Raw genomic sequence first — 115,343 nt, forward strand, 5'->3', positions numbered from 1 at the left:
GGTGCGACGAGGCCAGTTGAACGAGCCGGTCATCGGTGTGGCGCTCGACGACTGGGATATTGACCGTCTGGCAGCCCGCGCCCGCGACGGTATCAGCAAGCAGTTCGGCACGGTTGACGAGGCCGTTTTTGCCAGGCTGAAGGGATTGCTGCGCTATGTCAGTGGCGACTACAAAAGTCCGGCCACCTTTGATCGGCTGCGCGAGGCGCTTGGCCCCGCAACGCACCCGCTTTACTATCTGGCCATCCCGCCTTCGCTTTTCGAGACAGTCATCAAGGCATCGAAGGCGGCTGGCCTTGCTGAGAACGCCCGGCTGATGGTGGAAAAGCCCTTCGGGCGGGATCTTGCCTCTGCTCAGGCACTGGATGGTGTCCTGCATTCCGTGTTCGAGGAGGACGCGGTGTTCCGCATCGACCATTTTCTGGGCAAGGAAGCGGTGCAGAACTTGATCTATTTCCGCTTTGCCAACGCTTTTCTGGAACCGGTGTGGAACCGCACCCACGTCGAAAGCGTGCAGATCACCATGGCTGAGGATTTTGGAATTGCTGGCCGTGGCAAGTTCTATGACGAGGTTGGATGCATTCGTGACGTCATCCAGAACCACCTGATCAATATTCTCCTGCTGTTGACGATTGAACCGCCTGTCAACAACGGTTCTGATGAACTTAGTGACGAAAAGGTCCAGGTTCTCCGGGCCATTCGCCCGCTCTCGACGCATGACCTCGTCAGGGGACAGTTCCAGGGCTATCACGACGAACCGGGTGTTGCGCCCGGCTCACCTGTCGAGACATTTGCCGCTGTGCGCCTGTTCGTGGATACGTGGCGATGGAAGGATGTGCCCTTTTTTATCAGAGCCGGCAAGCACCTGCCGGTCCGTGCGACAGAAGTTGTCGTGCGGTTTCGCCGCCCGCCCGTTGCTCTTTTCGACGAAGTTACCGCAGCCGAAGCCAATTATTTGCGGTTCCGTGTTGGACCGCAGGTGGCAATCGGCATCGGTACGCGCCGTAAAGCGCCGGGCGAGGGGATGGTCGGTGAAAGCGTTGAACTCGGTGCGCTCGACGATACGACCGACGACATGATGCCCTACGAGCGGTTGATCGGCGATGCCCTGAACGGCAGGCGCCAGCTCTTCACCCGGCAGGACGCGGCTGAGCTGGCCTGGCGCGTGGTGGATCCTGTGCTTGATCTTAAGGAACAGCCAGCCGCCTATCTGCCCGGTACCTGGGGGCCTGCCGATGTCATGAAGGATTTCGCTCCTCCGGGTGGCTGGGTCGATCCGCAACCATAAAGGAGACATCTATGGATGAGAATCCCCAGATTGTGCTTGCCGTCGATGTCGGCGGGTCGCATGTGAAAATCATGAACAGCGCTGACGGCGTGGAAAGCAAGGCTGTTTCGGGTCCTGAAATGGATGCGGCTGCCATGGCCGACGCGGTCGATACACTTGCGTCAGGCATGGATTATGACGTTATCGCCATTGGTTATCCGGGTCCGGTTGTTCACAATCGTATTTTGACGGAGCCGCATAACTTAGCGGCCGGATGGACAGGTTTCGATTTCGCAAAGCGGTTCGGCAAGCCCGTGCGCATTGTCAACGATGCTCTGATGCAGGCTATGGGAAGCTATGATGGCGGACGTATGCTGTTTCTCGGCCTTGGCACCGGCCTGGGAGCGGCCATGATCGTCAACTACGTCACCCAACCCATGGAACTGGCGCATCTTCCCTATCGAAAAGGCCGCAGCTATGAGGACTACCTCGGCCAGGCGAGCCTGAAAGAGCGCGGGCACAGGAAATGGGAGAAACATGTGTTGAGGGCTGTAGAGCAACTCAGCACGGCACTGGAGCCGGACTATGTTGTCATCGGCGGCGGCAATGTCACCAGGTTGAAAACACTGCCAACCAATGCCCGTCACGGCGATAACGCCAATGCATTCAAGGGCGGATTTGCTCTATGGCTGGATTCCCGGTACCAGACTTAACTGCCCTTTGACTTCTGAAGACAGCGTGGCCTTCACTTTAGGAGCTGCCGCTGCCTTGGCGATCTATTGAATGATGATTGTTGGTCTCAAGAAGCGGATAAATCGTCGGCTTGGGCCATTTTGCATGTTCAATTTGCTTTTTTTATAATCGCGGTCAACGCTCGGTGCCTATGGCGGTGTTAAACGCCACAGCGGACACTCAGATAGACATGACAACCACTTCGGCGCGTCTAAATTCTGTTATCATTGCAGGTCTTATTATGTACTTAAGCCATCGAACACTTCGAGGAGTGCATCAACAATCGCTTGACCCATTGCATTCCCCGCAACGCCGATCTGTGCCTCGTCCATATCACGAGCAGCGAGTGCGAGATGTCCCCCTTGTTCAGCGACAATGGCACGCGCCCGTTCTATCGCCCAATTTGCAAAGTCTGCACGTGTTTCAATGGTAACGGTATCCAATGGAGCCTCCGATTCGGTTTATACAATTTTAACATTGTGAGTTCACGCCGAAGTGCGACCTGCGTGGCTTTCAAGCTACCTGGCATGTCGCATCTGCGCGAGCAGTTTCTTGCGGAAGACCTCAGCCGGCGTTCGGTAGCCGAGGCATTTACGCGGTGTCTGATTGAGTTGATTGCAGATCTCAATCAGATCGGTGTCGGCTACGGACAAGGGATCGACGTCTCTCGAAAGCCATTTTCGCGCTCGCCGGTTGGTATTTTCGACCGTTCCTTTTTGCCAGGGCGATTGTGGGTCACAAAACCATGTTTGCGTGCCTATGCCTGCCTGAAGGTACGGCCAGTCAGTGAATTCGGTGCCTCGGTCAAATGTCATCGATCGGCGGGCGAGGTGAGGGAGGCTCTTCAGCGCCTGGATGATGCCATCCATGACCGGGCGGGACTGGCGATCATTGTTACGTAGCAAGATCGTAAAGCGGCTCACCCGCTCAACAAGCGATGTCACGTTGGCCTTGCCGAACTTCTTCCGGAACTGAATCAGATCGCATTCCCAATGTCCGAACTGCTTGCGTTCAGCAACGACATTCGGACGATGCAGAATGTTGAGTTCCGGGCCAAACCTTTGACCATGCTTACGTCTTGCATGTCGTGGTCGTCGCTTAGCTCGATGCTCCGGCAGGTGACGCCACAGCTTGATGGCATGACCGTCGGCCGAGTATGCGAACTTGTAAATTGTCTCGTGACTGACAAAGATCGGATGCTGTTCCAGCCGCATGCGACCGGCGATCTGCTGGGGCGACCAACCATGCATGATCCGGTCGATCACAGACTGCCTCACATTCGCAAAGCGCGCCAGCTTCCGCAGCTTGGCCCGCCGTTCGCAAGCCATGTCATGCGCCGTGACGCAGTAATAGCCATTGAGGTCCGGGGCCACCTCATCGATAAACGTATTCCGCTTGATTTCACGAAAGATCGTCGAGCGATGGCGACCGAGTGTCTCGGCGATCATCTCAATACTCTGGCCCGCCATACGCCAGCGAGCGATCTTACGGCGTTCGTCCAAGTCGATATGGGAGTAGGTGCGTTTCATTGCAGCTTCCTTGCAAACGATAAACCTTTGTTATCTATTGCAAGTCGCACTTCATCCTTGAACCCACCCCTCTACATACAAGAGTTAGATAAGATAGATTATGGAACATAATTCAAAAGGGAATTTTGATCCAATTTCAGATAATCCCGATGTAACGTGACGCGAACTGTTCTCTGTTAAAGTCTGCACGGCACCTCTCCATTTCATCTCAATTAAACAGAGCCTTACGGAACCGATCGCAGGGGTCACCCTCCGACGCCGCGTCACAAGAAGAGCAAGGCAGGCTCATCGCCTGCCTTGCTCTTCAGTATCAGGTCGCTGGCAGGACTGCGATGTCCCGCACCTCATTTTCCAGACCAGAGATCGCGCCGACTTCGGTCGCTGCGCCCGTTTCGAGATTGACGGTGTAAAGCATCTTACTTGCCACCAGATAGGCCGCGTTCTTGCCGCCCTCCATTCCTTGAATGTCGAAGGCATAGGTCGCGGGCTTGTCTTTCAGGCCAAGCTTGCCGATGGCTTTCAGTGTGCCGTCATTCGGCTTTGTCTGCTGGATCAACGCTCCGATAGTGGCGTCGATATTGTACATCGCAGTCTTTTCCGGCTTGCCGATGGAATTGGTATAGGCGGCGGCTACAATGTTCGGGGTCTCGCCCTTATGCATATCGCCCTCTTCGAAAGCGAGCACGCCGTCAACCGTCACGGCACCCGTATCGGGGTGAACGCGGTGGTTGGTGGTGCCGGTCATGAAGCGCAGGCGGTCTGCCATCGGGTTGAAATCGACCACGACAGGCGCGTCAGTCATGGTCAGCATCTTGTCCATCTTCGCCACTTCGCTTGCAGCGCCCGTCTCCAGGTTGATGCTGACAATACGGTGGTCCGGCGTAACGCCAATGATCGTCTTATTGCCGGGGCGATAATCGATGCCGACGAGCTTATCAACGCCGGTAACATCCATCGTCTTTGTCACGGAAGGCTTTTCCGTATCGAAAATCACGAGCGTCTTGTCGCCGCTCAATGCCAGAACGGGTGCCGCAAAGGCCGATGTTGCCGTGGCAATGACGGATATGGAGGCTGCTAAAGTAAAACGAATGGTCTGCATGTTTTTCTCCCGTGCGTTCAAAATCGAAGAAGGTTCCGCCGTCTGGCTCACGACCTTCCATCTTGAAGACACAACAGACGATGCGTTTAGATGCAGCGCTCGAAAATATTTTTGATGACTGCATCTATTCCGCTCTCGCGGCGGGTATAGTTTGTAAGAGGCAGGCGGTTTGCGCACTGATCTAAGGAGATGGTTTTGACAGTGATGGGCTCCAGGCCGGTTAATCTCGATGAGGCGCTTGATGGCTGCGCAAAGGGCGACCGCCTGGCATTGCGACACATCTTTGATCAGGAGGCGGGTAAGCTCATCGCGGTTGCCCAGCGCATCGTCAGACGTCGCGAGCTTGCTGAAGAGGTCGTGCAGGACTCCTTCATCCGTATATGGACGCATGCCTACCAGTACCGTTCTGATAGCGGTTCGGCGCGTGGCTGGATCTATGCCATCGTTCGAAACCGGGCGCTCAACCTGTTGCGTGATGGCAAGCGGGAACATTCCGTCGAGGAGTTTGAAACGCTTAAGGACGATCAGCAGACGGATGAAATCATGGCAGCATGGCATCGCCTGGATCGCAATTCCCGTCTCTATGGCTGTCTCGGTGCGCTAGAAGATACAAAGCGGCAGGGAATTCTCATGGCCTATGTTGGCGGTTATTCCCATGGCGAAATTGCAGGCAGGCTGCGCATTCCGCTCGGCACCACCAAGTCGTGGATCAGGCGCGGGCTTCTGGCGCTGCGGGAGTGCATGGCATGAGCTACGACCGCAAAGACGTAGCGCATCTCGCCGACGAATATGTGCTGGGATTGCTCGAGCCAACGCAGGCGGAAGAAATCGAGAATGCCATGGAACGTGATCCTGAACTCAAGGCTGCTATTGCTGCCAGTCGAGATCGCTTCCTGCCGCTCGATACGAGTATGGCTCCGCGACCCGTCAGCGAGGATCTTTGGAAGCGTATCGAGGCTTCCCTGCCAGTTCAGGACAACCGTCCCGCCAAACCAAACACACATATCGCAAACGATAATGGCTCTCGCCGCTGGAAGTTGGCTGCACTTACGTCGCTTGCCGCCTCGCTACTGCTCGTCGTCGGCCTCGTCTACAGCCTGACCAGAACGGTGGAGCCACTCGTCGTCGCCGTCTTGGTTAACGAGGCGGGAGAGGTTCAGGCGGTTGTCGAGGATTTCGGCAATAACCAGGCCTCCGTGCGGCTCCTGGCGGATTTCGTCGTTCCGCGTGACAAGACGATCCAGGTCTGGACCCTGCCCTCTCGCGATGTCGGGCCGGTCCCTCTCGGCCTGCTGGAAGGCGTGCGTTCCGCCCGCCTCCATGGGCCGACGCTGCCGAAGCCGCGCAACGATCAGCTTTATGAGTTGACGCTTGAGCAGGCAGGCGGTTCGCCGACAGGCCGTCCCACAGGACCGATACTTGCCAAGGGATTTGCCCGCATGCCGCGATGACGCTTCAGTGGCATAGGCAACTGAGCAAATGACCGGTTCGCCGAAGACTAATTAAACCCTCTATTAAATGGCGTGACGTTTCTAACCTCGGGCAAGACGTCGCTGACTGGAGCAAGCTGGTCGCCGAAATATTGCCGGGTCATCTCCTCTGAGTGTTCTGCATAAGCCAGGTGTTTGACCGGCAATTCCTCCAGCCATTTTCGGCGCAGCGCGATTGCCATGGCTTTCGCTTGCTCCTCACCATATTCGCGTACCGAGAACTTCTCGCGCTTGTGTTCTGTGCGGGTAAGGAGAGATGCTTCCCAAGCCTCGTCCTCTGCCAGTTCGACGTGGCGCACGCCTGAGATGCCACTCTTGTTATTCTTGCGGAGCAGAACGGCCTGCTTGTCAATCGGCGCGGAAAGTTGACCCCATATCGGCGTCCAATGTTGACCCCCGTGTTGACGATCAGCACCTGGATCGCCCGGCACTGGCCGGGGTTGCAGAGGGCGAAACAGGTGTGGGTGATGGGGCTCTTCGGCTTTAGCTTTGAGAGCGGTTTTTGAAGCGCCAGGACTCGTTGCCGGTTTCGACGATCTCGCAGTGATGGGTGAGCCTGTCGAGGAGCGCGGTGGTCATCTTGGCGTCGCCGAAGACGGTTGGCCATTCGCCGAATGCCAGGTTGGTGGTGACTATGATGGATGTGCGCTCGTAGAGCCTGCTGATCAGGTGGAACAGAAGCTGGCCGCCGGCCTGGGCGAATGGCAGGTATCCGAGTTCGTCGAGGATGATGAAGTCGAGGCGGTTGAGATAGTCCGCCGTCCGGCCCTGCTTGCCGCTGCGCGTCTCCGTCTCCAGCCGATTGACCAAGTCGACGACATTGTAGAAGCGCCCGCGTGTGCCGTTGCGGATGAGCGCGCGGGCGATCGCGATGGCCAGGTGGCTCTTGCCGGTGCCCGTGCCTCCGACGAGAACAACATTGCGCTGATCGGCAACAAAGGCTCCGGTGGCCAGGTCGCGGACAAGGCCTTCATTGACGGGCGTGTTGGTGAAGTCGAAGTCGTCGATATCCTTGGCGAGCGGCAGCTTGGCGATGCTGAGCTGGTAGCGGATGGAGCGGGCCTGCTTCTCGGCGATCTCGGACTGCAGAAGATCGCCAACGATACGCGGCGGCTCATGCTGGCGCTTGATGCCGTTGCCCATGACCTCGTCATAGGCGCTGCGCATGCCGTAGAGCTTCAAGGTGCTCATCAATTCCAGAACCTGTGTGCGTTCCATCAGCTTGCCCTCCTGAGGCTGTCATAGCGAGCGCAATCGGCGACCGGCTCATGGGTCAGCCGCAGTGCATCGGGGATTTGCAGGGGCGCAGCCGGAGCAGGATCACGACGCCGCGCCAGTATGTTGAGGATGACGGCAGCCGAGCAGACGCCCTGATCAAGCGCCTCCTGGCAGGCGGCCTCAACGGTCGTGATACCGTCGCCCGGTACGCATCCGAGAATGGTGACCATTTGCCGATCGCCGTCATCGACTGTCTTCAATCGCTTGCGGACCTTCTCCATCGCCGCCGGCATTACCCAGTCGCGGAACGGCGCGCCATTGCGAAGAGCGCCGGGTTTACGGGCCAGGACAGGCACATAATGCCAGGGATCATAGACCGTCTCGCCGCGGCCGAAGCTGCGCCGATGTTCGGCGATGACCGTGCCATCCTGCTTGACCACAATCCGGTCGGCATAGGCGTGGACTTCGACCGGGCGGCCGACAGCCGTTGAGAGGACCGAGTATTTGTTATTGTCGAAACGGACCGTGCAGGTCTTCGAGACCGAGGCCGGAACGCAGTGAAAGCCGTCGAACGGACCGACATAGGGGACGAGGCTGCTGCGTTCGGCTTCGAACATCTGCCAGATCGTCTGGTCGGCCTGTTCCGGATGGTTATGCGCTTTGGCATAGGCGACGCATTTGTCGAGCAGCCAAACGTTCAATTCCTCAAGGCTCTTAACCCTCAGGCGCGGCGTGAAGAAGCGTTCGCGCACCAGGCCAACCTGGTTCTCGACCTGGCCCTTCTCCCAACCAGACGCCGGGGTGCAGGCGACAGGCTGAACAAGGTAGTGGCTGCACATCTGCAGAAAGCGGCGATTGTATAGCCGCTCCTTGCCCACGAACACCGCCTCCACCGCCGTCTTCATGTTATCGTAGATGCCACGCGTGCAGGTACCACGGAAGAAGGCAAACGCCTTGTCGTGGGCGTCAAACACCATCTCCTGGCTCTCGCGCATATAGGCACGTGCAAACATCATGCGGCTGTGGCAGAGCCGGACATGAGCAACCTTCACGGTCGTCGTCGTGCCGTTGATCAGCACGATCTCGTGGCTCCAGTCGAACTGGTAGGCTTCGCCGGGTGCATAGTAGAGCGGCACATAGGCCTGCGCCGTCGCTGATCCCCGGTTCTTCGCCCAACCCTTGGCGTAACGGCGGATCGCATCATAGCTGCCGTCATATCCGAGCGCTCGAAGCTCCTCGTAAATCCGGATCAGCGTTAGCCGTTCGCGCGATGGCCTGCCTTCGTTCGTCGCAAGAAACCGCTCGATCTCCGCCTGCCAGGCCCCCGTCTTTGGCAAAGGCTGCCGCTCGCGCTCGTAGGAGAAGTCGGTCTCGTCGCTGCGCAATATCTTGCGGACCGTGTTGCGGGAAACATGCAGTTCACGGGCGATCTTCTTCATCGACCAACCTTGAACATGAAAGGCCCGCCGGACGCGCGCAATCGTATCCACTCGCTTCAACTCCCTCTCCATCCGCCGTCAAAAGACGGATGGTCAGATAAATCCGAAGGGGGTCAAAATTGGACGCCGATTACCCCGCTAATGGGGTCAATTTTGCACGCCGGAACACAGCGATTGGGAGGACAAGGAGCAGACCCTCGGCAAAATTTCACTGGAACAGCCCTATACACGCAACAAGACCAGCGAGCGCAAGTTCGGCGAGCTTGATGCGGTGACCGCCAGCGAATTGCTGCGCGGCCTGGCGCAGTTGGCCGAGACGGCTGTAAAATGAGCCAAACCGCAGCACTTGACCCGCTCACCCGCTGGCGCCTTATCCTGGGCGAGGCGTCGGACGGTGCCTGCAGCGCTGCTGGCTGCACGATGTCGGGCGATGCCATGGCCATGGATGCAGCTCTCGACTGGCTCTACGGCCGCGATGATGAGGACGGCGCCCGCAATATCAGCCGTCAGGGCGGGCGCGGTCCCTCCGCCCTCACCACGCCGCAATGGATCAACGACATCCATCGGCTGTTTCCCAAGGAAACCATCGAGCGGCTGGAGCGGGATGCGATCGAGCATTATGCCATCGACGACATCGTGACCAATCCCGACGTCCTGTCGCGGGCCGAACCCAACGAGACACTGTTGAAGGCGGTTCTGCGGACCAAGCACCTGATGTCGCCTGACATCCTTGTGATGGCACGCAAGCTGGTGCAGGAGGTCGTGCGCCAGCTGATGGAAAAGCTGGCGCGGGAGATGGCGGTCGCCTTTTCCGGCGTCGTTGATCGGCGGCGCCACAGCCGTTTCAAGATCGCCAGCGATCTCGATTTCCGTCGTGTTCTGAAGGATAATCTCAAACACTACAATGCCGAAAGTCGACAGCTGACCGTAGAGAGGCTGCATTTCTTTGCCCGCAACCGCCGACATATGAAGCAATGGCAGGTGATCCTCTTGGTCGACCAGAGCGGCTCTATGCTCGACTCCGTCATCCATTCCGCCGTGACGGCGGCCTGCCTCTGGGGCTTGCCCGGGGTGAAAACTCACCTCGTCGCCTTCGACACCAGCGTGGTCGACCTGACGAGCGATGTCGATGATCCCTGCGAACTGCTGATGAAGGTACAGCTCGGCGGCGGAACGGATATCCAAAGAGCGGTCGGCTATGCCGCAGATCTGATCACCCAGCCGGAGAATGCGATCGTGATTCTGATCTCGGATTTCTACGAGGGCGCAAGCGAGGCGATGCTGCTGCAAAGAGTGGCCGAACTGACGGCACAGCGCACGCTGGTGCTCGGTTTGGCAGCGCTCGATTCAGACGCCGAGCCGGCCTATGACCGGGAGATGGCGCGTCGTCTGGTCAGCGCCGGCGCCGAAGTCGGCGCCATGACCCCCGGCGAGCTGGCCGGCTGGCTGGCCGCCAAGATCGGACGCTAGGAATGGCACGCGCCGACCTCAACGCATTGACCGATGACGGCCTGACCCAGCTTTCCAATGCCGGGCTGGTCAAGCGTGCGCAGCGAGAGCTTGCAAACGGCACCGGACCTGAGCTTGCCGAACTCGATGACGGTACGATCGAGGCTCGGTTTGCCGACGATACGCTGACACGGCTGGCACCCGGACGTGAGCTTGCCGACGCCAGTTGCACCTGCCCGTCTTCCGGCGTCTGCCGCCACCGGGTGATGCTGGCCATGGCTTGCCGAGAGACGGGGACGCAAGACAGGGACGGACAGCCGGACGTTGCCGTCGCTTGGAACCCTGCCACGCTCGATCTCGAGAGTTTTGAAGCCGCCCTCGCCCCCTCAGCAAAGGCCGAGCTCAATCGTCTGCTCGGGACCCGCCATTCGGTTCGGCTCGTCTACGGCCAAGTGCCTGCTGCAAGGCTGCCGATGGCAAGCGTCCGGTTTCTTGTACCCGGTGACCTCGGCTATGCTCGCTGCGACTGTATCCAGCAGCGGAACTGCGTTCACGTGGCGCTCGCGATCCGCGCTTTTCGTGCTGCCGACGACACGTCGGAAGCCGTGGTCGGGGGCGCATCGGCCATTGCGGCAGGCACAGCCGACACAGGGGCGCTGGCGACCGCCTGCACCGAGCTTCTTGCCCAGCTTCTGGACGTCGGGGTGACTGCGGGCCTGACGGCCCATGCACTGCTGATCGAACGCTGCCGCCGACAGGCCGAAAAGCTTGGCGCGTCGCAGATGCTGCTGGTCCTCGAAGGGCTGGTGGAGCAGATCGAAAGCTATAGCGCCCGGAGTGCACGCTATGACGAGCGGGCCGCACTTCGCCTCGGCGTTGAACTCGTGGCTCGCACTAAGGCCAGCGATGCCGCGACCGCGCTCGGGCTCGGCGAACCGTTCGAAACCGCCATGTCGAAATCGCGCCTGGTGTCGCTCGGTGGCAGGCTGCGGCAGGAGGGCCTGGATGTCAGGGCCTCGGTGCTTCTCGCCGACAGCGACACCGGCGCCACGATGCTGCTGGAACGACTGTTCTCCGCCCTGCCCAACGAGACCGGCCCGCTACAGGCATCGGTTTTACGGCGTCAATTCTCACCCGGCCTGCCGGTGCTGGGAGTGGGACGCGGCCAGATTCTGACCAGCGTCGCCCGGCGGCGGGCCGATGGGCTGCTGGCGCTGGGCAGCGGCACCGGCGGCAAAACCCAGGTGATGCCGCGCAACGGCAATTTTACCTTCGCTTCGCCGCTGGCCGCCCGCCATGTTGATGCCGTGACATCCGACTTCTCAAAGCGGGCGATTTCACTGATCCGGCCGCGCAAACGGGTGGACGACATCCACGTATTCGAGGTCGAGGAAGCCCTGGGGCAGAGTTGGTCCGCCGGCGCGCAGATCTGGGAAGGTGCCGTCCGCCTTGCCAATGAGGGCGGCACGCTTCACCTGGAGCGGGAATTCGATGCCGGCGCGCCAGCCGCAACCGGCGTTTTGGCAGCGGCAATGGAAGGGCGCTGGGGCCGCATTCGCTATATCGCCGGCCCTGTGCGCCTCGATGGCGATGCGCTTGTCTGCGAACCATGGTCGCTGTCCGCCGACCGCTTCATCGTCCCGGATCTCGATACGCCGGAGGAAATGATGGCGACGGTCACACCACGTCAGGTCAGTCAGCAGTCGGATATTCTCGACGAGGTGGAACGGTTGTTGAGCGGTTCGATCCATGCAGGTAGCAAGGCACGCGCCCATCGCGAGGCTGTGGGCAAGCCGCTGAAGGCAAGGCTCATCGCTGCCGGCTTCGTCTCGCTGGCGAGCCGCTTGGGTGACTGGATGGTTGCCGAGCCGGGACGAGCGACCAGCACCTTCTGCGACGTCGCCGTCTGGCTACTGACGCTGAAAGAGAGCCACATGTAAATCGGCGGGGGGCCCGGTGCCGATACGCATGACAAACGGGCTTGTCGCAAACATATTCGGAGCGCGCGATGGTTCGCCGCGCCGTGTTGAAGGATTGGAAGCCAATGATCTTTGGCATGTTCTTCTTTATCCGGATCAGCTACTCGGCAATAGCATTCAGAATCATGGGCTCGCTCCGCAACTTTCGGAGCGGCAAACTCCATACCTCTGGTCAACACACGATTAAACCCGAAAATTTGCGACAAGCCCGGTTTGCGGTCGGGTCGTGGATGGACACGAAACGCTGAAGGTGTCGCGCTGACTTGAAGCGCTTCATGATCCTTTCCCTTCGTCGGACGGGCTGATGGGAGTTTTCCGCCCGATTGTTCAATCCTTTGTGAGAACGATGCTCAACGCCGGGCATGATCTCCCGCTTTGCTGCACCATAGGATCGCAATTTGCCGCCTTGGCACTGCGACGGCTTTGCACCAATACATCGAGAACAAAGCCGTCCTGATCAACGGCGCGCCAAAGCCAGTGTTTCTTTCCACCAATGGTGATGACAACCTCATCGAGATGCCATTTGTCTCCGAGCCTGCCAGCAGATCCTCAACCATACGCAGGCTAAGCGGAAACCGGAAATAGAGCCAAACCGGATTAGCAATCACCTCGGCTGGAAATCGATGCCGACGATAAAGTGGATCACGGCTAGATCTGGTCATGCAGCCAGATCCCTCATTTTGATCGACGTCCGGTAAACGTTACGAGGCCAACTGAACCGTAAGCGAGGCTAAATGCCTCGCCCATGGTTCAGATCGTCTCAGCGAAGAGGGCCAATGGCGGTTTCGACCACATTCAGAACCTTGCCTTCGGTGACCATGGCAAAAGCGGGTTTGATCTGCTTTTGCATATAGCCATCTCCATCCTGCAGCGGGATGACGGCGGCCAGCGCGTCATAAAGTGGTTGTGTGCCACGTCCGAGTTTGAAGCTGCCCAGTGCATGGCGGGTTAGGAAAATTGCCTTGGTGGCCAGCAAGCACTCAACGCCGATGATTTTTGGCAGATTATCCAGCACCTGCTGCGCCTTGCGGCACGACCAAGCCGCCATGGAAACATGGTCTTCCTGACTGCTCTTGGTGGGGATGGTATCGGCGACAGATGGGAAGGCCAGCGTCTTGTTTTCAGAAGCCACGGCGGCGGCGGCGGTGGAAATAATGCCGTAGCCGTAGTTAAGGCCAATGGGCTTGCCAGCAAGGTTTGGCGGCAGACCGTAATTCAGCGTGGTATCGCACAGGGCAAACAACCGCCGCTCGGAGATATTGCCGATTTCAATTAGGGCGATGGCCAGCAGATCCATCGCAAAGGCAATCGGTTCGCAATGGAAATTGCCGCCAGAGAGGAATTCCAGCGCGCCATTTTCATTCCAGAACACCAGTGGATTGTCGGTGGCGGCGTTGAGCTCGCGCGTCAGCACGGTCTTGGCATGCTCAAGCTGATCGCGGCAGCTGCCGTGCACTTGCGGCAGGCAGCGGAAGGAATATTGGTCTTGAACGCGTGGGTGATAGGTTGGGTGCAGGATATCATCTTCGAGATGAACGGCGCGGGCTGACTCTGAGGCGCGGCGTGAGCCTTCGACCATGCGGCGGATGTTTTCAGCTGTCAGGATTTGTCCCGGTTGCTTACGAACTTCGTGGATACGGGCGTCAAATGCGGCCTGCTCACCACGGATCGCTTCGAGGCTCAACGCACCAATCGCGTCTGCGGTTTTCATCAGCTCTTCGGCATCATTCAGCGTCAAAGCGCCCATGCCTGCACACAGACTGTTGCCATTGATGAGCGCCAGGCAATCCTTGGCCTTCAGCTCAAAAGATACCGGGCTGATGCCTGCCAGTTCAAGCGCCTTTGGAGCGGACATGCGCTCCCCCTTGTAGATGGCCTCTGCATCCTCATAACCAATTAGCACAGACACCATATGGGCGAGTGGAGCCAAGTCGCCGGAGGCACCAACAGAGCCTTGGATTGGCACCACCGGATGAACGCCGCTGTTGAGCATCTGTACGAGACGATCAACCACCTCAATGCGCAGACCCGAAACACCAACACAAAAGGCATTGATGCGCACGGCCATCATGGCACGAACGATTTCCTCAGATGCCGGTTCGCCAATGCCGGAGCAGTGTGACAGCACGATATTGAGCTGAAACTGCTCATTATCGGCCTGATTGATCTTGTAATCCTTGAGCTTGCCGACGCCGGTGTTGAAGCCATAGGTCGGCGGTGCATTTTCCGTCAGCCAGTTTTCTTCGATATAGGCGCGCTTTTTGATGATTTCGGCCCGTGCAGCGGCTCCAATCTCAACCTGTGCGTTTTCGCGGGCGATCTGCACCGTTTGCTTGATGGTGAGGCTGTCGCCGTCCAGTATGATCGTTGTCATAGGTCAGTCCTTTATTTGAAAATAGGCATTGATCTGGCACCGCGGCGTCAGACATTTGATTGAGTTTGTCTTTTCAGGAAAACCGGTGACCACTTTTCCCTGACAAACTCTAAGGCGTGTTGCTATCCAGATGGACAAGGGCGCGAACGAGCACATCGGCGGCAAGCGCGATGGCTTCGTTATCCGTCCACTCATCCGGGGTGTGGCTTTTGCCATCGCGCGAGGGCACAAAAAGCATTGCGGATTTGGTGATCTGGGCCATGAATGCCGCATCATGGCCCGCACCAGAGGCAAGAGACAGGGTGGGTAGATTGAGATCGCTGGCAGCGCTTTCCAAAACCAATCTGAGGGAGGCATCGCAGGCAACGGCCCGCGTCTTGCTCAAGCGCTCAAACAGCGCAACATGGCAATTTTCATCAGTAGCCGCTTTGCTGGCCAGGCCCTCCAACGCCTCAATGAAACTATCCATCATGCCATCGTCTTCGGCGCGGATATCAACGATGGCCTCGGATGCGCCCGGCACCACATTGGCCCCGCCCGGTTCAATGGTGAGCACGCCGATGGTGGCGGTAAAATGCCCTTTGTCCTGCGCGGCACAAGCTGCATCCCGAACGGAGAGCGCAAACCGCGCCATGGCCAAAGCCGCATCAGCCCGCATATCCATGGGTGAGGTTCCGGCATGGCCAGCAATGCCCTCAAAACGTACTTTCACACGTCCGATTCCGGCAATGGCGGTCACAACGCCAATCGGGATGTGCTTTGCTTCCAGCACCGGCCCTTGTTCAATATGGATTTCCAGATAGCTGGCAATGTCATCGCGGCGGGCGCTGGAAAGCTGTGAGACGTTGCCGCCAATCCGGTCTATCGCCTCGCACAATGGTTCGTCATTGGGCCCAAGCAAAGCAAGATGATGGTCGGTCAAGGCCCCCGCCATACCCCGGCTGCCGATGCAGGACAGGCCCCAATCACTTGGTTCTTCGGCAAGAAAATCAACGAGTTCGATGGGGTGTTGCGGCCTATAACCGGCAAGCCGCAGCGCCCGAATGGCAGCAAGACCAGACAAAACCCCGGCGACGCCATCAAACCGCCCGCCGCTGGGCACGGTGTCGCTGTGCGAGCCGGTCATCAACACGGGCGCGTCAGTGAGAATGCCCTCCCACCGTCCAATCAGATTGCCAGCGGCATCCAGACGAACGCCCAGACCTTCCTCCTCAAAGCGGTTTTTGAGGTAAGCGCGACCGTCAAGAAACAGGGGCGTGAAAGAACGGCGTGTCCAAGGGCGGCCCGGCTCTGTGAGGGCTGCCAGCGCATCGAAATCGGCTTGCAGCTTTGTGCGGTCAACACTGGGAACGGATTGCATATTGGCCATCGGATCAAGCCACTTTTGATAGGGCGCGGGTGGGCTTGATAAAGCGGCCCGTTCCGGGTGCTGCCAGAACATCCTTGCCGTCAAAAATCATCTGGCCGCGCAGGAAGGTTGCAATAGCCGCGTGGCGGATACGCTTGCCCTCATAGGGGCTCCAACCCACCACGTTATGGCCGCTGGTCGCCGCATCGTAAATTCTTGGCCGCTCCGCAAAGACGGCAATATCGGCATCCAGCCCTATAGCCAGCGCGCCTTTTTGGGCGGTCAGGCGAAACAGCCGGGCCGGATTGCCGCACAGCAGTTTTGCGGCATGGGTGAGTGGCAGGCCACGATCTGTCAAACCGTCCAGCAGTAGGCTGGAGAGCACCTCAAGACCCGGCATGCCGGAAGAATTTTCCAACATCACAGTCGCGGATTTTGCCGCAAGGCTCCACGATACATGATCGGTGGAAACGATGGTGATATGGCCTGCGGCCAAATGCTGCCAGAGCTTCTCGCGCTCTTTGGCGGATCGAATGGGCGGATTGCATTTTGCGCGACCCAGCAGACGCGACACGTCTTCCTCCTCGCTACACACGAGGTAATGGATGCAGGCCTCAATCGTCGCGTCCACACCTTGGGCGCGGTAGGCTTGAGCAAGCTCATAGCCGCGCCCAACCGAGCAGTGGACAATATGGGCCGGGCATCCGGTGGCGGCTGCAATCTCATAGACCTCAGCGATGGCCAGTGTTTCGGCAATCGGTGGGCGACTTTCTCCATGGGTCAGATAGTCGGTGCGACCTGTAGCCTTCACCGCCTCGCTCCAGACCTTGACGCATTCGTCATTTTCGTTGTGAACACCGGCAATCAATCCGGTCTTGGCCACTTCAGCAAAGGCGGCATAGAGCAGCGGCGTTGGAATGCGCGGAAAACGGTTTGGATCGGTCTCAAAGGTTGAGAATTTAAAGCCTGCTGCCCCGGAATCTGCCATCTCAGTAATGTGCTTTGGACCATCGGAAGGACGAATGGTGCCGTAGAGCGCAAAATCCACACGGGCCTGCTCGGCCGCACTTTCGGCCTTTTCGGTCAAAAGCTCTGCCGTGCAGATCAATTTTCCGCCAGCATCATAGGGCATATCGACGATTGTGGTAACACCGCCTGCCGCAGCGGATCGGGTGGACCAGATAAAATCTTCCTGATCCTTTTGCGAACGGGAATGGACCTGTCCATCAATGATACCGGGCAGGATCAGCGCCGAGCCGAAATCATCGACCTCTCTGGCCGCTGGAGCAGAACCGCTTCCAAGGGCTGCGATGATACCATCGCGGATTGCCACAAAGCCGTTTTCAGTGATCCCGTCCTCGGTTACGAGGGTTCCGCGCACCACTCTGTCGAAATCACTCATAGCAGCTTTCTTTCTTCGTCATGTTCTTGAATCTGTGAGTCATTGGCAGCGGTTTGAAAAACCAGAAGCGCCTCTACGCACTCGTCCTCCGGTACGCAGCAGCCAAGGAGATAAGCGCCACACATCTGGCTTGGCTCCGTTGGTTTTGCATACGGCAAAAAACTGCGGGCGAGGCGTGAGACGTGGACTTGTTCCGCCCGCAATTCCAGTGCCTTGACCGTCTCACGGAGCTGAACCTCATCATGCTCCGTGTAGCGACCCTTCATGCCCTGACGTATGGTCCGCAGCGGCTTCACAACATCCTCACGCCATGAAGTCGCATCCGTCAGGAATGTATTCAAATCTTGGATATCCGTGCCGATTCCTTGCTGATCGGCATAAAACAGCAGCAACAACAGCGGCACATCAATGCCGTAAGCATCCTGCAAGCGAACACAAAACTGCGCGACTTTCGGTGCGCGATAGAGATTGCACATGGCTGTCCAGGCATTGTTTGCAAAATCATCAGCATTATTCATCACCGCCACCTCATGCTGATACCGGTTCATCATGGGGGTGGTGACAGGCAACCATCTGCCCCCGGAGCGCCAACCGCAGCACCGGCTCTTTATTGGTGCAAAGCTCCGTGGCACGCGGGCATCGGGTCCTGAAAGCGCAGCCACTGAGCGGCTGGTTTCTGGATGGAACTTCCATACGCTTGCGCTCTGGCGTCACTTTCCGGCTGGCATCCACAACCGGCACAGCCTCCAGCAAGGTGCGCGTATAGGGATGAGCCGGGAGCGCATAAATCGCCTCGCCCAAACCGATCTCGACGATCCTGCTGCGATAGAGCACTGCCACGCGGTCGCTGACATTTTTCACCACGGCCAGATCATGGGAGATGAAGATCAGCGCAAGCTTGCGGGTTTCGCGGATGTCCTGCAGCAGGTTGATCACCTGCGCCTGAACCGACACATCCAGCGATGCCACCGGTTCGTCGCAGACAATCAGTTCCGGTTCCACGGCCAGCGCCCGGGCAATAGCGATGCGCTGGCACTGGCCGCCAGAAAACTGATGCGGGGTGCGGCCCGCAACAGCATCCAGATCAAAACCCACATCCTTGAGCGCTGCGCGCACGCGCCTGTCGCGCTCAGGCTTTGCAACGCCCTGAATTACCAACCCCTCGGCCACAATATCCTCAACCCGGCGACGTGGATTGAAGGAGGAGAGCGGGTCTTGAAAGATCATTTGCAGCTTGCCGCGCATACGCCGCATGTCGCCGTTGGAGAGCTTGGCAAGGTCAGCGCCTTGATATTCAATCGCCCCAGTCCATTGGGTGTCGGCCTGCGGCAACAGCCTGAGCAGCGCCCGCCCGATGGTGGTTTTGCCGCTACCGCTTTCGCCGACAAGACCAAGCGTTTCGCCCGGAGCCAAAGAGAAAGACACGTTATCAACGGCCTTCATCATCTTAGCCCCACGCGAAAAATCGACGGATAGGCCGGAGACGTTCAACAGCGGCTCAACCATGGGAAACCTCCCGCAATGCGGAGGCTTCAATCAGCGGAAAATGACAGGCAAAGTGATGATCGCCATCTGTGGTCATTGGCGGCATGGTGTCATGGCAAGGCCCCTGCGCTGACGGACAACGCGGTGCAAACGGACAGCCTTTTGGCTGGTTAGCAAGGCTGGGCGGCTGGCCGGGAATGGTGTGCAGCCGCGCATGGGCTGGCTGATCCATCCTTGGCATGGCCGAAAGCAGTGCCCCGGTATAGGGATGGCGCGGATTGCGAAACACCTCTGCTGTCGGCCCCGTTTCCACGATATGGCCGCCGTAGAGCACCAAAATGTTATCGGTGCGTCCAGCCACAACGCCCAGATTGTGCGACACCAATATCATCGACATCTGCCGCTCTTCCTGAAGGATTTGCAGAAGGTCGAGAACTTCCTTTTGCACGGTCACATCAAGGGCGGTGGTGGCTTCATCAGCAATCAGCAGATCGGGATGACACATCAGGGCCGTTGCAATCATGATGCGTTGCTTCATGCCACCGGAGAATTGGTGCGGGAAATATCCATAGCAATCCTTGGCATCGGCAATGCCAACCACCGTCAAAAGCTCAATGGCCCGTTCCTGCGCCTGCGCCCGATTGAGACCAAGATGAAACCGCCCTGCTTCTTCAATCTGCCGCCCAATGGATGCAAAGGGATTGAGCGAGGTCATCGGGTTTTGAAAGACGATGCCAACTTTGCGGCCAATCATCTGGCTGCGTGCTTTGGGCTTCAGGGTTGAGAGATCAATTCCATCGAGAACAATGCGCCCGTCAACCCGCACCGGTGTTGGTGCAATGCCCATGATGGACTTGATCAGCATGGATTTTCCAGCACCGGACTCACCAACAATGCCCAGTGTTGTGCGCCGAGGAACAGAAAAATTGATATCGTGCAGCACCTGCAAAGGGGCAGGTTTTGCCGCAATTGTGCAGGACATGCGCTCGCAAGACAGGATAGGAAGCTGGCTGGTTTCACTGCCCATATCAGCTCTCCCTCTCGCGGCTGTTGAGACGCTGGGCGAAATAATCCCCCACGGTGTTCAGCGCATAGACCGTCAGAATAATGGCCATCACGGGGCCAAGGATCAGTAACGGAAAGCGGCTTAACAGATCGGTGGAGCTGGCAATCATGCCGCCCCAACTGGGGGCCGGGGCCGGAATGCCGTAGCCGAGAAAGCTCAACGAACCTTCGGTGATGATCAGGCCCGCCATCAAGGTGGGCATGACGGCGGTGAGCGCCGGGACCAGATTGGGCAGAATTTCCTTCAGCAGAATCCGGCTATCTCTTGCCCCCATGGCGCGGGCGGCGAGAACATAGTCCCGGTTGCTCTGGGAAATCACACCCGCCTTGGCAACACGGGCGTAAGTGCCGATATCGAGAATGCCAAGGGTGAGCATAATCGTCAGCACCGAGGGTCCTGTGGCCGTCACGAAGGCCAATACCACTAGAATGGACGGCAGAGCCGACATTGTATTGGCGTAAAGATCAACCATGCGCTCAAAAATGCCGCGATAGAAGCCTGCGAGCATGCCCAACAACAGGCCAGCGAACACTGAAATACAGGTGGCGACGCCAACAATCATCAACGATGCCCGCGCCCCATAGAGCACGCGCGACAGGATGCTGCGGCCAATATCATCGGTTCCCAGAAGCCCGTTTAATGACCATTCTGGCGGCTGGGAAAAATCGCCGTAGGGGAATCTGGGGCTGACAAGGCCCGGAATGAAATTGACAAAAATCGCGGTCAGCACCAGCAGGATCAGAAAGCCGAGCGCAACCAGCTCAAAGGGGCTTGCACCCGGCAGCCGCAATCTGGCCGACCATGGCATATTGGCTCGCACAATCGCGCTCAGGTCGCTGTTCTTATCTACCATTGATGGTGAAGGAGTGCCGGGCGTGCTCATGTGACATTCACCCGTGGATCGATGATGGCATAGCCGATATCCACCAGCATGAAGATGGTGACGAACACCACGACAGTGAGCGACAAAATCGCCTGCACCAGCGGAATATCGTGGCTTTTGACCGCCGTGAGCACAGTCCAGCCAATGCCCGGCACGGCGAAATAGCTCTCAACCACGAAAGAACCCGCCAGCATATACGTCAGCGATAGGCCCATCACCGTGAGGATCTGCGGCATGGACGGACGCAACACATGGCGAAACAGGATATAGCCAAGCGGCAGACCCTTGGCCCGCGCCACCTGAATGAAATCCTCCTGCAGGGTGGTGATGAATTCATTGCGGGCGACACGGTAGAGATAAGCCGTCTGGTGCAGGCTAAGGCACAGCACCGGAAGCGCCACATACCAGAGATTGGCCAGCGGATTTTCAGAGAAATTGACCCAGCCCGTTGCAGGCAACCAGCGCAGCACGATGGCAAACAGATAGCTCAACAGCACCACGATCACAAAGGTTGGCACGGCCAACACCACGGAGGCCACCGAGCGCAAGACCCGGTCGGCGAGCTTGCCGGGATGGCTTGCGGTGAACATGGCAAGTGGGATGCCAAGCATGGACACCAGCATGGCAAGGGCTGCGATTTCAAAGGTGACAGCGGCGCGATCCATTACCACGTGCAGCACAGGCTGCTGGGAAAACAGCGTTTGCCCAAGATCACCGTGAAACAGATCACCAAGCCATTTCAGATAGCGTTCCCAAACCGGCAGGTCATAGCCGTAGGTCTGGTTGAGGGCTGTCACCTGTTCAGCCGTGGCATTATCGCCCAAGATCAGCTGCGCCGGTGATCCCGGTGCAATGCTGGACAGCGCCGTTGCACCAAAGGTGACGAGGAGGAAGACGGGAATTCCCGCCAAAAGCCGTGTCGAGATGGCCTTTACATAGGGCATGGCTTGTATGGTCACGTCGTCACCTCCTTTCAGCGGCTCTGTTTCAATAAACGGTCAAAGTCTGTTCCAGAATTGGTGCTGGCGTGGCGAAAATGGTGATTTCGAGAACCGGAGCGGAGCGTACTCAAGTACGTGAGCACAAGCATTTCCAGAAAAAGTGCGAAGCGGTTTTTCGTCCGGAAATGCGAATGCATCAAGCTCAGCGCAGAAATTGCCATTTGCAGCCCGCCAGCACCAATTATGGGACGGACTTTCAGATTTTCTTCCACTCTTCTTCGGCATCCATCCAGCCGATGTCGCGCTCCAGCATCTGGCGCTGCTCTTCTCTGGAATAGCCGCCCATAGTGTGCTCGTCGGAATAGCGGGTGCTGCGATCAGCAAAAACGCGACGGCCAAAATCCATCATGCCGTACATCGAGCCTTTCTCGAGATAATGCATGGTGACCATATTGAAGCCGAGGGCGGCGATATCTTCCAACTCAACGAAGGCCTTGCCGCCGACAGTTGCCACATCGCCGAACATCTTCCAGCCGGGCAGAGCTTTGGCCACTTTCTGGCATTCTTCCAGCGTGCGCAGACCATGGACATAGGTCATTTCAGCGCCCAGTTCTTCGGCCCGCACGCAGCGCTCAATCGCATCATCCAGACCCTTTTCCAGCTTGGATTCGGTGCGGGCAATCACCACACAATCCGTGCCTGCGCAGGCGTCGAGGGCTGCCTTGATCTTGGCCAGCCACAATTCTTGCGAGACCACGGGATGATCAACATTGCCATCCACCTTGCCTGCCAGCGTCGCGGCCTCCATGGCGCGGCCAAAGCGGGCATAGCCGCGCTCATTGGGTGTATCTTCCAGCAGAATGGCGGCAGCTCCGGCCTTTGCTAGCCTGCGACATGTCCGGTAGGCTTGGGCAACATCGCCAAAGCAATCATCGGCATCAATGATCAGCGGCAGAGGTGAATAGTCGGCAATGCGGTCAGTGGCCCAGATCAGTTCTTCCTGATTGTGCAATCCCATATCGGGAACACCAGACATGCTGAAGCCCAGCGATGCACCACTAAGCAGAATGGCCTTGAACCCTGCCATTTCTGCCGCCTTGGCCGAATAGCAATCCCAAACGCAGGGGGTGAAAACTTGCTCTTTGGAGAAGAGCTCGCGAAATGTGGTTCTGGGCCGTTTATCAAACATGGATCAACACCTTGAGGAGAAAATTGGCGAACCGAACGTGCGGTTCGCCAATATGGGAGTGTGTTACTTCGAGGCTTTGGACGCGCAGGCGTCCTTGCAGACGTAGAGATATTGCTTTTGCAAAATGCCGCCATTGGAGGGCACGATGCCGCCCGTGGTGTCGCGCAGCAGCAGGAAGCGGGTCTCGGCACCGAAAATGTAAAGCGGAAGGTCTGTGGCAACCCGCTTTTGCACCTTGGCATAGGCCGCCTTTACCGCAGCCGGGTCCATGGTGGCATTGGCTTCTGCCAGCTCTTTATCCATGTCGGTGCTGTTGTATTTGCCCCAATTATCATTGCCGTTCGTGCTGAGAAGATTGGAAATGATCGGCTCTGCACCATTGGCCACCAGCACGCCGCCATCGACACAAAAATCGAAATTCATCTGCCCCTTGCAGGTTGGACTGAGCATGGCTTGATCAACCAGCTGAAGATTGACCGTGACGTTATCATAGGCACTCAAAGCCTGTTGCAGATAGGAGGCCAGACGTTTCAGGTCAGAGTTGGAATAGGTCACCAGCTTGATGTTGAACGGCTTGCCATCCTTGGCAAGCTGGTCGAACAATTCCTGCGCATGTTTGGGGTTGTAGGTTGGAAGTTTATAGGTCGGATCATAGAATGGCGACGACTTGGTGAAATAATTGGTCGGAATGTCGTAACCACTGACCTGCGTATAGGCCTGCATCAGCTTCGATGGATTGATGGCTTCATAGAAAGCCTCCCGCGCCCGATGATCGGTGAAGGAGCCGCTCTTCTGGTTAAAGTAAGCGCGATAGAGACCGGGGATCGGAATTTCATGGGTGGCAACGCCTGCGGCTTTGGCGTTTGATCCGAACTGATAGGGATAGCCCGCCATCATTGTGGCACCACCCTGAACCACGGTGGCAATACGGCTGTTGGTTTCGGGAATAATGGCGAATTTCAGCGTGTCCAGATAGGGGCGCGGCTGATCCCAGTATTGCGGATTGCGTTTCATGGACATCGAAACGCCCTGATTCCAGCTGTCCAGCACAAAGGCACCAGCACCAACCGGCTTGATATCAGTTTTGGTCTTGGCGGCTTTCAGCGCTTGCGGCGAGGCAATGAAGGGAGCCAATTGCGCCAACGAAGAACCAAAATTGCGATCCGGCTTTGGCAGTGTGATCTCAAGTGTCAAAGGATCAACAATCTTCACACCACCAATCCACGAGGCGACAAAGCCTTGTGAAGGTGAAAGAGTGTCGGGCGTGGCCTGACGCTCCCAGTTGAATTTTACCGCCTCGGCATCGTAAGAGCCACCATCGGTAAACTTCACACCGTCGCGCAATGTCAGTGTCCAGACTTTGGCATCCACGCTGGTCAGGCTCTTGGCCATGCCGCCCTGTACCTTGCCATCCACGTCCACATAGACAAGAAAGCCATAGATGGCATCCAACATATCCATGGGGCCACCCGGATAGGTGCCGCCGATAATGGCCGGGTCCCAACTCTTGATGTCTGAGCCATTGATAATGGTCATTTCGCCACCCTTGACGGGCTGCTCTTCAGCGATGGCCAATGGGGCGTTGATGCCATAAATTGCCGCACTTGCCCCAAGCAAAGTCAGCGTCACAGTCACAGCGCGCGCAGATCTGGATGCGAATTTTTCGCAATATTTCAATATTTTAGCCATGGTTTTCTCCGTTATACGGCAGTTCATACGAACCACCGCAGTTCCCCTTGTTTTTTGAACGGCGAATAACATCTGCCCCGCGATTGCTGGGCCAACGTATCAATGGGTCAAGCATCACCCTCCTGCTTCCAGCGGCGCACGGATGGGTGATCAATGTCAAACAGATCAAGCGCCCGGCCAACGGTCTGGCTCACCAGATCGGCCAATGTTTTGGGCTGTGTGTAGAATCCCGGCACCGGCGGCATGATAATCGCACCGTTGCGTGTCGCTTGATCCATCAGCGCGATATGCCCGGCATGCAAGGGCGTTTCGCGCACCATCAACACAACGCGCCGCCGCTCCTTGAGGCAGACATCTGCGGCACGGGTAATGAGATCATCATTATAGCAATTGGCAATGCTGCTCAGGGTCTTAATTGAGCACGGTGCCACCAACATGCCATGCGCCCGAAACGAGCCTGAAGCAATAGAGGCCCCGATGTCCTTGTGGCTGTGAACGACATCAGCCAGTTGACGAATCTGGTCAGCGCTCTCCACTGCTTCTTCTTCAATCGCCGTGCGCAGTCCTGCGGGAGAAATAATCAGATGGCTTTCAATACCATCGATGTCGCGGAGCATCTCCAGGGCACGAACCCCGTAGCAGGCACCAGATGCCCCGGTTATCGCGACGATCAGGCGTTTCAAACCGCGCCCTCCGGCTTGATCGCCGCAATCACACGGCTCATGCGCTCATAAGACGCTTGCGGCGGCAATGCCTTGTCATAGCCTTCCTTGCGGTCTCCGGCTTTGCAGGTGGCATCATAGCCAATCTTGGCCACCATGCCTGCCTCTTCCTGCGGTTCGGAGCGATCAGCGGGCATGCCCGGAATGATCAGAATATCCCGGTCTACCCGCATACGGGTGGATTTTGCCAGTTCAACGGCGTTGATGTCCCACGGATCAACATCGCTATCCACAACCGTCACGGATTTCACAATGGAAACCGCACCCCAGCAGATGGCCATGGCGCGTCGGGCTTGCCCAGGACGCGGCTTGTCGATCTGCACCACAACATTGGTACGGCCGCACCCAGAGGCCGTCACCGCCACTTCACCGACATTGAGGATCACGCGGGCAAGTTGGGCCTTGAGGCTGACGGCGATGGGAACGGCGGCAATATAAATGTGCTCAGCGTGATAACCGGGCAAAATCACCTGAAACATCGCATCCTTGCGGGCTGACATGCTCTCAAACGTTGCCAGCACGCCGCTGCCATAATCCTCGTACATGCCGTGATATTCAGAGACCAGTCCCTCGACAATCGGCGTATTGGCATGGATATGGCCCTCAATGACAATCTCGGCCTCGGCGGGCACCAGAATATCACTGTTGCAGCAGCGGGCCATGCGCACAGGCTCGCCCAAGAGTGCTCCGGCGCAATGCATCTCGTCATCACCAAGGCCCAGATAGAGGCAGGCGGCCAGCTGAATGGCCGGATGAGCACCCAAAACTACGGCAAACGGCAGGGCTTCACCCTTGTCCGCAGCCTTGCGGGCCATGATGGCCAGATGATGGTTGGGGGCAATGCCAATCAGCGCCTCTGTCGGGCTCAGGATTTTCAGGCGTGCGTAAGAGGCATTGCCAAGGCCGGTCTCCGGATCACGGGCAATCATCATGCCCGCGCTGATATAGGGGCCGGTTTCCTTATCGAAAAACGTCGGAACAGGCAGGCGCGCCAACACACCCTCTTCAAAACGCTGCTGCTGAACAGGAGCATTTTCCACAACGACCGGCGCAACCGGCTTTTGCACCGACGCCAGTAAGGTGGACTGGATCGATGCGCGTGGAACATCCAGCGCCAGCGCAATACGATCAAGGCTTGAGAGAAGGTTGCCAAACACCGGAAACGCCGATCCCTTGACCTTGTTGATGCGAACCGCATGTGTTTCGTGTGTCAAAGACAGCAGGGCCGAAAGATCATAAACGGGATCGATTTCTTCATCGACAATGAGCAACTCGCCCTGCTTTTGCAACACAGCCATCATGGTCCGGCATGATTGGTCGCTCACACCTTCATACGGTTTGTTTTCTGGCTGGCAGATGTTTGGACGAGCATTGTGTGCCACGGGAACCACTTTCGAAGAACAGTGAAATGCCCGTGAACTATGGGGTTGAGTTTATGCGTTGTATACCTGCACTCACTCCAACTGGCCCATCGGAAAAATAGAATTGCACGTTTGGCGACAAGAGCAACAAGGCATCCCAAGCAGAATAGGCATGTATTCCCGCAAGGATTGAAACCATGTGAAATTTGCCCAACGTTCTCTCGGAAATCGTTGTTACGTCACTTGAGAGCCACGCAGCGTAACCCTATGCTCGGCGAATGGACCATTACGGCATTGAGCTCAAGCCTCTCGCGAAATTCGTTCTGGCGTGCCAGAATCCCAGCATTTCCAATTCGTCCCGCGCGCTTGGAATAGCTCCATCCGTTTTGAGCGCTGCTTTACACGGCTTGGAAGATCGCCTGCATATGAAGCTTTTCGAGCGCAAAGGGCGCTACCTCGGCCTTTTGCCATCAGCCTTCTGGCTTTATCGAAATGCGGCAGTGCTTCTGCATCTGGAGGAATTTTCAAGACGCAGTCTGGCGATCCCTGCAAACCGGATGGAAAAGCTGTCCGTTCGGATCGACCTGAATTTTTCCATCGGCAGAATGACGAAGGCCGTGAGCTGTGCCATTCAGCAAATGGGCCTACAGCACCCCGAAACCTTTATAGCCTGCCAGTTTCTCGACACAGCCAGTGCAGCAAGCGGTGGTTTCATCAGAGAATCGATGGATCACATTCCAGCCGAACATTGCGCCACGATTGAGATCGGCTGCCATAATGAGCACTCGTTCCGGGAAGAGCCTGGGACTGAATTGTTGTATCGCGACCCGTGGATAGCCGTCAGCGCCACGGATCCGGTGACAGATATTAAAGCCGATGCGGATATTCTAGCCGTTGTCAGGATGAGCGCTCACCAGATGCAGGTCGTTGCCCATTATGCGGATCAGCATGGGTTATCCGCGCGGCTGAAATTCGTGGATGCCGGACCGGCAGAACTTGGGCGTCTTCTCTCGGATTTCCCCCATATGCGGTTTTTGTTGCCCTCCAGCATGGTGGCCAATCGGCTGGGAATCAGCCGTATTTATCGCGAATCTCTGGTGCCGCCTCTGGTGTCTATGGTGCGTGTCGGCACAAGCGGTGCATTGGAGACAAAAGCACGACGTTTTATAGCGCTGCTGCGGGAAAATATGGAACGCGAAGAGCAAAATGTTGTGTTTGATCCACAACTGACGGCGCGCCAGATGCATTATTTCAATCTTGTCCACCGCTGCGGCGGCATTTCAGCGGCGGCGCGGGTGGCTAATCTCGCCCAGTCTTCGGTGTCAGCACAGCTTCATTCTATGGAAGCAGTTCTGGGAACGCCTCTCTTTGAGCGCAGCAAGGAGGGTGCCACGCCAACCGATGCGGGCATTAATCTTTGGCCCCTGATGGCAGAGGTGGAGAAGCGGCAGGATCGGCTGTCGCGGCAATCCGGCGATATTGCAGCCCATACCCAGCACCGCGTCTCGATTGGCATGTTGCCCAGCTCCGGCCACGATAGCGCCTTGACCGAAAAAATTGCTGAGGCGCTGACTATGATCAGCATTCAGCATCCCTCGCTGAAAATGGAAATAACGGAAGCGTCAAACACGATCCTGCATGACAAAGTTCGTTCTGGTGAACTGAATCTTGCTATTGTCGGGGTGGTCCAGCCTCAGTTTCCACGCGTGCTGCTTGGCCCCAGCGAGCCACTGTCGGTGGTTGCCAATCCGCGGTTCAATTTTGGTGGACGTAGCGAGATCAATCTGGCCGAAGTCTGCGAACTCCCCCTTGTGTTAGGCGCGCGGCATCTCAGCATTCACCAGAGTTTTGCCGCCGCCACCCATGCGCGCAATCTGGAGCCGCATTCCAAGATCGAAGTTGGCTCTCTTGCACTGGCCATCGCCATGGTTCGCCGCGCCAGCCTCTGCACGATTCTGCCGGCCTCTTCGGTTCAAAAAGACCTCGAAACCGGGCGTCTGGTGGCGGTGAAGATCAATCAGGAGGAAATCTCCGGCACGCTCTCCATCATTTTTTCCGCTGATCGGGAGCTGTCCGGCGCTGAGCGCGCCGTGATGAAAACGTTGGTGGATGTGTTTGGCAAGAAACTACATTGAGGGCCTATGCGCCATGCATTTCAGCGTGTGATGCACACAACCGCCTCGACAAAACTGTCGATCTGCTCGTGGCGCAACCCTGCAATGTTGATGCGACTGTCCTCAACCATGTAAATTGCAAACTCGTTACGCAATCGCTCGACCTGTTGCGGTGTCACGCCCAGCTGAGAAAACATGCCCTTGTTGGCGATAAGGAAATCATAGTGGTTGCTCTGGGTTCTAAGTTGGAACGCCTTGGCAAGCGCTTGACGCAGGCCGATGATGTTATTGCGCATGTCCTCCAGTTCTGCTCGCCAGTCTGCCGATAGATCCGCATCCTGAAGGATGGTGCTGACAATGCGGGAGCCATGATCCGGGGGCATGGAATAGGCAATACGGGCCCTGACCACCATCTGTGCGGCAGCAATTTCGGCCTGTTTCTGTGTCTGGCCTAGTACAAAGGCCACGCCTGTGCGATCACGGTAGATGCCGAAATTCTTGGAGCATGAAGAGGCAACCAGCATTTCAGGAACCAAGGTGGCGAGGTACCGCACGCCAAATGCATCTTCATCAAGGCCATCACCGAAACCCTGATAGGCAATGTCGATAAACGGCACGACGCCCTTTTCAGCCAACAGTGCGCCAAGTTCACGCCATTGCGCCTGATTGATATCCGTGCCGGAGGGGTTATGACAGCAGCCATGCAGCAAAATCACGTCACCCGCCTTAGCCGAGCGCACGACCTGTTTCAATGCTTCGAAATCGACACCGCCCGTGGTGGGATCAAGATAGGGCCAGCGTTTCACCGCCAAACCATGATCCTCGATGATTGACAGGTGATTGACCCATGTCGGATCGGGCACCAGCAGGGTTGCGTCTGGCGCAGACTTGGCAATCAGGCCACAGATGACCGTCAGCGCGCCAGCCCCGCCCGGGGTCTGTATGGCACGGATGCGCTCAAATGGTGCGTGATCTCCAAAGACGAGTTTTGTCATGAGATCGCAATAGACGGCATCACCAGCGGGTCCGATATAAGCCTTGGTGGTCTGGTCTCGCAAAATCCGTGCTTCAGCCTCTCGGACAGCCCGCAGCACAGGGGTTATACCCGATGCATCACGATAGACGCCAACACCGAGATCAAGCTTGTGACTGCGGCTATCCTGCCGAAAGATCGGCATCAAGGCGAGAATCTTGTCTGGTGGCGGCATTGTGAGCGTATCAAGCACGATATCTGTCCTCTGCTGTGCACATGATGGCACCGTGTGCCATGTCTAAGACCGTTTATGTTGATTATGCAGTTCTGCTAGACATGATGGCAAGCTGCTGTGTGGTTTTGGCCAACGCTGCGTAACTCGGGGACGATTTCCTTGCATTCGGCTGTCGCCTGCGCGCACCGAGGATGAAACGGACAGCCGGAAGGCTTATTCATAGGGCTTGGCACTTCACCGCGAAGCACGATCCGTTCACGCTTTTGCTCGGCATAATAATCGGTAATCGGAATGGCCGATAACAGCGCCTTGGTATAGGGATGGCGAGCATCCGAATAGAGCTGTTCGGCATCCGTCACTTCCACCAGACGTCCCAGATACATCACCCCGATATGGTGGCTGATATGCCTGACCACCGCCAGATCATGGGCGACAAACAGGTAGGTTATGCCAAGCTCTTTCTGGATGGATTTGAAAAGATTGATAATCTGCGCTTGAATGGACACATCAAGCGCCGAAACCGGCTCGTCGCACACAATCAATTCGGGCTTGCAGGCCAGCGCGCGGGCTATGCCAAGACGTTGCCTTTGCCCGCCGCTCATTTCATGTGGATAGCGCCGTCCCATGGCGTTCCCGAGTTCAACGATGTCCAGAAGGTCATGGACCCTTGCGCGCAATCCTCCTGCCGCAAGGCCCGCGCCACCGGATTGAATGGCTTCTTCAAGAATGGATGCGGCGGATTGCCGAGGGTCGAGTGAGCCGTACGGGTCTTGGAAAATAAGCTGCAATTCACGGCGATAGGGGCGGAATTCGCGCTCGCTCAACCGCGCGAGATCCTTTCCTTTATAAAGTATTTTTCCCTCGACCGGATTGTTGATGCCGAGCACGCTTTTGCCCGTCGTGGTCTTGCCGCAGCCACTTTCTCCCACAAGACCAAAGGTTTGCCCTTTGTGGATGCTGAACGACACATCATCAACCGCCTTGATGTCGCCGATTTTTTCACGGGTAAAGCCTTGGCGGATTGGAAAATATTTTCGAAGGTTTTCCACCACAAGCAGCGGATCATCCGGCATCACCTGCTCTTTCATGTCCGCACTCCGGCAATCAGTCTGTCTGCATCCATGTCAGCAAGGTGGCAAGCCGCAGTATGGCCTTGCGTCCCGACTGTTCGCAGGGGCGGAAAAGAACTATCAGCGCATCGGCTTTGCGCGGCCGGGCATCTGGGCAAAAACGCGCATTGATCCGGCAGGCCGCTCAACCGTGGTGGAGCGCCCTGAATGGGAACAAGATCATCATTCTTGTTGCCTTCCAGTTTCGGCATCGAGTTCAGAAGCCCTTGCGTATAGGGATGTTTCGGTGCGGTGAGCAGTTGTTCGGTTGTGCCGGATTCAACAACTTTTCCGGCATACATCACATAAACGCGCTTGGCATAGCGCGACACCAACCCGAGATTATGGGTAATAATGATCAGCGATTTTCCGTGGCTGTTGACCAAATCCAGCAACAGTTCCATGACTTGCGCTTGCGTGGTGACGTCCAGCGCCGTTGTCGGCTCATCCGCAATCAAGACCTTGGAGTTGCAGGCAACAGCAGTTGCGATCATCACGCGTTGCCGCATGCCGCCGCTCATCTCAAAAGGATAGTTTTTCATGCGCGCGGCAGGATCGGGAATGCCCACGGCTTCAAGCGCCTTGATTCCTCGTTGCCAGGCTTGTTTCTTGCTCACACGGGCATGGACCTTGATGACTTCTGAAAGCTGCTGGCCAACGGTGAGCACGGGGTTCAGGGATGTCATCGGCTCCTGGAAAATCATGGCAATTCCCGCCCCGCGCACGGAGCGCATTTCCTTGGACTTCGGCTTGTATTGCAACAAGGACTGCTCATCGAAAATGACCTCTCCACTCAGTATTTTGCCGGGGGGAGACTGAACAAGCTGGATCACAGAAAGCTGGGTGATGGACTTTCCACAGCCGCTTTCTCCAACAATTGCAATCACTTCCCCTTGGTCAAGGTGATAGGAAACATCATTGACGGCTTTCACTTCGCCGTCCTCGGTGAAGAAGGAGGTTCTGAGGTTTTTCACCTCCAGCAAGTGAGGGGTATGGGTCATTACAATTTCCCCTTTAAGCGAGGATCAAGCGCATCGCGCAGGCTGTCACCCACCACATTGAATGCAATGATCACCAGGATGATGCAAAGTGCAGGGCTGACCACCAGCCATGGGGCACCCATGAGATAGGGATAGACATCCGACACCATGCTGCCCCACGATGCCGTTGGTGGACCGATGCCAACACCAAGGTAGCTGAGGGTCGATTCCGTCAGCACGCCATTACCCAGATTGATGGTAAACAGCACAATCAAGGTTGGAAAACTATTGGGCAACAGATGCCTAAGAAGAATGGAATGCGGCTTTTGGCCAATCAGACGCGCGGCCAGAATATAATCATGCTCGCGCAACGATAAGACCAACCCATTGACCATGCGGATGTAGGTGGGGATGAATCCGATGCCAATGGCAAGCACAACGCTCAAAACCCCACTGCCCAGAATGGCCACAAGAATGAGGGAAAAAACCAGATTGGGCACACTGAGCAGCACATCGGTACAGCCCATGATAAAACGACTGGTTTTGCCACCCACATAGCCCGCGTATAGGCCAAAACCAATGCCCGCAATGGCGGCCAGAATGCCTGCCATGACGCTGACGGCCATGGAAATACGCCCGCCATAGATGATGCGGCTCAACACATCACGGCCGAGGCTGTCTTGCCCAAGCCAATGGGCCGAAGACGGCGTGTGCAGCGCTGCCACCAGATCCTGCGCATTGGGGTCATAGGGTGCGACAAGGTCGGCAAACAGGGCCAAAAGCCCAAACAGGACAAGAATTGCAAAGCAGGCCTGAACGATTAAACCACGTGCGAAAAGACGGCCCGCCAGCATTCTGCCAGCATTGCGTTGGATAGGCTCATTTACGGTTGCGCTTGTTTTCGTCATATCGGCATCACCATGACATTCTTTTTATGCGCGGATCGATCAGGGCATAGGTCAGGTCCACCATCAGGTTGGATGCAATTGTCGCCATGGAAATCACCAGCACCGCCGCCTGCACAACCAGATAATCCCGGTTTAAAACGCCATTGAGCACCAGTTGCCCTACACCCGGGATGTTGAAGATGGACTCGATAATCACTGCGCCTGCGATAATTTGCGGCATCTGCAACCCGATGATGGTCACAACCGGGATCAGACCGTTTTTCAGGGCGTGGCGGAAAATAACCCGCGTCTCGGACAGGCCGTTGGCGCGCGCCGTTCGGATATAATCCTGCGTCATCACTTCAAGCAGGTTGGAGCGTGTGTAGCGGGCCAGAACCGCAAAAATATAGATGCTGTTGATAAAGACAGGCCATATCGCTTTGTGCGCATAGGCCGCCAAATCCACCCACGGCGGTGTGTAGCCCTGAAGAGGAATGAGCCTCAGCTTGAAGGCGAGAATGAAGACGCCAAAAATCGCCACCAGAAACCGCGGCGTTCCCAGAAAAGCGTTCACAATCAGAGTGAAGCTCTGATCGATCCACGTACCTCTGGTGATTGCGCTCAAAATGCCAATCGGCAGGCCCAGAATGATCCCCAAAATGATCGAGGGAATGCCAATCGTCAGTGTATTGGGCAGCCTTTGGCTGATCATGAGCGAGACATTCTGCTCGTTCAGCACCGACTTGCCAAAATCCCACCGCAGCAAGATGCCCGTGATCCAATGAACATACTGCACAATCAAGGGATCATTGAGCCCCATGCGGTTGCGATAGGCCTCAATGGCATCAGCGGATGCGGAATCGCCAAGCGCAATCAGCGCAGGATCGCCCGGTAATCCGCGCATCAGCAAAAACACCAGCGCGGATACCAGCAGCATCAGGAAGCCAGCAACAGCCAGCCGTTTCAGGAGATAGGTGATCACGTGTCGAGATACGCGGTGGAGAGGGAGGCGACGGAGAAGAATGTCGCGCCGATACCTGATGCCTTGACGCGCTTGCTGAGAACGTAAATCGTCGAATATTGTGCAATCGGCACGTAGAGTGCGTAGGTGTCGATCATCATCTTGTTGGCTTCACCAACCGCTTTGACCGATTCCGCATCCGAGGTGGATGATACGGCCCGTACAAGCGCATCACTGACATCATCGGGGCGCAACATGGTGGTCAGGCCAAGAACACCGCCGGTGAGTCCTTTTGGAAACATGCTCGACATTTGCATGGCCACATCCACATAGACGCTGGATGTGTGGTACCACATGCCGCTTCCCCAGCCGGTTTCAGCCTTGTTGGAAGCAGCCCCTGTCAGCAATTCGATTTTGGCTTGTATGCCGACTTTGGCCAGATCGGCCTGCATGATTTGCAACACGATCTTGTTGGTATCGCTGGCGGCCGCCTGAATTTTTGTCGAGAAGCCTTGGGGGAAACCCGCTTTCGCAAGCAGCTCTTTCGCCTTGGCAACATTGTAATCGTAACCGACAATGTCCTTATTGACGAAATGGCTGCCAATACCAAACTGGCTGGCAATATCGGCATAGCCCAGAAATGCCGCCTCGATGATGGATTTTCTGTTGATGGCATGGCTGATGGCTTGGCGCACCAGCAGATTGCCCATCGGATCATCATTGCTGGTGTTGAGGGAGTTGAACACCAACAGCGACGCATGGTCTTGCAATGGCTCAATCGGGGCATCAAAGCCGCTGGCGGCGAGCGTTTTGACACCATTCAGGCCCAGTCCAATCATCACGTCGATTTCATCCGACATCAAGGCTGCCTGACCCACCAGCGAGTCATTGTAGATCGTATACTGAACGGCCTCGAGAAGAACCTTGCCGCCCCAATAGTGTTCATTGCGCACGAATGATTTGCTGACATCCCGCACCCATTCCTTCAATACGAAGGGACCGGTTCCAACCGGGTGCTGCTGGCAATATTCATCGCCGTATTTTTCATAATGCTGTTGTGAAAACATATAGCCGCACTCACGCGACAGAGCGGCGGGAATGAACGAACTCCATTTTGAGAGCACCAACCGTACGGTATAGTCGTCCACCACATCGACCGACGTGATGGAGCCGAGCAAGGCGACACGCTTGGCTCCAACTTTCAGGTAGTGATCGAGATTCCATTTCACCACAGTGGCGTTCAGCACCGATCCATCGGAAAATGTCACGCCACGCCGGATATGGATGGTATAGGTGAGCGCTTTGGCATCACTTTCCACCGATTCCGCAAGCCAGGGATCAATCGTTCCATTGGCATTGGGTTTGAAAAGCGATTCATAAATGGGCCAGGAATAGACATAGTCGTAGGGGCCGCCGGTCATGGCAAAGCACAGCATGTTGTAATTCAGCTCATTGCTGGTGCCAATTTTTAACGTGCCTCCCTCGACACTTTTCGCCATTGCATGGTTTGCGAAATCGCCCAACAGGCCGAATGCGGCCAGCGATGCGCCTGCTTTGATAAAGTTTCTGCGTTTGATAGCCGTTTTCATGACGAGCTCGTTCCCCATTTTTTTGATTGCGATTGCGGCATTTTGGCTTTTTATCGAACGGTAAAAATGCTCCTTCCTGCCACCTTCAATGGATGGCTTCTCACCTGTTTGCGGGCATTCAGGCATGCGCAAGCGGCCTTCAATCCTGCTCCATTGAAGGGAACACCCCTGTAGCGGTGCTGAAGGAGTTCTTTACTCAGCCGAAGGCACTGTCATGTTGTCAGAACTTGTCAGTCGGACCTGTGAAGTGTTTTTCAAGGCGCACGGCCAAAGCCTCGTCAGGGTTTGACAAGTATTGGCGTTCCCTATCGACCCACTCGCCACCCCTAAAAAACGCACTCATCGGCGAATAATGAAACTTGTAACCCGTGTGATCATGCGCCGTTGCGATATACTCGTTGGTACCGCTCTCAAATACGTGCCGACCAGCGTCCAGAATAGCCAGCATAGCTGCGCGAAAGGCATAATGGACGCCTGCAAATTTATAGCCGTACTCCCGCAGGCTAGCGATGTCTTCGGCCTTTTCCTTTTCCATATTGGGATACCAGAAGGGTGCTTTGACGTGTTCGGCCACCTTCTTGGCCGCAGCAATCTTACTGCCGTATTTTTGCGAGCGATTAAGCTCAAGCGGGCAGATGATATCCGCGCCCACTTCGAGGTAACGATTGCAGCGCTCTACAAATTCGTCAAAGTCGTTGTCAACGCTGTGGTCGCAGCGGGCGAGAAGCAAGCAATCCGTCCCCGCAAGTCCATCCTTAGCGGCGCGGAACCGGTAGACGGCCTCTTCAATCGGCAACAATCCCGGCCTGCCATTGGCGGCAAGATCCGTGATCAAGATCGCCTGCGCACCCGCCTTGGCCAGCCTCCGACATCCTTGAAATGTCTGCAACGGACGCCCAAACCCCTCGTCAGCATCAATGAACAGGGGCATGTCCGTCATATTGGTAATGCGTTCCGCCATACCAGCATATTCGTCAACCGTCAGAAGCTTGAGGTCGGGAATGCCGGTGTAAGCACAGGAAAAGTCACTGCTGGATATCATCACCATTTTAAAGCCGTTTATTTCGGCGGCTTTGGTTGACATGCAGTCAAATATTTCAGGGACATAGTACAAATTTTCATCAGACAAATATTCTGACAATTTTTTGGAGGACATGGACAATCTCCCGGTAAGATTTTACCCGCATGTACTGCTAAGCGGTGGGGTAAAATTCATCATTCATTCGGCAGGATGATTGTGGAGGCTGATATTGTATAGTCGGAAAAATCATAAATGGGGCATAGGTTTTTTAGAAGAGTGGATGCCTCGAATGACCGAATTTTTGAGTAACACCGAAACGATTTGAAGCCGACCACTAATAGGACCTTTAATCGTAGAGATTTTGGCGTGTCCACCCGCTTGCGGGGCAGCCTGCACCTGCTACGGCACGGCGGCCTTCTTAGAAGACGTATCGGAGGCATTGCCAAGTTGTTTGTCATTGGTTGCAAGGCGGCGCAGCCGCTGCTTTTCAAGCAGTCATTTCTGTAGTGTAGTTGGACTACAGGCAGAAGGCATCTGCCCTGACGTGTCGCCAGGAGCGAGCTGAGAGTTTGTATCGGCGGGGACGAAAGATAGTTTTTATCTGATTGTGGGCTGACAGGAAGCGCTGTGCTTGGCGGGGCGATTTTAACCGCTCCATGATCTTCTCTCGCTTCCTGGTCTGACGGTGAGCGTTTTCAATTCTGTTTTCAGGCCCTTGTGTGCCCGATGATCAGCATCTGGCACCAGGTTTTGTATCGGCTTGATGTCGCTTCGCAGCTTGTCCGTCACGACGACACGTGGTTTACTGAATTGCTTGACCAGTCTGGAGAAAAAACGCTTTGCAGCTTTGGTATTGCGGCAAGTTTGAACCAGAATTTCGAGTACGTCACCATCGGCGTCAATGGCCCGCCAGAGCCAATATTTCTTCCCACTGATCGTGATGATGGCCTCATCCATATGCCACTTATCGTTCGGCTTGGGCCGGTCTCCCCAAATGCAGTCGGCAAAATGTCGGCCAAGGCGGTTGATCCAGAGACGAACCGTTTCCCTGCTCACGATAACACCGCGTTCAGCAAGAAGATCTTCTACATCGACCGTGCTCAGAGCAAACCGATGATAGGCCCAGACCGCGTAGGCGACAACTTCACGCGGAAAACGAAACCGCTTCAGACCCGGGAAAGTGCCCGGCAATTTCATGTCGTCTCGATCGATGAAACGCCGGGGTCAAACAACTTGGCAATACCTCCGCAAGCAACAATTTTCGACCGGTGGCCAATCAGCATTCAAGAAATTCGCCGCACTCGCGGCATAATTGCGTCCAGCGATAGCCGTTTCTGTAACTCTTTTAAAAATTTGCGATAGAGCCATTCAAAGTCTTCGGAGAATGAAATGGGGGAGCAGTTTTTGTGATCGACTGAGGGAATAGATAAGGGTCAAATTATGAAGAGCCAATTTCTTTATTAAATTAGAGTATAAATTTTATTTTCTCGTTATGACTGTAAAATCTGTCATCCCTAAGTCTATTGTGCCGTCAGGAAAAGTCGTCAAAGTCGATAGGCACCGAGAAGCCGACCTTAACCCGATCCATAACGACCATCGTTTTGAAGCCCTTGATATCAGGGTTTTCATAAAAGAATTTCCGCGTAAAGCCTTCGTAATCTTCCATGCTTTGTGCCGTAACAATGAGCACGAAGTCAGAGTCGCCGGTGACGTAGTAGCCGTTCATCACTTCGGGTGTCTGGCGAATGGATTGCTTGAACCGGTCAACAATATCGGCCCTTTCGCGCTCTAGAGACACCAGCACCAGCATGGCGATTGGCCGACCGACATCTTTGGGCCGGATAATCGAGACATCGGCCTCGATCACCCCATTTTCGCGCAGGCGTTTGAGCCGTCGCTGCACTGCGGTTGCAGACAGGCCAACCAACGCCCCCAGTTCTTCGGTGCTGTGGCGATTGTGCGTTTGCAAAATATTCAGGAGGCGGGCGTCGAGGCGATCAAGCTGCATTGAGATTCCCGCATGATTTCTTCGTCATTCTTGAAAAGAATGCAGGATTTCTTCGCAATAGCAACAAATCATATCGAAAATCTGCGCTGCGATGCACATAGACTTTGTTGCAAGGCTATCAAACAGAACAGACAATCCTGGATACGGCGAAGATGCGCCTCTTTCCCGGGAGTTGATCAAACTGAAATACCTGCGTTACGGCGGTCTGGCCGCCTGAGGAAATAATGATGACGAACATTGCTGAAATCACCGACATGGACCGCCGTACGGTTCTCCATCCCTTCACCTATCTCAAGGATTACGCCTCCGGTGCCACTGAGCCGACCATCATGGAGACGGGCAAAGGGGTTCGCATCAAGGATGCAACGGGCAGGGAATATATCGACGGATTTGCCGGTCTCTACTGCGTCAACATCGGCTACGGACGCACTGAAGTGGCCGAAGCCATCGCGCGACAGGCTTACAAGCTTGCCTATTACCATTCCTACGCGGCCCATACGACAGAAGAGCTTGCGCGCCTGTCTGATCGACTGGTCAGAATGGCACCGGGCAATATGTCCAAGGTGTTTTATGGTCTTTCAGGCTCTGACGCCAATGAAACGCAGGCAAAGATCGTCTGGTATTACAATAATTTGCGGGGGCTTCCTCGCAAGAAAAAGATCATTGCCCGCGAGCGTGGCTACCATGGCTGCTCGGTTGTCTCTGGTTCGATGACCGGGCTGAGTTTTTACCATGACCATATGGACCTACCGATAGCCGGTATCCTGCGCACTGGCGTTCCACATTTCTATCGCAGTGCTTTTCCAGGCGAAACAGAATTGGCCTTTTCTGAACGCCGTGCAAACGAACTTGAAGCGCTCATCATCGCTGAAGGGCCGGACACGGTTGGGGCGTTTATTGCCGAGCCGGTTTTAGGCACAGGTGGCATCACACCGCCTCCGGCAGGTTATTGGCCCAAAATTCAGGCCGTGCTGAAAAAATATGATGTGCTGTTGATCGCTGACGAGGTGATCTGCGGCTTCGGTCGCACAGGCGCGATGTTCGGCTCTGATTTATACGGGATGGAGCCGGATCTTGTCACTGTCGCCAAGGGATTGACCTCCGCTTACGTGCCGTTATCGGCCTCAATCATCTCGCAAAAAATATACGACGTTATGGAAGAGGCGACGCCTCGTGTTGGCTCATTCTCCCATGGTTACACTTATTCCGGCCATCCGATTGGCGCTGCGGCGGCCAATGCCGTGCTGGATATTGTCGAGCGGGAAGATCTGGCCGGTCAGGCCGCCCAGAAAGGGGCTTACCTGCACAATAGGCTGAAGGCTGAGTTCGAACAAAACCCTATTGTCGGCGAAGTGCGTGGCGTCGGCATGATGGCGGCAATAGAGTTTGTGGCGGATCGCGGATCGAAACTGTCGTTTGATCCGGCTTTGAAGGTCGGAGGGCGGATTTCTCAAGCGGCGCGGGACCGTAATCTCATTGCGCGCGCCATGCCGCATGGAGACATTTTGGGCTTTGCGCCACCTTTGGTCATGACAGAGGCGGAGATTGACGAGATGGTGGCTATTGCCAAAGCAGCTGTCGATGAAGTGCTCAAGCAGCTCGATTCTGAAGGTGCTGTGATTGGTTAACCTAAGGAACTCATACAGATGACCGACGTCTTGAAAGTTCACGACCTCGTTAAAGCGTTTGGCTCTGTCAACATCCTCAACGGAATTAATTTCCGCATGCGGGAAGGAGAGGTCATTTCGCTCATCGGCTCTTCCGGCTCCGGCAAGAGCACGGCGCTTCGCTGCGTGAACTTTCTTGAAACGCCAACATCGGGCCAGATCGAGGTGATGGGAGAGGCTATTTCGGTCATCACCAATGAGCGTGGCGAACGGGAGATCGTCAACGCCTGTAACATCAGGGAGTTTCGCCGCCGTATCGGCATGGTGTTTCAAAGCTTCAATCTTTGGCCACATCGCACGGTTTTGGGCAATGTTACGGAAGCCTTGATCTATGTGCTGAAGAAACAAAAGCACGAGGCGCAAGAGATGGCGCTTTCTGCGCTTTCCAAAGTCGGAATGGTGGATTTCCGGGATCGCTATCCCCACCAGCTCTCCGGTGGCCAGCAGCAGCGTGTGGCGATTGCGCGGGTGCTAGCAATGGCTCCCAAGCTGATGTTGTTTGATGAGCCAACATCAGCATTAGACCCCGAATTGGTCGGGGAAGTGCTGAAAGTCATCAGAACTCTGGCGGATGAAGGTGCAACCATCCTTCTCGTCACCCATGAAATGCGGTTCGCGCGTGATGTTTCGAACCGAATGATCTTCCTGCACAAAGGCATCGTTGAGCAGGATGACACGCCGGAAGAGCTGTTTCGCAACCCCGCATCCGGGGCGGTGGAGCGGTTTCTATCCAGCGTCATGCCGGCCGCCGCTTAAGCGGGGTCGTTCCCACAACAATAAAAGGGGTAACAGATATGTCCATCACCAAGATCATCCAATCCACTCTGGCATCCACCTTGCTTCTGATTGCCGCCACCAGTGCAGCCTATGCCGAAGAAGGCGTGTTGCGCATTGGCACAGAAGGTGACGCACCGCTATTCAGCATGGCCGATGCAAACGGCAACGTCACCGGCTTTGATGCCGACATTGCCAATGGCATTTGTGCCGAACTGAAGGTCAAGTGCAAATTCGTTGTTCAGGCGTTCAGTTCTCTCATTCCATCAATGGACAGTGACCGTTTTGACGTGATCATTTCTGGCCTCGGCATTACGCCAGAGCGGGCAAAGAAAATCGACTACTCCATTCCCTATGCAACCACACCGCTTTATTTTGTCGTTCCCAAAAGCTCACCTCTTGCCGGATTGAAGAGCCTTGCCGAGATAGAAAAGTCATTGGCTGGCAAGAGTGTTGGCGTTGTGACCGGCACAACTTACGCAAAATTCATTGAAAAGCGGATTCCGGGCGCTGATCTAAAGACCTATGATGCGACCACCCAGCAAACTGCCGATCTGGCCAGTGGCCGCCTTGATGCCGCCTTCGGCGATTCCCCAACCTGGATGGATTTTCTAGCCAGCGCCGACGGTGCCAATTTTACCAAGATCGATGTCAAGATCATGTCCATGGATGATCCTGATGTTCTCGGTCACGGCATGGGCGTTGGCATGCGCAAGGGCAATAGCGAACTGAAAACCAAGGTTGACGCTGCCCTGTGCAAGATGGTGACAGACGGCAAGGTCAAGGACGCCTCGATGAATTGGTTCAAGGACGATTATACCATCCCCTGCAAGAAGTGATCTCTCTTTTGACACGGCACATTCTGAGCAAAATCAGGATGTGCCGTCGGGGTGGTATGCATGTTGAATGATATTTGGGAGTTGCTGATTGGCAAAGGGTGGGCGCTCGCCCTTTTGCGGGGTGGTGCTGTGACCATTGCCATCGGCTTGCTCGGTATGCTGCTGGGGCTTGTTATTGCCACACCATTGGCGCTGTTGCGCTGGCGGCGGGTGGTTGTGATCTCGCAGCTGATTGATGCCTACAGCGTCATTGTCCGTGGTGTGCCCGGGCTTCTGGTGATCTATCTGCTGTTTTTCGGCTCTGTTGACTGGGTGCGGGCGTTCACATCCATGTTTGGCTATCAAAACACTGCCGAAAACGCTTATCCGATGATCATCGGCGTGATTGCGATTGCGGCAATCTCGTGCGCCTATTCCATTGAGGTCATCAGGGGCGCACTTCAATCGGTTCCTGTCGGTCTTATCGAGGCTGCGCACTCGCTGGCCTTGCCGGGCAAGGTGACGTTCTTTCGGGTGATTTTTCCGCTCGCGCTCAGGCTTGCGCTGGGTGGTCTCAACAATGTCTGGCAAATGACAATCAAGGATACCTCGCTGATCTCCGTGATCGGATTGCAGGAATTGATGCGCGCAGCCGCCATCGCCGCAGGTATCACACGCTCACCGTTGCTGTTTTACGGTGTCGCCGCCCTGTTGTTTTTCACCCTGACGGGTGTGAGCCAGGCGATGTTTGCTCGCGCCGAGCGCTATCTCAATCGCGGGTTCAACGGGTGCTGACATGGACATCAATATCATCACCTATGCTGTACCCTTTCTTCTCACCGGTGCCAAAACGACCCTGCTGATTGCCGTGTTCGGCATTGGGTTTGGTCTGCCGTTTGGGGTCTTGCTTGCTTTGGGTCGCGGCTCGCACAATCATGTCCTTCGCCGCACCTGTGACTTCTACTGCGCCATCTTTCGTGGCACGCCCATGCTGGTGCAGATTTTTGTGATTTACTACGGACTGGCGCAGATCAGTTTCGTGCGCCAGAACCCCATCCTCTGGTGGATGATTGGCAATGGGTTACATGCGGCCATTCTCGCCGTCATCCTCAACACCTGCGCCTACACCGCCGAAATCTTCCGCTCAGCTCTCCTGTCACTGCCCCGTGGCCTGATTGAAGCTGCCGAAGCCTGTGGCATGTCTGGCTGGCATATCTTCATCCGCGTCAAATTTCCGCTCGCCTTGCGTCAGGCTCTGCCTGCTTACAGCAGCGAAGTGGCGATTATTGTGAAGGAATCCAGCCTTGCCTCCACCATCACCGTGCTGGAAATCACTGGTTACGCCAAGCGATTGATGAGTGAGACCTTTGCCATCATGGACATCTTCATCATCACCGCTGCTTTCTATCTCACCATCAATGTCATTGCCTTGATGGCGCTGAAATTCATCGAGCGGCGACTGTCGTTCAGCCGATAACCATCCTATTGAAAGACCATCCTATGTCCAAGCTGACCTTTATTGACCAGAACAACCTGCCAGAACCACGCAAGGGCCAACCGTTGCCAGACAGACTGGTGGAAGGCGATCCACAGTTTCTGACCTGGGATATTGCCCAGACGACAGACGGTCTGGTGTCCTGCGGCGTATGGGAGGTCACGCCTGGTGCCTATCGCTCGATCAAAGGTGAAACCTTTGAATTCTGTGTCATTCTGTCCGGTGTTTCCGAGCTGATTGAAGATGGATGTGAACCGCGTCGAATTGCTGCGGGTGACTCATTCGTCATGCATCCGGGTTTTACCGGGGTTTGGAAGGTCATCGAAACCACGCGGAAACTCTGGGTCTCTCGCGATTGAGATTGTCTCACGCATTCCTTCCGATCATATGAAACGGAACGACCTTATGACAAACGTGGTTCAGCCATCGATAAAATCTACTCCCTACTGGTGGGATGGTTGCGCATTTCCAACCTTGTCGACCAAGCCGGTGAGCGCCACCTGTGACGTCGCTATTGTTGGCGGTGGCTACACCGGTCTCTCAGCCGCCATCGAGCTTGCGCGGGCCGGCCTGCATGTTCAGCTGTTTGATCGGACATCGCTTGGGCAAGCCGCATCCAGCCGCAACGGCTGGGTGGTGAATCCGAAGAGAATCTATCGTCTTTACAAGGAGATGGACCTGCAACTGCGCAACAAGGTGCCAAAACGGCGCGTCAAAGCAAAGCTGCAATCGCACCGCAGCCACTCGTTCGAACGACGTCTGGGCCATGGATTTCATGCATGACCAACTGGCCACAGGTCGCAAGATCAGGGTTCTCACGGTTGTCGATACCTTCTCGCGCTTCTCTCCGGCGGTAGATGCCCGCTTCAGCTATAAAGGGGAAGACGTCGTGCAGACCCTCGAACGCGTATGCCGGCAGGTCGGTTACCCGGCCACCATTCGGGTGGACAACGGCAGCGAATTCATCTCTCGTAACCTCGATCTCTGGGCCTATCATAGAGGCGTCGTGCTTGACTTCTAGCGGTCGGGCAAGCCGACGGACAACAGCTACATCGAGAGTTTTAATGGCAAGTTCCGGGCAGAGTGCCTGAACGCCCACTGGTTTATGAGCCTTGACGACGCAAGGGCAAAGATGGAGGATTGGCGTAGAGACTATAACGAGTTCCGGCCACACAGCGCGATCGACAACAAGATGCCGATTTCGCTATTGAACGGCTCATCGGCACCCACGCCAACCTGAGCCTTAACCCTGGAAAATTCCAGCTCCCGCTGGCCCAAAACCGGGGTGCACTTCAGAGGCGAGTGCCAACAGGTGTCATACCTGGGCTGCATCCTTCGTCTGCCGCGCCAGCCGCCGGAGACGTTCACCATCAAAATCTTCACGTAACGAAATCCCCGATGGCATCGTAAACCTCCCGTTTGCGACAGAGGTTCAGATTCACCGCGTTTTGGGAAGGCCAAAGAGTGGAAATCAGTGAGGCTGCATCTAAGCCGACGTCAGCCAGAAATTCCACTTATCCTAGCCGTGCAGATTTTCAGAGCCAGCTCTCATCAGTTACGTCGGTTGTTACCAAAAGCGATCTTCTGCGCCGTTCCGTTTGGCCATCTTGTCCACCGCGTTGCACGAAACCGACTCACATGGATGGACCAACGGATGCAAAATATTGTTCAGGTTGCCGGCATTATTGATAGCGAAGAGGCGAAGCTCTGCTTTGAAAACGGCGCGGACTGGATCGGATTTCCTCTGCGCCTGCCGTCGGGAAAAAACGATATTTCTGAAGCTGACTCTACGACCATCGTCAAAGGCCTCAAGGCACCGCAGCGCGCGGTTCTAATCAGCTACATGACGACCGCCGACGAGATATCGCAATTTTGCGACCAGCTCGGTCTGGATGCGGTGCAGATTCATGGCGATATTCCGATGGCGGAGCTTGCCAAGCTGCGTTCCGATCGGCCGGATCTTTACCTACTCAAAAGTTTGGTTGTGTCCTCCGACAACCTGCCGGAGCTGCGCAAATTGATCGATGACAGCGCCGAGTATGTCGATATGTATATCACCGACACGTTCGATCCGAAAACCGGTGCGAAGGGCGCAACCGGCTTGACTCATGACTGGAATGTGAGCGCGGAATTGGCCCGCTACTCCCCCAAGCCCTTGATGATGGCGGGCGGTCTATCGCCGGACAATGTGTATGACGCGATCCTTGCGGTGCGCCCAGCAGCAGTGGATGCGCATTCCTTGTTGGAAGGAGTGGACAAGCGAAAATGTGCGGAAAAGGTGCGGGTCTTCTGTGCCGAAGCCAAAAGGGCATTTTCCGAACTTTCGCTCCAGGTTACCCAGTAGAGCGCCGCCATGCCTTTGATCGAACTTCCCCAAACGCAGAGGTTGCGGGCGCTCCATGCAGAGATGCGCCGCGCGACCGCCCCCCGCGAGACTTTCGTCGCCAACGCCAATTGCGTGATCCGCAATGTGCTGGAGCTTTGTCTTGACCAGTTGCCCTACTGTGATCGATCGGTGCAAACCCCTGTCGGGGCGACCTATCTGGGTGCCGAGCTGGATGAGCCCCTTTGCGCCGTTTCGATTGTGCGCGCGGGAGAAAGCATGGAATTCGAATTGTCCAAGATGCTGCCCGCCATCCCTATCGGCAAGATCCTGATCCAGCGCGACAAGATCACCAAACAACCAAGACTATTTTACAGCGCGCTGCCCGAAGATATCGCACAGCGCCATGTGATTATGATGGAGCCCATGCTGGCGACGGGTGGCTCAGCGCTGATGGCTATCTCGGAATTGCTGAAGAAGGGCGTGCAGGAAAAGCATGTCGTCTTTGCCAATATTCTCGCCTCCCCTGAAGGGATCAAGCGTGTCAGCGCGCGCTATCCCCATGTGACCATCGTGAGTTCATCGATCGAGCAGCAACTAAACCAGGAGGCGTTCATGATCCCGGGGATTGGAGATTTCGGGGATCGTTATTTCGGCACAATCAGTTCTGGAGGGCAAAATGGACAACAAGTCGAGGCAGCGGTTTGATCTGTTAATCACGGCGTTGGTTCCGCTCGTTTGGGGCAGCACCTATCTCGTGACAACCCAATTCCTGCCGCCCGGTATTCCGCTGACCGCGGCCGTTTTACGCGCTTTGCCCGCAGGGCTTATTCTGGTGTTGCTGCAAAGGAAAATGTTGCAGGGCCACTGGTGGTGGCGCGCGGCCCTTCTGGGGGTGCTGAATATTGGTGCTTTCTTTTACTTCTTGTTTCTGGCGGCTTATCATCTGCCCGGCGGGATTGCGGCGCTGCTGATGTCGATTCAGCCGGTTATCGTTCTCATTTACAGCGCGATTCTATTTCGCAACCCGGTGCGCGCAACGCAGATTCTGGCGTGCCTTTGCGCGGCGGTTGGGGTGGCGCTTGTCGCGCTGCGCTCCGATGTCATGCTCAATACCCAAGGGGTGACTGCGGGTCTGGCCGGGGCATTCTCGATGGCGACGGGGATGGTACTGGCCAAGAAATTCGGTCGTCCCGACAATATGTCGCTGCTGGCGCTGACCGGCTGGCAGCTGACCTTTGGCGGCTTGGCTCTGGTGCCCTTCGCGTTGATGACCGAGTCCTTTCCCGAAACGCTCACGCTGCGGAATATCGGCGGACTGAGCTATCTCAGCCTGCTGGGGGCGCTCGTGACCTATGCGCTTTGGTTTAGGGGAATCGCACGTCTGCCTGCCTTGACCGTGTCGTTTCTTTCGCTTCTCAGCCCGCTGACAGCGGCCATTTTGGGGGCGATATTCCTGGGCCAGACACTGACTTGGATTCAGTTTGGCGGCGGTATGCTGGTCCTGGTTTCGGTCTATCTGTCGCAGCCACAGGTGAGTTTCTTCGGCTTGGGCTCGGCGTTTCGGAAGCAATTATCAAGCAAACCGGCCCAAGGAGGATAATGCAGGTTACTACACCCATGTTGTGTACGTCTTTCACTCGTGAATCTCCAATCAAGAAAAGCAATTTTGATCATGACATGTAATAATGACTCCCCTTATTTATGTGCCGTGCGACCCGAATCGGACGGCAGCTTTGTGATTGAAACGGTACATGACGATGGAACGCATTCCAGTCTTGCTGCGATGCTGCATAAGGTCTCTTTGGCGCGGCCGCAGGATTTAGCGGTGCTCGGAGAGGCTGGGACTGGCTTCGACCTGACCTTCGCCGAGCTGGCGCGCGGCGCCGCGAGTGTGGCGGCGGCCTTGCAGGGGCTGCGGGCTGCGGATGTGGCAGGTATGTTCGTCGAACCGTCGGTATTGATGAGCCTCGCCCTTTGGGGGATCGTCTGGTCCGGGCGCGGCTATGTCCCGCTGGCGCCGGAATACCCGGATGAACGCCTCAGCTACATCATCGAGAGTAGCTGCCTGAAACAGGTGATCGTACAATCGTGCCTGGTCGATCGCCTGCGCGCGATCGCTCCGGCGGATGTTGAAATTCTGCGGATTGAAGAGCTTCTGGCGGGGTTTCGCAGCGACACACGGGCCGCGACAGAGATCGCACCGCTGCCCTCGGGCGGCGACCTGGCCTACGTGATCTATACGTCCGGCTCGACCGGGCGGCCCAAAGGTGTCGAGGTGCCGCGGTCCGCCCTTGTCCACCAGATCTGCTGGCTTGCCGAACAGCTTTATTTAACGCCCGACACGCGTATTCTGCAAAAGACTCCGATCAGCTTTGACGCCGCACAATGGGAAATTCTGGCCCCAGCGGTCGGCGCCTGCACGGTGTGCGGGTCGGTGGGCATCTATCGCGATACTGACGCGCTGATCGCGCGGATGGCGCAGACGCAGGTCACGCATTTGCAGGCCGTGCCGACGCTTCTCAGCGCTTTGTTGCAACACGAAGGCTTTCGGGCGCTCAATGACTTGCGCGCGATTTTCTCGGGCGGGGAAGCCTTGACCCGCAAACTGGCGGGGTCGATTCTTGCCAATATGCCTTGGTTGAAGCTGGTCAATCTTTATGGCCCGACTGAAACCACGATCAATGCCACCGCCTACGAGGTGCGCCCTTATGATCTGATCAATCTCAATCCGGTGGTGTCCATCGGCCATCCTGTAACAGGAATGCGTTGTCACGTCCTGGATGCCGATCTCAAGGCGACGGCAGTCGGCCAAGAGGGCGAGCTGTACATTTCGGGGCCGCAGGTGGCGCGCGGCTATCGAAATGCACCGGAGCAGACAGCCGAGCGGTTCCTGCCATGTCCGTGGGGACAAGACGAACGTATGTACCGAACCGGAGACAAATGTGTTTGGCAGCCTGATGGCACGCTGCATTTTCTGGGGCGCATTGATAACCAGATCAAGCTGCGTGGATACCGTGTCGAGCTTGAGGAAATCGCATCTTCTATCGCTACTAGTCCTTGGGTGAATGCCGCAGCGGTTGTGGTGACCAAGGATGCACGCAGCCAAGAAGACCGGTTAATCGCTTGTATCGAGCTGAATCCGCGTCAGGCAGCTGTGATGGATCAGGACGTGGCCGAAGGCCACCATCTCTCGAAACGGAACAAGCTTCAGGTCAAGGCGCAGCTTTCGAATGTCGGGTTGCGCGCCGAAAGGTCGGACGAACCCGTCGTGCCCTTGGTCGGACGACGCGAGACCGCACAGATGCGCGCCGAGGTGTTCGCCCGCAAAACCTACCGTTTCTTTGATGGCTCGCCGTTGGATTTGCAAGCGCTCACGGCCTTCTTGCAAGATTGGCGGGCGCGGCTTTCGGGCGGCAAGATCGGGGCGTTCAAGCCGCTGACGCTTGAGCGCCTAGGGACCCTTCTGCGCTGGATGGGACAATTTCACAGCGAAGAGCGCTTGTTGCCCAAATACGCCTATGCCTCACCAGGCGCACTTTATGCCACGCAGCTCTACCTGGAAACATGCGGCGTGACAGGGCTGCAAGACGGGCTGCATTATTACGACCCCGCGCAGCATTGCCTGCGTTTTGTCGCCGCCAGCCATCCGCAAAGCGATCTGGACCGGGGCGCGGTGCGGTGCCATTTCGCCGGGCGCCATGCGCCGTTCGAAAGGGTCTATAAAACCAATATCGCAGAGGTCATGAAGATAGAGGCGGGGCATATGCTCGGGGTTCTGGCGCACCAGCTTGCAGCCTTGGGGCAAGGCGTCGCGCCTGCACCTCGCTGCGAGGACCTGATCGCGCGTCTGGACCTGCCCGAAGAGGATCACAATATCGCCGCCTTCGATATCGTGCCGGCGGCACAGCGCTGGATGCCCGAACTGGATGTCTTTTTGCAAGCCCATTCCGCGACGCTGAGCGGGTTGCGGACGGGCACGTATCGCGTTCTCGAGGGGGATCTGACGTGGATCTCCGAGGAGATGATCCGCGAGAACGATGTTATCGCGATCAACCAGTCGATCTTTGCGCGATCCTCCTTTGGCCTTACCTTCGTGGGCCGCGATACGGATGAGACGCGCAACTATATTGGCCTTGGCTTCGCCCAGCATTGCGCGCAGGCCAACGCTGCATTCTTCGGTTTCATGGCGTCGGGCTATAGTTCGCATTCCGATCACCCTCTGCCGGCTGCCAAACGATTCGACCGGATTCTGGCGGGTTGCGGCATCGAAATGGGCCCCAGTTATTTCTCCCTCGGTGGGCGGGTCAGCTCGGCGCAGATCGAAAGCCAGGGCATGAATGAGGATGCGGTCCATATGGACGGGCCCGCAGAGATGATCCGGAGGCAGCTGAAATGCAGCCTGCCCGATTATATGATCCCCAACGATGTGGTGATCTTCGATAAATTGCCGCTTTCGGCCAATGGCAAGATCGACTGCAACGCGATCAAATCTGCGCCGCAATTGCTCGAAGCACTCGCGCCGCGTCCCTATATCGCGCCGGAAGGTCCGACGCAGATCGCTCTAGCATCGCTTTGGGCATCGCTGCTGTCGGTCGGTGAAATTTCGCAAGAGGATGATTTTTTCGCGCTTGGCGGAAACAGCCTTAGGGCGATCGCGCTTTTGCACCGGATCAAACTGACTTTCGGATGCGCGTTGCCGACCCAGGCGATTTTCGAACATACCGTCTTGCGCGTGCTGGCGCAGGAAATCGACAGGGCCCGGATAACCGACGGGACAGATGCGCCGAAGCGCTTAGTAAGACTGAACCAGCAGAACCAGGGACGGCCTATCTTCATCTGGCCCGGACTGGGCGGCTATCCGATGAATTTGCGGGCGCTGGCGCAAGAGCAAGCGCGTCCCGTCTTCGGCATACAGGCCCAAGGGCTGAATGAAGGCGAGACCCCCGCTGCAACGATTGCCGAAATGGCGCGCGACGATATTGCCGAACTTCTGGCCCGCCACCCCGAGGGGCCGGTGACGCTGTGGGGATATTCCTTTGGCGCGCGAGTGGCGTTCGAGGCGGCATGGCAGCTTGAACAGCAGGGGGTCGAAGTCGACCAACTGGTTCTAGTCTGCCCTGGCAATCCCTCGCTTCCGCCCGAGCTTGCCGCGCTCGATCCGACCAACAAGGCTCTCTCGCGCCCACGACAGGCGGTTTTGGGCGACCCATCCTATATGGCGATCCTGCTCTCGGTATTTGCCGGTCAGATTGATATTGCACGAACCCGCCGGATGCTGGCTATTGGCAATAGCGAGCCGGCCTTCCTTGACCATCTTTGCGCGGAACAGCCCGAAATGCCGCGGGAAATGGCAGCGCGGATCATCGGGATCGTCCGCACGACCTACCAGTTCGACTATACATTTGCCGAACTGCTCGGACGCCGGATCAACGCCCCGATGACGGTCATCAAAGCGAAGGGGGATGACTATTCCTTCCTTGAGCAGGCCACTGGCTTTGCTGCCCGCCCCGTGACCACTCTGACCATGCCACAGAACCATTATCAGGTGCTCCAGCGGCCATACGCGGCCGATCTGGCACGCCTCATCCAACACTCGGCCAGCCAGCAGGCTGGTGCGATTACCCCAGCTTTTCAGGATTAGACCTTGCCACATATCGATCTCGCTTATTTCGACCGCCCCCTCAGCGATGCCCAGCGCGCGCGTCTCGATGCTGCTCTGACCCAAGCGCTATGCGAAAGCCTCGACGTGCCGATTTCGGCCATCTCCATCGCGCTGGAGCCCGTCGCGCCAGAGGACTGGAACGCAAAGGTTGCCTTGCCGCGCATCGTGGCAAGCGCTGACAGGTTACTGCGGCGTCCCTGCTACACCTTACCGGAGGTATGAATGAAACAGGTTTCCCTGGATCACGGGCTGACACTGAAGTTCCAGTCCGAAGTAGCGGACGCTTTGGCAGAAGGCCGTCCGGTCGTGGCACTGGAATCCAATGTGATCACCCACGGCTTGCGCTATCCGCAAAATATCGACTGCGTGCAGCGTATGGAAACCGCCGTGCGCGACACGGGGGCGGTCCCGGCCACAATCTTCGTTGACGAGGGAGCCGTCATCTATGGATCGGATGAGCGGCTGCTTGCGCGCTTTGCTACGTCGGAAGGCATTCCCAAAGTTTCCAGTCGCGATCTGCCTTTCGTGCTCGCCAAAGGCGGGACAGGAGCCACGACGGTCGCCTCTTCGCTGGTCTGTGCACAATGGGCAGGCATATCCGTCTTCTCCTCGGCGGGTATTGGCGGGGTCCATCGGGGCGCCACACACAGCATGGATGTGTCGGCAGATCTTATCCAGTTCACCCGAAGCCGTGTCACTACGGTTTGTGCGGGGGCAAAGATGATTTTGGATTTGCCGCTAACGCTGGAGTTTCTGGAGACCCATTCCGTGCCGCTAGTCGGGTATAAATCTGACTATTTCCCCGCTTTCTTCTGCGAATCGAGCGGCTTGAAATGCCCGCAGAGGTTGGATGATCCGGCAGATATCGCGCGTGCGATCATCCTGCATGCGGCCTCGGGCGCTCCAGGCGGGGTGGTGGTTACTGTGCCGCCGCGGCCCGAAGACGCGGTGCCGCTGGAACTCGCCGAAGCCGCCCTCACCACGGCCCTGCAACAGGCGCAATCTGAGAATGTGACGGGCCCGGGCCTGACCAAATTCATCATGCGCGCGCTGGACACGGCCACTCACGGTAAGACCTCGCGCGCCAATGCCGCGGTGCTGGTGAGCACGGCACAAACCGCCGGAGATATCGCCGTAGCACTTGCGGAAATCGCGCCGCAGCGCAACGCGATCTTTCAACCAGTCAACTCATGAAAAGATATATCAGATGATAACGGATCTTACTTTCCAATCTACAGCTTATGGCGCCATTCGCGTCGCCAACCGCCTTGTCATGGCCCCGATGTCGCGCAATCGCGCTACGGTGCAAGGTCATGCGACCGCGCTGATGGCAAAATACTATGGCCAACGGGCAAGCGCTGGTCTGATTGTCAGCGAAGGGATGCATCCCTGTCAGGTCGGGCAAGGGTTCGCAAATGCGCCCGGTCTTTTCACCAATGAACAAGCGGCAAGCTGGAAGCCTGTAACCAAAGCCGTGCATGATAAAGGTGGCAAGATCGTCGCCCAACTCATGCATGCGGGGCGAATCGGGCATCCCGACCTCTATCCGTCCGCGCATCGTTCGATTGCGCCTTCGGCGGTTGCAGCGGCCGGAGAAGCCTATACGCCGGGCGGGATGAAGCCATACCCTCTGCCGCGAGAGATGACGGTGGCCGATATCGAACAGGCCATTGCCGATTACGTCAACGCGGCCAGACTGGCGATTGAAGCGGGGTTCGACGGAATCGAGGTACACGCCGGCAACGGTTTTCTAATCCATCAGTTCCTGTCGCAAAATACTAACCATCGCATTGATCAGTTTGGCGGGCCTGTCGAAAATCGTATTCGTTTCGCCCAGCAGACAATTGCGGCCTGTGCCGAGGCCATCGGGGCAGGCCGCGTGGGGGTAAGGATATCGCCCGCAAACCCCTATAACGACATTGCCGAAGGCGATACGGATGCGATCTATCGCGCATTGGTCCCTAGTTTGTCGTGTGATCTAGCTTATCTTCACATCATGGAAGCCAATAACCGTGACATGACGCAGCAAATCCGCGCCTTGTGGCAGGGGCCGTTCATCCTGAATCCGCATAAAGATACGCGGTCCTGGCCGACCTCTACCGAGGTGATCTCTCCAATCTTGAACGAGAACCTCGCTGATGGCGTGGCGCTCGGAGCATTGTTCCTTGCTAATCCTGATTTGGTTGCCCGTCTGAAGGTAGATGCTGTGCTCAATCTTCCCGACGAGGCGACCTTCTATGGCGGCGATAGCCGTGGCTACACCGACTACCCGACGCTCGATCAGGTTGTCTAGCATTTATGATCTTTGGGCTGCGCCTCCCAGGTCGCTGACTACGGGAGGCCGGAGGAGCAGGGGCGGTCTCGGTCGCCCCACGCAGTCTGGCCCACACGGCTCAGAGCGTGTTTTCATGTCCAAGACGTTGCCGAAGAGTATGAGATTATGAACCTGCTCATTCTAGGCGCGACCGGTATGGTCGGACTCCATTAGGTGAACGCGTCACCGTGATCATATGGAGACGGCTTGCGCGCGTACCCCTTCGCCGTCGCTGACGGCATCGTCCGACCTGCGCTTCGAGGCTCTTGATATTCTGTCGCACCCCGGACGGCTGGAGGCACTTTTCGCCCGTGATGATGTCACGCTGTCCGCGCTTAATCCCAGCATCGGGCAGGAGGGCTTGTTGGTGACCATGACGCACGTGCTTCTACAGCGCCGTGCACCATATATGGCGCACGGCGCTGTAGCGCTTTATATCTGCTGCATAATTTTCACCTTAAATCGATTCCGATTTAAGGAATTATGCATAAAGGCGGTGGGAAAAGCCAAAAAACGCCTCTATCTAACCGGCGGCGCAACGCCGCTTTATTTGGCAGATGGTCGCGGTCATACGGTTTTATCAGTGCCCGGATTTCTGCCCGAGGCTAGGTTTTTCGCCCGATAGCCGAAGCCTGCGACCGGCATGACCATCTTTTGAGCGAGAGCGACGGTATGGACTGGATTTGCTTGCGTCCGGCGGCGCTTCTGACCGAGGAGCGGCGCACCGGACGCTATGCGCTTGGCCGCGATACGCTGATGACCCGGGAGGACGGGGTTTCACTCATCTCTTGTGCCGATTTCGCTGTCGCAATGCTGGACCTTAGAGCTTCGTGCGAAAGCGGGGCAGCGCCTTACGGTCGGATGGTAGGACCAATGCAGAAGCTGCAGCGTCTTCAAGCTTCGATTCCGATGATATGTCCCCCCTTCAGCGCGTTCACCGCGAACGGTGATCATAGCGGCCCCGCATGATGTCGTCGCAGACTGTCGCTTTCCACGCGACGGGCTTTCCTCAGAAGAGCTTCATCGTCTGGGCCATTTCCGCTCCGCGCTTGATCAGAGGCGGTTCGAAGCCGCGCATCTGCTGAAACGTTCCGTTCTTGCGCGACAGCGATGTGCATTTCAGTCTCAGCCACTGCAGCGCTTGGGTCAGGCTAGCCCTGGACCGGATGGCTCCTGTGGGGCTCGATATCGAACAGATGCCCGCCCGGGCTGGGTGGGGCGACGTTCTTCCGAATCTTGCGCCGCTTCCCGCCGGACTGTCGGCGCTGCAATACTGGACCGCCATCGAAGCCACGCTAAAGGCCCAAAGAACGGCCTTTGCCTTGGATCCACGGCTATTGCAGATGTGCGCCAGTGAGGACGGCTTCCAGGCCAGGTCGCCAGAATTCGCTGTGTCGGGAAGCTGGTGTCCTGCCGACGACCATCACCTTATCGCAGTGGCCGGCGGTGGGATCCAGCGCCTTTGGCATATTTCCCGCACCTCCAAAGATCTTGGAATACGGCTCGGGGCTCTGTAGCGCGGTGTTTTGGCCTCTCACCAACATCTGTGAAATCGGTTAGTTTACAAGCGTCTGTCAGCAAATCACTGTTTACATCTGCCGGAGCAGACTTTCATCGAATCAGAAATATGATATTACACAACAAATTTTCGGTTGTATTTAAAAATAAAGATTTTCAAGGAATGCGTTAATGGATCGATTCACCGCGTTGAAAGTATTTTGCGCAGTTATCGAAGCTCGAAGCTTTACTAAAGCTGGAAATAATATTGGACTCTCGCGTCCCGCGATCAGCAAGAATATTCGCGAGCTTGAGGCCCATGTTGGGGTGACCTTGGTCAATCGCACCACGCGCGGTGTCATGCCCAGCGAGACAGGATCGCGATATTACCAGATTGTGAGCGAACTTTTATGGCGTCACGAACAAGCCGATGAAGTTGCCAGCCAGAGCGGGGCAGAGCTTCGTGGGACCTTACGCGTGACCATGCCTGTGACATTGGGACTGCATCTGATCCTTCCGGTCCTTCCGCAGTTCAATGAGGAAAACCCCGAATGTTCGCTGGATCTTTGCCTCAGCGAAGAGAAGCAGCAACTTGTTGAGGGAAATTTCGACGTGGCTGTGCGGGCCAGTCAACGCCTGGAGGATTCGACGCTGATGTCGCGCTGCATCGGCTCGGTGACCTATGCCATATGCGCAGCGCCCAGTTATGTGCAGAAGTCGCAAAGCCTCAAAAGCCCGAAGGATCTAGAGGATCATCAGCTCGTGGTACACGGTGCCAATATCGGCGACCAGAAATGGCGCTTTTCCGCTCAGGGGGAAAGTTGCTATGTTAGCGTCCGTGCTCAGCATAAATCGAATTGTAGCGAGGCGATCAAATCGCTGACCGTGGCAGGTATGGGCATTGCTCGTATCCCGCGCCCCTATGTGTCCCGAGAGCTTGCGGAAGGACGCTTGGTGGAACTGCTCTCCGACTGGACCATGGAACCGCTGACGATATATGCCATGTACCCGCAGAGCAATTTCCTGCCACGGCGCACACGTCTCTTCATCGACTTCATGTCACGTGCCTTGAAAGTGTACTAGGTGTAAGTTTTCAGGATATAGCCGTTGATTATCGGCAGCGTCTGACCCAGTTTGTAACTTCGCCACGATCCACGCTCTACTAGGCAGTGTCGCCATAAACGGGGTTCATCTTGTTTACGGTATGTGATTCAATCTCCTTGAAAGGAGATTGCCATGCGCCGTCATGAATTGAGCGACGAAAAATGGGTGGTCATTGGGCCGGGCTTGTCGCAAATTTTTTCGGTTAACGGTATGTTGACCATCGGAAGAGAAATTCCGCTCCAATTGTTGCGGAGCGTACCGATGGTCTGAATGCCATTACCGAGAAGCTGAAACGCCAATCGAAAGACGATTTCAAGGGACGACATTTTGAGGCGTGGCTGATCGTGCAGGCGGTTGCCTGGTATTTGCGTTATCCGCTCAGCTATCGCGATTTGGAGGAAATGTTCCGGGAACGCGGTTTCGAGATTGACCATAGCATGATCAACCGCTGGGTTCTGGCCTACGCACCGATGATCGAGAAGCGATTACGTCAGTTTCGTCGGCCACATTGCGGCTCGGTTCGCGTCGATGAGACCTACGTCAAGATCCGCGGCAAGTGGCGATACGTGTATCACGCAATCGACAAGCACGGAAATCCCGTCGACTTCCTGCTGACGGCAAAGCGCGATCTTGATGCCGCCAATACGTTTCCGTCGGCGATCAAAACATCGGTCGATAGCGGGCTGTTGCATCCAGATCCTGTGCACTATGCCACCAAGCATCTCCAACAAGGCATCGAAAGCGATCACTCCCGGCTGAAGAAGAACATGCCGAAGATCGGCGGGGTCCAGTCATTCAACACTGCGCGGCGAACCATCGCGGGTTTCGAGGCGATGCTGTGGTTGAGGAAAGGCTTCGGCTTTTTCGGCGGCTGGATCGTCAACGACCAGAACGATCTGCTTGCGCGCCTCTTCGGACTGCAAAAGGTTAACAAAGTATAAATGCACACCGTTTAGGGGATAATCGAGGCCCACGAAAATCTTTGCGACAAGCCCCGGGCCGTTCCACATATGATTCAGACCCAGTCTTCGGTGCTGTTTCATAAGCCTGTAGAAGCTGGCACTTTCAGCGTCATCAAAAGATGACCTTCTTGTGTAAGGCTGGCAACTGCACTGCCATGATGCAGTTCGAGGGCTTTGCGCGTAATGGCAAGGCCAAGCTCGTGACCCTTCGCGGTTTCACCTATTTCGGATCGGGAAAACGGGAGAAAGATCCTCTCCAGATCGCAAGCGGGAACGCCGGGGCCATTGTCTGTGACGCTGATCGACAGGACATCCCGAAACGCCTGCGCCGTCACGGCAACGGTCGAATCGTCCGTTGTAAATTTGACTGCGTTTCGAACCACATTCTCTATGGCCCGGTAGATGAGTTCTCCGTTCAATGTTGCGATAAAACTGTCGCAGCCGCTATAGGTCACATCGACCCCCCGATCCTGCCCTTCAAAGCAGGCGTCATCGACAATCCGGGTTATCAGATCAATGAGATCAATGGTCTGGCGTTCTGGCGGTGCATGTTCCGGCGAGCTTATGCGTGCCAGCGTCAGGATCTCGTCGACAAGGGCGTCGAGCCGCATGACTTCCCGCCCCATACGCGAGGCGATCATATCGATGCGGCCCGGATTCTTGTCCAGCATGCCCAAAACGGCCTGTAATCTCGAGAGTGGCGAGCGGAGTTCATGGGAGACATCATGAAAGAGCCGTTGTTGCGCTTCCTGCAACTCCTGCAAGCGTGCCGCTGTCACATCGAAATCCATTGCCAGCGCCGTGATTTCATCCTGGCCTTTGCCGAAATTGCCGCCGATTCTGGTGTGAAAATCGCCTTTCGCCAAAGCACTGAGCCCATTCCTGAGCTTGGCGACCGGACCGACCAGATAGCGTGTGATCCAAAGGGCCGATAACGTACTGGCAATAACTGTGGCGATCCAGGGCAAAGCATCTGGAAGCGCGTCCTCAATGAAATTATAATGTCTGAGTTGACTGGAAAGACGGAAACAAGCGCCGTCGTGATGGCGGTAAATGGTCAGGGTCTCGTCGTTACCCGTTGCGCATTGAAGATTCGGCACGGGCGAAATACTAACAATCACCGGATTTGCGAAAGTGACCCACGCCTGTGCAAACTTACCGGCCTCGACCAAGCCTTTTTGCTCAAGCACTTCCCCTATGGTCTGCAAGACAAACGAGATGCGTTCTTGCTGCCTCTCGCTTTTCAGCGGAAACAGATGGAAGACCCTATCCAGTGAAATGATGCCGACGATGGACACGGTCATCGCCAGCCAGACGAAAATGAAGAATTTTCGGAAAAGCCTTGTCATCAAACATCCTGGATGAGTTGATAGCCTTGTCCGCGAACGGATTGGATCCAGGACTGCCCGTCCTCGCGTCGGCCCAGTTTCTGCCGCACGCTGCTGATGTGGACGTCGATACGCCGGTCAAAGGCGACGAGCGGACGGCCAAATGCCTGCTTTGAGATAAACTGCCTTGAAATCAGCTGTCCCGCATTGCGCACCAAGACTTCAAGCAGGATAAATTCCGTTCCTGTCAGTTCAAACGGCAGGCCTCGCCATTCCGCAGTTCTGTTGGCCGGGTTCAGAACCAGATCGCCGGATCGTAATTGCTCAGTCTCGACATCCTTGTCTGGTCCAACGCGCCTGAGGATAGCGCGTAGCCGGGCCACAAGCTCACCGGATGAACAGGGTTTCGCCACATAATCATCGGCACCCAGGTTGAGGCCGGAAATGCGGTCTACGTCATCGCCACGGGCGGTGAGCATGAGGACGGGGACCTCGCTGACACGGCGTATCCGTTGCAGAACATCAATTCCGTTCATTTGCGGCATCATGATATCAAGGACGACCATATCGATCCTGCGGGCAGCGATCTCGGCCAGTCCCTGCTTGCCATTGACCACTGCAAATACCGTGAAACCCTCCCCCGTCAGGTACTCACTCAGAATCGTGGTCAGCTCCGTGTCATCGTCAATCAAGAGGACATTGGTCATCGATCTGGTCTGCCATTGAACTTATAAAGGACAGGATAAACCGGCCGCACGGCTAGCAAGTGTTATTTTACCCAATTTTACACATCCCTGACGGCACTTAACATTCACATCTTTAAAGATCGGTTCGGACGATTGCGAAACCAGGGCCGGATCTGATGACGCCAGCACATGACAATGCACTTCAAACGAACAATAAGCTGCATGGCAAATGGTGGCTCAGTCTGATTGTCGTACCCTTGTCGGCCTGCGTGGCGGTGACCCAGTCAAATGTGGACATTTCCAAATTGGCAGACCGCTGGCATGCGACGTTGCCGCATTCGGGCAGCACCGCACAGCTGGTTGATTGGTGGAACACCTTTAATGATCCTGCCCTCTCAGAGCTTTTGCGCACCGCCGAAGCCAACAGCCCCACCCTTGAATCCGCAGTTGCCGAGATTGAAGAAGCCCGCGCCACCTTGGCCTCATCAAAGGCGGACTATTTCCCATCCCTGACCGGCTCTGGATCCTATGACCGTTCTGGAACGCGGGGATCAAGAGCCAGCCGTGTTTCCCCCTCCACCACGGGCACCGGAGAGCTGGATGCCTCGTGGGAGCTGGATTTTTTCGGCAAGACGCGCAACACCGTCGAGGCCGCCCGCCAGCGCGTGGCTGAAGAAACGGCAGACTGGTATGACGCGCGCGTAACGCTTGCCGCTGAGGTTGCCGATGATTACGTGCAATACAAGGGATGTCGGCAGTTGCAGGGCATTTATGCAGCCGAGCTGGTTTCGCAACAACAGACGGTCAAGGCAACAGAGGTTTCCACCGCATCCGGATTGAAATCGAGTTCCGATCTGGCCCTGATCAAAGCAAGTGCCGCGAGCACGTCTTCGTCCCTGAAGTCACAGGTGGCGGATTGCGAGGTTCTGATCAAATCGATTACCGAACTCGTTGCTGTTGATGAAGGCAAAGTGCGCGATATTCTCAATAAAAGCTCGTCGAAAATACCGCGCCCTGCGAAACTGTCCGTTGATGCAATACCGGCCAATGTTATCCGGCAAAGACCGGATGTGAACGCGCTGGAAAAAGAAGCGGCCGCCTCGCTTGCGGATGTCGCAACCGCCAAAGCCGATCTTTACCCAAGCTTTTCTCTGAGCGGCACGCTGACGGCGAGCCATTCGACATCCAGCGGCACAAGCTTGCCGTGGTCGTTTGGGCCGGCGGTTTCTATTCCGATTTTTGACGGCGGATCGCTTCGCGCCACCGTCAAATACAAGGAAGCGGCCTATAAGGCGGCCATTGCCAGTTACAAGTCCGGTGTTCTGACCGCCATCAATGCCGTGGAAACGGCGATGGTGAATGTCGATAGCACAGAGCGTCAGATTGGTGATGCTGTGGTCGCGGCAAAGAACTATCGGGCGTATTTCAAAGCCATAGACACCAATTGGAAAGCGGGCGGGGCAAGTGTTCTCGACCGCGAAGATGCGCGCCGCGAGTTGCAGGCCGCCGAGTTAACGCTTGTCGAAAATCAACGCGATGCCGTGCGTGATTGGATCGCTCTTTACAAGGCGATGGGCGGCGGCTGGACCCCGAATGCAACGGGCGGCGTGATGGCAAGTGACGTAGATGCCAAAGGAGTAAAACAGTGAGTTCAGTTTTCCGCCGTGCGAGGTTGGTTGTTGTGTCGGTGGCGTGTCTTGGCGTGCCATCCATGGGCTTTTCCAAGACCGATCAAACGCAAACCACGCAGTCTGCGGCGCTGACAGTGTCCGTTACCACACCACAAACATTGCAATGGGCAGACACGATTGCGGTCAGCGGCTGGTTGGCGGCGTGGCAGGAAGCAATCGTTGCCGCAGAAACGGGCTCTTTAAAGATCACGGATATTCTGGTTGATATCGGCTCTGTGGTGCAGAAGGGCGATGTGCTGGCGCGGCTGTCGGATGCAAGCGCCATCGCCGATGTGCACAAGCAGGAAGCCGCTGTAGCCTCTGCCAAGGCCACGCTTGCCAAAGCAAGAGCCGATAGCGTGCGGGCAAAAAAGGTTACTGGTTCTGGCGCGCTGTCGGATCAGGACACCCTTGGCTATTACATCACCGAACAGACAGACGCAGCCGATCTCGCGTCTGATGAAGCCTCGCTTGAATCAAGCAAGATCACGCTTTCGCAGACAACGATAACAGCACCCGACAGCGGCATCGTTTCATCGCGTTCCGCCGATCTTGGCAATGTGGTTTCAGCCGGAACAGAGCTGTTTCGCCTCGTGCGCCAAGGGCGCGTTGAGTGGCAGGCTGAAGTTCCGTCCTATCAGCTGCCCCGCATCCATCCCGGAGCCAAGGCCACCATCCATGATCAATCGGGCCATGATCAATCAGGCAAGAGTTTTGAAGGAACCGTCCGCCTTGTCAGCCCGATTGTGAGCAATGACACGGGACGCGGCACGATCTATGTGACGCTTCCGAATGATCCCGATATCCGGGTTGGTCTCTACGAATCCGGCACCATTGAGCTTGCCGTCACGCCCGCGCTCACCCTGCCCGAAACCGCTTTGGTTTACAGTGACGGCATCAATTACGTCTTCAGGGTCAACGCTGATAACCGGGTTACGCGCTTGCGCGTGGACGTTGGCCGACGCAATGGCGGTCGGGTTGAAATCCTTTCAGGGATTGAGGCTCACGCACAGATTGTGGAAGCAGGCGGCTCCTTCCTGTCCGACAATGATCTCGTGCTTGTGAAGGCTGCCACCAAATGAATATTTCAGCTTTTTCCATCCGCAATCCGGTTCCAGCCATTCTTCTGTTTGCACTCATGACCGTTTGTGGCTTGATTGCCTTCGAGAAACTCAAGGTTCAGCAGTTTCCAGACATGGACCTGCCGACAATCAAGATCAGCGCGACACTGGATGGCACCGCGCCATCGCAACTTGAAACCGAAGTTGCCCGCAAGATCGAAGACAAGCTGGCAACCCTCAACAAGCTGGATCACATCACCACGACCATTACCGACGGCTCGGTATCGATCAGCGTATCCTTCAGTCTGGAAAAAGATGGGGAGCAAGCGCTGAACGAGGTTCGCAATGCGGTGGATAGCGTCACCGATCTGCCATCGGCGATGCAGACACCCAGCGTATCGCGCGTCACGGTGCAATCGTCGGTGTTGCAGACCTATGCCGTGCGATCATCAAAGCTGAATGAAACGGAACTGTCGTGGTTCGTTGACAATGATATGACCAAAGCCTTGCTGAAAGCCCAAGGCGTCGGAGAGGTTGATCGTTTTGGCGGCGTGGACCGGGAAATTCATGTCGATATCAACCCGGACTTGCTGACAGCATTTGGTGTGACGGCGGCGGATGTGTCATCCCAACTGAAATTGGTGCAGGAAAATGCCTCCGGCGGGCGTGGAGATTTGAACGGGCTGCATCAGACGGTGCGGACATTGGGGGCCGTCAATTCCGTCAAAGACATTGCCGCGCTTTCAATTCCGTTCTCCAATGGGAAAAGTGTGCGTCTCGACCAGATCGCCAAGGTCACTGACGGCTTTTCCGAACGTTCGTCGCTTGCTTATATGGGGCAAACGCCGGTGATCGCCGTTGAGGTCAAGCGCAGCAACGGCTATTCCGATACGGGTGTGGCCACCGACCTGACGCGGGTGATGGCAGAATTTGCAGCCGAGCATCCCGAAGTCGAAATTGTGCAGGCCTACACAACGGTTCAGCCAACAATCGACAATTATGAAGCGTCGATGCACATGCTGTATGAGGGAGCGGCGCTGGCGATCGTCGTGGTGTTTCTCTTCTTGCGCGATTTTCGCGCAACCCTTCTTTCTGCTGTGGCTTTGCCGCTGTCCATCATTCCCACATTCCTTGTGATCTATCTCGCGAATTTCAGCCTCAATACGATTTCGCTGCTTTCGATTTCGCTGGTGGTCGGGATTCTCGTTGACGATGCCATCGTTGAGGTTGAAAACATCGAGCGACATCTGCGCATGGGCAAAAAACCCTTTGATGCCGCCATGGAGGCCGCCGACGAGATCGGCCTTGCGGTGATTGCAACCACATTCACGCTGGTTGCTGTTTTTCTGCCAACCGCGTTTATGGCCGGTATTCCCGGGTTGATCTTCAAGCAGTTTGGCGTGACCGCCGCCGTCGCGGTGCTGGCATCGCTGATGGTTGCCCGTTTTCTGACGCCGATGATGGCTGCCTATATGATGAAGGCGACGCCAAAAGTGGAAGTGGATGGGGTCATCATGAAGACCTATCTCTCCATTGTGCGCGCATGTCTGCGCCACCGCTTTCTGACCAGTCTTGGCATTATCGTCTTTCTTGTCGTGTCACTTTCGGCCGTGTCTCTGCTGAAGACCGGGTTCTTTCCGGCCTCTGACAACGCGCAGACGCAGGTGACATTGACAATGCCGCCGGGATCAGAGCTTTCCGACACGGAAGCCATGTCGCTTAAAGCCGTGAAACTGATTTCCGGACTTGAGAATATAAAGCGCGTGTTCACCGTCGTCGGCTCCTCCACAAGTGGTGGCGGCGCGGATAGCAGCACAACCAGCGACGTGACAACCGCCACATTGGTGGTTGATCTTACCCCAATCGATGATCGAAAGCTGAAGCAATCGGAAATCGAGCAGCAGATGCGCAATGCCCTGCAGCAGCTTGCTGGTGTGCGTGTCGAAGTCGGCAACGGCGGCAATGGCACCGAGCTTCAGTTGACGCTGGCAAGCGATGATCCGATCCTTCTCGATCAGACCGCTGCTGTTGTGGGAGAACAGTTGCATGGCTTGAAAGGCATTGGCGGCATTACATCCAGCGCGGCCAGACAGGCCCCGGAAATCCAAATCACCCCGAATTTTGCCCGTGCGGCGGCTTTGGGCATCACCTCGGATACGATTGCCGACGTTGTGCGCGTGGCAACCGATGGCGACTATTCCACATCACGGTCCAAGTTCAACCTTCCACAGCGGCAGATCGATATCCGTGTTCGGCTCGATCCGAAATATATTCGCAACCTTGATGCCATCTCGCAACTGCAACTCTCCGGGACAAACGGAAAAGTGTCCCTCGGCGCGATTGCCGGAATTCGGATCGGGGGCAGCCCCTCGGAGATTGATCGGATTGATCGGTCTCGCAACATTACCTTCACCATTCAGTTGAATGGCCGTGCCTTGGGAGATATCAACAAGGAGGCGATGACGCTGCCGGGATTGAGCCACCTACCGCCGGGCGTGCATGTCGTTCAGCAAGGTGAGCTTGAGCGGATGTCGGAATTGTTCACCAGCTTTGCCTTGGCGATGGGCATCGGTATCTTCTGCATTTATGCCGTGCTGGTCTTGCTGTTCCACGATTTCATGCAGCCGGCGACGATCCTGATGGCACTTCCCCTCTCCCTTGGCGGCGCACTCTTTCCGTTGATTGCCACGGGCACGAGTTTCTCCATGCCTGCGGTCATCGGCCTGTTGATGTTGATGGGCATTGTCAGCAAAAACTCGATCCTGCTGGTGGAATATGCCATCATGGCGCGACGCAATGGCATGAACCGCTACGAGGCGCTGATCGATGCCTGCCACAAACGCGCCCGACCCATCGTGATGACAACAATTGCCATGGGTGCTGGCATGGCCCCCGTTGCGTTGAGCCTCAGCGGTGGAGATACGAGTTTTCGTCAACCCATGTCCATCGTTGTGATTGGCGGCTTGCTCACGTCTACCGTTCTGAGCCTGCTGGTGATCCCCGTTATTTTCACCTTTGTTGATGACCTGCTTGGCCTTGTCAAACGGCCCTTTGTGAAGAGCCAAAAGGATATTGCTGATGGGGAATCCGTGAACGGCTGATGGTTTCGATTAAGTTGATTGGCTGTGTCCTGGTACTCTAACGTAGGTGAGCGACAACGACAGATGCTTGTGTTGCCAAGTTTGATAGGAGTTGCAAGCTCGCGGTCAGCAGTACTTGCGCCCCTGCGGCAGAATCCGCAGGCTTTACATACTCTTCTTCGTTATGGCTCAATCCATCTCGGCATGGGGTGAAAATCATCGCAGAGGGTGCGACACGATTGATGAAGAGTGCATCGTGAAAAGCACCGGACACCATGGATTTATGGGCAAAACCAGCCTTAACAACAGCACCCTCTAGTATGGTAACCAGATGATCCGTGAAACGCGCTGGAGCCATATCGAAGAGCAGTTCCATTTCGAGACCACATCCATTCTCCACGGCATGATCCTGCAAGACCTTGCGTATCTTCGCTTCAATCAGATCCAGTTGCTCAACATTGGGGTGGCGAATATCCAGCGAAAACGTCACCGCTGCCGGAATGGCATTGATGGCCCCCGGCTCCAGCGAGAACCGGCCGACTGTCAGGCGTGAATGGGCATCTTGCGGCATGATGTCATTATAGAGCATGTTCAAGCCGGAGACGGCGGCGCGCATGGGGTCTTTGCGGTAGGACAGTGCTGTGGTGCCTGCATGGGCAGTCTGGCCCGAGATGGTCACCTGAAGCCAGCGGGTGCCCTGAATGCCCGTGACGATGCCGATGGGCAGACCCTCTTTTTCCAAGGATGGGCCTTGCTCGATATGCACTTCAAGATAAGCAAACACCGGGAAGCCCAGCGGCCTCATGGCAGCGCCTTGCAAATCAGCAAGCGTTGCTGCCAAGTCATCGGAAAACAGCGCGCCATCCGTTGCCCGCGCTGTATGCCATGCGGCGGGAATGGCACCCTGCGAAAATGCCATGGACCCCATGCATCCTGGTGAAAAACGGCAGCCTTCTTCATTGGTGAAGGCAACGACTTCCACTGTGCGTTCTGTCTCTATGCCGTGGTCTTCCAATGTTTCCAAAACTTCGAAGGCGCAGAGTGTACCCAGCGCACCATCAAACCGCCCGCCAGAGGGCTGGCTGTCGAGATGGCTGCCGATCAGCAGCGGCGGCAAATCCGGATTCTGGCCCTCGCGGCGCAGGAACAGGTTGGCGATCGGATCTTGATAGACGGAAAATCCACGCGCCCGGCCGAGATAGGCCAGCAATTGCCGCGCCTGACGATCAAGCGCCGTCAGGGCCTGCCGATTAACACCGCCTTTGGGCGTTGCGCCAATCGCGGCAAATTGGTCCAATCGGGCCAAAAGCCGCTCGCCATTGACCTCTAACAGTCCTTCACCCGCCTTCGCCATGGTATTTACGCCTTCAAGCCAGGCTGGGCCGACGCCACGAAAGCTTTGACCCGTTCGATATCGACCGGATTCCACCAGACATCGCCATGTTTGAGTGATGAAGCGACGATAACCCCGTTGGTGCGTTTCAGGATCTCGACGATATTGTCCTTGGAAACACCCGAACCAACCAAAAGGGGTAGATGCGTCGCCGCTCCGATCTCTTCAATCTCCTCCATGGTCGCGGAATTGCCGGTGCGCTGGCCGGTGGCAATCACCGCATCGGCATCGAAAAACGCAAGGTCACGGGTCAATTCCTGAATGGTGCGGTCGGCAGTGATGGCGTGGGCGCCGTGCTTGACGTGGCTGTCGGCAAACACCTTGATATGTTCGGCCCGCAGCATGGAACGGTAGCGCATGGCCTCCGCCGCCCGTCCCTCCATGAAGCCTTCATTGGCGACATAGGCATTGGCCCATTGGTTGACCCGCACGAATTTTGCCCCGCCCGCCATGGCAATGGCAAAGGCCGGAATGGGTGCATTGGCCAGGACATTGATGCCCAGTGGCACGCCAACCGCACGGCAAATGCGGTCGGTCACCACACTCATGAAGGCAGATGTTTCCGGTCCGATGTCATCCGGCTTGGAAAAGGGAATGTCGCCGTGGTTTTCAATGATCAGCCCATGCATGCCGCCTTCGATCAGGGCCTCGGCATCAAGCATGCAGGCATCGTAAATCTCTGTCATGCTCGCGCCGCGATAGCGCGGCGCACCGGGAAAGGCCGGGCAATGGATCATGCCGATCAGCGCCTTGTCGCGCCCGAAAATTTCTCGCATAGTGCTTGATGTGTTGTCGGATATATCCAGCATTTCTCATTTCCTTTTGAAAGCCTGCCATGCGTGTTGAAAGTCTGTGATGCGTGCCTGGGTAATCGGTAATGTCGCAATCGATGAAATCATGTCCGTACCGACCATGCCAGAGGCCGGCGCGTCGATTTTTGGCCAGCAGCAAAGCACGGATCTGGGTGGCAAAGGCGCCAACCAGGCGATTGTTCTGGGCCGCGCCGGTTTGGACACCACGCTGATTGCCGCTGTCGGCAACGACCTTCGCGCCTCGATGATCCGGCAGAGCCTGTCTCTGGAGCCGATCGATACCCGCTTGATCGAGCTTGTCGATAAAGCCAGCGATATCTCGATGATCTTCACCACGCCGGATGGCGAAAATGCCATTGTCACCACAATAGACTGCGCCACCAGCGTCCGGCCTGGGCATGTTACCAGTGCCTTACAGGCGGCAAAACCCGGCGATCTGGCCATTCTCCAAGGCAATCTCACCGATGACACCACGGCTGCCCTCCTACACGAGGCCAAACGCCGTGGCATGATCACCGCCTTTAACCCATCACCGCTGCGGCCCGGCTTTGCCGCCCATTGGTCGCTGATCGACATTGCCTTTCTGAACCAGGGCGAAGCCGATAAGCTGACAGGTGAAAGCGGCGAAGCCGCCACCCAATGCTTGCGTGATGCCGGTGTCGGTACCGTCATCATCACCCTTGGCGGCAAGGGTGCAATCTTGGCGGATCGCACCGGCACCACCACAATCCCAGCCATTCCATCCGTTGCTGTTGACACCACCGGGGCTGGCGACACGTTCATGGCGGTTGCGCTGGCATCCAGCAGTTTGCGCCATGTCATGCCCGATGGCCTGGCGCTGCACCACGCAGCACAGGCCGCCAGCATCACCGTCAGTCGCCGGGGAACCCGGTCTGCGTTTCCATCACAGACCGAGTTGGCAGCTATCTTCGCCACTTGAGAACATCACCGCGCTTGCGTCATCCAGCCCAGAATGTTCTTCCACAGCTTGCCATAGCCTTCCCATTCACAAAATGCAGGCGACAGCCAATGAGGGCCGATATCCGAGGTCCAGGCCACAGTGCGACCCTTGCCAAACGTGCCTGTGACCAGTAGCGGATGGCTGCCCTGATCCTTCGGCAGACGCACGATGACCTCCGCACCCTCGCGCACCTCAACCTCGTTGACACCGAGCAGCAGCGGCCATTCGCCGGTCAAGCCAGCAACAGTGGGGTGATCCGGCTTGATCACATCGGCGGTTGAGCCTTCGGGGATTTCCACCCGGTCATCATAGGGCAGGCAGGTGACGGGCAGAACATCTTCCACCGGCGTGCGACGCCAGCGGGCCTTGCCATCAATGCCCTGGAACGAGAAATAACCGCCGACCATCAGCAGGTTGCCGCCCTTTTCCACCCAGGCCTTGATCAGCTTCAGGCGGTTAGGAACGGTTTTGGAATGCAGCCACACGGCAGGCGGCAGCAGTAGGGAATTCGCCCCGATGTCGGAGAGGATAATGGCATCATAGGCATCGAGACCGGCCATCTCGAAGGGAAATTTTTCCACGGCTTCATGGGCAGGCATATAGGTCAGCTCAAATTCGCTGCCCTCCAGCGCCTTCACCAGCGGCTCCGCGCCCAGATGAAAGGTGACGCTGCCGAACTGGTCAAAACCTTTGTAATGGGTGGCGGAGCTGACCCAGCTTTCACCCACGAGGAGAATTTTCTTTGTCATGATATGTGTTCCTTATCTATGCAACAGGTCTCAGGCGGCAGCCTGAAAGACCGAACGGGGATTGCCCCGCATGAGGGTGGTGACAGCGTCAGCACCGAGGCCGTGACGCTGGAGACGCGGCAAGAAATGCCGCAAAATATAGGCATAGCCATTGCCGCCATAGCGGCTGAGCATCATCTTCAAAAACACATCGTGGGAGAGCAGGATGCGGTCGAGATGGCCCATCTCCACCAGCTTGACGATGGCGCGGGCGGCATCCTCATCGCTGGGGCATTGCACCTGCTGATCGGCGTAGAAAAAATCCATGCCGATCATGTCATATTCAATGAAAGCACCCCGGCTGGCCAGTTCGCCTTGATAGGTCAGATCATCATGAGATGGGTTCATGTGGCACAGCACCGTGTGGCGCAGGTCTGCCCCTTCTTCTGCGGCAATATCCAGCACTTTGTGACCCAGCCGATACCAGCCCGGCAGATGCACCATCAGCGGCAGGCCGGTGCGTAACTGCGCCTGGGCCGCGGCCCGCAGTGACTTTTCTTCCTCAGCGGTGAAATCAGACGATACGCCAATTTCACCAATCAGGCCGATTTTGACATCGGTACTATCGACGCCGACCAGCGCTTCGTGCACGATTTCATCGGCTATGGCCTCCACCGTCATCTCCGCCACCTTGGCGGGGTGGGATGAGGCCAGATAATAGCCTGCGCCCATGACAATGTTCAGCCCAGAGGCTTTGGCAATGCGGCGCATGGCCAGAGGATTGCGGCCAATGCCCTGACAGGTTGGCTCCACCACAGTCTTGCCACCCGCTTTGGCAAAATCCATCAGCTCGGTGATCGCCAAAGGTTCATCATCCAGGGTGATATTGTGCTTGTTGACGAAGGGATCCTGGCGCAATTCGCCGAGGATTTCCATGCAGACAAAGCCTTCCGCCAGATATTGCCGCTCAGGCGTTTTGGGCTGATGCCACCAACAACGGCAATCGTTGAGGATATGCTCGTGCATCAAGGTTACGCCCATCTGGTCCACGCAGATGGGGCCAGCCACCGTCATCACTTTGCCGGAGCGGATATGAGCCTCAGAGAGTTCACTGGTCATATCTCACCCCTTCTTCGCCGCGCCGAAGCGGAAGCCTGCGGAAAAGATCCGGGTGTTCAGCCAGATCGCCACCAGAATGATCGCACCCGTGACAATCTGCGTGAAAAACGGCGAGATATGCATGAGAATGAGGCCGTTGCCGATCACCGCAATGGTCATGGTGCCCAGCAGCGTTCCCAGCATCGTGCCGCGCCCGCCTGTCAGCGACGTGCCACCCAGAACCACGGCAGCGATCACCTGCAATTCAAACCCGACGGCGGCATTGGAGGAGCCGGAGCCAAGACGGGCCGCAATCAACAGGCCAGCAAGGGCGCAAGCCACCCCGGACACCAGATAGACAGAGGCGACTATCCACTTGGCTGGCATGCCCACCCGGCGCGCCGCTTCCAGATTGGAGCCGACGGCCACCACTTGACGGCCATATTTGGTGGAGGAGACCAACACAAACCCAAAGACGGTCACGGCAATGGCAATCAAGGCCGGAACGGGAAGGCTCACGAATTCGCCACGACCCAGCGTGAAAAAACCCGGCACGTCGTTGATGGGAATGGAATAACCTTGGGTGATGTAGAGCGCCACGCCGCGCAAGATCGAAAGCCCTGCCAGCGTGACGATAAAGGCCGGAATGCCCTGATAGGCAATGAACCAACCCTGGATCAGGCCAATCACGCCGCCCAGCACCAGCATGAGCAGCACGGCCAAGGGCCATGACAGGCCGGTTGCCAGCACAATGGCCACCGTTGCATTGATCAGTGCCACCAGCGAGCCAACGGAAAGATCAATACCGCCGGTAACAATCACCAGTGTCATGGCAACGGCAACAATCAGAATGGGGGCAGCTTGTCGCACCACGTTAAGAATATTGCCCAGCGTCAAAAACGTATCGGTTGTGACGGAGAAGAACACCATGCAGGCAAAGAAGAAAATCGCAATCGACAGAACCTGAGCATTTTCGGTGATAAAGTCAGCGAAGGGCGAGCCTTTGGCCCTTTCAGTATAGGCGGTCAATGTCTTTCCCCCCCGACGATCAATTTCACCAGATCTTCAAGGTTGGTGCTGCCAATCTGGCGTTCTGCCACTTTCGTACCTTCATACATCACGGCAATACGGTCGCAGACACGAAACAGGTCTTGCAGCCGATGAGTGATCAGCACCACGGAAACACCTCTGGCCTTGACGCGGTTGATCAACGCCAGCACCGCTTCCACTTCCGCCACGGCCAGCGCCGAGGTTGGCTCATCCATGATCAGCACTTTGGGATTGAACGACGCCGCACGGGCAATGGCAATCGCCTGCCGCTGGCCGCCCGAGAGTTTCTCGACCTTGGCGGTGAGGCGCGGAATGCGGATTTCCAGCGCATCCAGCATTTTGCGGGCTTCCACCAGCATCCGGGCGCGATCCAGAAACGGACCCCTGGTCAATTCCCGGCCCAGAAACAGATTGCCAACCACATCAATATGGTCACACAGGCTCAAATCCTGAAACACCATTTCGATATTGCGTGAGCGCGCCTCGGCTGGACCGGAAAACCGCACCGCCTCGCCATCCAGCGTGATGGTGCCATCATCGGGGATGTAGGTGCCGGAGATCACTTTGGTGAGCGTTGATTTCCCCGCCGCATTGTCACCGACCAGGCCTAAGCATTCGCCGGGAAACAGATCGAGATCAACACCACGCAGCGCCTGATGCGAACCAAAGGTTTTGCGGATACCACGAAGCGAAATCCGGGGTTCACGCGCACCGCCTTCTCCGGGTTGCCGGGGGAGATCAACTCCCCCGGCTCCAGGGACAGCGGTTGGGAGCTGTCCACCGGAAATCATTTGAACACGGCCCGGTAAGGCTCAACATTGGCCTTGGTGACGATGGTGACCGGCACGGCAATGGTCTTTTCAACCTTGCCGCCGTCCGAGATGGTCTTCAGCGCTTTCACCGCCGCTTCACCCATGGCAGCAGGATCCTGCTGGATCACCGCGGCAACATAACCGGCGTCAATACCGGCAATGGCCTGAGCGGTCAGGTCCCAGCCGAACACTTTGATGCTGTCCTGCTTGCTCTGGCTTTGCACGGCGGCTACGGCACCCAGCAGCGCTGGCTCGCCCGTGGCATAGATTGCGGTCATGTCAGGGTTGCCGGTGATCAGGTTTTCAGCCGCTGCCAGCGCATTGTCCTGAACGTTCTGGCCATCAACCACACCTGCCGACGTGATGCCGGAGACGCCCTTGATCGTGTCTTCAAAGCCCTTCTGGCGGATATTCTGGATGAAGGAGTTCAGCGCGCCAACTACGCCCAGCTTGGCTTTGCCACCCATGTCCTTCTTGACGTAATCGACGAAGAATTTGCCAATATCGGCACCCGCCTTGGCGTTATCGACGCCGATCTGTGCCTTCTGGGGCCCAGCAGGCAGAATGCTGTCGATGGCGACCACCGGAATGCCTGCATCGGCGGCCTGTTTGACCGCAGGCATGATGCCGTTGACATCAATAGCGACGACGGCAATGCCGTCCACCTTCTGCTGAATATAGGTCTCGATGGCACTGTTTTGGGCCGCAGGGTCATTGTTGGCATTGAAGATTACCAGTTTTGCGCCAGCGGCATCAGCGGCCTTCTGAGCACCCTGATTGATCTGGTTGAAAAACAGTGCCTGTTGATTGATCTGCACCAGCGCAAAGGTTTTTTGCGCGGCATTGGCAATTCCTGCTGTCAGGCAAAGGCCGGTGAGGGCCGTGACAGCCAAGGCTGCATTGATGGTTCTACGTGTGAAAGTCCGGGTCATCATTCCATCCTCTGGTTAGGTTTGCCCATTGCTTTTGTTATTTCGCAGGCGGTGCAACGGAGTTCCGCACGACGATTTCCACTGGCAGCAATTCCTCCGATGCTTTCGCAGGCTGTTGCCAATCCGTATCGAGAAGCAGCGAAAGAGCGCGGCTTCCCATTCCCCGCACCGGCTGACGGATGGCCGTCAACGGCGGGGCAAAAAGATGCAAAGGTCCAACATCATCGAAGCCGATGACCGAAATCTGCTCAGGAATGGAGATCCCTTCCGCTCGCAGCACTTCAATGACGCCGATGGCGATTTCGTCGGAACTGGCGAAAATTGCGGTCGCCTCGCGGCCTCCCTCCAGAAAACGCCGCGCTGCCTGTCTGCCAAACTCGGCGGTATAATCACCGCAATAGCGCTCGATGACGGCATTCTCCCCGTGCCTGGCGCGCATGGCGGTTTCAAACCCGATAAAGCGGCGCTCGGTGCTGATCATCACATCCGGCCCGCCGATGTAGAGAACATGGCTATGGCCAAAACCGGCCAGATGTTGCCCGGCCAGTTCTCCGCCTTGATGGTTGTCACAAAACAGCTTTGGCACCGTCGCATCCGGCACGTCTTCATCGACCACAACCACTTTTCCGGTGCGATTGATGATCGCCGCCAGCTCACCCTGGTCAGGGTGATTGGTGATAAAGATCAGGCCATCCACATGGTTGCGCTCCAGCAGACTGAGATATGCCATTTCGCGGCCCGGGCGGTTTAGCGTGGCATAGAGCGACAGCGCCAAACCGCGCAGATCTGCTTCCTCTTCAACGGCGGCCACCAGAGTTGCAAAGAACGGATTGGCAATATCCGGCACCACAAGACCGATAGTTTCCGAGCGGCCACGGCTGAGACGTCTTGCATGCGGATTTGGCTGATATTTGAGCGCGACAATGGCGTCTTCAATCCGCTTGCGCGTCTCGCCGGGAAGATCGAGCGAGCCATTCAGCATGCGCGACACGGTGGTCACCGACACGCCAGCGGCGGCGGCAACATCCTTTAGCCCAGTGACCCGTTCCTTGACCATATCCACCCTGTAAAGCGGTTTAGTAAAGCGCTTTACAAAGTTCACATAACCCTGCGCTTTTTGTCAAGCAACCATAAGACTATTTTTTAGTCGGCGGCGAATGTCGCATAAAATGTAAGCGAAAATTCTCTCTAGCGTTTCAATCAACGCCCTTTTATGGCGGTAAAATCCGGGGTCGCGTCGACTTAATTTACAATCTGAGAAGGGTGGCGTCGCGTTAACCGAGCACAGCATGCGATCGTTGCTTCGGGGTGAATATCACGCTTTGATTGACAAGGCGATCTCACGCCAGGTGGTGCTGGCGTGGGCGCGGAGTTGGCGATGATCGGCGACGGTCAGGTGTTGTCGATGAAGATGGAAAAGATTGGCAATCTGGTTGTGGGCTGAGACGAAACGCTGGCATTGCCACGCCGGCTTGAACCGCGTCATGCGTCGCTCTCGTCGTCGCACGGGAAGGTGAGAATTCCCGACGCGGTTGTTGAGCCCTTTGTGTGAACGGTGCTCGATACCCGGCATGAGCTGTCGATTTGCGGCGGAGTAAGAGCCCAGCTGGCATGGTAAACTTAATGGACGCAGGGCCAGCGAAAGACGCTGTCCGCAGATATTTCTCATGCTCGGGCAATCTTCGCCCACAGGCTCATCGCCTCCGCGCGCAGTTCGCGATGATGGCCGGAGGTTATGTCGTGGCGCGGGATGTGAAACAGGTTGGCGATCGGATCGTGGATAGAGACAAATCGTTGTAGATGTCGCTGTGACTTGAAGTGCTTCATGATCCGCTCTCGTCGCCGGACTGGCTGGTGAGAATTCTCCGCCCGATTGTTCAACCCGTTGTGGGAGCGATGCTCGACACCGGGCATGAGCTCCCGCTTGGCTGCGCCGTAAGATCGCAGCTTGTCTGTAATCATCACCCGCGGCGATCGTCCCTGGCCCTTCAAGAGTTTGCGCATCAGGCGCTTGGCGGCCTTGGTATTTCGGCGGCTTTGCACGAGAACGTCCAACACGAAACCGTCCTGATCCACAGCACGCCACAGCCAATGCTTCTTGCCACGGATTGAAACAGCGGCTTCATCGAGATGCCACTTTTCCCCAAGCCGACCGGATGACCGACGACGGATCTCGTTGGCAAAGATGCGGACGCAGTGACGTGCACCCCGATTTTGGGCCACCGGGAGCTGGAATTTTCCGGGGTTAAGGCTCAGGTCGGCGTGGGTGCCGATGAGCCGTTCATGATCGAAATCGGCACCTTGTTGCCGATCGCGCTGTGTGGCCGGAACTCGTTATAGTCTCTACGCCAATCCTCCATCTTTGCCCTTGCGTCGTCAAGGCTCATAAACCAGTGGGCGTTCAGGCTATCATCCGTGCCGAGACGGAGTCAGGCCCCACTCTAGGAGATCGAATTGTAGACCGCGCCAATATTGACAGATAAGATTAGAACATTTAGTGAACATCGTATGAAAAAGTCACTCAAAGAACGCCTCGCCATCCTCTCGGATGCCGCAAAATACGATGCGTCTTGCGCCTCCAGCGGAACGACAAAGCGGAACGCAGCAGCCGCCGGCGGGCTGGGATCGACGGAGGGCTCCGGGATCTGCCATGCCTATGCGCCAGACGGGCGATGCATCTCTCTCCTTAAAATCCTGATGACGAATTTCTGTATTTACGACTGTGCGTATTGTATCAACCGGTCGTCCAGCAATGTTGAGCGGGCGCGGTTTTCGGTCGAGGACGTCATCTGGCTGACGCTCGAATTCTATCGCCGCAATTACATCGAGGGTCTCTTTCTGTCCTCTGGCATTATCCGCTCTTCCGATTACACAATGGAGGAGATGGTCCGCATCGCCCGCGAATTGCGCACGATACATAATTTTCATGGCTACATTCATCTCAAATCTATTCCCGAGGCATCGCCGCAACTGATTGAGGAAGCCGGGCTCTACGCTGATCGCCTTTCGATCAATATCGAACTACCGACCGACGCGGGCATCGGGAAATTCGCCCCGGAAAAGCGGCCGGACAATATTCGCCAGTCGATGGGCAATTTGCGCTTGAAGATTGAAGAAATGGCCGACCCGACCCTACAGACCAAACGGCGAAAGAGGTTCGCACCCGCCGGGCAAAGCACACAGATGATCGTTGGCGCCGACGCTGCCGACGATGCGACCATCCTTGGCACCAGTGCCAGGCTCTATGGGAGTTACCGCTTGAAGCGTGTCTATTATTCCGCCTTCAGCCCGATCCCGGATTCGTCAAAAAACCTTCCGCTGATCAAGCCGCCGCTGATGCGGGAGCATCGACTGTATCAGGCAGACTGGCTCTACCGTTTCTACGGATTCGACATCGCAGAGATCACGGCGGCACGGCCAGACGGCATGCTCGATCTCGACCTTGATCCGAAACTCGCCTGGGCGCTTGGCCATCGCGATCGATTTCCAGTCGACATCAATCTCGCCGACAAGGAAGCGCTTCTGCGTGTGCCTGGCTTCGGCATAAAGACCGTCACATCCATTCTCTCAACACGGCGGTTCAAGCGGCTGCGGCTCGAGGATATCGGACGTCTTGGCGTGTCCCTCAAAAAAGTCCAGCCGTTCGTCACTGCTGAGGGCTGGACGCCGCATCGCTTGATCGATCGCGCCGACTTGCGGGCGATGTTCATGCCAAAGCCCGAACAATTATCGTTATTATGACTGAGACCTGCTTTCTCGAAGGTCGCGGTGATCTGTCTGAATGGCGCGAGGCCGCGCGACAGTGCCTACAGGCTGGGATCGAACCAAAGGCAATCGACTGGCAGCTTATCGGTGATGAACAGGGCTTGTTTGGTGCTGACGCAAGCCGATCCGAAGAGGGCAGCACGCCAAGCCCGGCAGAACCCACAGGTGGCACGGCGCAGATGTCCGTGCCGGCAACCTTCCTTCGGCTCGCAGAAGCCGTTGTGTGTCATTCCGATCCCGGCCGCTTCGCCTTGCTTTATCGCCTTCTCTTTCGGTTGAGGCAGGAAAGGCACCTTCTTGAGGTGAAGACAGATGCCGATGTGGCGCTGGCGTACCGGATGCAGAAGTCAGTGGGGCGCGATTATCATAAGATGACGGCCTTCCTGCGCTTCAAGGAAGTGCCACTGCCTGTCGGTGTTGCAGGCCGGCGGCGCTTTGTCGCTTGGTTTGAGCCTGACCACTTTATCGTCGCGCGCGTCGCGCCGTTTTTCCAACGTCGGTTCAATGACATGGACTGGATTATTTTGACGCCCCACGGGTCCGCGTCCTGGGATGGCCAGACACTTCTGACGTCGACCGAACCGGCAGTAAAGCCCGATATACGCGATGAAACCGACGATCTCTGGCGCATATATTATGCATCCATCTTCAATCCCGCCCGCTTGAAGGTGAAGATGATGATGACGGAGATGCCGAAGAAATATTGGAAGAACCTGCCGGAGGCAGAGCTTATTCCCGGCCTGATTGCCGGAGCGGAAGCCAAGTTGATCGATATGGCCCACCGACAAGCCAGCGAGCCGCTCCCTTTCCATCATCGCCTCCAGGAGGCTGCTGCGCGTGTACCGGCAGCGCCAGCGGCCGAAGCGGACACGATAGATGCGCTGCGTCAGGAAGCGCGACGCTGCAATCGATGTGATCTCTCCTGCCGGGCAACACAGACCGTGTTCGGCGAAGGGCCTGTCGATGCAAAGATCATGATCGTTGGAGAGCAGCCGGGGGACCAGGAGGATCTCGCAGGCCGGCCATTCGTCGGACCAGCGGGCCGCGTGTTCGATGAGGCTCTGGCGCAGGCAGGCCTGGACCGGCGCGCGCTCTACGTCACCAACGCGGTGAAGCACTTCAAGTATGAGCCACGGGGAAAGCGCCGTATCCATCAGCGCCCGAATATTGCAGAGGTGCAGCAATGCAGATGGTGGCTCACTCAAGAGATCGATATAGTGAAACCGAAGCTGATTGTCGCCATGGGCGCAATCGCGCTGATTTCGCTCACGGATCGAAAGGACCGCTTGGAGGATGTCCGCAGCCGTCCAATTGTCATGGACGACACGCGACATCTATTCGTGACCGTTCATCCGTCCTACCTGCTGCGTATTCCGGACGAGATCAAGAGAAACGAAGAACTCGCGCGCTTTCGAGAAGATATAAGCCAGATCGGTAGACTTGTTTGTTGATTTTCACTGAGAACTGACCCGGTAGCACAAGATAGGGGGTGCGGACGAAAACTTGGACCACCAAGGAGGTAGTTCATGTATTCCTACGCAGACAGACTTCGAGCTGTTGAGCTCTATATCCGACTTGGCAAGCGACTTAACGCGACCATTCGCCAGCTGGGATATCCCACCAAGAATGCCCTGAGGGGCTGGTACCGCGAGTACGTACAGCATCTCGACCTGCGTACTCAGCCGGTAGCTCGACCGCCAAAGTTTTCCGAGGCTCAGAGGCAGGCTGCCCTTGAGCATTACCGCACCCATGATCGTTGCATCTCTTCGACGATGAGGGCGGCTCGGCTATCCCGGTCGAGGAACTCTAACCGGATGGGTTCGTGAGGCGTTTCCGGAGGCGCGGACCGATGGTCGGTCGATCGTGGCACCCTGGCTATTGCGAAGAGGTCCGGCAAGCGGGGGTCATCGGATTATGCAGTGGAGATGAAAGCACTCAACAGGTCGCTGACCGACTGGGCGTCTCAAGGCGGACATTGTATAGCTGGAAAGACCAGCTTCTCGGTCATGAGGCTTCTTCATCCATGAAACGCCGCAAAGCCAACTCCAAAGCGCCAGAACGTGAGGAACTCGAGCGACAGCTTGAAGCCCTCCAGCGTGATGTCCGCCAGTTGCAACTCGAGCATGATCTCCTGAAGAAGGCCAACGAACTCCTAACAAAAGACCTGGGCGTCGATCTGCAGGTCCTGAGTAATCGGGAGAAGACACAACTGATTGACGCCCTTAAGGAAGTTTATCGCTTGCCAGAGCTGCTTGCCCAGCTTCGGATTGCCCGCAGTTCCTATTTCTACCATCGCGCCCGCATGTGTCTGGCAGACAAGTATGCCGCCGTCCGCCACAGCCTAGCGGAGATCTTTGAAGCGAACCGTCGTTGCTACGGTTATCGACGACTGCAGGCGCCGCTGGCCAGACAGAGCGTGATAATCTCGGAAAGGTTGTCCAGCGCTTGATGAAGCAGGAGCAGTTGGTCGTTGCCAGGCCGCATCGACGGCGGTTTGGATCCTATCTGGGAGAGATCAGTCCAGCGCCCGAGAACCTGATCAATCGCGACTTCCATGCAGAAGCGCCGAACGTGAAGTGGCTGACAGACATCACCAAGTTCCAGATCCCAGCTGGCAAAGTCTACCTTTCGCCCATCATCGACTGCTTTGACGGCATGGTCATCAGCTGGTCGATCGGAACGCAACCAGATGCGGGTCTCGTCAACACCATGCTGGATGCAGCCATCGGAACCGTCGCCAACGGCGAGGAACGGCCAATCATCCATTCTGATAGTCATATGATTGATACCAGTTTTCAGGTGGTTTGACTCAAACACCGTTCGACCATTCTCTGGGCTGGTGCCGCAAGGCTTCCCGGTATGATCTGACCCTCACTCCGATCGACCCAATATGTGTCTTTCCGCGGACCTGTCGATCATCCGGGAACGCCCTGCGGTGAGGCCTTGCCTCAAAGGTGCTGCTGTGACCCAAGAAGGGCATGACCATCCGGTCCCATGACTGTCCTGTCCCGGCATCCTTCAGGCAAATAATTCTCATGCCGCAGGAGAGGATAATTAGATGGCTGAACACCGAGCAGAAACTCACGTCATTGGTGGCGTCGATACACACAAGGACTTGCATGTCGCGGCAGTCGTTGATCATCGCGACCGCGTTCTCGGTACCGAGAGCTTCCCGACAACCCGACACGGCTATCGCTTGATGCTGGCTTGGATGCGATCGTTCGGGGATCTCCAGCGGGTCGGGATCGAATGCTCTGGCAGCTACGGCGCGGGGTTGCTGCGCTACATGCAAACCGCAGGTGTCGAGATTCTGGAGGTCACCGCACCTGACAAACTCGACCGCCGCCGGCGCGGCAAGAATGACAACTTCGACGCAGAAAGTGCGGCCCACGCAGCCTTTGCGAGACGGCACACCGTAACGCCACGCAGCAGGGACGGCATGGTAGAAAGTTTACGCATCCTAAGGGTTTGCCGCAAAACCGCTATTCAGGCGCGCCGTATTGCCCTGCAGATGATCCAGATGACCATCGTCTGCGCACCGGACAAAATCCGCGATCCGCTGCGCAGCATGACGCGGATGCAATTGATCCGTACGCTCGCAGCCGGCAGACCTGACCTCACTGCGTATCGCCAGGTCGAGGAAGCCTACCGCATCTCTCTCAAGTCTCTGGCGCGGCGTTATCTCGAACTCCATGACGAGATCGCCGATCTCGACGACATGATTGAGGCCATCGTCAAGGATCTCGCTCCTGAACTACTTGCTCAAACCGCAATCGGCGTGAACAGTGCGGCGCAGTTGCTTCTCACGGCGGGCGATAACTCCGACCGGTTGAAGTCCGAGGCGAGCTTCGCCGCATTGTGCGGCGTCAGCCCCGTCCCCGCTTCTTCCGGAAAAACGGTTCGGCACAGGTTGAACAGGGGTGGGGATCGCGCAGCAAACAGTGCCATCCACATCATCGCCATTGGGAGGCTTCGATTGGATGCACGCACGCAGGACTACGTCGCCCGACGGATCGCAGCCGGAAAATCGAAGCTCGAGGCAATTCGCTGCCTCAAACGCTACATCGCCCGCGAAGTCTTCGCCATCATCATGCGGCGGCACAGGGAAATCAACCAAAGCCAAATCGCGGCTTGACTCTTAGAAGGGCGTCCGCGGAGCCCATTATCGATGGCCCGGCTGGTTAACCCGTATCAGCGAAGCAAGACTGGTTCGCTCGATGTCCCGAAAGGGTTGCTCGCAAGACAACGCCGCGTGCGAAGGGTTCTTCGGTCGGTTGAAAACCGAGCTCTTCTATCCACGAGACTGGAAGGCCATCACAATCGAACAGTTCGTGGCTGAGGTGGATGCCTATATCCGATGGTACAATGAGAAGCGTATCAAGATATCGCTGGGATCGCTCAGCCCGGTCGAATATCGTAAAAGCCTCGGCCTGAGCATTTAAAACACTCCAAGTTTTTATCCGCACCCCCGCCCGACGAGAGAGCGGTATTGCCGAACATATCGAATGTGAAGGGATCGTTTCATCTGCTTTCCCTCGCTTTTTATCACTGCAAACAGCTTATGAAGCATCGCAGAAGCGGGCAGTATTCGTTACGAGGGGGAAGCTTTAGCGCCTCTAAACCAGAGCGCTGTTGTTTTCGGCTTTGTCGCAAAATTTCGGCTTAGTTTGCTGCCTCGATGATCATGAGGTAGATGCGGTCTGAAGAAAGCAGACAGGTAGATTTGAGCGGTCATGGTCGATTTCAAAGGCAGTCACTGGCAGACGGGCTTTGGTTGAAACCGCGATGGATCGATACAAAGGCGTTATTGGGCTGTGTTTGCGTGCCCGGTCATTCTTTGCTCAACAGACAGAGGCTGTGATCGCCATCGCGGTATGCTGCTTGGTCGGGCAAAAAATCTTGGCAGCGCTGATCCAGCGTTATGGCATCTACAACCGCTAAGCTGGCCGCGGTGCCATCAAGGGATTGCTGTTACGCGGACCGCACAATCTTCGGGATATTCTGGCAACGCCTATCCTCAAACAGACCGGCTCCTACCAGCAGGACAGCTATGCCAGTCAGAACACATCGGATGAATAGCTGATCCGCATCTGCCTGGATGTCAGTCGTCTTCGCCTTGAACGGATACGAGCCGTCACCTTTGTTCGCCAGATTCCCTAAATTATAAGGCGACGACAAGGTTACCACATAATATCTTGTATTTTGTAATATTACGTGGTTTTATGCGGATATGGATATCATAGACCGCAAAATAGTCAGTCTTCTTGCCGAAGACGCCCGCCGCTCGCTTGCCGATATTGGCAATATCGTTGAGCTTTCCGCGTCGGCCGTGAACGAGCGCATCAGACGCCTGACCGCGAGTGGGGCGATCCGCCGTGTCACCGTTGATGCCGATCCATCCGCATTCGATTTGCCGGTGATCGCCTTCGTGTGGATCGCCTTGGCGGCGGATGCGGACGAGGCCAGCTTTCGTACCTATGCTGCGTCCCAGTCCGCTATTGCGGAATGTCACCACGTGACGGGGCAATGGTCCTATCTCATCAAGGTTCATGTCGCGTCGCTGGCGGAAATCGAAGCCTTTCTGGCGGGAATGAAACAGAACAGATTCCTTGCACGTAGCGAGACAATCATTGCTCTCTCATCCGTGGTGCCAGGACCATTCATGCCGAAGGGAAGTTTGGACTGATGGAGCTGACATTCATTTTGAAAAGCATTGTGCTTGGCCTTGCTGTCGCAGCTCCGCTCGGCCCCATCGGCGCCTTGTGCATCAACCGGACCCTTGAACGTGGGTTCTGGGCCGGGGTGGCGGGCGGCTTTGGGACTGCTCTGGCGGATGCCGTCTACGCCAGTCTCGCCGCGCTTGGCTTTTCCGCTTTCGCGGCGACCCTTGCGACAATCGATACGCCGCTCAAAATCATCGGTGGACTTTTCATGGTGTGGCTCGGCTGGAAAAGCCTGAAGCCCAAACCTCTCGCGGACGCGGCCAAGGTCGGAGCGCGCGATCTTTTCGGTACCATCGCTGCAACCTTTTTCCTGACAATCACCAACCCTGTCACCATTCTGTCCTTTGCTGCAATTTTTGCCGGTCTTGGCCTTGCTGACGCATCGGGGGCGACAAATGCGTTTTTCGTGGTCGCAGGCGTTTTCCTCGGCTCGTTGCTGTGGTGGTTCCTATTGAGTGGCGGCATTGCATTGGCGCGACAGCGTCTTCCCTCGAGTTTTGTCCGCTGGGTGTCCCGTTTGTCCGGACTGATACTGATCTCGTTCGGGCTTTTTGCCCTCGGTTCAATCGCTTGGGCATGATCGCTCGATGAAGATGCACGGCGTTATCTATTGGTGTCCGTCAACACATTCACCGGAGCTGACGGTAAAGATAAGACGACTGAACTTTGATTGACACAGATGCGCGATCTGGCACCGTGCATTCCCGCGATTACCGCGATACCAGTCGTTGCAATCATCACTCCGTCCTGCGTGCCGCAGCGATAATGGCGGCAAACAGATCGAGATCAGCCATGGACTCTGATGGTGGCGTTCGGTTCTCGCCACCTTGCGTGACCGCCGCATGAAAGGCTCTCAGCTCGACATCAAAGGGGTCTTGATGAAAGGGGCCGAGCCGGGTGAGGCTGTTATCGTCATCGGTGGAGTTTTGAACATCCAGCACCATCGGCAGATTGCGGATGTAAGGGGTTGGATACTCAAAGGCCAAGCGATTGTAGCGGGAGTTGATCTCGAAGCCGGCTTCAAAGCGCACGACATCGCCGATCATGCATTCATAAATTGCGGTAAAATGACCGTAGTCAAAGAGGGCCGTGATCTGGCTGCCGCCCTGTTTAATCTCGGCGGCAATCACGCGCTTGGGACTGCCCAGCAGATCCCGCATGGCCGAGAGGGAATGAGACGAAAGCCCTGTCAGCACAGAATACGCCGTCTGAAGTTCAGCGGATGCATTCGGGCCAAGCAGGCTGTCCATCATCGTGCCACGCAACTGACGGCTTTCCTCGACAAGGCTCGCCGGAATATCGCCGTTGGGTGTGACAACCGTATCTGTTTGGCGAAAATACCAGGGGCCTTCGCAGATGACATCCCGGACACGAACGTAGGTAATGTCGGCAAAGGCTGGCAACCGCTTTTTCGCCTCCAGAAAAGCCGGTGCAAATCGGCGCATATAACCAACCATGGCAACGCGATCTGTCTGCTCCACCACATCACTGAGTGCAGCGAGGTCTTCCATCGTCAAACAGCAGGGCTTTTCAATCAAGACATGCTTATGGGCCTTCAGAGCCGCACGGGCATGACGGCCATGGTATTGATCCGGGCTCATGATCAGAATTGCATCAATATCCGGTGACGCAATCATCGCATCGACACTGTCAAATACGCGCTCAATGCCCCACCGGATCGAGATCGACCGGGCCACGCTAGGGGACGGATCGTAAGCGCCCGCAAGCGTGAACATTTCGGTCAATCTCTGCAAAATCGGCAGATGGATCAACTGCGCCACTTCTCCAAGCCCAACAAGACCAAGTCTCACCATAGGATTTCCCGCCTTCGACCAGCTTTCAAGATGCGATAGATATTTCAGGCCGAATTAAATACACAATAATGATTATATCAAGAGATGTTTTGCACGAAATGAGCAGCCTCGGCACAGAATTTTGAAAACGGAAATGGCTTAATGATTGAATTTGCTTTATTTTGTCCGATTTTCAAGAAAATAGCATTTTTAACGCAATGCTCTTTTGCTTTTAAATCGGATCAATTAAGGTGTCATTGTAGATTTAATAATCAATGGAGTCGACTATGAAGCTTGCGACAGCGCCCGACGCCTGGGGCGTCTGGTATGCAGACGATCCGCGACAGACCCCTTGGGAGCGCTATCTGGACGAGGTGCGAGACTCCGGCTTCACGGCGACGGAGACCGGGCCTTGGGGCTATCTGCCCACTGATCCATCCCGTTTGACAGATGCTCTCGGCAGTCGTGGGTTGAGCGTATGCGGATCAGCGCTCGTGCATCTGCTTGCTCCCACGGACGCAATGGAAACCCTTCGACCCAGACTGGAGCAGACCTGCGGCCTGCTGAAGGCCATGAAGGCTGAGTGGGTGGTGCTGATGGATGATTCAGACCTGCCCCTCCCCGGCAAAAGCCGCGAGCTTTCCCCGCAGGACTGGGCATTGATGATCCGCAACGTCAAGGAAGCCGCGCATTATGTCACTGAAGAGCATGGACTATCTTTTGTTTTTCATCCGCATGTCGGCTCCGGCGTGGAAACGGAAGCCGAAGTCATTCGCCTGCTGGAAGAAACGCCGGAAGATAGCGTCGGCCTTTGCTTCGATTTTGGTCATCACGCCTATACGGGTGCCGATGCCGTGGCCTTTATGAAGCGCTATGCGGACCGTATTCCCTATTACCACTTCAAGAATGTTGATCCCGTCTTGCTGGCGCACATACGCCAAAACAACATCAACTTCATTGAGGGCTTCCAGTCGGGCGTTATGTGCGAACTGGACAAGGGCATGGTGGATTTTGCTGAAGTTCGGGATTTTCTTGCAACCCGTGGGTTTGATGGCTATGCCGTTTATGAACAGGATATGTATCCCTGCCCTCCGGAGAAGCCTTTTCCGATTGCGTGCCACAACCGGCAGGTCTTGCGTGAGCTTGGGATTTAACATCCATACCGAGAGTGGCGTGCGACAATAGGACGAAGGAACAGCCGTGACACTTCTGGATCGGTTTGATGGAGGCTTTGCCCGCGACGGTGAGGACATTATTGCGGGCAGCCGGATTGAAGATGCCCGCATTCACAATCGTCGTCTGGTATTTGAAACCATTTTTCAACGCGGCCCCATCAGCCGGGTGGAGATTTCAGCCATTGTCGGGCTGAAACCCCAAACCATTTCGTCCATCACCCGCGAACTGCTTGAACAGCAGTTGATTGTGGAGGCCGGGCGCTCGTCCGGTCTGCGCGGGCAGCCGCAAATCTATCTGGAGGCCAATTCCGAAGCAGGCTTTTCAATCGGGGTTCATCTGGATCAGAACCAGTGTCATATTCTGGTGTTTGACCTGAAACGGCAGGAGCGCGCCCGCAAGTCGATGCGGTGTGATACGGCAAACCCCGATGTGACCGTGCGGATGCTGGCGCAAACCATAACAACATTGCTGCACGACAATGCCCTGCCTGCGGAGCGCATCTGGGGCCTTGGTCTGGTACTGCCCACATTCGGCTCCGATGTCTACGATTTCGATTTTTCCATGCAGCATTGGGAGGCCTGGCGCGATGCATCCTTTGCCGAAGACCTGCAACGCCTGACCGGCTTTGCCGTTCTGGTGGAAAATGACGGAACGGCAGCAGCCATTGGCGAGCGACTTCACCGCCACGATGCACAGGAGGCGTCGTTTGCCTATTTCTACATCGGCCATGGTGCCGGTGCGGGGCTGATTATTGATGGCTATCCCTTCAAGGGTGTTGGCGGAAATGCGGGCGAAATCGGGCTGTTGCCAATCCTTGGCCTTGGCGCCAATCCGGTCTGGCCGGACAACCCCGGCAGCGCTGTTCAGGGCGGTGTTCTTTCTATTGGCGGGCTGGCAGCCGCTTGCGGTCTATCAGAGCAGTCCATGGATGAGCAGAGCATCTTGAGCCTGCTGGAGCGGCGTGATCATCGGTTGATGGATTGGCTGGCGTCTGCGGCCAGTGTGCTGCGTGATGTCTGCGCGGTCATTGAAGTGATGTTCGATCCCGGCTTTATTGCCGTGGGCGGTGCCTTGCCGCGTGCGCTGGTGGAACGACTGGTGGATCGCGCCTATCCACTCCGCCCCACGCCATCGGCTCGGCGTGACCGGGCCTTGCCTCGGCTTTTGCCTGCAACGCTGATTGAGGATGCGGCGGTGACAGGGGCCGCGATGCTGCCGATTTTTGTCACCACCAGCCATAATTTCCGACATCTCTATTTCCGGCAGATTCTCGCAGACGACCGGTAATGGTTATGCAGGCTCTGCATGATGGACCGCTTTGTTATCGCGAAACACCGTGTAGCGGGCGACAACGGGTGTATAGAACGCTCCTTCTTTAATTGCGGCGTCTTTTGGTGTCTGAACTTTCCAGACGGTGCCATCCTGCGCTTGTGCCTCGATCTTGAGGAAAGAGCCGTAATTGACAATGCGCCGCACGCACGCCCCTTGGCTGTCATCTGATGGCAAGAGGGCAATATCTTCAGGACGCACCGTTAACAATGCCTCGCCCGCCTCAATGGGCGCATCAATGGCAACGCCACCCAGATGTGTGCGACCTTGGTTGATCTGAATGACATGAGAATTCATATCGCCAATGAAGCTGGCAACGAAGGGCGAATTGGGCGTTGAGTAAATTTCACGCGGCGTGCCCACCTGTTCAATCCGCCCCATGCTCATCACCACAATCCGGTCAGCAACAGAGAGAGCTTCATCCTGACCATGGGTGACGAACACTGTGGTAATGCCGAGTTTTTTCTGGATTTGCCGCACCTCTTCGCGCAACCTGTCACGTAAGTGTTGATCGAGACTGGCAAAGGGCTCATCCATCAGCAGAATTTTCGGCTCCAGCACCACGCAACGGGCAATGGCAACACGCTGACGCTGGCCACCGGACAGATGCGCCGGGAGGCGCTTGCCATAATCCGCCAACCCCACCATGGCCAAGGCATCGGAGACCTTGCGGGCAATCTCGGCTTTCGGCAGTCCGCGCAGCGTCAGGCCAAAGGCAATGTTTTCAAACACAGTCATGTGCTGCCACAGGGCATGGCTTTGAAACACCATGGCGGTTGGGCGTTTTTCCGGCGGCGTGCGTGCAACGTCAACGCCATCAATCAGCACCTTGCCGCCGGATGGCGTCTCGAACCCGCCAATAATGCGCAGCAATGTCGATTTTCCTGACCCGGATGGGCCGAGAAGGCAGACCAGTTCACCATCATCAATGGTGAGCGACAACGGTTCAATCGCGGTCACGATGGAATAGTTTTTCGAGACGTTTTCGAGGGCGAGTGTGGACATGCGTTCAGTGTCTTTCTCGAAAAAGAGCATCGGACCGAAAAGTGGAACCCGGTTTTCGGACCAATCCGATGCATAAACAAGGATTTCCAGAGTCTGTCAGGTTCAATCTGAACCTGACAGACTCTGGGTTTGAATCATCATCCGCCCAACCCCTTGGCGAAAGCCTCGCCGCCAATCACCCGCCGTGCCATCAGGATGGCGGCCAGAGACGGCACCCAGAGCATGACCGACAGCACAGCCCCATATTGCACCACCAACTGGTTGTTGATCATCGACATCATCAACAGCGGCATGGTGCGAATGCGCGGCGCACCCACCAGCCACGCGCCTTCCGTCTCGTAAAAGGTCCAAACGAAGGTCATCAACAAAGCGGCGGCAATGGTGGGAAAGGCCTGCGGCAGGGTGATGTGGCGAAACACCTGCCAGCGGTTTGCGCCAACATCGCGGGCGGCTTCTTCCATATCCCGGCTGACGGCTCTAAACGCCGCCGTTGGCAACCAGATCATCAACAGCAAGGTATTCAACAGCTGGATAATCACCACGCCGGTGAAGGTGCCCACCAGATTGAAGGATAAAAACAGCACCGCGATGGAGATGATCAATGCAAAGCGCGGAAAGGCATTGGCCATCAAAAACGACAGCATGAACACCGATTTCCCCGGAAAATCCATGCGGGCAAAGGCATAGGCCGCTGGCAGGCAAATGATGGCGGACAGTGCTGTCACGGTCAGCGACAGCTCAACCGATGTCCAAAGGGCCGCCCAGACATCCGGGCGGGCCAAGACCGCAGACCAGAAGCGAAAGCCCCATTTGGTGGGCAGAACGGACGGATAGAACCATTGTTCGGCAAAGGCCCAGAGAAAGACTGTCAGCACGGGCAGAACGATAAAGACAATCAGAAACAGCAGAATGATCAGGCCAAAGACATCATGGCGGCGACTGGACAGCAACATCATCACTCTCCGTCTTGGGGCTTGCGGGCAATCGAGCGGACATAGGCAATACCGGCAAGAGAGCAGATCAGAAAGGTGATGGTCGCCTGCGTTGAGGCTTGCAGCGGATCACGCACGCTTGCAAATGTACGCAGCATGAACGGCCCCATCATTTCCGGGCTTGTAGGCCCCAGCATGAAGGGCATCAGGGCTTGGCCGAAAAAACCTAGAAAATTCAGCGCCGATACGATCAACAGGGAATGCATGATTTGAGGAATGATGATGCGCACCAGAATCCGCAGCCGCCCCGCGCCCACATCACGGGCCGCTTCAATCGAGGCATCCGAAATGCCGGACAGGCCGGAGATCAAGATCAGCAAAGTGAGCGGCATACCGTCCCAGAGCAGGCCGATCACCGGCCCCCAAGGAGTCAGATAGGGCGATGCATAATGATGGAACCCGATCAAGGATAGCAGGCTCTGTAACCAGCCATTCGGCCCCAGATAGCGGATCAGTGCGTAGCAGATGATAATGCCGGGAACAAACATGGGAAACAACGCCAAGCCTTGAATCAGGCTGGCCAGCGGACCACGGGTAAAGCGCATGTAGAGCGCAATCGGCAGATTGATAGCAATCAGCAGCGCGAGGCTGACGAAGGTGGTCCAGAGCGTCCTGCCAAGATTGGCAAGACTATAGGCATCGGTGAAGAAGAAAACATAGCTGTCAAAATTCAGCGCATGGACACCATCGCGGCCTTCACGCCAGAAGGTGCCGATTATGGTCAGCGCCGCCGGATAGAACAGAAAAATCACGATGGACAGAACCGGGATGGCCACAAAGGCCAACCCGGTCCAGCGCGATCCTTCCGAGAGGCCGTGCGTTTGCATCACCATGCCTCAGCGTTTGATGTTCGATGCGACGTTACGATACCAGCCCTCAAACAGTGCAGGCTCCCATGTACCGGGGAAAAGTGGGATGGATTTGGGCGCGACTTTTGCGAATTTATCCTGCAGTTCCTTGGACATAAACTCCCACTTGATACCGGGGAATCCACCGAGGTCGGTCACAACGTGGTTCTGGATGTCCGCTGTGATCAGGTAATCAGCGAGTTTGAGCACCATATCCTTGTTGGCCGCAACCGTTGGCACAACAATGCCGGAGAAGCCGCCGGTAAACGCCAGATCCTGCAACTGCGCAACAGATGTTGTCTCAGGCACCACGCCCTGGCTCATCGCCTGCAAGGCCATGTCTGACCAGGCAACGGTCATGGAAACAGCACCACTGGCCAGCATCTGGATGGACGCTGTGTTACCGGATGTGTATTCACCGCCATTGAACAGCGATGGCTGGATGTCCTTGAGCAAAGGCCAGAGCTTGGAAAACAGCGGCTCGGCATAGGCCGGGGTGAAATTTTCCGGCAGAAACAGGTCGGGGTTCAGGCCGGTGACTTCCTGAAGCGCACGCTCGATAAAGCAGGCCCCGGAGTCACCAAGATCAGGACGGGCATAGGCAAACTGGCCGGGATTGGCCTTGATCCACGCCACAAGCTCCTTGAAGGTGGTGGGGACGGCTTTGACCTTGTCGGCATTATACATCATCACGACTTGCGAGCCGCGATAGGGCAAAAGCGCCGGGCTTTGCACCACGACCGGGTTGACCTTGTCGTAATTGGACAGGCCAGCCTTGGAAAAATCCACCCAGAGACCGGCTTCCAGCGACCCTGTGGGATAAAACGGGGTGACAGCTTCCAGCATATCGACCTGTGGGTCCTTCTTGGCTTTGAAGGCGGCCATAGCGCGATCAGCCAGAGAATTCATCGCCGACCCGCCACCGCCCGGAACAAGATTGAGCGTCACACCGGAATGGGCCGCCTCAAAACCCGGCTTGATCACCTGGGTCCAGAAATCAATGACATTGGTATCGCTGTTGAAGAATATGTCGAGAACGCCGGGGGCGGCAAAGGCGGGCCTTGCACCAGCCACGGCCAGACCAACACCTGTCGCAGAATATTTCAGGAATTCACGTCGTTGCATGCGCATTGACACCTCCATTGGCAGCACGAACATGCGCCTGCCCTTTGTTTGGCCAAGAATAAGGCCAGGTTCCCACTCCAGACTGGCGACTGCGCTTTAGTTGCGTCTCTATCTGCCAATATTTAAATTCTTAACACGAATTATATCGCCTCTGTCAAGCAAGCAAATGAACAAATATTCGTTTTCATAGTCCATCGGACTCGACGATATCCGCCAGAATTCCCATCGAAATGGCAATTCGCGTGCTCATCAGCCGAGCGCAACACACAAAGAAATCCGATATTTTTGAGAGATATCGGTCGATATTATGCGATAATTCGCTATGATCGCGCCAAATGCAGCAGAAAAATCGCGATCCTGTTTTCTCAAAATATTATATCATCAGCAATGATTAAATGTTGCAGTGCCAAACAAAACCAATGCGGGAGACCATCATGCGTGCCTATCGAGACCGCCAGCGTAGCCTTGAACAGCTCTCGCGTCACATCGAAGTTTGGGCCGATGAACTGGAAGCGTATGAGCTACGCGAGCGCATACCACTTGGGGCTTTCCTCGCCAGCACGCCGGAAGGGCTGACGACGCACATGGGTGTTGGTGACGCGTGGCCAAACCGCCATGGCATTCACACGTTTCTGCTGGAAGACGTAATTATGATACCAGAAGAACCCGGCGTGGAGCTGCGGCTTGATTTTGGTGGTGAAAGCCTTGTGCGCCTGATTGGTCTGGATGGCGAGATTCTTGAGAGTTTTGCAGCCAACCCCTGTCATCGCAGGTTTGATGTCCCCCGCGGCATCCCCTTCAAAATCAGAGCGGAATCCGCCGCGCGCAGTCTGTTTGGTGTGCCCAATCGCAACCCCATGCTCTCTATGGCCGAGATTTATCGGTATTATCCCGAAATTCGCGCCTTGCGCCGTCGTCTGCTGATTTTGCGCAACACCGCCGATACAGTGAAGGACAAGGAGCTTGCCCGCACGCTCTATGAGGCGGCGGAAATTGCCCTTTCAGGCTTGCGGCTGCCAACAGCAACACAGGATGTCGGACCGCGTCTGGCCGGCCGCACCTGGGCGCGCGATATATGGGAGCGCAGTTTTGAGCCCACCGACGCCCCGCAAGCCCTGACACAAGAAGTCCTCGCTTCTGTTGAGACAGCAACTGTCAGCCTTGATGCCATGCTGACCGAGCTTCGAAACACCTACCCGAAACAGGGACGCGTGCTGGTGACCGGTCATGCCCATATTGATTACGCCTGGCTTTGGCCGCAGCCGGAAACTGTGCGAAAGATCGTGAGAACCTTCAACAGTGTCAACGCATTGCTCAAGCGCCACGATGATTTTCGTTTTCTGCAATCGTCCTCCCTTTACTATCAGCATGTTGAGCAAGAAGACCCGGCGCTGTTTGAAGAGATCAAGCAGCGGGTCTCGGAAGGTCGCTGGGAAGTCATCGGCGGCATGCTGGTGGAGTGTGATACCAACATGCCCTCGGCAGAGGCCTTTTTGCGGCAGTTTCTGCATGGGCAGCGCTATTTTCAAAAACACTTCGGCATCACCAGCCGCACGGCGTGGTTGCCCGATACGTTTGGCTTTACGGCCGCCATGCCGCAGATCATGCGGCACGCGGGCATCGACACATTGGTGACAATTAAAGTGTCGTGGAATGAAACCAACAGCCTGCCAGACAATCTTTTCCGCTGGCAGGGCAATGATGGTTCGCGAGTGCTGGTTCACACTTTCGACGCCTATGACAATGACGGTTACAATATGCTGATGACGCCCGCAGCCCTCTGTGAAGTATGGGGCAAGCATGCCGCCAAGGATATGACGGACACGGTCATTGCCTCCTACGGCTGGGGCGATGGCGGCGGTGGCCCGGACCCGGACCAGATCGAAACCCTGCCACTTCTCAATCTGATGCCTGCCATTCCAACCGTCGAACATGGAGCCATAGAGCCACATATTCAGGCCTTGGCAAGTGATCTTGAAGCGGCTGCCCTGCCCGTCTGGCGTGGCGAGCTTTATCTGGAATACCACCGGGCAACATTGACCACGCAGGCGCGCACCAAGCAACTCAACCGACAGGCAGAAGCCGCTCTGGTGACTGCGGAAGCCCTCTCCGTACTCGATGCCTTAGAAGGCGGAGCGCCTGCGAAGAACAACCTGAAACCTCAATGGGAATTGCTACTTCGAAACCAGTTTCACGACATTTTGCCAGGTTCTTCCATCCGCGAGGTCTATCAGCAAACCGAGCCAGAGCTGGAGGGCGTCATCGATGATGCAACAACCCTGATCCAGACCCGCCTGCAGGCCATTGCGGCACGCCATAGCGGTGACCTCGAAGGATTGCTGGTGGCCAACCTGTCAGGCTCCCCAAAAACCGCATTCCAGATTGAAAGCGCAAGCCCCCTGCCCGCCGCCTTGCAAGCGCAAGAGCTGAACGGGCGCTATGTTGCGGCCATTGAGCGTAATCTGAAGCCACTCAGTCTAGGTTTTGTCAGCAGTTCAAGCCAGCGCCGTGTAACAACGGACGGCAAAACCATGGAAAATGATTTTGTACGGCTAACGCTGGATGAAGCAGGCCGAATGATCAGCCTGATCGACAAGAGATCAGACCGTGAGCTGATGGACGGCCCCGGCAACCAATTGCTGCTGTATCGCAATGATCTGCCGCGCAATTTCGACGCCTGGGACATTGAGCCCGGCTTTGAGCTTGGTGAAGAGGAATGGCTGTCGCTTGAAACGCTGGAGGTGACGGCCAATGGCCCGCATCTGGCAGAAATCACTATCACCAGACGCTTTTCAGCCAGCACGATCCAGCAAAAAATCCGGCTGTGGTCCAACAGTCCACGGGTGGAATTCGTCACTGATCTCGATTGGCACGACCGGCGTACCTATCTGCGTGCAGCCTTCCCCGTAACCGTGCTGGCAGAGGACGCGGTGTTCGATCAGGCCATTGGCATTACCCGCCGACCCACGCATGACAATACCAGCTGGCAGAAAGCCCAGTTCGAATCCTGCGGCCATCGCTTTGTTTCACTCTCGGAAACAGACTGGGGTGCTGCCCTGCTCTCGGCTGACAAATATGGCTTTTCTGCCAAGGACAACCGGCTAACTTTGAGCCTTGTTCGTGGCCCAATGTTTCCCGATATGTTGGCCGACGAGGGCAATCACCATTTCGTTTACGCCCTTTTGCCGCATGATGGTCGCTGGTGGAGCGAAGAGGTTCAGGCGGAGGCTGATCTCGTCAATGCGGGCCTGCATTTCACGCCAGCCACCACCGCTGAAAACTACGATATCGCGCCTATCGGTTTTTCAGGTCAAAATGTCCGCCTGCATGCCCTCAAGCCTGCGGAAAAAGGGGAAGGACATGTCCTGCGCCTGTCGGAGTCAGCCGGTCGTCGCGGGGTGTTTCGTTTGACACTGCCAGACGGCCGCAAACCAACTCAAATCAACGCCATCGAGGTGCCGCTTGATGACCTGGATGATCCCTTAAGCCGTCCTTTCGGTCTCGCAAGCTTCCTCTTTTGAAGATGAGAGAACTGTAAGCTGGACATGCGGCAAAGAGCTGGTTGATCTTGCGTCATTCTCGCAGAAACCCTGCAAAGGCTTCAGGAAATTAGCTCTTTGGCCAGGCAGCTGATACACCTTTGCTTATGGGCTACCCGCAAACCCGTCTTTGAGATAGCGGCCTGAAATTAGGAGAGCTTGTATTGGGGTGGAAAACATCGAAGATCGAATATGTAAACGGCTACAAGATTGTGGAGGTCGATGGGCCGTCGTTCAAAGTCTTTAAGGGCGACCAGCAACTCGGGGATGATTTCCCCTATTCCGGTGAAGCTGCTGCTCACGCGAGGTCCTTGCCAAAACTGAATAGTTCGCAGGGTTAAGCACATCATAGGCGAAAAACTTCGCATCAGTCGGCAATATCCCTATGTCCTATTTTGATTTCCCGAGATCTCCGCAGGTCTGATCCTCAGAGATCTCGGTTCAGATTGTGTGTCATCGCGGTTTATTGATTGCGGAAATAGAAATGTTGGTTGTGATCTCGACCAATTGCCGAGAAGAAGGTGCCAGTGCATCGTGAGTATCGTGTCGATGAGATTCAGGGGGTATTCCTTTGTCTTACAGCGCGTTGCGAAAACAAAATACGGTAGAATTCAAAACACCTGAATCAATAGTCCTGAGCCTGGCGAGACACCCCCTCCATTTCGGTGCCGACCACCGACCGCTTCTTTGTTTTGATATCTCTTTATGCTGATGCGTTCGCTATGCGAGCGGGATGGCCTCTGCGAATTTTTTGCATGACCTAATGTTATATTATTTGCGCATGAAACAATCTTATGACCGATGAAACGCGCATATCATTGATACGCTGCATGGGTTTGGCTGTCTGGAGGAGGCCCCCGCGCGCCCGTTGTCGAAAACATGGCACGGGAAGTGTTGGTTAGCAAAAGGAGATTGCCGTGAACTACTTCGTGGAGGAGGATTCGGTCGCTATCGTCAACGCCCGCATGGGTAACGATACGAACCCGAGGTTGGCTGAAATCATGTCGGCGCTGGTCAAGCATCTGCATGCCTTCGTCAAGGAAACCCGGTTGACCTCAGAGGAGTGGGAGATTGCCATTGGCTTTCTAACCAAGACCGGCCAGATCTGTACACAAGAGCGGCAGGAGTTTATTTTACTGTCCGATGTGCTGGGCTGCTCCATGCTGGTGGATGCCATCACCAATCGCCGTCCCAAAGGCGCCACGGAAAGCACGGTGCTTGGCCCATTCCACGTTGAAAACGCCCCTATTCGCGACCATGGCACTGTGATCAGTCTGGATGGCAAGGGTGAGAGCTGCCTGTTTGAAGGCCGCATTCTCGACCTTGATCACCAACCGATTGGGGGTGCGTGTGTTGATGTCTGGTCGGATAACGCCGATGGCTTCTATGACGTCCAGCAGCCCGATATCCAGCCGAAATGGAACAATCGTGGCCGGTTCATCACAGGGGCCGATGGCAGCTATCGCTTTGTGGGCATCCGGCCGGTGAGTTACCCGATCCCTGATGACGGGCCGGTTGGCGCGCTGCTTGAACACCTTGGCCGTCATCCCTGGCGGCCCGCGCATATGCATTACATGATCAGCGCACCCGGCTTTCGCAAGCTGGTCACCCATACCTTTGTCGGCGGCGATGAATATCTTTCCTCCGATGCGGTGTTCGGGGTGAAGGAAACGCTCGTTGCACCCTATGAGCGACTTCAGGATGCCGCAACCCTGTGGCGATCACCTTTTGACTTCGTGCTAACACCAGAATGAAAGTGAGCCGGCGGTGCCAAACCTGAAGATATATGTCGACGAAACCATTTTCGAGGCATCCCGCGCCAGTCTTCACGAGGCGCTGCCGCGGATCCGGGATCTGCTGTGCGAGGCTTTTCAGGTCGCGCCATCGGCCTGCCAACTGGCCGTCATCCCGGTTGTTGGATTGCCAGACCAGCCTCAACTCAATATCGAACTGCTGATCCTGCCGCATGCCAAGCGCACCGAAACTGTCATTCGGGCAGCGGCAGAAAAGCTACGTGATCTACTGAATACGGTCACAGGCGCGCATGGTGCGGTGCGCATCGCTCACCTAGACCCTGTGACCTATGTCGCATTAAAATAGCGGCACGCGCTTAACCGCGACGGCGGGTTACTTGCTGCTCATGCTCCATGCGAGTGCTGAGATGTTTGAACTTTTCAGTCACAAACGCGACAAACCGCTCCAGCGCTGGCGGCGGCATCCGCTCCGTGGCTGTCAGCAATCCCAGTTGGCGATCAGGGTGCTCAATGCGCAGCGGCAGCGCCTGGAGAGGGATAACCCGCTGGTGGGTAAAAACAACCGAATAGGGCAGGACCGTCAGAGAATCTGACCCCAGCACGACGCTGAAAATAGACGCCAGCGTTCCGCCTGAAAAACTCACTTTGAAATCATCAAGCCCGATTGATTTCAAAGATCGTTGCAAATCGCGAAACAGCGGGCTGTCGGGCGGTGGCGCAATCCAGGAATAGGGTTCGATGTCCGCCAGCGTAATCGCACCGCGCCGCGCCAATGGGTGTGTGGCACTGCCAACAATAACGTTGCGGCCAGCCAATAAGGGTGTGAACTGCATGTCAGCCGGGATCATATTGGCGTGCATGGGGAGGATAGCGAGGTCAAGCGCACCGCTGCGCAGGCCGACAGAAAGATCCTCGAAATAGCCATAGGTCTGGGTGATTTGCACATCGGAATGGCGGTTTTGAAATTCCGCCACCATGCCAGCAACGACGCCATCGAAGAAAATTGGCGTTCCGCCCAGACGCAATCGGCCCGCCTGCCCCTGACGATAGCGCTGCACCAGACGGCTGGCCTCAAGGTTTTGAGTTCTAATTTTGGCCCCGAGCCGCGCAAGCTGATTGCCAAGCTCCGTCGGGCGCAGAGGCCGACGCCCGGCCTCAAACAGCGGCGTGCCAATCCGCTCCTCCAAAAGCGCCATGGTGCGCGATACTGATGGCTGCGATTTACCAAGCGCTTCAGCGCCCTCCGTCAGGCCGCCCTTTTCGACGATGACCGCCAGGATTTCGAGATGCTCACTGTCTATCTTCATAACAAAAGATTATATTATATCGCCACCTTCCGATCAATATCCGCGTTTCGCTGATCTATTGTCGCCTTCATAGGAGCCAGATGGTCGGCAGGAGGAAGCCCCATGTCATATTTCCGCGAAGAGTTTGCGTCGACCTGGCCGGCATTGCGTGTGCGTTTCGGCGTTGGTGTGCGTCACGATCTGGTCGCAGAGATCACACGGTTAGAATGCCATCGCGCCCTGATCCTGACAACGCCCGAGCAGGCGCATGTCGCGCAAGAGTTTGCGGCCCTGTGTGGCGACCACGCCGCAGGCATTTTCACCCGTGCCCGGATGCACACACCTGTGGACATATCGGAGGAAGCAACGGCTTATGCCCGCGACATTAGTGCAGATTGTCTGGTCGCCATTGGTGGCGGCTCCACAACCGGACTTGGCAAGGCCATTGCTTTGCGCACTGATCTGCCACAAATCGTTGTTCCAACGACCTATGCGGGCAGCGAAGCAACCGCCATTCTCGGACAGACGGAAAATGGCGTTAAAACCACATTGACCAGCGCCAAGATTCAGCCCGAAGTTATTCTCTATGATGCAGAACTGGTGCGCAGCCTGCCCGTTGGCATGACCGTGACCAGCGCGTTGAATGCGATGGCCCATGCTGCCGAAGGCCTTTATGCGCAAAACCGTACCCCCTTGACCACGCTGATGGCGCTTGAAGGGCTGCGCGCCTTTCGCGATGCCCTGCCCCGGGTTCTGGAAGATCCGTCCGATCTCAAGGCGCGTGGTGAAACGCTCTATGGCGCATGGTTGTGCGGAACGGTGCTGGGCCAGGTCGGTATGGCGCTGCATCACAAGCTCTGCCACACGCTGGGTGGTAGCTTTGATTTGCCGCATGCTGAAACGCACGCCGTGATCTTGCCGCATGCAATCGCCTACAACAGCGTCGCCGCGCGCGATGAATTGCGCCCATTGGCTGAGCTGTTCGGGGGGCAAGAGCCAGGAGCCGAGCTTTATGACTTTGCCCGCACATCGCATGCTCCGATGGCTCTGAAAGACCTTGGATTGAAGGAGAGCGACCTTGATCGGGCAGCCGATCTTGCAGTGCAAAATCCATACTGGAATCCGCGTCCTGTGGAGCGGGACACGATAAGGCGGCTTTTGCAAGCGGCATGGGCCGGAGAGCCGCCGGTCGCCTGACAGAGTTGAAGAGGGAGGAAATTGACAAATGGCAGACATTACAACGGATGTGCTGATTATCGGCACTGGACCGGCAGGATCGGCAGCGGCAGCCCTGCTGTCGACCTACGGGATCAACAATATGGTCGTCAACCGCTATCGCTGGCTGGCCAATTCGCCACGCGCCCACATTACCAACCAGCGTGCCATGGAAGTGCTGCGCGATCTTGGTCGTGATGTCGAGAACGAGGCCTATCTGTTTGCGACGCATCAGGAGCTGATGGGCGAAAACATTTTCTGCGAAAGCCTGGCGGGTGAAGAAATTGGTCGCCTGAAAGCATGGGGCAATCATCCCCTGAGCAAGGCTGAACATCTGATGTCGTCTCCGACGAAGATGAATGACTTGCCGCAAACTTTCATGGAGCCTTTGCTGTTCAAGGCGGCTTGTTCGCGCGGAACTCAAGCGCGCATGTCCACCGAATATCTGCGCCACGAACAAAATGCCGAAGGCGTGTTGACCACCTGCAAAGATCGGCTTACAGGGCATGAACTGACCATTCAGTCGAAATATCTGATCGGTGCCGATGGCGCAAAATCGCTGGTGGCTGAGCATGCTGGCCTGCCATTTGAAGGCAAAATGGGTGTCGGCGGCTCGATGAACATCCTGTTCAAGGCCGACCTTACCAAATATGTCGCGCATCGCCCTTCGGTTCTCTACTGGGTGATGCAGCCGGGTGCCGATGTCGGCGGCATTGGCATGGGGCTGGTGCGCATGGTGCGCCCTTGGAATGAATGGCTGATCGTCTGGGGCTATGACATCAACGGGCCTGAACCGGAAGTGACAGAGGAACTTGCCACCGGCGTGGCACGGCAGCTGATTGGCGATCCTGATTTGAAAATTGAACTGTTGGCGGCCAACACATGGACCGTGAACAATTATTACGCCACCCGCACCTCCAATGGCCGCGTGTTCTGCGTTGGCGATGCCATCCACAGGCACCCGCCATCCAATGGTCTCGGCTCAAACACCTCGATTCAGGATTCCTTCAACCTTGCGTGGAAGCTTGCCATGGTTCTGAAGGGTCAGGCTGGCGAGGGCCTGCTGGACAGTTTCAACGTCGAACGCGCCCCAATCGCCAAGCAGATCGTTAGCCGCGCCAATCAGTCGATTGGCGAAACCGGACCGATTTTCGCAGCACTTGGCATGAGTGAAGGCGTCGATCCAGAGCAGATGCAGAAAAATCTTGAAGCCCGCACGGATGGAACCGAGGCTGCCGAACAGCAACGCGAGGCCATTCGCAAGGCAATTGCCTTCAAGAAATATGAGTTTGACGCCCATGGCATCGAAATGAACCAGCGTTATCGGTCCGATGCCATCGTCACCGACGGGCAAATCGAACCCGATTTCCTGCTGGATGCCGACCTACATCACCAGCCAACCACCTGGCCGGGTGCACGCCTACCGCATGCGTGGCTCTACAAACACGTTGGGGGTGCCGAAGTATCCACCCTCGACCTGTGCGGCCATGGCAAATTCACGCTGCTGACGGGTCTGGGTGGAAAAGCCTGGGTTGACGCCGCAGCAGCGGTGGGCAGTGAACTGGGCATGGAAATCAGCGCGCATATGATCGGCCCGCGCCAAACCTATGTCGATCCCACCGGCGACTGGGCGCGGTTGAGCGAGATCCGCGACACCGGCTGCGTTCTTGTTCGGCCAGACCACCATGTGTGCTGGCGCAGCACGGCAGCAAGCGGCACACCGGCGGACGACTTGCGCCGTGTGCTGCGGCAGATTTTGGCGCTCTAAGCCAGCAATGGCACCGAGATGATCGGTGCCATTCGAATGCCAGTTCATAACCTGATGACATATTTACCGCGACGATTCAGATCAATTATGTGGTTTCTGGCTGTTAGCTTTTGACCTGGGAAGACGGGAATTGGGGGAGGAGACCCATTTCGAAAGGTGCGTGTGCGTGATGCGCAGGATCGCTCAACAGCGATCAATGCACTTTTGACCAGATTCCAGAGATGAAAGACGGGTGTGTGGCATTTAACGGTCGGCGGATGCGGGCTTTGATGCCGACGGCTACCGCATTCAGACAAAGCTCAACGCGCGGGGAGGCGCATGGCAATGGGACGACCGATATTCACAAGACGTGATTTTATCAAGACAACCGCCGTCAGTGGCGCTGTGCTTGCAACCTCGGGCTTGGCCGCGCCAGCGATTGCTAAGGATGTGGCCATCAAACTTGGCTATGTCAGCCCCCAGACTGGCCCACTTGCTGGCTTCGGCGAAGCCGACAAGTTTGTCATCGATGCGTTTATGACAGCAACCAAAGCCATGGGCCTCAACTATCAGGTCATCGTCAAGGACAGCCAGTCAAACCCCAACCGGGCCGCTCAAGTCGCCAAGGAATTGATCGTTGATGACGAAGTCAATTTGATGCTGGTCTCCTCGACACCCGAAACGACCAATCCGGTCTCAACCACCTGCGAGGGGGAAGGTGTTGCGTGTATTTCCACCGTCGCACCTTGGCAATCCTGGTTCATTGGCCAGCAGGGCAATCCCTCTGATCCGACAGGTTGGAAGCCTTTTAAATATGCCTACCATTTCTTCTGGGGGCTGGAAGATATCATCGCGGTTTACACCGGCATGTGGAGCCAGCTTGTGACCGACAAAAAGGTCGGCGGCCTGTTTCCCAATGATGGTGATGGCAATGCCTGGGGCGACAAGGTTGTCGGCTTTCCGCCAGTTCTCGAAAAGCTTGGCTATTCACTGACGGACACCGGGCGCTACCAGAACCTGACGGATGATTTTTCCGCCCAGATCAATGCTTTCAAGCAGAAGAACACCGATATTCTGACCGGGGTGATGATCCCGCCGGATCTCACCACATTCTGGAATCAGGCCAAACAGCAGGGATTGAAACCGAAGATCGCCTCCATCGGCAAAGCGCTGCTGTTTCCGCAAGCCGTGGAAGCGCTCGGCAATGCTGGTCATAACCTCTCCACGGAAGTCTGGTGGACACCGTCGCATCCGTTTAAATCCTCGCTCACCGACCAAACGTCGGCCCAGGTCGCGGCTGCTTTCTCCAAGGCAACAGGGCGTCCCTGGACGCAGCCGATCGGCTTTGCCCATGCGCTTTTCGAACTCGCCGTCGATGTGATGAAGCGGGCAGAGGATGTGAGCAATGCCGATGCCGTTGCCAAGGCGATTGGCAAAACCCAGCTCGACACACTGGTCGGCCCCATTGCCTGGGGAAGCGACAAGCTGCCACCTTTTGCCAGCAAGAATGTGGCCAAGACACCACTTGTCGGGGGTCAATGGCGGCTCAAGACCGGCGGCGGCTATGACCTTGTGGTGGTCGAAAACGGCCTCATTCCGTCTGTGCCGCTGGGCGGCAAGCTCGAACCTCTCGCGTGAGCGCAAGCGACCCGCTCCGTTACTGCGGAGCGGGTTCGTTTTCAACAGGAGCCTTTGAATGCCAATCCTTGAACTGAGTGGCGTGTCGAAATCGTTTGGTGCCATTGTGGTTGCTGACAACATTGATTTTGCCGTGCAGGAGGGCGAGGCGCTGGGGGTTATCGGACCGAATGGCGCGGGCAAATCCACGCTGTTCAATCTGATCAGTGGCAATCTTTCGGTCGCGTCTGGAACAATCCGGTTTGATGGCCGTGACGTGACGACCATGCCGCCCATGCAACGTTGCTTTGCCGGAATGGGGCGGACTTTCCAGATCCCCCAGCCCTTTGAGCGGCTCACCGTCTTTGAAAATCTCTTGGTTGCGGGTGCCTTTGGCGCTCAGTCCAATGAAGCAGAGATGACCGATTTCTGCGCTGACATTCTTGTTGAAACTGGCTTGATTGCCAAGGCCAATACACTTGCAGGCTCGCTGGGTCTTCTGGAGCGCAAGCGGCTGGAACTGGCCCGCGCACTGGCCACAAAGCCAAAACTGCTGCTTCTTGACGAGATCGCGGGTGGATTGACAGAAGGCGAATGTCGTCAACTCGTCGCCACCATCAAAAGCGTTCACCAGCGTGGCGTTGCGGTCATCTGGATAGAACATGTGCTGCACGCGCTGACAGCAGTGGTGGAGCGCATCCTTGTGCTGAACTTTGGCCGGGTGCTGGGAATTGGCGAACCGCAGACGATCATGGCCTCGCGTGAGGTGCGCGAAATCTATCTGGGTCTGGAGGTGTGATGACCAGTCTGCTCGAAACACGCGGCCTTACGGCATTCTACGGCGATTTTCAGGCTCTGTTCGGCGTCGATCTCAGGCTGGACGCCGGAGAAACGATTGCGGTGATTGGGGCCAATGGCGCTGGAAAATCCACCTTGATGCGCGCCATTGTCGGGGTGCTGGCGTCGGAGCCAGACGCCATCCTGCACCAAGGCCTGCCCATTGGTGCGTTGGCGGCACCCGATGTGATGGGGCGCGGTATTGCGCTGGTGCCGGAAGGGCGCAAGCTTTTCCCCTCGCTCACCGTCGAGGAAAATTTGCTGATCGGCCAATATGGCCGCACGGTCAATGGCCCATGGTCGCTTGCTAGCATTTACGAGCTTTTTCCCGTTTTGCAGGAACGCCGCCACCAACCTGCGACAGCGCTTTCCGGTGGTCAACAGCAAATGGTCGCGATTGGCCGGGCGCTGATGTCCAATCCAGAGGTGCTGTTGTGCGATGAGCTGAGCCTTGGCCTTGCCCCGGTGGTGATCAAGGACATTTATGCCGCATTCCCACGCATCCGCGCCGCAGGTGCTGCAATCATCATTGTCGAACAAGATATTGGTCAGGCGCTGAAACAGGCGGATCGCGTCTATTGCATGATGGAGGGTCGCATCACGCTGACGGGCCGCCCGTCCGATCTCGATCGCAACGACATTCATGCCGCGTATTTCGGAGCCGAATCCCATGAACTGGCTTGATACCATTGTGCAAGGCGCGCTGCTGGGCGGCCTCTACGCGCTGTTTGCCGCAGGTCTCAGTCTGGTCTTCGGCATCATGCGACTGGTCAATCTTGCGCATGGCGACCTGATTGTGCTCGCCTCTTTCCTGATCCTGATGCTCGCCAATACCTTCGGGATCAACCCGTTTCTCGCAGCCCTGATTGCCATCCCGCTGATGTTTGGGCTTGGCTGGATGTTGCAGACCTATCTTTTGAACCGCACGCTCGGCAAGGACATCCTGCCGCCACTGCTGGTCACGTTCGGCTTCTCCATCGTGATCCAAAATGGCCTTCTGGAAGGCTTCACCGCCGATAGCCGCCGTCTTTCGACAGGCGTGCTGGAAACCGCATCGCTGCCTTTGGCGGGATTGAACATCGGTATCATGCCGCTTTTGACGTTCGGATCGGCGATCATCGTCATTATCGCGCTCAACCAGTTGATCTATCGTACCTCGCTTGGTCGGGCATTTCGGGCCACATCCGATGATCCGGTGACAGCTGGCATGATGGGCGTGCGGCCGCACCGTATCTTTGCCATGGCAACAGGGCTTGCCATGGTTGTGGTCACAATCGCGGCTCTCTATCTCAGCACCCGCGCCAATTTCGACCCCACCGCTGGGCCATCGCGGCTGATCTATGCCTTCGAGGCGGTCATCATTGGCGGGCTCGGATCACTGTGGGGCACACTGGCGGGCGGTGTTGTTTTGGGTATCGCCCAAACGCTCGGTGCAGCCATCAATCCCGAATGGCAGATTTTGGCAGGCCATATCGCCTTCTTGATCGTGCTTCTGGTCAGGCCACGCGGCTTGTTTCCACGCGCCAATGATTGAGGATCAGCAGATGACATCCACCAACATCGTCCCGACCCAAGAGAATCCACCAACCGGCTGGCGCATTCAAACACGAACACGGCTGTCTTCAGCCTTTACGATCGGGCTGGTGCTGGTCTTTGCCGTGCTGGCCCTCGCTCCGTTTTTCGTGTCGCGTGGCACAGTGCAAAATCTGTTTTACATCCTGACGATGCTGACATTGGCGCAGAGCTGGAACCTGCTTGCCGGATATGCCGGGCTGATTTCGGTCGGCCAGCAATTGTTTGTCGGTTGTGGGGCCTATGCGCTGTTTGCAATGGTCATTCTGCTTGGCGTCAATCCGCTGATTGCCATTCCGCTGGCGGGCGTTTTCGCCATGATCGTCGCATTGCCCACCGCCCTCTTCACCTTCCGTCTCCACGGCTCCTATTTCGCCATCGGCACCTGGGTGATTGCAGAAGTGGGGCGGCTGGTGTTTGCCCAATGGAAAACGCTGGGCGGCGGCACGGGAGCATCGCTGCCAAGGGAGGCCACCCGCGATATGTTTGGCGTCTCCACCATCAGCACAGTGTTCGGCATGAAACCGGCTGTTGCACTGGATTCACTGGCCTATTGGCTCGCATTGTTGTTGACGGGTTTCACCATCGTTTTCGTCTATCGGCTGTTGCGCAGCAAGCAGGGGCTTGGCCTTGCTGCAGTGCGCGACAATGAAACAGCGGCAACGGCACTCGGCGTGGACGCCCTTCGTCTGAAGTTGACGATTTATCTTCTCACAGCAGCCCTGACCGGCATGACTGGCGCACTGATCTATCTTCAGAAAGCCCGAATTTCACCCGATGCCGCCTTTTCACTCACCGATTGGACCGCCTATGTACTGTTTATCGTCGTGGTGGGTGGGATCGGCACCATCGAAGGGCCTATCGTTGGCGTGATCATTTTGTTTTTCCTGCAAAATCTCCTGTCAGATTTCGGCTCATGGTATCTTTTATTGCTCGGTGCACTGGCAATTTTGACAATGCTGTTTGCACCGCGCGGTATCTGGGGCCTGTTCTCAGAGCGCACCGGCATTGAGTTTTTCCCGGTTCGACGGCTGTTGCGCGGTGGAACGAAAAACAAAAACTGACCTCACCGACAAGCAGTGCAAGGATCAGCTCACCCCCAAATCCCCAGATCCCTCTTCTACCCCGATCTCAAAGGCATTGAGGGTCATAGCAACAAACGTGTAGTAACCAACCACACCCACGAGTTCCGCTAGGCCCGCTTGCCCCAGCGCCGTCACAGCCTCGTCATGGAGTGGGCTTGGGATGAAGCGGGTCTCCAATAATGTCTTGGTATAACAATAGACGATGCGGGCTTTGTCGCTTGGAAAGGCTGGAATGGCGCGTGTTCGGATTGCCTCGATGACGTGCGGTTCAATGCCCGCTTTCAACGCTTCCCGTTTATGCGCATCCCATTCGAAAATAGCGCCCCAATCTCGCGCAACCACAAGAATCGCAAGTTCGGACAGATCAGCACCAAGCTCTGTGTTATAGCGAACGAATTCACCAAGACGTTGCGCCCTTGCGCCCAATTCAGGGCTGTGGATCCACGCCCTGAGCGGTGCTGGAATGTGACCGCGTCGGCCAGATTTTGCTTCCTCGGCCACAATTTGCTGTGCCGGAGACATGTCTTCCAATTGTAGATCGGTCAAACGCATGCGCGTATTTCCTGAGTGTCACGAGAGCAGGAGGGCTTTCGCCTGAACTTCACGGTTGCCGCGCATGGATGTTTCGATCTGCCGGGCCGCATTCATCGCCATATCGATCAGCAATGCTTTTTCCATAAGATCAAAACGCGAGCGCGTTGTTAAAATCACCAGAGCCGCCGGGTCGAGTGCGTCACCGACAGGGACCGGAACCGCGATGCCTGCGGCATTCGGGTCAAGCTCACCGATCGAGACAACATGGCCGTCATTTCGATATTTCAGCATTTGCTTTCGAAATTCTGGCCATGTGGCTCCAAGCCCCGCCTCGGCTATTTCCGCCCCATAGAGATCATAGAGCTTCTTGAGTTGCGAAGCTGTCATGGACGCCAGCAGAACCTTTGATCCGCCACCGCGAAACAGCGGCATCGGCCGGCCGCGACCAAAAGCGATTTGACCTGTTTCATGCGCCAACTCCTGGTGAACGGCCATTATCTTCGTACCATACATGCTGGCCAGCAGCACATCACAGCCCGATTCCTGCGCCACCCGCACCATAACCGGCCGACATGCAATCAGCAGCGGGTCGCACTGGCGGATATAGTAATCAAGCTCAATCACGCGCGGACCAAGAGAATAGCCCCCCTCTGCGCGACGCAACAATCCAGCGTCACAGAGTTCCTTCACATAGCGATAGCCGGTGGGACGAGAATGCCCGCAATATTGTATGATCTCGTCGGCTGACCAAATAGGCCTATCAACCGAAAACAGATCAAGGATCAGCAGCATTTTTGTTAGACTGGACATGCGGGCTCGCGTGTAGAGTTGTTTGCGCCGATCCGTGTGGGCCATCGCACCGTTGCGACACACCTATCCCACGCAAAGAGACTCGACCCAAAAAATTGCACGCTAATCATCGAAGCGAAGGTGTGCAAGGTGCCCACCTCCCTCCCCGGCTCACATCATGAACTGACGGGCGCATGTTTGCCTGTCAGTTGAACCGCTGGGCCCTTCACGCCTTTCGCCATAAGCTCAACACGTGTTTCGCGTGGCCAGGTTCTCTTCAGGTCATCTTGCACGTTGATCGCCAGTCGACCAAGGCCTTCGACTTCCAACTCAACGCTATCTCCATCCTGAAATGCATTGAGACCCCGGTGATTGGTGCCTGTGGCCACGACATCGCCCGGCTCCAAAGCCTGGATATGGCTTAGCCACTCAATGCAACGCGGGATCTTGTGCGCCATGTCATCGGTGTTGAAATCCTGCTTGAGCGTGCCATTGACCCAAAGGCGAACCTGCAGGGATTGCGGATCCGGGATTTCATCGGCGGTGACGATCCAGGGACCAATCGGAGCAAACGTGTCACGCGATTTCATCTGAAAATAATTGTTCTTTTCAGGAAGTGTGCCACGCGCTGAACCATCGATAAAATTCACATAACCGAAAACATAGTCGCGCCAGTTTTCAGCAGAAACCTGATGCGCACGCTTGCCGATCACCAAAGCCAACTCGGCTTCCCCTTCAAAGGTCCTTGCGGGAATATCCGGCAGGACCATGGTTCCGCCCGGCCCGATGATAGCTGTCGGTGCCTTGTGAAAAGCATTGATGGCGGGCGGCTCCGCAAGTGTTCCGTCCTCCATGTAGTTGACGGCCATGCAGACGATATTGCCGGGCTTCGGCAGCGGCGCTCGCAGCTCAACAGATGCCAGGCTGATGGGTTTGCCGGCGTCTGCAGCGGCTTCCAACGCGCTGCGAAACTCATCAAACCGCTCGATCAGTCCTTGCATGAGGTCCTGTGGCCCCACATGCGCAATTGTCTCGACTGCGGACGAAACGTCGATGATGACATCACCTCGCACGACGCCAAGTTTGTAGGAATCGAAAAATGCAAGTTTCATGAAGATGATCTCTAAGCTAGAGTTTATCGAGGATAAAATGGAACCCGGCTTCCTGAAAAGACAAACGAAAACAAGACAATCCAGACTCTGTCCGGCTCAATCTGAGCCGGACAGAATCCAGTGCCACGTCAACGCGCGCCTGATTGCCGATCCGGCACTTTGCGCCGAAGCGTTATTGGGTTTCCAAGATCTTCTGCTTCAGCTTTTCATTGAAACGATCGCGCCACTCATGCAACGGCTGGAAGTCTTCATGCGCACGATTGGTTGCCTCGGATATGCGATAAATCTCATCGGCAGGAAGGGTAAAATCGACCGGATCGGCACAAGGCTGTTTGACATACCATTCCGTGTCGGTGAAATATTCCAGCCGGTTGCCTTCAGGATCAGGGAAATAGATTGACCAGGCAATGCCGTGGCTGACGCAGCGCATTTCCTTGGTGCCAGCATCGACAAGCCGGCGATGGACTTCACGCACTTCTTCGAGCGTGTCCAGCTTGAACGAAAGCTGCTGCACCTGCGGGGTGTCACTGGTCCGGCCACCGAATAGCGCAATCTGATGATGCTCCTCGATGTTGCGGCTCAAGAAGCACATTCTGCCCGGCACTTCATCTGTGACGATAAACCCGAGCACATTGATGTAATATTCACGCATGAGCGCAAGATCGTGGACGAAAAGCCCGACATGGCTGATGGAAACCTGTTGCATTCCTACCTCCCTGAAACTCATTTTTGATAACAGAACGATATTCCCAATATCGAATGACACATCAATCTCACAAATTGAGATTAACGTCAATATCGCTATGGCGCTTTCATCGGCAAAATTGCAGACATGGTCTCGCCATTCGACAAAAGCGCATCCAAGGCAGCCTGGGCAATGCGTTCATCCTGATGGGACTGAACCCCAGACACGCCGATTCCCCCCAAGCACCATTTTTCCACCATGATCGGAAGCCCACCCTGAATCGGCAATCCGTATGAAAGTTTGAGAAAAACGGGCCTTTCTCCGATCCTTTCCTCCATATCCTTTGATTTTCGCCGGGAAATTGCCGCCATTTTCGCTTTTCCGATGGCGATTTCGCTGGTGGCAGAGCCGGTGCCATCCATGCGCTCAAGACGAAGAAGAGCGCCACCTTCGTCAACAATGGCGATTGTGACACTCCAACTGTTTGCTTCGGCGCATCTGCGGGCTGCCTCACACATCAAAATTATGTCGATTTCATTCAGGTGTGGCCTCATATGCATGTGTCGTTTTCTCCTCGGAAATGAAAGTCTATCGGAAAATCAATTAAATCTCACAATATTAGATTAATTGACATTTTTAAAGAGGCGTGCCAAATCTTTGAGCGTCGCTGACGCGTCGCGACCTCACTCTGGGGGGAGTTCATGTTTTTCCGCGGTCATAAAATCAATCTGGCTTCAATGCGCCCGGGCAGGACTTCGTCCTTCCTGCAAGCAGATGGCAGCCAAGCCAAGCTCTTCAAGAACACGCAAAGGGAACCCATCGATGACCACGTTGATTGACGACGTTTCCAAACGGATCGCTTCAGGAGCACCCTTTCGGCAAGATCCCCTTGTTTCGCAGGGCCTGTCTATCCACGCCCTCGACACTATCGGTGCATGGATTGCAGGGCGTGCGACACGAGAAGGCCATCGTCTTTCACGGCTCAGAGATGAGAAATCCCAATCATTGGCACCACTGACGCGCTCAACACTGGACACGATTGCTCTGAGGGTCGCCACCGCACGGCTCAGCGAGGTGGACGATGTGCATATGCCCTCATGCACAACGCCGGGCGCGATTGTGGTTATGACGGCTTTGTCTTTGATGGCCGATCTGGCGGATCGTGCTGACACCATTCTGTTTATCGATGCACTCCACGCGGGATATGAGATCATGACCCGCCTTGGCGAAGCGGTGTCCGGTCCTGATATCTTACACAAGGGCATCTGGCCCACCTATCTGCTTGCACCGGTCACAACAGCCGCAGTCACCGCAAAGCTTTTGGGCTTGGATTGGGAAAGGACAGCGCATGCCCTGGCCATTGCGCTTTCCACGTCGAGTGGAAGGCCGGGCGGCAGCGTGAGTGGCGGGGTGGTTGGCAGCGCGGGAACCTCTGCGCGTTGGTTGCTCGCGGGCCTTGCCGCAAAAACGGGCTGCATCGCCGCCCTCAGTGCCTCGAAAGGCTTCAATGGCGATAGAAGCTTCATGGATGGAGAGTGGCCCGCCCGAAGCCACGGCGTAACATTACAGAAGGATATTCTCCTGAATGTCTTTGAAGGTCAGGCGGCCGTCCTTGGCACCAGTATCAAACCTTATTGCGCAGCGAAGCACGCCATAGCCGCCATCGACGGCTTTCAAATGCTTCTGAAACAGGGTGTTCCGCTTGACACTGTGACCAAGGTTGTTGTGAAAGCCCCGCCCGTGCATGCTGGCATGATTGGCCATCATGATGTCAGTTTGAGCCGCCTTTCTCGCATTACCAGTTGCAGCTACAATCTAGCACTGGCGGCATTTTGGCCGGATAAATTGCTCGATATCGAGCGAACCGATGCCGTGGCTGATCCAGCGGTGGTGGAGTTTGCAAAAAAGGTGGAGGTTGTTGCCGATCCTGAACTGGCGCGCCAATGCCCTCAGAATTACCCCGCGAGCATCGATCTTTTCATTAACGAACGGGCTATTGCTTCAATTGCCATATCGGACGCCCTCGGCGACCCCGCCAAACCCTTCGATCTTGATTTGGCACGAGGAAAATTTCGCCGTCTCGCACGCGGCATCATCCGTGAAAGCCTGGCGATGCACATCGAGCAATGCTGTCTGGACTTGAACAATCCAACGGCTGGGCCGGAACTGGCGGCGATCATGACGGAGATAGACAATTCACTGGCACCCAAAACGGTGGCAGACCATGACAGGGAAGACATGCAAAACGCCGGAATCATATCGGCCGCAGAACTGGAGAGGAGAGATTATGGTAGGGTCAGTTGATGTCGTCATTGTAGGGTTGGGTCCAACAGGTGCCACCTTGGCGAACCTGCTGTGCAGCATGGACCTGACGGTATGCATCGTTGAGGCCGATGAAACGATGTTTACGCTGCCGCGCGCGACCCATTTTGATGGGGAGGTGATGCGGGTGTTTCAAACAATCGGACTTGCAGACAAGATCAAGCCCGACACACATGTCAATCCCGGCATGACCTTTATCAACGCACAGCACGAAGTCATCCTGCACTGGCCGCGTCCCGCCGAAGTGGGGCCACAGAACTGGCATGGAAGTTATCGCTTTCACCAACCCGCACTGGAAACGGTGTTGCGGGAGGGCCTCAATCGCTTCCCGCACGCGAAGGTGTTATCGGGCTGTGAAATCGTTTCACTCAAACAGGGCGAAGACGGCGTTGTAGCACAATACCGCACGCGCAAGACTGGCGAGACCGCATCAATCAAAGGCCGCTACCTTGTTGGATGTGACGGCGGACGATCACCTGTTCGTGGCATGATCTCGAGCCAGCTTGAAGACCTCGGAAGCCATGAACGTTGGATCGTGGTCGATCTGCTGATGAACCGGGATGTTGACGGCCTGACGGACGGTACGGTTCAATTTTGCAACCCGGTGCGCCCCACGACATTCATGCGCTGCGTCAAAAATCGACGCCGATGGGAATTTATGGTGATGCCCGGGGATGATCTTGAACAGCTTCTGACGCCTGAGGGGATTTGGGGTCTTCTATCGCCCTGGCTCACACCCGATGATGGGGAGATCGAACGCGCCGTGACATATTTCTTCCACGCCGTCATGGCGAAGCCATGGCGAGTGGATCGGGTGCTTCTTGCCGGAGATGCCGCGCACCAGACACCACCTTTTCTTGGTCAGGGGCTTTGTGCTGGCATCAGGGACAGTTCCAATCTCGCCTGGAAGCTCGCCCATGTGATCAAAGGCATAGCATCGGAGGAGCTCCTCGATACGTATGAACAGGAACGAGCACCACACGTTCGCAAATATATCGAGAATGCCATACAGATCGGCAGTATCATTCAGACAGTTGACCCTGAACTGGCGCGCGCGAGAGATGAGAATCTGGCAAAGGGTGGGCGGTTTATCACCTCAATCAACGCACAACTTGGCGATGGACTTCATGGATCAGAACCGCTCCCGGCGGGAATGATTTCGCGGCAACCGATCCTGACGTCCGGTCGCCCGCTAGACGACGTGGTCGGCAATGCTTTCGTGGTTCTTGGTGCGCAGGGTGTGTTGGATAAGGTGTCGCAAGACACGCAAAGGCGATGGCATGACATCGGCTTGGTCTGCCTTGCTGATGAGGGCGGCGACTATTTGGCTGAGATTGGTGCGATGGCCATTATCATTCGGCCCGACCGCTACATTTTGGGGATCGCCAATAGCCCGCAAGACCTTGATCGTATCTCAGAATTGCTTCCCACTTGGGGGCAGCAGACAGACATGATTGAGATGACCGCTCAAGGGTAAATTTTCCATAGGCAGCCTTCTTGAGGCCGTTCAGCGTCACCGATCTGGATGCTGAATGGCCTCGATTTCATTGGATCTGACTTTCAATATGGATCGGATGAAATGGAAAATATGCAACGACTATAAAACATGATAGCGTTGGCACTCTCGATGGTGCACAACGCTATAATAGAAAACAGATAAGCCTTGCTCAGGGGTATCGAACACGGCCATAAAGCCGTATCCGATCATTTTTCGCACAAGATTTTTAGACCTGCTCTGCCTTGATCGAATTGCGCAAGATGCCAATTTCGGAGATCTCGACTTCAACAATGTCTCCATCCTTGAGGAAAAGTTGCGGGTTGCGGCGAACGCCGACGCCACCGGGCGTTCCCGTAACAATCACATCACCCGCTTCCAGCGGGGTAAAGATTGAGCAATACTCGATAATTTCCGGGATAGAGAAAATCATCTGGCTGGCGTCCGCACTTTGGACTTCTTGTCCGTTAACGCGTGTCTTGAGGTGCAGCGGCGCGTTGTCAGGAATTTCGCCGCGCGTTGACATCCATGGGCCAAAGCCACCCGTTTGATACCAGTTCTTACCCGGCGTCCATTGCCCGGTGTGGCCCTGCCATTCACGAATACTGCCGTCATTATAAGGCGCATAGCCGGCAATATGGCTCCAGGAATCGGCCTGCGATATCCGGCGACCGGGTTTACCAATGATGATTGCGATCTCCCCTTCATAGTCAAATGTATGGGACTCGGGCGGAGCCACCAAAGGCTGCATGTGGCCAATCTGGCTGGCTGGGAACCGCGCAAAAACCATCGGCTTCTTGCTGGGGTCTCTGCCAATTTCAGAGCGGTGCGCCTCATAATTCACGCCAATACAGATGATTTTTGGCGGGTTGGGGATGACCGGAAGAAACGTAATATCCGTTAACGCATAGTCCGGCTTTACCCCGACACATGCAGCTTCAAGTTCAGGGAGGGCATCTGCTTCAAGGACCGCCAGAAGATCTGCATAGCGCCCTTCAAACTTGCGCCCAAGATCGATAACGCCGTCATCAATGACAGCACCGAAGCTTTTGCGGTTCTGGGTTTCAAAACTCAGTAGTTTCATGTCTTAAGCACTCCTGTTTGTACCGGTTCTGGGATTGAGCATTCACCGTTGACCGGCAATCAAAGTCTTCCGGTCGCGGGGAGTGGAAACTCCTCCAGGAACGGCGCATATTCTGGCTCCAGATCAATCTCGATGGCCGCCATGACGCGAACGAGACCGGTATATTCGCCGATGGTGACCAGCAGATCCACGAGGTGCTCGCTGCTAAGGGCTTGTGCGAGTTGATCGAAACGCTCCCCGGAGAGCGTGATGTGATCTGTGAGTTCTCTTGTTGCCGCCAGCACCACCCGCGCCAGCGGCTCCAGGTGGGTCTCACCACCTTCGCTCTCCACGCCAATCGCCCGGATATCGTCCCGGCTCACCCCAAAGGAAAGCGCCACATCAACGTGATGCGCCCATTCATAGGCAGAGCGAGTGCTGTAGCCGACTTGCAAGATTGCCAGTTCGCGCAGGCGTGGGTTCAATCCACTTTGATGGCGGAAATACATTCCCCTTGCTGCAACAAGGTTCGCTAGGACAGGACTATGGGCAACGGCCCGCGTAATATTCGACGTCATGCGCGGGATGTTGCGATGCTCGGGCTGGAGATCCTCCATTCGCAAATATTTTATGCGTCCCATAGCCTTATGCCCCCAAGCTTCGTTTTGCCTCGCCCAGTGCCTCTCCAACAATCGAAGCTGGATCATAACCAGACGATGCGAATGCGATGAGGTCCGGCTGATAATTGGACTGCGAGCAAATCAGGAAGGCGTCCCGCTCAAGGCCTTCAATCAAGACCTTTGCGGCATGTTCTGCCGGCACACGCACAGTGCGCCGCGTCGGAACACCGATGGAAAACTCTTCTGGTGCAGGCATTCCCGGCGGCGGGGTCGGTGGGATGCCGCCCGGCATCTCGGCGGTTGCCGTAATCCCGGGGCAGAAAACCGAGATGCCGACACCGGTTCCGCTTAGGGCATGCGCATAGGCATAGCTCAAGGAAATCTGGGCGCCTTTTGAGGTGATATAGGGGCCCATGAAACGGATGGGAGGATCAGGGAGCAGCGCCAATGCAGACGAGGTGTTGACGATGTGGCCCGTGTTGCGCTCCAGCATTCCCGGCAAAAAAGCCTTGATGGTGCGAAGATAGCCCAGCACATTGACATCGAATGCGGCTTGAAACTGATCGAGACCAACATTCAAGATAGAGCCGGTGACCGGAGGCTTGGCGGCGTTGTTGATGAGGATATCGACCACACCGCAGCTGCTTTCGACCTGTCGCTGCAAGTCAGCGACCTCCTGATCGTTGGCGAGATTACAGCGGAAGGCCACCGCCTTGCCGCCGGGCACGGATTTGGCCGCTTCTTTCGCGCCGTCCTCGTTGATATCCACGATAACAACCCGGGCACCCAACTGGCCAAGGCTTCGTGCAGTCGCGCGACCGATGCCGGTCGCTGCACCCGTTATGAGTACCAATTTGCCGTCGAATTTCATCCGTTGCATCCTATGTTACAGCTACAGCCTATTGTTTTCGTTTGTCTTTTCAGAGAGATCAGAGCCCATTTTTCCTTGACAAACTCTAGGCAGCCGGTGTTTCACCCAGAAGGGAAATGAAAGCGCCCCATGAGCAGGCGTCAGCCGTGGCGTCATAGCCAAAGCCGGGACCAGCCTCATGAATATCGGGATCGGTGAAACCGTGACCGACCCCCCCGAAGAGGCACAGTTGGTAGTTAACACCTGCGGTGCTCATGTCCTGCTGGAAGCCGTGTATTTGGCTCATCGGCGAAAAAGGGTCGGCATCTCCGACACAAACCATCAGCGAGGTGTTGATGGCTGCCGCACCACGCTCGCTTGTGAGTGCGCCATGGAAGACGGTGGCGCTTTTTATCGGCGCACCCGACCTTGCAAGTTCCAGCCCGCACCAGCCACCGAAACAATAGCCAGCGACCGCGATGGCCCCGACATCCAGCCCGGCGGCGTCAGCGAGGGCTTGCAACCCGGCTTCGACACGCGCCAGCAACAGATCGGGTTGTGCTTTCAGTGCGCCCACCAAGGCACGCGCCTGCGCATGCTCTTTCACCAGCTGCCCTGCCCCATATAAGTCCGCAGCGAAGGCGTGATAGCCAAGGCTCGCCAGCATGTCGGCGCGTCTGCGCATATGGGGTCCGA

General features: G+C 56.3%; 100 protein-coding genes and 12 pseudogenes (2 of these 112 only partly in view). 54 read left to right on the plus strand and 58 right to left on the minus strand.

What is annotated here, in order from left to right:
* Both zwf and IEI95_RS09570 read left to right on the plus strand, forming a co-directional pair.
* Positions 1-1,288, plus strand: partial view of a glucose-6-phosphate dehydrogenase gene (zwf, locus tag IEI95_RS09565; protein ID WP_156534305.1) — the 3' portion only. Its footprint begins 89 nt before the window's first position; 1,288 of the gene's 1,377 nt are visible here — the last part of the coding sequence; its start codon lies off the left edge, out of view; the stop codon is at positions 1,286-1,288.
* An 11-nt stretch (positions 1,289-1,299) separates the two neighbouring features.
* Complete coding sequence (locus tag IEI95_RS09570; RefSeq protein ID WP_156534303.1) at positions 1,300-1,980, plus strand: ROK family protein; 681 nt, start codon at positions 1,300-1,302, stop codon at positions 1,978-1,980.
* A 258-nt stretch (positions 1,981-2,238) separates the two neighbouring features.
* Here IEI95_RS09570 and IEI95_RS09575 read toward each other — a convergent pair whose 3' ends face one another.
* From IEI95_RS09575 to IEI95_RS09585, 3 genes are all read right to left on the minus strand, one after another.
* A complete protein-coding gene (locus IEI95_RS09575; protein ID WP_041699854.1) occupies positions 2,239-2,442 on the minus strand; it encodes a hypothetical protein in 204 nt (67 codons plus the stop codon).
* Between the two features lie 75 nt (positions 2,443-2,517).
* Positions 2,518-3,528, minus strand: coding sequence for an IS30 family transposase (locus tag IEI95_RS09580; protein ID WP_194416358.1), 1,011 nt, complete (start codon positions 3,526-3,528; stop codon positions 2,518-2,520).
* Positions 3,529-3,838: 310 nt separating this feature from the next.
* Positions 3,839-4,627 carry a DUF4394 domain-containing protein gene (locus IEI95_RS09585; RefSeq protein ID WP_156536646.1) on the minus strand — a complete coding sequence of 263 codons (789 nt, stop codon included), beginning with the start codon at positions 4,625-4,627 and terminating at the stop codon, positions 3,839-3,841.
* Positions 4,628-4,831: 204 nt separating this feature from the next.
* On the opposite strand from IEI95_RS09585, the gene IEI95_RS09590 reads away from it, so the two are divergent.
* Positions 4,832-5,377 carry a sigma-70 family RNA polymerase sigma factor gene (locus tag IEI95_RS09590; protein ID WP_156536647.1) on the plus strand — a complete coding sequence of 182 codons (546 nt, stop codon included), beginning with the start codon at positions 4,832-4,834 and terminating at the stop codon, positions 5,375-5,377.
* Positions 5,374-6,078 (plus strand): anti-sigma factor, encoded by a 705-nt coding sequence (locus IEI95_RS09595; RefSeq protein WP_156536645.1) that lies wholly within the window; start codon positions 5,374-5,376, stop codon positions 6,076-6,078. Before IEI95_RS09590 ends, IEI95_RS09595 begins: the two co-directional genes overlap by 4 nt.
* 47 nt (positions 6,079-6,125) lie before the next feature.
* Here the strand turns inward: IEI95_RS09595 and IEI95_RS09600 are convergent, their stop codons facing one another.
* From IEI95_RS09600 to istA, 3 genes and pseudogenes are all read right to left on the minus strand, one after another.
* Positions 6,126-6,548, minus strand: a complete 423-nt coding sequence (locus IEI95_RS09600) for a hypothetical protein (protein ID WP_194416359.1) — start codon at positions 6,546-6,548, stop codon at positions 6,126-6,128.
* A gap of 52 nt (positions 6,549-6,600) precedes the next feature.
* Positions 6,601-7,335 (minus strand): IS21-like element helper ATPase IstB, encoded by a 735-nt coding sequence (gene istB, locus IEI95_RS09605; RefSeq protein WP_156543945.1) that lies wholly within the window; start codon positions 7,333-7,335, stop codon positions 6,601-6,603.
* Positions 7,268-8,834: pseudogene (gene istA / locus IEI95_RS09610) on the minus strand (IS21 family transposase). Before istA ends, istB begins: the two are co-directional and overlap by 68 nt.
* Before the next feature lie 267 nt (positions 8,835-9,101).
* Here istA and IEI95_RS09615 point away from each other — a divergent pair.
* Both IEI95_RS09615 and IEI95_RS09620 read left to right on the plus strand, forming a co-directional pair.
* On the plus strand, positions 9,102-10,244 hold the full coding sequence (locus tag IEI95_RS09615; RefSeq protein ID WP_156537444.1) for a VWA domain-containing protein: 1,143 nt from the start codon (positions 9,102-9,104) through the stop codon (positions 10,242-10,244).
* A gap of 2 nt (positions 10,245-10,246) precedes the next feature.
* On the plus strand, positions 10,247-12,163 hold the full coding sequence (locus IEI95_RS09620; protein ID WP_156537445.1) for a YehQ family protein: 1,917 nt from the start codon (positions 10,247-10,249) through the stop codon (positions 12,161-12,163).
* Between the two features lie 49 nt (positions 12,164-12,212).
* On the opposite strand, the pseudogene IEI95_RS29775 reads toward IEI95_RS09620, so the two are convergent.
* The 15 genes and pseudogenes from IEI95_RS29775 to IEI95_RS09690 form a co-directional block, all read right to left on the minus strand.
* Positions 12,213-12,296, minus strand: a pseudogene (locus IEI95_RS29775) (IS6 family transposase); the annotation flags it as partial.
* 117 nt (positions 12,297-12,413) lie between these two features.
* Positions 12,414-12,864 (minus strand): annotated as a pseudogene (locus IEI95_RS09625) (IS6 family transposase); the annotation flags it as partial.
* A 98-nt stretch (positions 12,865-12,962) separates the two neighbouring features.
* On the minus strand, positions 12,963-14,576 hold the full coding sequence (locus IEI95_RS09630) for a histidine ammonia-lyase (protein ID WP_156534878.1): 1,614 nt from the start codon (positions 14,574-14,576) through the stop codon (positions 12,963-12,965).
* 109 nt (positions 14,577-14,685) lie between these two features.
* Positions 14,686-15,945: a Zn-dependent hydrolase gene (locus tag IEI95_RS09635; protein ID WP_156537446.1), complete on the minus strand. Its 1,260-nt coding sequence runs from the start codon at positions 15,943-15,945 to the stop codon at positions 14,686-14,688.
* A 4-nt stretch (positions 15,946-15,949) separates the two neighbouring features.
* Positions 15,950-17,326, minus strand: coding sequence for a hydantoin-5-propionate amidohydrolase (ertD, locus tag IEI95_RS09640; RefSeq protein WP_194416360.1), 1,377 nt, complete (start codon positions 17,324-17,326; stop codon positions 15,950-15,952).
* The gene (locus tag IEI95_RS09645; RefSeq protein WP_156534872.1) at positions 17,323-17,844 is read right to left on the minus strand and encodes a TIGR02444 family protein; all 522 of its coding nucleotides are present in this window, start codon (positions 17,842-17,844) and stop codon (positions 17,323-17,325) included. Before IEI95_RS09645 ends, ertD begins: the two co-directional genes overlap by 4 nt.
* Before the next feature lie 10 nt (positions 17,845-17,854).
* Positions 17,855-18,832 (minus strand): ABC transporter ATP-binding protein, encoded by a 978-nt coding sequence (locus IEI95_RS09650; protein WP_156534870.1) that lies wholly within the window; start codon positions 18,830-18,832, stop codon positions 17,855-17,857.
* Positions 18,825-19,793, minus strand: coding sequence for an ABC transporter ATP-binding protein (locus IEI95_RS09655; RefSeq protein WP_234934211.1), 969 nt, complete (start codon positions 19,791-19,793; stop codon positions 18,825-18,827). Before IEI95_RS09655 ends, IEI95_RS09650 begins: the two co-directional genes overlap by 8 nt.
* 46 nt (positions 19,794-19,839) lie before the next feature.
* Positions 19,840-20,760 carry an ABC transporter permease gene (locus IEI95_RS09660; protein ID WP_194416362.1) on the minus strand — a complete coding sequence of 307 codons (921 nt, stop codon included), beginning with the start codon at positions 20,758-20,760 and terminating at the stop codon, positions 19,840-19,842.
* Complete coding sequence (locus tag IEI95_RS09665; protein ID WP_194416426.1) at positions 20,757-21,704, minus strand: ABC transporter permease; 948 nt, start codon at positions 21,702-21,704, stop codon at positions 20,757-20,759. The genes IEI95_RS09660 and IEI95_RS09665 overlap by 4 nt, the downstream gene beginning before the upstream one ends.
* A gap of 29 nt (positions 21,705-21,733) precedes the next feature.
* Positions 21,734-21,973 (minus strand): hypothetical protein, encoded by a 240-nt coding sequence (locus IEI95_RS09670; protein WP_156534864.1) that lies wholly within the window; start codon positions 21,971-21,973, stop codon positions 21,734-21,736.
* Complete coding sequence (locus IEI95_RS09675) at positions 21,958-22,890, minus strand: isocitrate lyase/PEP mutase family protein (RefSeq protein ID WP_015918586.1); 933 nt, start codon at positions 22,888-22,890, stop codon at positions 21,958-21,960. Before IEI95_RS09675 ends, IEI95_RS09670 begins: the two co-directional genes overlap by 16 nt.
* Positions 22,891-22,953: 63 nt before the next feature.
* Positions 22,954-24,579: an ABC transporter substrate-binding protein gene (locus tag IEI95_RS09680; protein WP_194416363.1), complete on the minus strand. Its 1,626-nt coding sequence runs from the start codon at positions 24,577-24,579 to the stop codon at positions 22,954-22,956.
* Positions 24,580-24,686: 107 nt separating this feature from the next.
* Positions 24,687-25,262 carry a UbiX family flavin prenyltransferase gene (locus IEI95_RS09685; RefSeq protein ID WP_156620183.1) on the minus strand — a complete coding sequence of 192 codons (576 nt, stop codon included), beginning with the start codon at positions 25,260-25,262 and terminating at the stop codon, positions 24,687-24,689.
* Positions 25,259-26,602, minus strand: a complete 1,344-nt coding sequence (locus IEI95_RS09690) for a UbiD family decarboxylase (protein ID WP_156534857.1) — start codon at positions 26,600-26,602, stop codon at positions 25,259-25,261. Before IEI95_RS09690 ends, IEI95_RS09685 begins: the two co-directional genes overlap by 4 nt.
* A 338-nt stretch (positions 26,603-26,940) precedes the next feature.
* Here IEI95_RS09690 and IEI95_RS09695 point away from each other — a divergent pair, with 338 nt between their 5' ends.
* On the plus strand, positions 26,941-28,797 hold the full coding sequence (locus tag IEI95_RS09695; RefSeq protein WP_156534855.1) for a LysR family transcriptional regulator: 1,857 nt from the start codon (positions 26,941-26,943) through the stop codon (positions 28,795-28,797).
* A gap of 20 nt (positions 28,798-28,817) precedes the next feature.
* On the opposite strand, the gene IEI95_RS09700 is transcribed toward IEI95_RS09695, so the two are convergent.
* From IEI95_RS09700 to IEI95_RS09740, 9 genes and pseudogenes are all read right to left on the minus strand, one after another.
* A complete protein-coding gene (locus IEI95_RS09700) occupies positions 28,818-30,002 on the minus strand; it encodes an amino acid aminotransferase (protein ID WP_194416365.1) in 1,185 nt (394 codons plus the stop codon).
* Between the two features lie 77 nt (positions 30,003-30,079).
* The gene (locus IEI95_RS09705) at positions 30,080-31,072 is read right to left on the minus strand and encodes an ABC transporter ATP-binding protein (RefSeq protein ID WP_156534853.1); all 993 of its coding nucleotides are present in this window, start codon (positions 31,070-31,072) and stop codon (positions 30,080-30,082) included.
* A complete protein-coding gene (locus IEI95_RS09710; protein ID WP_156537448.1) occupies positions 31,069-32,094 on the minus strand; it encodes an ABC transporter ATP-binding protein in 1,026 nt (341 codons plus the stop codon). The genes IEI95_RS09705 and IEI95_RS09710 overlap by 4 nt, the downstream gene beginning before the upstream one ends.
* Positions 32,094-32,981 (minus strand): ABC transporter permease, encoded by an 888-nt coding sequence (locus tag IEI95_RS09715; RefSeq protein WP_156534849.1) that lies wholly within the window; start codon positions 32,979-32,981, stop codon positions 32,094-32,096. Before IEI95_RS09715 ends, IEI95_RS09710 begins: the two co-directional genes overlap by 1 nt.
* 7 nt (positions 32,982-32,988) lie before the next feature.
* On the minus strand, positions 32,989-33,942 hold the full coding sequence (locus IEI95_RS09720; RefSeq protein ID WP_194416366.1) for an ABC transporter permease: 954 nt from the start codon (positions 33,940-33,942) through the stop codon (positions 32,989-32,991).
* Complete coding sequence (locus tag IEI95_RS09725) at positions 33,939-35,510, minus strand: ABC transporter substrate-binding protein (protein WP_234891088.1); 1,572 nt, start codon at positions 35,508-35,510, stop codon at positions 33,939-33,941. Before IEI95_RS09725 ends, IEI95_RS09720 begins: the two co-directional genes overlap by 4 nt.
* Positions 35,511-35,730: 220 nt before the next feature.
* Complete coding sequence (locus tag IEI95_RS09730; protein ID WP_234891087.1) at positions 35,731-36,666, minus strand: isocitrate lyase/PEP mutase family protein; 936 nt, start codon at positions 36,664-36,666, stop codon at positions 35,731-35,733.
* A gap of 382 nt (positions 36,667-37,048) precedes the next feature.
* Positions 37,049-37,728, minus strand: a pseudogene (locus tag IEI95_RS09735) (IS6 family transposase).
* Positions 37,729-38,062: 334 nt separating this feature from the next.
* Positions 38,063-38,539, minus strand: a complete 477-nt coding sequence (locus tag IEI95_RS09740; protein ID WP_015918573.1) for an Lrp/AsnC family transcriptional regulator — start codon at positions 38,537-38,539, stop codon at positions 38,063-38,065.
* A 227-nt stretch (positions 38,540-38,766) separates the two neighbouring features.
* On the opposite strand from IEI95_RS09740, the gene IEI95_RS09745 reads away from it, so the two are divergent.
* From IEI95_RS09745 to IEI95_RS09840, 20 genes and pseudogenes are all read left to right on the plus strand, one after another.
* Positions 38,767-40,167 (plus strand): aspartate aminotransferase family protein, encoded by a 1,401-nt coding sequence (locus tag IEI95_RS09745; RefSeq protein WP_420481789.1) that lies wholly within the window; start codon positions 38,767-38,769, stop codon positions 40,165-40,167.
* Between the two features lie 18 nt (positions 40,168-40,185).
* The gene (locus tag IEI95_RS09750; RefSeq protein ID WP_015918571.1) at positions 40,186-40,962 is read left to right on the plus strand and encodes an amino acid ABC transporter ATP-binding protein; all 777 of its coding nucleotides are present in this window, start codon (positions 40,186-40,188) and stop codon (positions 40,960-40,962) included.
* Positions 40,963-41,000: 38 nt separating this feature from the next.
* Complete coding sequence (locus IEI95_RS09755; RefSeq protein ID WP_156534845.1) at positions 41,001-41,819, plus strand: transporter substrate-binding domain-containing protein; 819 nt, start codon at positions 41,001-41,003, stop codon at positions 41,817-41,819.
* A gap of 60 nt (positions 41,820-41,879) precedes the next feature.
* Positions 41,880-42,593, plus strand: coding sequence for an ABC transporter permease subunit (locus IEI95_RS09760; protein WP_156534843.1), 714 nt, complete (start codon positions 41,880-41,882; stop codon positions 42,591-42,593).
* 1 nt (position 42,594) lies between these two features.
* Positions 42,595-43,275, plus strand: a complete 681-nt coding sequence (locus IEI95_RS09765) for an ABC transporter permease subunit (protein ID WP_156534841.1) — start codon at positions 42,595-42,597, stop codon at positions 43,273-43,275.
* Positions 43,276-43,298: 23 nt separating this feature from the next.
* Positions 43,299-43,652, plus strand: a complete 354-nt coding sequence (locus IEI95_RS09770; RefSeq protein ID WP_156534839.1) for a cupin domain-containing protein — start codon at positions 43,299-43,301, stop codon at positions 43,650-43,652.
* A 46-nt stretch (positions 43,653-43,698) separates the two neighbouring features.
* Positions 43,699-43,902 (plus strand): annotated as a pseudogene (locus tag IEI95_RS09775) (FAD-dependent oxidoreductase); the annotation flags it as partial.
* Positions 43,903-43,914: 12 nt separating this feature from the next.
* A pseudogene (locus tag IEI95_RS09780) lies at positions 43,915-44,533 on the plus strand (IS3 family transposase); the annotation flags it as partial.
* 414 nt (positions 44,534-44,947) lie between these two features.
* Complete coding sequence (locus IEI95_RS09785) at positions 44,948-45,637, plus strand: phosphoribosylanthranilate isomerase (protein WP_156534837.1); 690 nt, start codon at positions 44,948-44,950, stop codon at positions 45,635-45,637.
* 9 nt (positions 45,638-45,646) lie between these two features.
* A complete protein-coding gene (upp, locus tag IEI95_RS09790; protein ID WP_194416368.1) occupies positions 45,647-46,324 on the plus strand; it encodes a uracil phosphoribosyltransferase in 678 nt (225 codons plus the stop codon).
* A complete protein-coding gene (locus IEI95_RS09795; RefSeq protein ID WP_156534835.1) occupies positions 46,296-47,219 on the plus strand; it encodes an EamA family transporter in 924 nt (307 codons plus the stop codon). The genes upp and IEI95_RS09795 overlap by 29 nt, the downstream gene beginning before the upstream one ends.
* 135 nt (positions 47,220-47,354) lie before the next feature.
* Positions 47,355-51,260, plus strand: a complete 3,906-nt coding sequence (locus IEI95_RS09800) for an amino acid adenylation domain-containing protein (RefSeq protein WP_194416369.1) — start codon at positions 47,355-47,357, stop codon at positions 51,258-51,260.
* Positions 51,261-51,263: 3 nt separating this feature from the next.
* A complete protein-coding gene (locus IEI95_RS09805) occupies positions 51,264-51,503 on the plus strand; it encodes a tautomerase family protein (RefSeq protein WP_071205531.1) in 240 nt (79 codons plus the stop codon).
* Positions 51,504-52,475, plus strand: coding sequence for a pseudouridine-5'-phosphate glycosidase (locus IEI95_RS09810; protein ID WP_071205528.1), 972 nt, complete (start codon positions 51,504-51,506; stop codon positions 52,473-52,475).
* 13 nt (positions 52,476-52,488) lie between these two features.
* Positions 52,489-53,574: an alkene reductase gene (locus tag IEI95_RS09815; protein WP_156534830.1), complete on the plus strand. Its 1,086-nt coding sequence runs from the start codon at positions 52,489-52,491 to the stop codon at positions 53,572-53,574.
* Positions 53,575-53,791: 217 nt separating this feature from the next.
* The gene (locus tag IEI95_RS09820; RefSeq protein WP_156534828.1) at positions 53,792-54,220 is read left to right on the plus strand and encodes a hypothetical protein; all 429 of its coding nucleotides are present in this window, start codon (positions 53,792-53,794) and stop codon (positions 54,218-54,220) included.
* A 541-nt stretch (positions 54,221-54,761) separates the two neighbouring features.
* Positions 54,762-55,112 (plus strand): hypothetical protein, encoded by a 351-nt coding sequence (locus IEI95_RS09825; protein WP_156534824.1) that lies wholly within the window; start codon positions 54,762-54,764, stop codon positions 55,110-55,112.
* Positions 55,113-55,284: 172 nt separating this feature from the next.
* Positions 55,285-56,175 (plus strand): LysR family transcriptional regulator, encoded by an 891-nt coding sequence (locus tag IEI95_RS09830; RefSeq protein ID WP_156534822.1) that lies wholly within the window; start codon positions 55,285-55,287, stop codon positions 56,173-56,175.
* A gap of 153 nt (positions 56,176-56,328) precedes the next feature.
* Positions 56,329-56,466, plus strand: a complete 138-nt coding sequence (locus IEI95_RS09835) for a hypothetical protein (RefSeq protein WP_156534820.1) — start codon at positions 56,329-56,331, stop codon at positions 56,464-56,466.
* Complete coding sequence (locus tag IEI95_RS09840; protein WP_156534818.1) at positions 56,463-57,137, plus strand: IS6 family transposase; 675 nt, start codon at positions 56,463-56,465, stop codon at positions 57,135-57,137. The genes IEI95_RS09835 and IEI95_RS09840 overlap by 4 nt, the downstream gene beginning before the upstream one ends.
* Before the next feature lie 98 nt (positions 57,138-57,235).
* Here IEI95_RS09840 and IEI95_RS09845 read toward each other — a convergent pair whose 3' ends face one another.
* A complete protein-coding gene (locus tag IEI95_RS09845) occupies positions 57,236-58,507 on the minus strand; it encodes a HAMP domain-containing sensor histidine kinase (protein WP_194416370.1) in 1,272 nt (423 codons plus the stop codon).
* On the minus strand, positions 58,507-59,193 hold the full coding sequence (locus tag IEI95_RS09850; protein ID WP_156534814.1) for a response regulator transcription factor: 687 nt from the start codon (positions 59,191-59,193) through the stop codon (positions 58,507-58,509). Before IEI95_RS09850 ends, IEI95_RS09845 begins: the two co-directional genes overlap by 1 nt.
* A 155-nt stretch (positions 59,194-59,348) precedes the next feature.
* Between IEI95_RS09850 and IEI95_RS09855 the strand changes: the two genes are divergently transcribed.
* From IEI95_RS09855 to IEI95_RS09865, 3 genes are all read left to right on the plus strand, one after another.
* Positions 59,349-60,821 (plus strand): efflux transporter outer membrane subunit, encoded by a 1,473-nt coding sequence (locus tag IEI95_RS09855; RefSeq protein ID WP_156534812.1) that lies wholly within the window; start codon positions 59,349-59,351, stop codon positions 60,819-60,821.
* A 62-nt stretch (positions 60,822-60,883) separates the two neighbouring features.
* Positions 60,884-61,924 (plus strand): efflux RND transporter periplasmic adaptor subunit, encoded by a 1,041-nt coding sequence (locus IEI95_RS09860; protein WP_156534918.1) that lies wholly within the window; start codon positions 60,884-60,886, stop codon positions 61,922-61,924.
* Positions 61,921-65,004 carry an efflux RND transporter permease subunit gene (locus tag IEI95_RS09865; RefSeq protein WP_156534810.1) on the plus strand — a complete coding sequence of 1,028 codons (3,084 nt, stop codon included), beginning with the start codon at positions 61,921-61,923 and terminating at the stop codon, positions 65,002-65,004. Before IEI95_RS09860 ends, IEI95_RS09865 begins: the two co-directional genes overlap by 4 nt.
* A 37-nt stretch (positions 65,005-65,041) precedes the next feature.
* Here the strand turns inward: IEI95_RS09865 and IEI95_RS09870 are convergent, their stop codons facing one another.
* Together IEI95_RS09870 and IEI95_RS09875 are read right to left on the minus strand one after the other, a co-directional pair.
* A complete protein-coding gene (locus IEI95_RS09870; protein ID WP_156534808.1) occupies positions 65,042-66,337 on the minus strand; it encodes a Zn-dependent hydrolase in 1,296 nt (431 codons plus the stop codon).
* A gap of 5 nt (positions 66,338-66,342) precedes the next feature.
* On the minus strand, positions 66,343-67,185 hold the full coding sequence (locus tag IEI95_RS09875; protein ID WP_156534806.1) for a BtpA/SgcQ family protein: 843 nt from the start codon (positions 67,183-67,185) through the stop codon (positions 66,343-66,345).
* Positions 67,186-67,231: 46 nt separating this feature from the next.
* Here IEI95_RS09875 and IEI95_RS09880 point away from each other — a divergent pair, with 46 nt between their 5' ends.
* Positions 67,232-68,128, plus strand: coding sequence for a ribokinase (locus tag IEI95_RS09880; RefSeq protein WP_156534804.1), 897 nt, complete (start codon positions 67,232-67,234; stop codon positions 68,126-68,128).
* 5 nt (positions 68,129-68,133) lie between these two features.
* On the opposite strand, the gene IEI95_RS09885 is transcribed toward IEI95_RS09880, so the two are convergent.
* The 9 genes and pseudogenes from IEI95_RS09885 to IEI95_RS09925 form a co-directional block, all read right to left on the minus strand.
* A complete protein-coding gene (locus tag IEI95_RS09885) occupies positions 68,134-68,898 on the minus strand; it encodes a glutamine amidotransferase (protein ID WP_156534802.1) in 765 nt (254 codons plus the stop codon).
* Positions 68,899-68,928: 30 nt separating this feature from the next.
* Positions 68,929-69,996: a phosphotriesterase family protein gene (locus IEI95_RS09890; protein WP_156534800.1), complete on the minus strand. Its 1,068-nt coding sequence runs from the start codon at positions 69,994-69,996 to the stop codon at positions 68,929-68,931.
* A gap of 3 nt (positions 69,997-69,999) precedes the next feature.
* The gene (locus tag IEI95_RS09895; protein WP_156534798.1) at positions 70,000-71,004 is read right to left on the minus strand and encodes an ABC transporter permease; all 1,005 of its coding nucleotides are present in this window, start codon (positions 71,002-71,004) and stop codon (positions 70,000-70,002) included.
* Positions 71,001-71,816 (minus strand): ATP-binding cassette domain-containing protein, encoded by an 816-nt coding sequence (locus tag IEI95_RS09900; protein WP_087730710.1) that lies wholly within the window; start codon positions 71,814-71,816, stop codon positions 71,001-71,003. The genes IEI95_RS09895 and IEI95_RS09900 overlap by 4 nt, the downstream gene beginning before the upstream one ends.
* A complete protein-coding gene (locus IEI95_RS09905) occupies positions 71,813-72,769 on the minus strand; it encodes a substrate-binding domain-containing protein (protein WP_087730724.1) in 957 nt (318 codons plus the stop codon). Before IEI95_RS09905 ends, IEI95_RS09900 begins: the two co-directional genes overlap by 4 nt.
* Before the next feature lie 37 nt (positions 72,770-72,806).
* Positions 72,807-73,826 (minus strand): LacI family DNA-binding transcriptional regulator, encoded by a 1,020-nt coding sequence (locus IEI95_RS09910; RefSeq protein WP_194416428.1) that lies wholly within the window; start codon positions 73,824-73,826, stop codon positions 72,807-72,809.
* A 258-nt stretch (positions 73,827-74,084) separates the two neighbouring features.
* A pseudogene (locus IEI95_RS09915) lies at positions 74,085-74,378 on the minus strand (DDE-type integrase/transposase/recombinase); the annotation flags it as partial.
* Between the two features lie 56 nt (positions 74,379-74,434).
* Positions 74,435-74,953, minus strand: a pseudogene (locus IEI95_RS09920) (IS6 family transposase); the annotation flags it as partial.
* Between the two features lie 68 nt (positions 74,954-75,021).
* Positions 75,022-75,180, minus strand: a pseudogene (locus tag IEI95_RS09925) (integrase core domain-containing protein); the annotation flags it as partial.
* Positions 75,181-75,277: 97 nt separating this feature from the next.
* Here IEI95_RS09925 and IEI95_RS09930 point away from each other — a divergent pair.
* From IEI95_RS09930 to IEI95_RS09965, 8 genes and pseudogenes are all read left to right on the plus strand, one after another.
* Positions 75,278-76,510: a putative DNA modification/repair radical SAM protein gene (locus IEI95_RS09930; RefSeq protein WP_156534796.1), complete on the plus strand. Its 1,233-nt coding sequence runs from the start codon at positions 75,278-75,280 to the stop codon at positions 76,508-76,510.
* Entirely contained in the window at positions 76,507-77,985 is a 1,479-nt protein-coding gene (locus IEI95_RS09935; protein WP_156534794.1) for a UdgX family uracil-DNA binding protein, read from the plus strand. Before IEI95_RS09930 ends, IEI95_RS09935 begins: the two co-directional genes overlap by 4 nt.
* A gap of 75 nt (positions 77,986-78,060) precedes the next feature.
* Positions 78,061-79,306 (plus strand): annotated as a pseudogene (locus tag IEI95_RS09940) (IS3 family transposase); the annotation flags it as partial.
* A gap of 286 nt (positions 79,307-79,592) precedes the next feature.
* Positions 79,593-80,669 (plus strand): IS110 family RNA-guided transposase, encoded by a 1,077-nt coding sequence (locus tag IEI95_RS09945; protein WP_070167322.1) that lies wholly within the window; start codon positions 79,593-79,595, stop codon positions 80,667-80,669.
* A 16-nt stretch (positions 80,670-80,685) separates the two neighbouring features.
* A pseudogene (locus IEI95_RS09950) lies at positions 80,686-80,976 on the plus strand (IS3 family transposase); the annotation flags it as partial.
* A 316-nt stretch (positions 80,977-81,292) separates the two neighbouring features.
* Positions 81,293-81,409 (plus strand): annotated as a pseudogene (locus IEI95_RS29780) (IS5/IS1182 family transposase); the annotation flags it as partial.
* A gap of 355 nt (positions 81,410-81,764) precedes the next feature.
* Positions 81,765-82,220, plus strand: a complete 456-nt coding sequence (locus IEI95_RS09960; RefSeq protein WP_156534792.1) for an Lrp/AsnC family transcriptional regulator — start codon at positions 81,765-81,767, stop codon at positions 82,218-82,220.
* The gene (locus tag IEI95_RS09965; protein ID WP_156534790.1) at positions 82,220-82,837 is read left to right on the plus strand and encodes a LysE family translocator; all 618 of its coding nucleotides are present in this window, start codon (positions 82,220-82,222) and stop codon (positions 82,835-82,837) included. The genes IEI95_RS09960 and IEI95_RS09965 overlap by 1 nt, the downstream gene beginning before the upstream one ends.
* 157 nt (positions 82,838-82,994) lie before the next feature.
* On the opposite strand, the gene IEI95_RS09970 is transcribed toward IEI95_RS09965, so the two are convergent.
* Positions 82,995-84,071 carry a Gfo/Idh/MocA family protein gene (locus tag IEI95_RS09970; protein ID WP_156534788.1) on the minus strand — a complete coding sequence of 359 codons (1,077 nt, stop codon included), beginning with the start codon at positions 84,069-84,071 and terminating at the stop codon, positions 82,995-82,997.
* A gap of 266 nt (positions 84,072-84,337) precedes the next feature.
* On the opposite strand from IEI95_RS09970, the gene IEI95_RS09975 reads away from it, so the two are divergent.
* Positions 84,338-85,204, plus strand: a complete 867-nt coding sequence (locus IEI95_RS09975) for a sugar phosphate isomerase/epimerase family protein (protein WP_234894742.1) — start codon at positions 84,338-84,340, stop codon at positions 85,202-85,204.
* A gap of 46 nt (positions 85,205-85,250) precedes the next feature.
* On the plus strand, positions 85,251-86,513 hold the full coding sequence (locus IEI95_RS09980; protein ID WP_194416371.1) for an ROK family protein: 1,263 nt from the start codon (positions 85,251-85,253) through the stop codon (positions 86,511-86,513).
* Between the two features lie 3 nt (positions 86,514-86,516).
* Here the strand turns inward: IEI95_RS09980 and IEI95_RS09985 are convergent, their stop codons facing one another.
* The 4 genes from IEI95_RS09985 to IEI95_RS10000 form a co-directional block, all read right to left on the minus strand.
* Entirely contained in the window at positions 86,517-87,560 is a 1,044-nt protein-coding gene (locus IEI95_RS09985; protein ID WP_194416372.1) for an ABC transporter ATP-binding protein, read from the minus strand.
* 137 nt (positions 87,561-87,697) lie between these two features.
* On the minus strand, positions 87,698-88,513 hold the full coding sequence (locus IEI95_RS09990; RefSeq protein ID WP_194416373.1) for an ABC transporter permease: 816 nt from the start codon (positions 88,511-88,513) through the stop codon (positions 87,698-87,700).
* Positions 88,514-88,515: 2 nt separating this feature from the next.
* Positions 88,516-89,385 (minus strand): ABC transporter permease, encoded by an 870-nt coding sequence (locus IEI95_RS09995; protein WP_156534780.1) that lies wholly within the window; start codon positions 89,383-89,385, stop codon positions 88,516-88,518.
* A gap of 3 nt (positions 89,386-89,388) precedes the next feature.
* Positions 89,389-90,531, minus strand: a complete 1,143-nt coding sequence (locus IEI95_RS10000) for an extracellular solute-binding protein (protein ID WP_156534778.1) — start codon at positions 90,529-90,531, stop codon at positions 89,389-89,391.
* 428 nt (positions 90,532-90,959) lie between these two features.
* Between IEI95_RS10000 and IEI95_RS10005 the strand changes: the two genes are divergently transcribed.
* The 4 genes from IEI95_RS10005 (at position 90,960) to IEI95_RS10020 (ending at position 96,164) form a co-directional block, all read left to right on the plus strand.
* Positions 90,960-94,046 carry an alpha-mannosidase gene (locus tag IEI95_RS10005; protein WP_156537460.1) on the plus strand — a complete coding sequence of 1,029 codons (3,087 nt, stop codon included), beginning with the start codon at positions 90,960-90,962 and terminating at the stop codon, positions 94,044-94,046.
* 182 nt (positions 94,047-94,228) lie between these two features.
* Positions 94,229-94,405: a hypothetical protein gene (locus IEI95_RS10010; RefSeq protein ID WP_194416374.1), complete on the plus strand. Its 177-nt coding sequence runs from the start codon at positions 94,229-94,231 to the stop codon at positions 94,403-94,405.
* A 624-nt stretch (positions 94,406-95,029) separates the two neighbouring features.
* Positions 95,030-95,818 carry an intradiol ring-cleavage dioxygenase gene (locus IEI95_RS10015; protein WP_156534912.1) on the plus strand — a complete coding sequence of 263 codons (789 nt, stop codon included), beginning with the start codon at positions 95,030-95,032 and terminating at the stop codon, positions 95,816-95,818.
* Between the two features lie 13 nt (positions 95,819-95,831).
* Positions 95,832-96,164 carry a hypothetical protein gene (locus IEI95_RS10020; protein ID WP_194416375.1) on the plus strand — a complete coding sequence of 111 codons (333 nt, stop codon included), beginning with the start codon at positions 95,832-95,834 and terminating at the stop codon, positions 96,162-96,164.
* Between the two features lie 10 nt (positions 96,165-96,174).
* On the opposite strand, the gene IEI95_RS10025 is transcribed toward IEI95_RS10020, so the two are convergent.
* Positions 96,175-97,125, minus strand: a complete 951-nt coding sequence (locus IEI95_RS10025) for a LysR family transcriptional regulator (RefSeq protein ID WP_156534774.1) — start codon at positions 97,123-97,125, stop codon at positions 96,175-96,177.
* A 102-nt stretch (positions 97,126-97,227) separates the two neighbouring features.
* Here IEI95_RS10025 and IEI95_RS10030 point away from each other — a divergent pair, with 102 nt between their 5' ends.
* The 7 genes from IEI95_RS10030 to IEI95_RS10060 all read left to right on the plus strand — a co-directional run bounded on the left by IEI95_RS10030 (position 97,228) and on the right by IEI95_RS10060 (position 105,156).
* The gene (locus IEI95_RS10030) at positions 97,228-98,301 is read left to right on the plus strand and encodes a maleylacetate reductase (RefSeq protein WP_156534772.1); all 1,074 of its coding nucleotides are present in this window, start codon (positions 97,228-97,230) and stop codon (positions 98,299-98,301) included.
* Positions 98,302-98,329: 28 nt separating this feature from the next.
* Positions 98,330-100,087 carry an FAD-dependent monooxygenase gene (locus IEI95_RS10035; RefSeq protein WP_156534770.1) on the plus strand — a complete coding sequence of 586 codons (1,758 nt, stop codon included), beginning with the start codon at positions 98,330-98,332 and terminating at the stop codon, positions 100,085-100,087.
* Positions 100,088-100,423: 336 nt separating this feature from the next.
* Positions 100,424-101,704 carry an ABC transporter substrate-binding protein gene (locus IEI95_RS10040; RefSeq protein WP_194416429.1) on the plus strand — a complete coding sequence of 427 codons (1,281 nt, stop codon included), beginning with the start codon at positions 100,424-100,426 and terminating at the stop codon, positions 101,702-101,704.
* A 58-nt stretch (positions 101,705-101,762) separates the two neighbouring features.
* Positions 101,763-102,482 (plus strand): ABC transporter ATP-binding protein, encoded by a 720-nt coding sequence (locus IEI95_RS10045; RefSeq protein ID WP_156534768.1) that lies wholly within the window; start codon positions 101,763-101,765, stop codon positions 102,480-102,482.
* Positions 102,482-103,204 (plus strand): ABC transporter ATP-binding protein, encoded by a 723-nt coding sequence (locus IEI95_RS10050; RefSeq protein WP_156537461.1) that lies wholly within the window; start codon positions 102,482-102,484, stop codon positions 103,202-103,204. Before IEI95_RS10045 ends, IEI95_RS10050 begins: the two co-directional genes overlap by 1 nt.
* The gene (locus tag IEI95_RS10055; RefSeq protein WP_156534765.1) at positions 103,191-104,054 is read left to right on the plus strand and encodes a branched-chain amino acid ABC transporter permease; all 864 of its coding nucleotides are present in this window, start codon (positions 103,191-103,193) and stop codon (positions 104,052-104,054) included. Before IEI95_RS10050 ends, IEI95_RS10055 begins: the two co-directional genes overlap by 14 nt.
* A gap of 10 nt (positions 104,055-104,064) precedes the next feature.
* Complete coding sequence (locus tag IEI95_RS10060) at positions 104,065-105,156, plus strand: branched-chain amino acid ABC transporter permease (RefSeq protein ID WP_156537462.1); 1,092 nt, start codon at positions 104,065-104,067, stop codon at positions 105,154-105,156.
* Positions 105,157-105,180: 24 nt separating this feature from the next.
* Here IEI95_RS10060 and IEI95_RS10065 read toward each other — a convergent pair whose 3' ends face one another.
* The 5 genes from IEI95_RS10065 to IEI95_RS10085 all read right to left on the minus strand — a co-directional run bounded on the left by IEI95_RS10065 (position 105,181) and on the right by IEI95_RS10085 (position 108,857).
* Positions 105,181-105,729, minus strand: coding sequence for a carboxymuconolactone decarboxylase family protein (locus tag IEI95_RS10065; protein WP_156537463.1), 549 nt, complete (start codon positions 105,727-105,729; stop codon positions 105,181-105,183).
* A gap of 18 nt (positions 105,730-105,747) precedes the next feature.
* Positions 105,748-106,521, minus strand: coding sequence for an IclR family transcriptional regulator (locus IEI95_RS10070; protein ID WP_156534761.1), 774 nt, complete (start codon positions 106,519-106,521; stop codon positions 105,748-105,750).
* 155 nt (positions 106,522-106,676) lie between these two features.
* On the minus strand, positions 106,677-107,612 hold the full coding sequence (locus tag IEI95_RS10075) for a fumarylacetoacetate hydrolase family protein (protein ID WP_156534759.1): 936 nt from the start codon (positions 107,610-107,612) through the stop codon (positions 106,677-106,679).
* A 172-nt stretch (positions 107,613-107,784) separates the two neighbouring features.
* Positions 107,785-108,318: a VOC family protein gene (locus tag IEI95_RS10080; protein ID WP_156534757.1), complete on the minus strand. Its 534-nt coding sequence runs from the start codon at positions 108,316-108,318 to the stop codon at positions 107,785-107,787.
* A gap of 95 nt (positions 108,319-108,413) precedes the next feature.
* Positions 108,414-108,857, minus strand: coding sequence for a heme-binding protein (locus tag IEI95_RS10085; protein ID WP_156537465.1), 444 nt, complete (start codon positions 108,855-108,857; stop codon positions 108,414-108,416).
* 262 nt (positions 108,858-109,119) lie between these two features.
* On the opposite strand from IEI95_RS10085, the gene IEI95_RS10090 reads away from it, so the two are divergent.
* Together IEI95_RS10090 and IEI95_RS10095 are read left to right on the plus strand one after the other, a co-directional pair.
* Complete coding sequence (locus IEI95_RS10090; protein WP_156534906.1) at positions 109,120-110,601, plus strand: MmgE/PrpD family protein; 1,482 nt, start codon at positions 109,120-109,122, stop codon at positions 110,599-110,601.
* On the plus strand, positions 110,585-112,096 hold the full coding sequence (locus IEI95_RS10095; RefSeq protein ID WP_156534753.1) for a bifunctional 3-(3-hydroxy-phenyl)propionate/3-hydroxycinnamic acid hydroxylase MhpA: 1,512 nt from the start codon (positions 110,585-110,587) through the stop codon (positions 112,094-112,096). Before IEI95_RS10090 ends, IEI95_RS10095 begins: the two co-directional genes overlap by 17 nt.
* A 247-nt stretch (positions 112,097-112,343) precedes the next feature.
* Here the strand turns inward: IEI95_RS10095 and IEI95_RS10100 are convergent, their stop codons facing one another.
* From IEI95_RS10100 to IEI95_RS10115, 4 genes are all read right to left on the minus strand, one after another.
* On the minus strand, positions 112,344-113,198 hold the full coding sequence (locus IEI95_RS10100; protein WP_156534751.1) for a fumarylacetoacetate hydrolase family protein: 855 nt from the start codon (positions 113,196-113,198) through the stop codon (positions 112,344-112,346).
* 59 nt (positions 113,199-113,257) lie between these two features.
* Positions 113,258-113,755 (minus strand): carboxymuconolactone decarboxylase family protein, encoded by a 498-nt coding sequence (locus IEI95_RS10105; protein ID WP_234891083.1) that lies wholly within the window; start codon positions 113,753-113,755, stop codon positions 113,258-113,260.
* 67 nt (positions 113,756-113,822) lie between these two features.
* Positions 113,823-114,668: an SDR family NAD(P)-dependent oxidoreductase gene (locus tag IEI95_RS10110; protein WP_156534747.1), complete on the minus strand. Its 846-nt coding sequence runs from the start codon at positions 114,666-114,668 to the stop codon at positions 113,823-113,825.
* Positions 114,669-114,753: 85 nt separating this feature from the next.
* Positions 114,754-115,343: the 3' portion of a dienelactone hydrolase family protein gene (locus tag IEI95_RS10115; RefSeq protein ID WP_156534745.1), read on the minus strand. 115 nt of this gene lie beyond the right edge of the window; 590 of the gene's 705 nt are visible here — the last part of the coding sequence; its start codon lies off the right edge, out of view; its stop codon occupies positions 114,754-114,756.

Origin of the sequence: Agrobacterium vitis, from assembly GCF_014926405.1 — a bacterium.
In the GTDB taxonomy this organism is placed as follows: domain Bacteria; phylum Pseudomonadota; class Alphaproteobacteria; order Rhizobiales; family Rhizobiaceae; genus Allorhizobium; species Allorhizobium vitis_H.

What these genes read in the sequence shown, in the direction of transcription:
- IEI95_RS09570 (WP_156534303.1), top strand. Translation starts at nt 1,300, where the DNA reads ATGGATGAGAATCCCCAGATTGTGCTTGCCGTCGATGTCGGCGGGTCG.
- IEI95_RS09580 (WP_194416358.1), bottom strand. Translation starts at nt 3,528, where the DNA reads ATGAAACGCACCTACTCCCATATCGACTTGGACGAACGCCGTAAGATC.
- IEI95_RS09585 (WP_156536646.1), bottom strand. Translation starts at nt 4,627, where the DNA reads ATGCAGACCATTCGTTTTACTTTAGCAGCCTCCATATCCGTCATTGCC.
- IEI95_RS09590 (WP_156536647.1), top strand. Translation starts at nt 4,832, where the DNA reads ATGGGCTCCAGGCCGGTTAATCTCGATGAGGCGCTTGATGGCTGCGCA.
- IEI95_RS09595 (WP_156536645.1), top strand. Translation starts at nt 5,374, where the DNA reads ATGAGCTACGACCGCAAAGACGTAGCGCATCTCGCCGACGAATATGTG.
- istB (WP_156543945.1), bottom strand. Translation starts at nt 7,335, where the DNA reads ATGGAACGCACACAGGTTCTGGAATTGATGAGCACCTTGAAGCTCTAC.
- IEI95_RS09615 (WP_156537444.1), top strand. Translation starts at nt 9,102, where the DNA reads ATGAGCCAAACCGCAGCACTTGACCCGCTCACCCGCTGGCGCCTTATC.
- IEI95_RS09620 (WP_156537445.1), top strand. Translation starts at nt 10,247, where the DNA reads ATGGCACGCGCCGACCTCAACGCATTGACCGATGACGGCCTGACCCAG.
- IEI95_RS09630 (WP_156534878.1), bottom strand. Translation starts at nt 14,576, where the DNA reads ATGACAACGATCATACTGGACGGCGACAGCCTCACCATCAAGCAAACG.
- IEI95_RS09635 (WP_156537446.1), bottom strand. Translation starts at nt 15,945, where the DNA reads ATGGCCAATATGCAATCCGTTCCCAGTGTTGACCGCACAAAGCTGCAA.
- ertD (WP_194416360.1), bottom strand. Translation starts at nt 17,326, where the DNA reads ATGAGTGATTTCGACAGAGTGGTGCGCGGAACCCTCGTAACCGAGGAC.
- IEI95_RS09645 (WP_156534872.1), bottom strand. Translation starts at nt 17,844, where the DNA reads ATGAATAATGCTGATGATTTTGCAAACAATGCCTGGACAGCCATGTGC.
- IEI95_RS09650 (WP_156534870.1), bottom strand. Translation starts at nt 18,832, where the DNA reads ATGGTTGAGCCGCTGTTGAACGTCTCCGGCCTATCCGTCGATTTTTCG.
- IEI95_RS09655 (WP_234934211.1), bottom strand. Translation starts at nt 19,793, where the DNA reads ATGTCCTGCACAATTGCGGCAAAACCTGCCCCTTTGCAGGTGCTGCAC.
- IEI95_RS09660 (WP_194416362.1), bottom strand. Translation starts at nt 20,760, where the DNA reads ATGAGCACGCCCGGCACTCCTTCACCATCAATGGTAGATAAGAACAGC.
- IEI95_RS09665 (WP_194416426.1), bottom strand. Translation starts at nt 21,704, where the DNA reads ATGCCCTATGTAAAGGCCATCTCGACACGGCTTTTGGCGGGAATTCCC.
- IEI95_RS09675 (WP_015918586.1), bottom strand. Translation starts at nt 22,890, where the DNA reads ATGTTTGATAAACGGCCCAGAACCACATTTCGCGAGCTCTTCTCCAAA.
- IEI95_RS09680 (WP_194416363.1), bottom strand. Translation starts at nt 24,579, where the DNA reads ATGGCTAAAATATTGAAATATTGCGAAAAATTCGCATCCAGATCTGCG.
- IEI95_RS09690 (WP_156534857.1), bottom strand. Translation starts at nt 26,602, where the DNA reads ATGATGGCTGTGTTGCAAAAGCAGGGCGAGTTGCTCATTGTCGATGAA.
- IEI95_RS09695 (WP_156534855.1), top strand. Translation starts at nt 26,941, where the DNA reads ATGGACCATTACGGCATTGAGCTCAAGCCTCTCGCGAAATTCGTTCTG.
- IEI95_RS09705 (WP_156534853.1), bottom strand. Translation starts at nt 31,072, where the DNA reads ATGAAAGAGCAGGTGATGCCGGATGATCCGCTGCTTGTGGTGGAAAAC.
- IEI95_RS09710 (WP_156537448.1), bottom strand. Translation starts at nt 32,094, where the DNA reads ATGACCCATACCCCTCACTTGCTGGAGGTGAAAAACCTCAGAACCTCC.
- IEI95_RS09715 (WP_156534849.1), bottom strand. Translation starts at nt 32,981, where the DNA reads ATGACGAAAACAAGCGCAACCGTAAATGAGCCTATCCAACGCAATGCT.
- IEI95_RS09725 (WP_234891088.1), bottom strand. Translation starts at nt 35,510, where the DNA reads ATGAAAACGGCTATCAAACGCAGAAACTTTATCAAAGCAGGCGCATCG.
- IEI95_RS09730 (WP_234891087.1), bottom strand. Translation starts at nt 36,666, where the DNA reads ATGTCCTCCAAAAAATTGTCAGAATATTTGTCTGATGAAAATTTGTAC.
- IEI95_RS09740 (WP_015918573.1), bottom strand. Translation starts at nt 38,539, where the DNA reads ATGCAGCTTGATCGCCTCGACGCCCGCCTCCTGAATATTTTGCAAACG.
- IEI95_RS09745 (WP_420481789.1), top strand. Translation starts at nt 38,767, where the DNA reads ATGACGAACATTGCTGAAATCACCGACATGGACCGCCGTACGGTTCTC.
- IEI95_RS09750 (WP_015918571.1), top strand. Translation starts at nt 40,186, where the DNA reads ATGACCGACGTCTTGAAAGTTCACGACCTCGTTAAAGCGTTTGGCTCT.
- IEI95_RS09755 (WP_156534845.1), top strand. Translation starts at nt 41,001, where the DNA reads ATGTCCATCACCAAGATCATCCAATCCACTCTGGCATCCACCTTGCTT.
- IEI95_RS09760 (WP_156534843.1), top strand. Translation starts at nt 41,880, where the DNA reads ATGTTGAATGATATTTGGGAGTTGCTGATTGGCAAAGGGTGGGCGCTC.
- IEI95_RS09765 (WP_156534841.1), top strand. Translation starts at nt 42,595, where the DNA reads ATGGACATCAATATCATCACCTATGCTGTACCCTTTCTTCTCACCGGT.
- IEI95_RS09770 (WP_156534839.1), top strand. Translation starts at nt 43,299, where the DNA reads ATGTCCAAGCTGACCTTTATTGACCAGAACAACCTGCCAGAACCACGC.
- IEI95_RS09785 (WP_156534837.1), top strand. Translation starts at nt 44,948, where the DNA reads ATGCAAAATATTGTTCAGGTTGCCGGCATTATTGATAGCGAAGAGGCG.
- upp (WP_194416368.1), top strand. Translation starts at nt 45,647, where the DNA reads ATGCCTTTGATCGAACTTCCCCAAACGCAGAGGTTGCGGGCGCTCCAT.
- IEI95_RS09795 (WP_156534835.1), top strand. Translation starts at nt 46,296, where the DNA reads ATGGACAACAAGTCGAGGCAGCGGTTTGATCTGTTAATCACGGCGTTG.
- IEI95_RS09810 (WP_071205528.1), top strand. Translation starts at nt 51,504, where the DNA reads ATGAAACAGGTTTCCCTGGATCACGGGCTGACACTGAAGTTCCAGTCC.
- IEI95_RS09815 (WP_156534830.1), top strand. Translation starts at nt 52,489, where the DNA reads ATGATAACGGATCTTACTTTCCAATCTACAGCTTATGGCGCCATTCGC.
- IEI95_RS09820 (WP_156534828.1), top strand. Translation starts at nt 53,792, where the DNA reads ATGGAGACGGCTTGCGCGCGTACCCCTTCGCCGTCGCTGACGGCATCG.
- IEI95_RS09825 (WP_156534824.1), top strand. Translation starts at nt 54,762, where the DNA reads ATGGCTCCTGTGGGGCTCGATATCGAACAGATGCCCGCCCGGGCTGGG.
- IEI95_RS09830 (WP_156534822.1), top strand. Translation starts at nt 55,285, where the DNA reads ATGGATCGATTCACCGCGTTGAAAGTATTTTGCGCAGTTATCGAAGCT.
- IEI95_RS09835 (WP_156534820.1), top strand. Translation starts at nt 56,329, where the DNA reads ATGCGCCGTCATGAATTGAGCGACGAAAAATGGGTGGTCATTGGGCCG.
- IEI95_RS09845 (WP_194416370.1), bottom strand. Translation starts at nt 58,507, where the DNA reads ATGACAAGGCTTTTCCGAAAATTCTTCATTTTCGTCTGGCTGGCGATG.
- IEI95_RS09850 (WP_156534814.1), bottom strand. Translation starts at nt 59,193, where the DNA reads ATGACCAATGTCCTCTTGATTGACGATGACACGGAGCTGACCACGATT.
- IEI95_RS09855 (WP_156534812.1), top strand. Translation starts at nt 59,349, where the DNA reads ATGACGCCAGCACATGACAATGCACTTCAAACGAACAATAAGCTGCAT.
- IEI95_RS09860 (WP_156534918.1), top strand. Translation starts at nt 60,884, where the DNA reads ATGGGCTTTTCCAAGACCGATCAAACGCAAACCACGCAGTCTGCGGCG.
- IEI95_RS09865 (WP_156534810.1), top strand. Translation starts at nt 61,921, where the DNA reads ATGAATATTTCAGCTTTTTCCATCCGCAATCCGGTTCCAGCCATTCTT.
- IEI95_RS09870 (WP_156534808.1), bottom strand. Translation starts at nt 66,337, where the DNA reads ATGGCGAAGGCGGGTGAAGGACTGTTAGAGGTCAATGGCGAGCGGCTT.
- IEI95_RS09875 (WP_156534806.1), bottom strand. Translation starts at nt 67,185, where the DNA reads ATGCTGGATATATCCGACAACACATCAAGCACTATGCGAGAAATTTTC.
- IEI95_RS09880 (WP_156534804.1), top strand. Translation starts at nt 67,232, where the DNA reads ATGCGTGCCTGGGTAATCGGTAATGTCGCAATCGATGAAATCATGTCC.
- IEI95_RS09885 (WP_156534802.1), bottom strand. Translation starts at nt 68,898, where the DNA reads ATGACAAAGAAAATTCTCCTCGTGGGTGAAAGCTGGGTCAGCTCCGCC.
- IEI95_RS09890 (WP_156534800.1), bottom strand. Translation starts at nt 69,996, where the DNA reads ATGACCAGTGAACTCTCTGAGGCTCATATCCGCTCCGGCAAAGTGATG.
- IEI95_RS09900 (WP_087730710.1), bottom strand. Translation starts at nt 71,816, where the DNA reads ATGATTTCCGGTGGACAGCTCCCAACCGCTGTCCCTGGAGCCGGGGGA.
- IEI95_RS09905 (WP_087730724.1), bottom strand. Translation starts at nt 72,769, where the DNA reads ATGACCCGGACTTTCACACGTAGAACCATCAATGCAGCCTTGGCTGTC.
- IEI95_RS09910 (WP_194416428.1), bottom strand. Translation starts at nt 73,826, where the DNA reads ATGGTCAAGGAACGGGTCACTGGGCTAAAGGATGTTGCCGCCGCCGCT.
- IEI95_RS09930 (WP_156534796.1), top strand. Translation starts at nt 75,278, where the DNA reads ATGAAAAAGTCACTCAAAGAACGCCTCGCCATCCTCTCGGATGCCGCA.
- IEI95_RS09935 (WP_156534794.1), top strand. Translation starts at nt 76,507, where the DNA reads ATGACTGAGACCTGCTTTCTCGAAGGTCGCGGTGATCTGTCTGAATGG.
- IEI95_RS09945 (WP_070167322.1), top strand. Translation starts at nt 79,593, where the DNA reads ATGGCTGAACACCGAGCAGAAACTCACGTCATTGGTGGCGTCGATACA.
- IEI95_RS09960 (WP_156534792.1), top strand. Translation starts at nt 81,765, where the DNA reads ATGGATATCATAGACCGCAAAATAGTCAGTCTTCTTGCCGAAGACGCC.
- IEI95_RS09965 (WP_156534790.1), top strand. Translation starts at nt 82,220, where the DNA reads ATGGAGCTGACATTCATTTTGAAAAGCATTGTGCTTGGCCTTGCTGTC.
- IEI95_RS09970 (WP_156534788.1), bottom strand. Translation starts at nt 84,071, where the DNA reads ATGGTGAGACTTGGTCTTGTTGGGCTTGGAGAAGTGGCGCAGTTGATC.
- IEI95_RS09975 (WP_234894742.1), top strand. Translation starts at nt 84,338, where the DNA reads ATGAAGCTTGCGACAGCGCCCGACGCCTGGGGCGTCTGGTATGCAGAC.
- IEI95_RS09985 (WP_194416372.1), bottom strand. Translation starts at nt 87,560, where the DNA reads ATGTCCACACTCGCCCTCGAAAACGTCTCGAAAAACTATTCCATCGTG.
- IEI95_RS09990 (WP_194416373.1), bottom strand. Translation starts at nt 88,513, where the DNA reads ATGTTGCTGTCCAGTCGCCGCCATGATGTCTTTGGCCTGATCATTCTG.
- IEI95_RS09995 (WP_156534780.1), bottom strand. Translation starts at nt 89,385, where the DNA reads ATGGTGATGCAAACGCACGGCCTCTCGGAAGGATCGCGCTGGACCGGG.
- IEI95_RS10000 (WP_156534778.1), bottom strand. Translation starts at nt 90,531, where the DNA reads ATGCGCATGCAACGACGTGAATTCCTGAAATATTCTGCGACAGGTGTT.
- IEI95_RS10005 (WP_156537460.1), top strand. Translation starts at nt 90,960, where the DNA reads ATGCGTGCCTATCGAGACCGCCAGCGTAGCCTTGAACAGCTCTCGCGT.
- IEI95_RS10015 (WP_156534912.1), top strand. Translation starts at nt 95,030, where the DNA reads ATGGGTAACGATACGAACCCGAGGTTGGCTGAAATCATGTCGGCGCTG.
- IEI95_RS10025 (WP_156534774.1), bottom strand. Translation starts at nt 97,125, where the DNA reads ATGAAGATAGACAGTGAGCATCTCGAAATCCTGGCGGTCATCGTCGAA.
- IEI95_RS10030 (WP_156534772.1), top strand. Translation starts at nt 97,228, where the DNA reads ATGTCATATTTCCGCGAAGAGTTTGCGTCGACCTGGCCGGCATTGCGT.
- IEI95_RS10035 (WP_156534770.1), top strand. Translation starts at nt 98,330, where the DNA reads ATGGCAGACATTACAACGGATGTGCTGATTATCGGCACTGGACCGGCA.
- IEI95_RS10045 (WP_156534768.1), top strand. Translation starts at nt 101,763, where the DNA reads ATGCCAATCCTTGAACTGAGTGGCGTGTCGAAATCGTTTGGTGCCATT.
- IEI95_RS10050 (WP_156537461.1), top strand. Translation starts at nt 102,482, where the DNA reads ATGACCAGTCTGCTCGAAACACGCGGCCTTACGGCATTCTACGGCGAT.
- IEI95_RS10055 (WP_156534765.1), top strand. Translation starts at nt 103,191, where the DNA reads ATGAACTGGCTTGATACCATTGTGCAAGGCGCGCTGCTGGGCGGCCTC.
- IEI95_RS10060 (WP_156537462.1), top strand. Translation starts at nt 104,065, where the DNA reads ATGACATCCACCAACATCGTCCCGACCCAAGAGAATCCACCAACCGGC.
- IEI95_RS10065 (WP_156537463.1), bottom strand. Translation starts at nt 105,729, where the DNA reads ATGCGTTTGACCGATCTACAATTGGAAGACATGTCTCCGGCACAGCAA.
- IEI95_RS10070 (WP_156534761.1), bottom strand. Translation starts at nt 106,521, where the DNA reads ATGTCCAGTCTAACAAAAATGCTGCTGATCCTTGATCTGTTTTCGGTT.
- IEI95_RS10075 (WP_156534759.1), bottom strand. Translation starts at nt 107,612, where the DNA reads ATGAAACTTGCATTTTTCGATTCCTACAAACTTGGCGTCGTGCGAGGT.
- IEI95_RS10080 (WP_156534757.1), bottom strand. Translation starts at nt 108,318, where the DNA reads ATGCAACAGGTTTCCATCAGCCATGTCGGGCTTTTCGTCCACGATCTT.
- IEI95_RS10085 (WP_156537465.1), bottom strand. Translation starts at nt 108,857, where the DNA reads ATGCATATGAGGCCACACCTGAATGAAATCGACATAATTTTGATGTGT.
- IEI95_RS10090 (WP_156534906.1), top strand. Translation starts at nt 109,120, where the DNA reads ATGACCACGTTGATTGACGACGTTTCCAAACGGATCGCTTCAGGAGCA.
- IEI95_RS10095 (WP_156534753.1), top strand. Translation starts at nt 110,585, where the DNA reads ATGGTAGGGTCAGTTGATGTCGTCATTGTAGGGTTGGGTCCAACAGGT.
- IEI95_RS10100 (WP_156534751.1), bottom strand. Translation starts at nt 113,198, where the DNA reads ATGAAACTACTGAGTTTTGAAACCCAGAACCGCAAAAGCTTCGGTGCT.
- IEI95_RS10105 (WP_234891083.1), bottom strand. Translation starts at nt 113,755, where the DNA reads ATGACGTCGAATATTACGCGGGCCGTTGCCCATAGTCCTGTCCTAGCG.
- IEI95_RS10110 (WP_156534747.1), bottom strand. Translation starts at nt 114,668, where the DNA reads ATGAAATTCGACGGCAAATTGGTACTCATAACGGGTGCAGCGACCGGC.